A 114,651-nucleotide genomic window follows, 5' to 3' on the forward strand; every position below is an offset into this window, starting at 1 on the left:
GAAATTTTTTCCAAGGCTTGTAAAGACAATAACGTTTGGGGAGTATTTTCTTTAACCGGCGAACGTCATGAAGAACACCCTAAAAAAGTTCCATACAATACGCTTATATTAATAAATAACAAGGGGGAGATTGTTCAAAAATATAGAAAAATGATGCCATGGACTCCTATTGAAGGATGGTATCCAGGAAATCAAACCTATGTTAGCGAAGGGCCTAAAGGAATGAAAATTAGTTTAATTATTTGTGATGATGGAAACTACCCTGAAATCTGGAGAGATTGTGCGATGAAAGGTGCTGAACTTATTATCAGAAGCCAAGGTTACATGTACCCAGCTAAACGCGCTGAGGTTAATATTGCACAATGCATGGCATGGTGCAACAATGTATATGTAGCCGTTGCTAATGCAACTGGTTTCGATGGTGTTTACACCTATTTCGGACATAGCTCTATTATTGGTTTTGATGGTAGAACCCTAGGTGAATGTGAAACAGAAGAAATGGGTATACAATATGCGCAATTATCTGTTTCAGAAATCCGTGATTCCAGAGCCAATGATCAATCTGAAAATCACCTTTATAAACTATTACACAGAGGCTATACAGGAACCATCAACTCTGGTGAAGAACGTTTTGGTGAACCTAAATGTCAATATTCATTCTATCAAGATTGGATAAATAACCCTGAAGCTGTTCAGAAACGTGTGGAGGATATGACTCGCAGTAAACCAGGCGTGAAAAGTGCTCCGATAGATGGAATACCTTTTGAATAATAAATTAAATTTAGTACTTAAAACATTAAAAGCTACCATTTGGTAGCTTTTAATTTATTTTAAAATATTAATTTTTTTCTTATATTGATTTTAAAGTTAATGATAAAAAGATATAATATATTCCAATGAAAATGATTGAAACACTAATCCAAACCAATAGAGTTGCTAAACCTATAGAAGGGACTACTAAAATAATAAGTGAAAAAATAATTTCAAGTATTCCAAAAAATAATAACCACCCCCAGTTATTTGATCCTAGTTTTTTAATATCTAAAGAATAACCTGTTAAAGATACACCCTTAAAAAGTATCCAAAAACCTATAAAAAAAGCTAATATATCTAAACGAGTTATTATACTTGACCTTAAAAGTACTATCCCTATTAATAAATCAAATATTCCACCTGCCAAATACCATCCCCATGAACTATTTTTAGTATTAGAGAGTGAAAAGAATATTTCAAAAATCCCTGTAAGTAAAAAAGATATTGCAAAAAATGTACTTATAAAAATCAGCGTAGGAGCTGGTTTTGACAATACTATAATTCCTCCTAATAAAAATATTATTCCTAAAAGCAATAAAACCCACCAATGATTAGTTATTGATTTTCTAGGTTCTACAAATGTATTCATAATTTATATTTTTTTATATCATTCCAAAAATAATGCCAGTGAAAAATTATTATTTAATATTATTAAATTAAGAAATACTTAAAATCATCTACCTTTGGGTACTATTATTGATAATATTATAAGTCAAAAATTGGTGAAATTTGGAATTATACGATCTAATTGAAAAAGCAAAAACATCTAAACAACAAGCCCAAAGTCGTTTAGTCAATCTTTTTTGGGATGACGTAAAAAGATACATTTATTCTCTTGTTAAGGATGAAAATAATGCGGAAGAACTTACCATTGAAACATTTACAAAAGTTTTACAAAAGTTAAATTTATATAATATTGATTTTGATTTTAAAACTTGGATTCTTTCAATTGCACATAATACTTGTATTGATTTTTTACGAAAAAATAACAAAATCCTATCTAATTTTTCTACAGATAACTATCATGATATTAAAGACAGTGATCCCTCTCCTGAACAGCTTTTTATCTACAAACAAAATGTTGAAACTGTACAAAAGATGTTGAACAAACTTCCTGAGAAATACAGTATTTTAATTCAGCTCAGATATTTAGATGAAAAAAAATTGAATGAAATAGTCAATGACACAGGACTTACATTAGCCAATGTAAAAGTAAGTCTTATGAGAGCAAAAAAATTATTATTTGAAATGAAAGATGAAAACTTGTAAATTATTTACTTTCTGTTATTTCATTTATTACATTCATAAATTTAGTTTTCCAACACTCCCAATTTAATTTTTGTTTATAGATAGCAAAAGATCCTTCTCTTAATTTATTTAGCTCCTTTAAATGAATGATTTCTAATATTTTTTCAGCAAATTCTTTCCCCCCACACTTTAGGTTTAATCTGTAACCATTTTGACCATTAATAACATAATTCGGAATTCCTCCAGTATCATAGGTAAGTATTGGTAAACCATACGCTGAGGCTTCTGAAAATACTATAGCTGAGCATTCCGCCTTAGTTGGTAAAATTAGGAGATCTGAATTATAAATAATCTCCTTGAGTAAATTATAATCTTTATCCAAGTTTTTATTTAGAAAACCGTAGGATTTTATGTTATTATCATTTTTATACTTCATTGGTGGATCAACACCTACCACTTGTAATATAGACTTTATATTGTTCCCATTTAAATAGCTAAGGCATTCGACTGCTATTTTTCCCCCTTTTCTCTCCCAATCAACTCCTAAAAATAGAAGATTTAATTGCCCCGTCTTCTGAAAATTAAATTTTGGATTTACTTTTATATTATCAATATTTGCTCCAAATTCAATTACTTTTATTTTTTTTTCAGGTATTTTATAGTCATTAATAAAAGAGTTTTTTGCCCAATCTGAGGATACTATTATCGTAGTGGAATTATCTGCCGCTTTTTTTTCTATAACATTGCCTTGTTTAACATTAAATGAAAAGAAATTACTGAAAATTGGATAATAGTTATAAAGAAGATGAAAGGTTGAATCTGTTAAATAAATAATAGGCTTTTTGATTTTTAAATATGCTATATTTACAGATCCTGATGGGGCAAATACGATATCAATATCATCTAATAAATGATGATTTATATCTTTTGCTAAAATTTTAGAATAAAATATTAAATGTTCAGATTTTTTTTTAAAAAAAATTCTTGATAAAATCCCCATAAATATTTTCATTAATTTTTCATAAATTATTTTTCTTTTTATAGGGATCCATAAAACTTCAACATTTTGTATCGTTTGTATGTTTTTATATAATTGATAAATTGTTCCTGACCAAGCCTTTTTATCACAAGGATCTTCTCTGGACAAAAAACCAACTTTTATCTTTACATTTGACATTTAATATGCTCTTGAAACCAAATTAGTTTAATCCTTTATAGGTTATTATCTAATAAAAACAAGATTGTTTTCTTTGGATAAATCCTCAGAGTACTCATAACCATCTTCATTGTAGACTTTTAATTTATTTATATCTTGAATGTTATTTTCTGCACACCAACGAGTCATTTTTCCTCTGGCATTTTTAAAATACATCATGATACTTTTTAAAGATCCGTTTTTGTAGTCCTTAAAATCAACCTCTATAATAGGATTTTGAAGTTTCTTTGTATCAAATACTTTAAAATATTCTTTACTTGCTAAATTTAATATGGGTTCATCTTTCTTTAATAGTTTGGAAAGATAGCTTGTTAGTATTTCTTTCCAAAACATATATAAATTGTTCGCTTTTTTCGATTTTAATTTCTTCCCCATCTCCAACCGATACTGCATTATTTCATCAGATGGATGCAGTAAACCGTATAACCCTGAAATTATTAATAAATTATTCTGTAAATATTCAAGTGCTTTTTCATTCAGTGTCTCTGCTTGTAAACCTCTATATACTTCTCCTTTAAAAGCTAAAATAGCTTGTAAACTCTCATCTTTAGTTGGATTCTCTTTCCATTCTTGATTCCTTTCCCAATTTTCTTTTGATAATTTAGGTGAAATATCTAATAAATTTTCTAAATCTGAAGGACTAAACTCTTTTAGATTGTTTTGCAATTCTATAGTCTTATCCAAGAAGTTGGGTTGGGATCTTTTCGTCCACTGCGAAGAAGCATCTACGCTCATCATTTTTGCTGGAGAAAGTAATATTTTCATTATTTTCTTTTTATAGAATAATAGATAAATTTATAAAAAAAAGTTGGAGTAAAAAACTCCAACTTTTTTATTTATATATACTTATAAATCAATTAAAAATCAAAATCAATATCAACATGTAACTTTTTAGCAACAATTTTATTTACTGTATCTTTCAATTGAGGTATCGCAACCGTTTCCATAACATCTGCACAAAAAGCAAACATTAGCAATGCTTTAGCCTCATTATCATGGATTCCTCTTTGTTTCATATAAAAAAGCGCATCGTTGTCCAGTTGTCCAACTGTACATCCATGTGAACATTTTACATCATCTGCAAAAATTTCTAATTGAGGTTTAGTATCTATACTCGCTTTATTAGATAATAATATATTATTATTTTGCTGGAAAGCATTCGTTTTTTGGGCAATTTGATCCACTTTAATTTTTCCATTAAAAATACCATGTGCATTTTCCGCATAAATTCCTCTATAAAGCTCATGACTTTCACAATTGGGTTGATTATGATTGACTAAAGTGTGATTACCTACTTCTTGACCCTCTCCTATTAAACTAATACCCTTTAAAATAGAATTTATATTTTCTCCTCTTTGATCAAAAATTAATTCATTCCTTGTTACTTTCCCTCCTAGAGAAAATGTATAAATAGATGCCTGACTATCTCTTTCTTGTTCTATATAAGTTGAATCTAATAGATGAGTAGTATAGGAATCGTTTTGAATTTTATACAAGCTAAAATTTGAATTCTTACCTACAAAAACTTCTGTAACTAGGTTGGTTAAAAAATCTAAGTTTGAAAAGGTTTGAATTTTTGTAGTAATTAGAATTTGTGAGTTATCGTCAACCACAAAAAGATTCCTTAAATATTGAGAAGCTTTCTTATTTTGTTCTGTGTTTATATATAAAATTTCTACGGGTCGTTCTTCTACCGTGTTTTTAGGCATATAAATAAAGGTGCCTTCTTTTACATTAGCAGTATTTAAAACGGAAAAATATTCATTAGGTACAAGTTTACCGTACTTATCTTCAATAACATTTGTATAAAACTCATTTTGTAAAGCTTCTGAAAATGGTAAAACTATAAATTTATCTTTAGGATAGTTGGAAAATTCAGGAACAAAAACCCCGTCAATATAAACAATTTTAAAGGAATCTAATCCCTCTATTTTATTTCTATTTATAATTTCTTGATCTACCTCATGCTTTTCCGCTTGAACATATAATTCAGGATTTAAAGGAGAAATTTTGGTATATTTCCAATCCTCTTCTTTTTTTGAAGGAAATTTTAAATTTTTTAATTCGGCTTGTGCCAGACTAGCTTTATTTTTTATTTCTGTGTTATTCAAAATATTCATTGCAATTATTTAACGTTTAAGAAAAGTTTTTTAGATAATTAAATCCAGTCGTACCCTTTTTCTTCTAATTCTAACGCTAACTCTTTGGTCCCTGATTTTACTATTTTACCATCCATTAATACATGCACAAAATCAGGAATAATATAATCTAATAATCTTTGGTAGTGAGTAATTACTAACACAGCATTATCTTTACTTTTTAATTTATTAACCCCGTTAGATACTATTCTTAAAGCATCAATATCTAACCCAGAATCTGTTTCGTCTAAGATGGCTAACTTAGGTTCTAACATTGCCATTTGGAAAATCTCATTTCTTTTTTTTTCTCCTCCAGAAAAACCTTCGTTTAAAGATCGTGAAAGAAAATCTTTTTTTATTTCTAGTAATTCGGATTTTTCTTTTACTTTATCTAAAAATTCTCTAGCAGAAATATCTTCTAAACCCTTAGCTTTTCTATTTGCATTAATTGAAGCTTTTAAAAAATTTGATACACTTACACCTGGAATTTCAACCGGATATTGAAAGGACATAAATATTCCATCGTTTGCTCTTTCTTCTGGAGCTAAATCTAATAATTCTTTACCTTCAAAAAGAATAGATCCACCAGTTACTTCATAATCTTCTCTTCCAGTAATAACATTAGATAGAGTACTTTTCCCACCTCCATTAGGTCCCATAATCGCATGCACTTCTCCAGCTTTTATTTCTAGGTTAATACCTTTCAATATTTCTTTTCCTTCAATTCCTGCGTGTAAATTTTTTATTGATAACATTCTATGTAATATTTCTTTAATTTTATTCTTTTTACAAAGATAAGATCTTTAAGCAAGCTAAAAATAATCCTCCATAGATTTTATTTATTTTTAAATCAGATACCATTAATCAGTTTCAGGAATGTAAATAATTTCTCCATTTTCTAATTCGTAGGCAATTCCAATGTTTCATAGAGATAAGTTATCCAATTTTATATTTATACAATCTGCTTATTAAATTATTTTAACAGTACATTAATGTACTGCTAAAATAATATCTATATATAAAAGCTCTGAATATTATTTAGATTAATTATAAATAACATTATATTTGTAAAAATTATTTATGTTATATGAGAAGTAAAACTTTACTTACACTGTTTTTATCCATGCTTTTTTTCACTTTTTATTATTCTCAAATAACAGATAGTTTATATATAGACTCTACTAATATGGAAACAGTTGTGGTTACTGGACAGTATTCTCAACAATCTATAGATAAATCTATTTATCAGGTGGAGGTAATTTCTCAAGAAGAAATAAAAAATAGAGCAGCAAATACAATTGCCGATATTTTAAACTATCATTTAAATTTTTCAACTTCTTCTAATTCTAAAACCGGAGATTCTGAAGCAACGCTTTTTGGACTGGACAATCAATATTTTAAAGTTCTTGTTGATAATATACCTTTGGTTAGTGATCATGGTATGGGGGGAAGTGTTGATTTAACTAAGATTAATTTGGATAATGTGGAACGTATAGAGATTGTAAAAGGAAGTATGGGGGTAGACTATGGTTCTAATTCTTTTACCGGAGTAATCAATATTATAACTAAGAAAAAGGTACTCTCCGATTGGAAAATTTCCGGATATGTACAGGAAGAATCGGTTGGCACTGAATATAATTTAAAAAATAAAGGACGACATATACAAGCCATAGATTTAGCTCATAATATTTCTGATCATTGGATGTTTTCAATGAATATGTATAGAAATGACTTTAAAGGCTATTTTGGTGATATGAAGGGGAAAAAATATTATGAAAATGATAATAAAAGAGGGTATGAATGGTTGCCAAAAGACCAATGGAATACGAGTGCTTTGATTAATTATAAATCCAATAACTTTAGTGCTTTTTACAAATTGGAATATTTAAATGAGCTAATTAATTATTATAGCCCTACTACGAGATATGCTCCTCTTCAAGAAAATGGATTATATACTTATTCCGCTACAGAGAAAGATTATAAAACCACTCGATTCATCAATCATCTATTTGTAAATGCACGAATATTTAATCAAATAAATTTTAAAGGAGATTTATCTTACCAAAAGCAGAACAGGGAATCTAGAGATTATATTTACAATATCGGTAATAGAGAAATATTTGGAAAAAAAGAGAATTATCAAAGTTATTCAAAAACTAAGGCTTGGTATACCCGAGGTACTTTTAATGATTTTATCACTAATTCAATCTTTAATTTTCAGATAGGCTATGAATTTAATATTATGGAAGGTTACCGTGCAGCAACTTCTACTTCCGTTCAGAGTATAAATATTTCAGGCTATAATGAGGATGTAAAAAAGCATTTAAATAACTATGATGCATTTACCTCCGGAGAACTTAAAGTTAGTCAGAATCTATCTTTACGCGGTGGCTTTCGGGCTAGTTTTAATACAAAATTTGAAAATTTATACTCTTATTCTTTTCTTGCAAAATATAATTTATCAAAAAATTCTACCATCCGTGGAGAAATTGCTACCAGTAGCAGAACTCCTAATTTTGATGAATTGTATACTTATTATGTAAATACCAATCATAACATACAAGGAAATCCCAATCTAACACCTGAAAAAGGATATTCCACGGCTATCTATTGGGACACAAAAATTAATACAAATTCTGGTCTTAGAGCTAAATTTGAGGTGAGTTCTATGTATCTACATCTAAACGATAAAATAGCACTAGCAACCGTTAGTTCCTTACCTCTTGAATATAAATATATGAACATTGATAAATACCAGAGCTGGGGAATTCAATCAGGAAATAATCTGAGATATGAGAATTTTGATTTTCATTTAGGTTTATCTCTATTCGGAGTCTATCAAAAAATGGATAACAACATTAATGGTACTATAATATCTACTCCTGATAATAAGTATCTATATACTTTTCAGTTAAACTCTAATATTAGTTATAGCATAAAAAAGTGGGACACTACTCTATCTTTATATTATAAATATACAGGACAACAATCTCAATATTTTTTAGATGCTAACACTAATTCATATTATTTAGGAAAACAAGAGGATTATCATTTATTAGATGCATCCGTTCGAAAATATATTTTGAAAAGAAATGTAGAACTAACGGTTGGTGCACGAAACCTTTTTAATGTAAAAACAATTAATACCAATAGTATCAACTCTAATGCTTCCAATGCTCATGGGAATAGCAATATTTCTTCCATAAATCTATTCTATGGAAGATCCTATTTTGTAAAACTAGGATTCAATTTAAATCTATAATATTATTATTATGAAAAATATTTTTCTATTATATATTACTTTCTTTATACTCATTGGCTGTAACGAGAACAATTCACCCATAGACATCCCTCAACCTACCGGAGCTATACTAGATCCTTGGGTTGGAGGCACTACAGAACCTAATCAGGTATGGATAGATTTAGATCTGCAAAAAATGACTGTTACTCCAAGAATTGCCTGGGATTTTGGTTTTTACAGTGGGAAGGAATTCCGTGTCATTCTTAATACCTCTATATCAATGGCAGCAGGCAAATTGGAGACGACCGATATTAATGCAGTGACAGAAGCTGATGTAGCTTCCATGAAACCATTGGTTGCCGTTGCCACTTTTCAACCAAATAACATACAATATGTGGATGATGTAAAAGGTAATTATCTTGAACGTACGGCTATAGATGAAATAAGTGCCAATGACAAGGATAATAAGGTATATTTAATAAATATGGGGAACTATATGTATACAGGGAATAGCACGGATTTAAAAATTTCAGGAGATTCCAGGGGCTGGAAAAAAATACGTATACTAAGAAATGGTACTAACGGTTATCGAATACAATATGCCAATATTTCTGATACAACCTTTAAGGAATATATTGTAAATAAAGATACTGCATATAATTTCAATTTTTTAAGTCTGGACAGTGGACCTGTTTCTATACAACCCACTAAAAATAATTGGGATTTATGTTTTACTGTTTTTGTAAATGAAATTAAAGGTAGTGGTACTTACATATATTCAGATTTTATAATAACAAATACCATGGATCATGTAGGTGCTTATCAAGTTTTAACATCAGAAATAAACTATGAAGCCTTTACCAAAGTAAACGTAGATCCATCTAAATTTATCTACGATGACCAACGAGTGATCGGAGCCAATTGGAGGAACACATTTGGAGGAGCTAAAACCTATACCGATCGGTTCTATATTCTTAAAGATCATTTAGGAACCTTATATAAAATACGATTCTTAAAACTTACGAATAGTGAAAATTTAAGAGGTTATCCTCAATTTGAATATGATGTTTTAAATTAGTTGTTCGTAATTCTCTCTTAACACCAAAGAGATTCTTTTATAAAGAATCTCTTTGGTGTTTTTTTCTCCAATGCTATCAATGGAAATGAAATATTCTATATCTTGATCAAATGATTGGGCTTTAACTACACGGGTATTGGTCCATAGATCATGAAATCCACCAACTTCTCTAAAAAAAGAGAAAGGTTCAAAAGGTATAATTCTTATTAAACTTCTTGCAAGATATTGTCTTTTTGTTGGTACCCCTCCATGCAAAGTAATCACTTTTTTTCGGGTAATAAATTTACCTAAACTTCTTCCTTTAAATAGTACCTCTAAAAGAAACATATATAATACATAATAAAAACCAATTACGATTTCATTATTATAGAATATGGAATTCATATACATTTCATCTTTAATGAAAATTAAAACTCCAATAAAAATATATAATAATTGAAAAATAAAATTATCAATTAAATAATTCGCAAATCTTAAATCTATAGGAGCCTTATTCTTTTTTATAATTTCAAATTTATCCATAAAAGTTTTAAGAATTATTTACCCAAATCGTCAATAGATGTCTGATCGTAGAATTCTCTATCGAAATTTTTCGCTTTAACTACTCGGGTTTTAGACCATCGATCGTGCCATCCAATTTCTCCAAAAAAAGATAAAGTATCAAAAGGAACGATTCGTATTAAATTCCTCTTTAAAGAAGTTATTATACTTGGTTTTTCTCCTTCCTCTGTAACTACCCTAGTTCCAGTTATTAATTTCCCAATGGTTTTACCTTTCAGTAAACTTTCTAACAAAAAGAAATAAATGACAAATAAAACCATTGCAAATAATCTATCAATTAAAGGATTAGAACCTAATAAGTAAATCCAACCCCTTGCATTTAAAATTGGTGATAGAATACCTGTAGAAAATATCAAGATATAGAATACAATAATATCAATGGCATAACTTAGAAACCTAAGAGTTCTAGGTGCTAGATGATTAGCAACTATTTGTTGATTTTTCATAGAATGTTATTATTAGTTTTTACAAAAATAAAAAAACTGCTAAGAAATCTTAGCAGTTTTAAATATTTAATTGTTTATTTTTTATTACATCATTCCTGGCATTCCTCCTCCCATTGGTGGCATTCCTGCAGGTTCATCTTTTTTTATGTCTGTAATTACGCATTCTGTAGTTAACAACATACCAGCCACAGAAGCTGCATTTTCTAAAGCAACACGGGTTACTTTTGTAGGATCAATAATTCCAGCACTTAACATGTTTTCATATTGTTCCGTTTTAGCATTGTAACCAAAATCATCTTTTCCTTCTTTTACTTTGTTCACAACCACAGAACCTTCCCCTCCAGCATTTGCAACAATCTGACGAAGTGGTTCTTCAATAGCACGAGTAACTATTTTAATACCGGTTTCTTCATCTTGATTAATACCTTTAACTTTAGAAGCTCCATCAATAGCTCTGACCAAAGCTACACCTCCTCCTGAAACAATACCTTCTTCTACAGCTGCACGAGTTGCATGTAAGGCATCATCCACACGGTCTTTTTTCTCTTTCATTTCTACTTCAGAAGCAGCACCTACATAAAGTACAGCTACACCACCAGCTAATTTAGCTAATCTTTCTTGTAATTTTTCTTTGTCATAGTCAGAAGTTGTATTTTCAATCTGAGCTTTAATTTGTTGAACTCTTAATTTAATGTTCTCTTCGCTTCCTGCACCATTCACAATGGTAGTATTGTCTTTATCAATAGTAACTTTCTCAGCAGTACCTAACATTTCAACCGTTGCTCCTTCTAAAGTTAAACCAGCTTCTTCAGAAATTACAGTACCTCCGGTTAAAATTGCTATATCTTCTAACATTGCTTTTCTTCTATCTCCAAATCCCGGAGCTTTTACTGCAGCAATTTTTAAAGAACCACGTAATTTATTTACTACTAAGGTAGCTAAAGCTTCGCCATCTACTTCCTCAGAAATAATTAATAAAGATTTACCTTGCTGTGCAACTGGCTCCAATACAGGTAACAAATCCTTCATGCTAGAGATTTTTTTATCACATAGTAATATGTAAGGATTTTCTAAATCTGTAATCATTTTTTCAGTATTCGTAACGAAGTAAGGAGATTGGTATCCTCTATCAAATTGCATACCTTCCACAACATCTACATAAGTATCTGTTCCTTTAGCTTCCTCTACGGTAATAACTCCTTCTTTACCCACTTTGCCAAAAGCTTCAGCTATCAATGAACCGATAGTTTCATCGTTGTTAGCAGAAATAGATGCTACTTGTTTAATTTTTTCAGAATCTGAACCTACAACCTGAGATTGTTTTTTTAACTCTTCAACTACTGCATCAACAGCTTTATCAATACCTCTCTTTAAATCCATAGGATTAGCTCCAGCAGCCACATTTTTTAATCCTTCTCTTACAATTGCTTGCGCAAGAACAGTAGCTGTTGTGGTACCGTCTCCTGCAATGTCATTGGTTTTAGAAGCTACTTCTTTCACCATTTGAGCTCCTAAATTTTCAACAGGATCTTCTAATTCAACTTCTTTTGCTACAGTAACCCCATCTTTAGTTACATGCGGTGCACCAAAAGATTTTTGAATAACTACATTTCTACCTTTTGGACCTAAAGTTACTTTAACAGCATTAGCCAATGCATCTACTCCTTTTTTAAGAGCATCTCTTGATTCTAAATTAAATTTTATATCTTTTGCCATGATTTTTCTTTTTTAAATTACTTTTAAATATTTACTTGATTGGATTAATTAAATAATTGCTAAAATATCAGACTCTCTCATAATTAGATAATCCTTCCCTTCTAATTTTAATTCAGTACCAGAGTACTTTCCATATAACACCTTATCTCCTACTTTAACCGTTAAAGGTTCATCTTTTTTACCTGCACCAGCGGCAACCACTATTCCCTCTTGTGGCTTCTCTTTAGCACTGTCTGGAATAATAATCCCTGATGCTGTTTTTGTTTCTGCAACTGCAGGCTCAATAACTACACGATCCGCTAATGGTTTAATTGATAATTGTGACATATTCTTTAATTTTTTTAATATTTATTTTTGTTACTATTTTATTTCACCCTTATGGGCGATGTACCTTATAGCTTTCTAAAAATATGCCAATAAATAATTTATGTCAAAATATACCTGTTTCTGACAATCCGTCACTCTCATAATCTATTTATGTATAAAGCAATAAAACTTTATCTATTATAAATAGATAAATCTTATTAAATATTTATAATTATAATATGCTAATTTTGCAACTTCAATATGAAAAGAGACCAGGAAAAGTTCATACAATCAAAAGGAGCGATTACACGTTTATTGAAACTAGGCAGAAAGCATACCTTATGGTTTTATTCCACCATATTAACCGCTTTGTTTCTTGCATTTATTTCTTCGTATCGACCAGTACTCATTAGCAAAGCTATAGATATAGATATATTACAAGATAAAAATTTCTCTGGACTTTACCTTTCATTGCTTTATATATTTATGTTGTTAGTTTTAGAAGTAAGCCTTCAATTTTTATTGTCTTACATCTCAAGCTTTTTAGCACAAAATGTAATATATAATTTAAGAATAAAGCTTTATAAAAAATTAATTTACTTTAAAACAGCTTTCTTCGATCAAACTCCTTTGGGGGCATTAGTGACTCGTGTAATCTCTGATATTGAAACCATTTCAACCATTTACACGGACGGGATCCTAATGGTTTTAGGAGATATTCTACGGATTGTCTTTGTTATTATTATGATGTACAGTATTAATTGGAAATTAGCAACAGTTGCGTTATTCATTTTTCCGATTATGATATTGATTACAAGAATATTCCAAAAAGCGATTAAGAAAGCTTTCTCACAAGAACGTACCCAAACATCAATTCAGAATAGCTTTTTACAAGAACGCCTCTCAGGAATGATGATAGTTCAGGTCTTCAATCAGAGAAGTAAAGAGTACAAGAATTTCTTTAAAATCAATCAAGAATTAGAAAAAGCATATTTAAAAACAGTATTTTATTTTTCACTTTTTTTTCCTGTTGTAGATATTATCACTGGGATTGCTATAGGAGTGATGATCTGGTTTTCAGGACATGAAGCCTTGTCTCAGCAAGGGATTTCTCCAGGAATAGTCATTGCTTTTACCACTTCTTATATCAATATGCTTGTTCGTCCTATGAGACAAATTGCGGACCGATTCAATTCTATACAAAGAGGAATTGTAGGTGCTGAAAGAGTATTTACCATATTAGATTCCAAGGAAGAAATGCCTAATACTGGAACTACAAAGAAAGATCACCTTCAAGGGAGTATTGTTTTTGATCGAGTAAACTTTTCATATACTGAAGATCAACCTATTTTAAAAAATTTATCTTTTAGTGTTCAACCCGGAGAAAAAATAGCTATTGTTGGAGCTACCGGAGCAGGTAAATCTACAATTATAAATTTGTTAAGTCGATTCTATGATATTTCAAGCGGACATATATATATTGACGGTATAAACCTACAAGACTATGAACTAAATAATCTTCGTTCACATATTGCGGTTGTACTACAAGATGTATTCCTTTTTAACCAAACAATATTCCAAAATATAACCTTAGGAAATCCAAAAATTACGTATGAGCAGATACGTGAAGCCGCAAAAAAAATACAAATTGATGATTTTATTATGAGTCTGCCTAACAGCTATTTCTATGAAGTAAGCGAGAGAGGTTCTTCCATTTCACAAGGTCAAAGACAATTGATTTCATTTCTTCGGGCTTATGTATACAACCCTTCTATACTTGTATTGGATGAAGCAACCTCTTCTATAGATTCTAAATCCGAGGAGTTGATACAAGTAGCTACTGAACAGATCACTCAAAATAGAACTTCAATTATTATTGCACATCGTTTGAGCACGATCCATAACGCTGATAAAATTTTAGTTTTAGACCATGGACAAATCAAAGAAATAGGCTCCCATAATGAACTAATGGATAAAGATGGACATTATAGAAAACTTTATGAAGCTCAGTTTTCTAAAAAGTAATGTTTAAATGTTATTTGAAGTAAGAACTTACCGTTTTCTGTACCATTACTCAATAAAGCCAATAAAACAATGTACAAAGTTATTTCACTTTTTCCTAATAATAAGTATAGGTTTCAAAAAATTTTTAAGCATTAGAAACACTCATAAAAAATTAAGAAGTATAAATTTTCTTGTATTATTTAAAATTTTAGAACCCTACATTAACCTATCCTACACATGTATTATACACAAGAATTTCTTAGTAACATTTAATTTTTTCTTAGAAATTATAATAGTAAGTTTTACTAGGTATTATAACAATAAAAATTTAAACTTATCGCTATCAACAATTCTATTGATATCCTTAAAATTTATATAATTATTTTCTTACCCCCCCTAAAAATCTAGGGGACTACCGATTATTTTATATATATTTTTTATATTTGTCTATACAAATACACTGAAATGTCAAAATTAAGATTTTACGCACTAAAAAAACTCCCTTATTTACAACCTAGACGTATTGAAATCCCTAAAAAGCTTTCTGAATTGTATTGTGAACATGTTTTCTCCGAATCTACAATGAGAGAATATTTAACTAAAGAAGCATATCAAAGCATTTCTGATGCGATGAAATATGGGAAAAAAATTACCCGAGAAATTGCCGATCAAGTAGCTGTCGCTATGAAGGATTGGGCTATGTCTAAGGGTGCTACACATTATACACATTGGTTTCAACCGTTAACGGGAGAAACCGCTGAAAAACACGATTCATTTTTTAGCCCTATTGGAGAGGGTAGAGCCATAGAACGTTTTAGTGGTTCTTTGTTGATCCAACAAGAACCAGACGCGTCAAGTTTCCCTAATGGTGGAATTAGAAATACTTTTGAAGCTAGAGGATATACCGCTTGGGATCCTACCTCACCTGCTTTTGTTATAGATACAACTTTGTGTATTCCTTCCGTCTTTGTTTCGTACACAGGCGAAACACTGGATTATAAAACCCCTTTATTAAGAGCTTTACAAGCCGTTGATGAAGCAGCAACAGCCGTTTGCCAATCTTATTTTGATAAAAATGTAACCAAAGTTTCTTCTACTCTGGGTTGGGAGCAAGAATATTTTTTAGTAGATTCTTCTTTGTATCAAACACGTCCAGACTTGGTGCTTACCGGTAGAACTCTCTTGGGACATGCCCCTGCCAAAGGACAGCAACTAGAGGATCATTATTTTGGATCTATTCCTACCCGAGTTCGTAATTTTATGAAAGAATTGGAAATAGACTGTATAAAATTAGGCATACCAACCACGACTCGACACAACGAGGTGGCTCCTAATCAGTTTGAATTGGCTCCTTTGTTTGAAGAAGCTAACCTAGCCGTAGATCATAATTCATTGCTTATGGATGTGATGAAAAAAGTAAGCAGAAGACACGGTTTAAATATTTTATTCCATGAAAAACCTTTTGAAGGGGTGAACGGTAGCGGGAAACATAACAACTGGTCACTGTCTACAGACACTGGAGAAAATTTGCTAAGTCCGGGTAAAAATCCGAAGAAAAATTTACAATTCCTTACTTTCTTTATCAATACCATTAAAGCGGTACATGATTATGCAGACTTACTAAGAACTTCCATTGCTACAGCTGGAAACGATCACCGCTTGGGAGCCAACGAAGCTCCACCTGCCATTATCTCAATTTTTATTGGTAGCCAATTAACTGCCGTATTGGACGAATTGGAGAAGGTAACACAAGGAAAATTATCTCCAGATGAAAAAACCGATTTAAAGTTAAACATTGTTGGAAAAATCCCAGAACTATTACTGGACAATACAGATAGAAACAGAACTTCCCCTTTTGCCTTTACAGGAAATAAATTCGAATTCCGCGCTGTAGGTTCCCAAGCCAATTGCGGGGAACCTATGACCGTTTTAAACACCATTATGGCTTACCAGCTTATAAAGTTTAAAAAAGAAGTGGATGCCTTGGTTGGAAAAGGGTTAAAAAAAGATGAAGCAATCTTCAATATTTTAAGAGATTATATTAAAGCTTCCCGTAACATTTTATTTGAAGGAGATGGATATAGCGACGATTGGGTAAAAGAAGCGGAAAAAAGAGGGTTAAAAAATAAAAAGACCACGCCCGAGGCTTTAAAGTTAGAACTTGAAAAAAATTTAATGGAACCTTTTGAAGCTCTTGGCGTTTTAAGTTCTAAAGAAATTGAGGCACGAAATGACATCAAATTAGAAAAATATTCTAAAATGATTTCTATTGAAGCTAAAGTATTAGGGGATATTGCTAGAAACCATGTGGTCCCTGTGGCTGTTGATTACCAGTCTAAATTAATTGAAAACGCCAAAGGAATTAAGGAGATCTTTGGAGAAAATGAGATGAAGAATATGTGCTCGGAACAACTGAATTTAATCAAAGAAATATCTTTGCATATTACTGAAATTAAAAGTCATGTAGATCAACTTTTCACAGAAAGAGACAAAGCCATTGAAATTGAAAACCCACAGAAACAAGCCGAAGCTTTCTGCAACCGAGTGAAACCTATTTTTTCTGTAATTCGGGAACATTCCGATGCTTTAGAAATGCTAATTGATAATGAAATGTGGCCTTTGACTAAGTATAGAGAGTTATTATTTACTATACGATAAACAACCGTGGGGTTTGCTTATCTACCTAACTACTGAAAAAACCCGAAAATTTTCGGGTTTTTTTTATATTCTAAAACCTTGTAAATCGATTGCTAGGTTAGCTCGCTCAATATCGTTCATATAACCTCAAATTCTGTTTTTCCTTTAGGTATGTAGAAAGCAATATCTAAAACCAAGTCCTCTTGAGTTTCTTTATTTTCCAGCCTAAGTGCGGAAAGCCCATCTAAATTTTTTAAACATACTCTTTTTCCATAGGCTGAATATTCAACAAAAGAATCTTTTGATAAAGGAACGGGCTCAAACCCGGAGGAAAAATCATTGAAAAGCTTTGACATTCTTTCTTTCTTTTTTTCTTCATTCAAATACATAACCGTGGCTGTATTTTCTTCCTTTTTCCTATATAGTTCTTCAATTTCAGAATATTGTTTCTCTGCTATTCTATTTAAAATTTTTTGATATTCTTGTAGTAGTTTTTCTTTCAGGTTAAAGTTAACGTCTTTTAGGTTTATTCCATTTTGCCAAGCGTCTATTTTATAGGGAACTTCTGCTTGAAATAAACTGGAAACCTGAGTGAAAGGAATTGCTTTTTGTGCCGGTGGAGTTCTTTGTTCTTCGAATTGTTCTACAAAAACAAAGTCTCCGGAACTCAAATCAAATACTGTTACTTTATATTTAGCATATGCCTTTTCATGCAATTCGGTTTTTCATTGCAGAGGAAATACTTTAACTTCTACCGTACATTCTCCACTTTCTAAAATACCCTGATTTATAGGTATATCTATAGAGGTTTGTCCTTCTACATTAAAAGAAAAGATTTCGACATCATTTACACGGATTTGAAAAAAGCATTGAAACGCGCTAAAATCAAGCATATAATATAATTTTTTCATCTTATTTGTTTTTTATCTTTTTCATTTTTTCTCTTTCTTAGAATAAGCATATTAAAGCTCTCTAGAATAGTAATTTCAAAATTTCATATAGAATAAGTAAAATCTACTAGATAAAAAGGTTGCAATATATTATTCCTTTTTTATTTTAAATATTTACCTAATAAGATATCTCTGTCTCCCACATGGTAGCCTAAGATAATCCTATCTTTTATTGCTTTTTTACTTATGATAACTAAATTATTACTTACAAATTGAGCAACAGGCATTAAGGTTAATTGATAAATTATCCCATCTTTTACCCAAATAAAATATTGCGGATAATAAACAATATCGCTTGCCCAATCTGATTTTCCTTGTTTTACATACTGAGGTATATTTTTTTCTAATAAATTCCAACCTTCTTCTGAAATAGCAGTTGTAGTATTTTCAATAATTTCTGTAGGGTTACCTAATTTTTCTAATAGATATGTTAATAGCTTAAATGTTTCTTCATGTTGTATATTTACACCCATATATACTACTCTATTATCATAAACTGATATTGATACCCCTAAGATTGGATCAATTAATAATTTTTCATAATTAATATTTTTAGCTGCATTATCATCTCCTATATAACTATAGTTTATCACTCTTTCCCCATTATCTTCTAACTTTAAAGAGATACTATCTTTTATATGATTTATTTTCCAATGTCCTTTTTGTTCTTCTTTTTCAAAAAAATTAAATGTTTCTAAAGAATATCTATCAGCAGATTTATTAAAATCTATTGTAGCTAAATCTAAATTTTGACCTTTGCAACTTATCATTAAACTAATTAGAATCAAATAAATAATTATTCTTCCCATAACTTATTTTTTTATTATATATATAATTCTTCAAATGGTATTTGATCTAGTTCTACAAATATTGCTTCTTCTTCATAAGTGTATGGTATGTCTTTTTAAAAATTCTAAATTTCAAACCTTACAATCAATCTGGGACTGGCAGGAAACCATCAGGAAAATGCAAAACAGAAAGCTGAGTAGTTTTTTCATTCGTTCTCTTTTTAATTGGGAAATCTGCTTTTTAGTACTTCAATCATTTCAAATCCTTTAGGATTTTCTTCTAAGTATTTTTTTATTGTTTCAGGATTAGTACCTTTATTAGGCACAAAAATTAAACCTCTCTCTACTATTAGAAATATTGTCCCTACAAATCTGATTTCTTCTTCTGTATTACCTCTTTTATCTCTGGTATGATGTCGGTAAATGTATACTAGTCTATTCTTCTTAAGATCATCCCATAAATATTTGGCATCTAAGTAACCTTTTTCTTTTTTTTCATTTATATATTTTTTTATAGGTTCTCCCATTTGGGACAGAAAATAATCGGTAAGCTCCTGTTCTTTTTCAGGATCTTGGATCAAAGCGGAGAAACCTACTTATTGATTATTCTTATAGCTATCCACTGCCAAATAAAGTTCATTATCCCGGGTATTATAATAATTATCAAAAGAATAAGTATTCAAGGCTATGTTACCTATCGTAAAGTGGTCTAACTGTTTAGTGGAATAGCCATAGCGAGGAATATTATAATTGGAATCTTTATGTTGATCTTCCAGTTTATTCAATAGTGTGCTTATATCTGTTCCAAATTTTAAAGCTTCCAAATCAGTTTGGGATTGGCAGGAAACCATTAGTAAACAACTTAATAGTAGGGTACATAACTTTTTTATTTATTTATTTATTTTTAATTAATGGTATGTTCGCATCTATATTCAATAATGTTTCTAATTCTTCTATAACATCAAATTTAGGAATAACATCATCATAATTTCCCCGGGCAATTTCCCATTGATTACCTTTGCGTTCGGTTTCTACCTTGTTTTTGTCCTTGGCTATTTTCATGGCTAAGCCTACACTTACATAAATAATGTATTTGGCATTTAATCCATCAAACCCCAACTGAGGGCGATAGTACAGACCTTTGTCATCGTAATTGATGGTATGCCCAAAGGTAATGGAGGCTTCCCCACTGCCAGAGGCTTCAAAATAGGCATCGGCTTTTACAGTAACCACCGCAAATTCTCCTTTTATTTTTACCCCTACCTTAAACTCTACTTTTAGGGTATTGGTGGCTTCTATTTTGGTAAGAGCATCTTCTCGTTTTCCGGCGGTATTAAATTGAAAGCCAATGCCGGTTTTGATGGTATTGGTAATTATTAAATCCATATAAATATCAACATTGGCAGCAAACTTAACCTCGTCATTTCCAAAATCAACCCCTTTTTTTAACAAACCTTGAATTTGTTTATATAACTCTAAAACACCTGGTCCTACTCCTCCAATAGATCCTATTCCAAAGGCTATAGTACCCAATAGGTCAATGGTTATTTCCAGCCCTAATAGAGGGTCGGCATTAAAATTTATATCTACACTGGTGCCCAGCACAGTATTTCCGGCTTTGTTTCGTACTCTTTCCAGATACCAGCTACCGCTCAGTTTTACATTGGGGGGGGGTACTGCAAAACTAACCGGTATGCCTTTGGGGGAAATGGAACGAACCGAGCCTTTGGTTTTAGAAGTAATACCTTCTGCCATGGAGCCAAGGGAAGAAAAAAGATCGTATAATTTTTTAAACTTGGTTTCGTAGCTATAGGTTAGATCTTGGTTTTGGTTAAAAATTTTACCTTTTTTATCCCATTCGGATTTTAAAGAAAAACCAAAGGAAACTTCTTTTTGTTTCCAGCGTTTTTCTGCTCCTATTTTTCCTGCTTTTTTCTGATATTCTTTGTGCTGTACTTTATTAAAATTCTGCTATTTTACACTTAAATCATTGGTTAAATTTAAAAAGAATTCTAATGTCCATTTAATATCCGGGTATACATGGAGAGCTAAGGTAGGTTGGGAGGTATCCGAATAAAAGGCACAGGAATGTATATGTACTTCGGTATATTTATAGCAATGGGTGCTTCCGGGCCAAATATACTGAAATAAGGGTGCTACATTGTAAGTACTTAACTTGGAGGTAAGCGGTAGAACAATGCTATCTCCTTCCGCTGATTTTTCCAAATTGTATTTGGTCCAAATTTTTCGGCTATGCGGAGTTTGTACATTATTTTTTTCTATAAAACAGGTAAGGGTATTAAAGTCATTTACCTTTATAGTAAGATTATTAGGCGTAGTAGAAAGGGCAACCGTTGCATAGGTAAGGGTTGTATTAGAAAAATTAAAGAGTTTAAAAGTAATTTCTGCTTTGCGTGCTTGTTCCTTCCATTCGGTTTTTTCTATTTTATAAAAGAGGGTTAATTGGTTTTAATTGATTCCATCTCTCCTTAATTTGGGAAAGATTTTTTACTTTGTAAAAACATCCTTGAGCATCTAAGTAAAATTCCATGGGATATAATACAGAAGAGATTTGAGTCGCTAATTCATCTACTAAAAAATTAGGTTCTTTTCCATCTATAAACAATTCTTCTCTATGTATTTTTATTGTGTTTTTTTCCAACCATAGAATTTTAATTATATAGGAAAGGCTATTTTCTTTTCCTTCCTCAAAAAATTTTATTTTTACTTGATAGATTTGTTCTGCGGTTGGATGTCTAAGTCTTAATTGGTAAAATGATTGATTGGTAATTTTATGCTGGGCTTGTTCTTCAATTTCCTGAAGGGGTAGATACAAGATTTCTTTTACGGAAGAAGGTATTTTCCCCGAACCTAAGAGATATGGCAACTCACAATGCCGATTATGAAACTCTCGGAGTTGAGCTACGGAAAGGTTCAATTCTTTAGCAATGCTTTCTAAGGTATCTCCTCGAGAAACTTTGTATTTTTCATATTCCATAGTAGATATAGCATCATAATCAATTGAATAAAAGAATTACTTTTTATTTTATCTACAAAATTACTAATTGTTTTCTATATGGAATAAAAAATTAAACCAAATTTTTATTATCAATTAAAAAAGGGCTATAATAATAGCCCTTTTTTATTTATTAATATTTTATAATTGTTTTTACGCTTTATGATTATGAAAAATAGTTCTTAGTTGTCTAACAATAAAAACTACCAGAATACCAATCACTGCAACTAAACCGGAGTAAAAAAATTGATCATTGGGATCTGAAGTAAGTGAAACGCTGTAATTAATTTTAGAAGCGTTGAAGATAATTACTGCAATAAACAGTACAAACATAATGTTCAAAAAATACTTCATTTTAAGATGATTTTAATTTCTACAAAGATACAAAAAGCTTTTTGAAATAACTAACTCGTTAAAAACTAGGTCATTTTTTGGATTAATTCTTCTACTCTATCATAAATTTCTAACAAGGAATCTTGATCCGTGAGATTTGAATATCTTTCAATTTGACTTTTCAATAATAGTTCTTTCCATTCGTCAGCCAATTCTTCTCCGTAAATCTGAGTTACTTTTTCTTCTAAATCTAAAGGGGAAGGATGTTGGCCAACTTGGTCTATATTAGCATTAACCACTTCCAGCAATATTTCCTCCATCCTTGTATAAAAGGAATTTTTATCTTCCCCGCGGGTGGCTATTTTTTTTAGTTTAAACAATGCCGGTTCCTGATTCTTTTTTCCTTTCGTTTTTTCAACTGTCTTAGGGTTTTTATCTTCTTTATCTATAGGATCCTCATTAAAAACATTTTTCTTAGAATTCTTCTTCTTTATTAAGATAAAAAATAGGAATAACCCCAAAAGGACAACCGCTAAAAGAGCTCCATAAAGAATATAGGATTTATTTACCACTACAGAATTCCCCTCTGGCTTGGCTTGAGTATTTTGGGAGTAATCTAAAAATTCCATTTTTTTCTCTGGCTTATCTTCTACTACCAAAGAGTCTTTATTTTTTTTATTTACTCTTTTACTTTCAGAACTTATTTTAAGTTCTATAGGATCGGGAGTTATTGTCTTATATCTTCTTTCAACCGGATCGAAGTAACTGAAAGGCTCTACCTTTAATTGATAGTTCCCTCCTTCTTGAGGTACGAGTACATAAGAAGCTTCCAAAGTTCCTTTTAATCCTTGAAGGGTAGGTGTAAATTGTTGTTTAATTACAGGTTTATATTCTTCTATGGCTTCGGGTACGCCAACCGAAGGAATTTTTACTAACGATAAATTTCCGGTTCCGGCAACACTTACTTTTAAGTTCGCTACTTGGTGCGTATTTAGTTTTACTTTGTCGGTAGTGGCTTTCATCGTAAATTGACCTACCAATCCATAGAAATTCTTGGGAGCCCCTGTAGGTAGGCTTTTAACGAATAAATGAACAGGATTAGATTTTATATTTATTTCATACTCCTCAAAAAAATTATTAGAGAGTGCTAAGGTTAGTGTAAATGGTTCTAAGGCTAAATTTCCTGATTGTGATGGAAAAACTACATACGAGGCTACTACTCGGGAGAAGTATGCTTCTCCATTGATGGTTTCTTGTTGATAGCTGTTATTTTTTTCTTTTATGGGTTGAACAAACCATCCTTTAAAATTTGGTGGAGTAAGATGGGTTAAACTATTTAATAATTCAAATTGTTTAGTATAAAATTTTAGTTGAACAACCGTTCCTTCATTTACATAAGGAGAAAGGTTAGAAACTTTTAGAATGAGTAAATGGTTCTCCTGTTCTTTATGATCATCGGCTTGATCTTCCGTTTGTTCTTTAACCTTTATATGAAAAGATTTAGTTTTGTATTTTTTTCCTGCTACGGAAACTGTAGCAGATTCTATATTTAGTTTTCCTACTTTAATGGGGAGTAAGGTTATTTCTTCTACATATTCCATGGTGGAATTCCCATTTTCTATAAAAATATTGGAACTGGCTTTTCTTTCTATAATTTGCGCATTGGTGTACGCGGGTATATCCATTCTCCCTACTTCTTTGTTGCTGGGAGTTATGGAAAGCCTATATTGTATTTTAACAGGCTCCTGATAAGTGACTACCGTTTTTTGTGGAATCGCTTCAAAGGTTATCTGCGCTTGAGTACCTACTATACTTAACCATAGTATAGAGAAGAATAATATGAATTTTTTTGTTACCAATCTTTCTCTTTTTTACTTGTGGGTTGAGATACTCTTTTATTGATAATTTTTTGCTGTGCTCTTTTTTCCTGCTCTTGCATAGCGCCTAATATACCGTTGTAAAATTCTTGATTTTGCGCTGTTTCTAAAATTTCTTCTTTTTCGGGGGATGCATAGTTATCTCTTTCTTTCTCTCCTTGGTCTTGCTTTCCATTTCCCTGACCTTTCTGATCATTCTGAAATCCTCCCGATTGCCCTTTTTGGTTTGGCTTATCTGCCGTTGGGGATTGAGAAGGATTTTGTGTTTGATTCTCTTGTTGGTTGGGAGAACTTTGAGTATCTTTTTGATTTTGGTTGTTCTGACCTTCTCCAGTGTTCTTTTCCTCTTGCTTTTCTTTCTCTTTCTTTAGTTTTTGTTTCGCTAAAGCATAGTTGTACCTAGCACGCTCATCCATGGAGTTTAATTTTAATGCCTGCTTAAAACTATCTGCCGCCTTCTGATATTGTTTTTTTTGGTAATAGGCATCTCCAATATTAAAATATGCTCTTGATTTTTCTATTTTATTCTCGGTAAATTTAATTGATTTTTCGTATTGCTGTATCGCATCTTGATATTTTTGTAATTTAAAAAGAGCATTGCCTAAATTAAAATTGGACTTGTAAGAATTATCGCCCTCTTGAATGGCTCGCAAATAATTAGCGGCTGCTTCGTCATAAAATTTTTTTTCATAGGCTTGGTTACCCTCCAGCCTATATTTCCTTGATTTATTTTGAGAAAACAAACTAAAAGACGAAGAAAAAATAATAATTAAAACTAATATTAATTTTATTTTTGAAAACATTAAAACAAATGTACTTTATTATATGTTAAAATCATTTTTATAATTTGTTAAAGAAACAATAATTAATAAAATTAGTGCAATACTAATAAATATTTGAAAATATTGTTTATGATCATAGGTATAACTTGACGATTGCTCTTTTTTCTTTAACGAGTCAATGGACTTTAGAACTTCTTTTGAAATTTCACTGGAGGAATAGTCCCCATGAAAGTATGCTCCACCCGTTTCAGAGGCTAATTTTTTCAAAGAATTATCGTCTAATTTCGTTAGTACTATTTCTCCGTTTCTATCTTTTTTAAAATCCAAATCGTTACCTGTAGTATGCATAGGGATAGGCGCTCCTTGGGTAGTACCTATTCCTATTGAAAAAATGGTAATTTTTTCTTTCTTTGCTGACTGTATAGATAAACTCAATTCTCCTTCATGAATTTCTCCGTCGGATACCAGCACAATGGCTTTGGAAGTATTAGAAACATCTGATAACATTTTAGAGGTTTCTAAAATCGCATCTGCAATGTTAGTCCCTTGTTGGGTGATGAGTCCAGTATCTACACTGTTTAAATACAGTTCAGCAGCTGCATAATCGTTGGACAATGGCATGACTGAATAAGAATGTCCGGCAAAAATGACAATGCCTACCCTTCCACCGTCCAAACCGGTTAAAATATCATCTAATATTTTTTTTGCTTTTTCAATTCTTGAAGGAATGATATCTTGGGCATCCATGGATTTAGAGACATCAATCACAAATACTACATCTATGCCTTCCCTTTTTATTTCTTTTTTTTCTATCCCTCCTATTACATTAACTAATCCTACCATAAGCAAAAGCATTACAAAAGTGATAAGTATATTATCTATGATAAATTTTTTTAGATTTAGTTTTCCTAAGATTCGTTGCCTTAGTTTAGGCTCTACCCATCTATTGATAGATTTAGTTTTCCATTGGTATAAATAAAGTATTCTACCTATTAAAACAGGGATTATCAATAATAAATAAAAATATGATGTTTTCTCAAATTCCCAGCCCATCTTAATCTATTTTAAGCAATTGATTTAAAAACAAACCCTCTTAATAATAACTCGATTAATAAAATTATAAATGCGGGTATTAAAAATAATCTATATTTTTCAGTGTAGTTATAATGTTTCTTATTGTTAATCTCTGATTTTTCCAATCGATTGATCTGATCGTAAATGTCTTGAAGACTTTGTGCATCTGTAGCTCTAAAATATTCTCCTCCTGTTTTTTGGGCTATTTCTTTTAATAAATCTTCGTCTATTTCTACTTTTTGTTGTTCAAAAAATATTTCACCGGAATAAGGATTCATACTAGTTGGATATAAAGCTAATCCATTCGACCCTACTCCAATGGTATAAACTTTAATCCCGTATTTTTTTGCTATGTCTGCAGCCATTAAAGGCTTTATAAATCCATCATTATCAACTCCATCCGTCATTAATATAACAACTTTAGATTTTGTTTTACTTTCTTTTAAGTGACTGACCGCTGTTGCTAAACCTACCCCAATAGCAGTATCTCCTTCTAAAGTTTGTGTTTGTAATGCTTCCATCTGCTCAATTAAAATATTTCTATCAATGGTTAATGGAACCAAGGTTAATGCTTCCCCAGCATAAGCTATTAAACCTATTCTATCCACCGGTCGGTTTTTTACAAAATTTATGGCTACTCTTTTTAATGCAGTTAGACGATCCGGATCTAAATCTTTGGCCAGCATGCTTATAGATACATCCACCGTTAACATTATATCAATCCCTTTATTCTTATTTAAAGCTTCAGATACATGAACTTTTCTGGGTCTTGCCAATGCGACTATTAATAAAAAGATCGTACATAATCTTAACCAAAAGCATACAGGTCTTAATTTTTCAATGGAAGTCTTTTCCCTAGAAAATTTTGATAAATTAGGAATAAAAATAGTATTTTGCTTTTTCCTCTTCCTATACTTAAGAAAAGTAAATAAAGGAACTATTAACAATAAAATTAAAACCCAGGAATTGGCAAATTCCATATTAGTAAGCATAATCATCTTTGTCCTTTAAAAATTCCATATTAGTCTCACTTATAAAATTTTTAGCCATCTGGGTATGCTGTATAGTCTCTTCTATTGTAGGTTTTGATTTGGCAAACTTTGCTAAATCTGCCGCTTGAAAAATATTTTTTAAATCATTTTTCTGTTCCTCTTTAATTCTAAAATTCTTTTCTAAATAAAGAATCAAATCTTCCGAAAATAATTGTGTTGCTCCAATCCCCGATCTTTGCTCTAAATATTCTTTTAATATCAATACCATTTCGGAATAATATTTTTTACTTAAACCTTTACTTAAGTAGTCTGATTTTTCAAGCTTATTTAATTTATTTAACGCAAGTTTATATGGATGTAAAATTTTATCTCCACTTATTTTTTTCTTCTTGTTTTCAATAAAATAGAGAACCATAACTATTAAGATTACAACAATCATAATGAAAGCCATGAGTATATAAACCCAATATTGTTTTACATAATCTTGGAATATTTTAGGTTCTTGAACAATAGGGTAAATATCATACAAAGGTTGCTTCGTTGAATCCACCACCATAGAATCAATAATAAGTTTATATTCAGGGGAAAAATATTCTTTAGAATTGATTTGAACTTTCTGAGAGGGGACAGTAAAAATTCCTGGTTCGTATGCTGAGAATTTAATGCTATCTATGTAAGTATAAATTCCTTCTTTGAATAAGGTATCCCTTTTATTTTCAAGTATTTCTAAATGATAGCTAAGTGTATCTTTAATTTCAGGAAATACTATAGCCTCGTTTTTACTTGCTTTAACTTCTAATTTTAAAACCACTTCCTCCCCGTACTTAATTTTCTTCGAGGATATTGAAGATGTTAGCGGATTTTGAGAATTCGCAAATATTGAAAAAAGGAAAAAACAGAATATGACTACGATTAACCTCATAGTTTAATGACGTTCTTTAAAATGGTTAAATAATTCTTTTATATAATCTTGATCCGTAGCTATATTTATAAAACCAGATCCACATTTAGTAAATACATTTTTCGTTTGTAATAATAATTTTTTATATTCCTTTGAATATTGTTCTCGTACACTTTTGTTAGACGTATTTACCCATTTTAAATCTCCTATTTCCAAGTCTTTTAGATGAGCCCAACCAATATCTGGAAAATTTAGTTCAACTCTATCGTAAATTCTAATTCCTGTTACTTGATGTTTTTTAGATAAAATACAAAGTTTTTTTTCATAATCGCCTATATCAAAATCAGATATTAAAAATATAGAAGCCTTTCTTTTTATAGTTTTTAATAAGAAATCTATACACAAGTTTAGATTTGCTGATTTATTAATTGATTTTATATCAAGTATTGTCTTAATTATATGAATAACTTGAGCATTCCCTTTTTTGGGGGGTATAAAAGCTTCAATTTTATCAGAAAATAAAATTAATCCTACTTTATCATTGTTTTTAATTGCAGAAAAAGCAAGTATTGCACTTATTTCAGCAGCAGTTTCATTTTTGAATTGTTTACGAGTACCAAAATTCATGGAGCCACTAACATCTATTAATAAAATCGATGTCATTTCTCTTTCTTCTTCAAAAATTTTAACTAGAGGTTCATGAAAATGCGCAGTTTTATTCCAATCAATTTTTCTTACATCATCACCAAATTGATAGGGTCTCAGTTCAGAGAATGTCATTCCTACTCCTTTAAATGAACTATTGTATTCTCCTAGAAAGGAGGAATTCAACCTTCGTTTGGATTTGAGTTCAATTAACTTAATTTTTTTTAAAACCTCTTCAGCCGTCACTTTTATAGTATTTATTTACCACAATACATTTGAATAAAGCTTTAAGGCGCTACTATTGCAGCTAATATCTCATCAATTAAATCTTCTGAAGTTATATTTTCAGCTTCAGCCTCATAACTGACTCCCACTCTATGTCTTAGGACATCCTTAGCAACAGCTTTAACATCCTCTGGGATTACAAACCCTCTTTGATTTAAAAATGCATGTGCTTTAGCCGCCATAGCCATACTTATACTTCCTCTGGGAGAAGCACCATACATGATATAGGGAGAAAGATTTTCTAATTCATATTTTTTAGGATAACGTGTAGCAAATGTTAGGTCTAAAATATAACTTTCAATTTTCTCATCCATATAAATGCTTTTCACCAATTCTCGTGCTTCAAAAATTTTTTCAACATTTAATATCTCTCTCACCTGATATTTATCTTTGCTCATGTTTTGTCTAAGAATCGTTCTTTCTTCTTCAAATTCAGGATAATTAATTACACATTTTAACATAAATCTATCGACTTGAGCTTCAGGCAAAACATATGTTCCTTCTTGATCTATAGGATTTTGAGTAGCTAAAACTAAAAATGGATCTTGCAATTGGAACGTTTCATCACCAATAGTCACCTGCTTCTCCTGCATAGCCTCTAGCAATGCTGATTGAACTTTAGCTGGTGCTCTATTAATTTCATCAGCCAATATAAAATTGGCAAATATTGGTCCTTTTTTAACCTTAAAATCGTTGTCTTTTATATTATAAATTAAAGTCCCTATCACATCCGCAGGAAGTAAATCGGGAGTAAATTGAATTCTAGAGAATTCTCCGTCTAAAGCCTCCGATAACGTTTTTATAGCCAAAGTTTTTGCTAAGCCCGGTACTCCCTCTAACAATATATGCCCATTAGCTAAAAGCCCTATTAATAAGCGAGTAATCATATATTTCTGCCCTACAATTACCTGATTCACTTCTTTAATTAAGTAAGAGAAATCCTTACTTTTTTCTTGAACTTTTTCAATCAAAATTTTTATATCCTCAGAAGCTGTTGAATAATTCATATTATATAATTAAAACAAGCAAATGTCCAGATTTTTATTGAATTTTACTACTAATGAATCGTTAATTTATTTATCTTAAATTAATGATCAACCGCATTTTAATGGCAAGATATTTGCAGAACCCTTAACACACTAAACGTCTTTATTAAAAAATGAAAAATACTTTACTCTTATACTTTTTTTCAATTCCATTATTATTAATTTCTCAAGTGGGAATTGAAACTGATAAACCTGAAGCTACCTTAGATATTAATGGAGACCTTATCATAAGAAAAGCAGAATATGCTATTGATTATGATGATAAAGGATTTTACAATATTGTGACTGATAGTACAGGAAAAATATATAAAGATGACTTTATACCAAGTAGTTATTCCTATTATTTAGGATTTGATCCTATGGCAAGTAATCACACTGAGGAACTCCCAACTCCTTTAGTGCCTGGATATATTACAACTATTTATGGTGTATCCGTAGGGGCTTGCCATGGAAATGTTGTTAAGTTTGCCTTAACCTATAAAGGTATTGATCTTTTATCAGCTAATATACATAGATTTTCAGCTAAAAATAAAAACGGAGAAATTACTGTCAATGGAGCATCCGTAGTCATTGAGGGAATTAATGAAAGTACCTTATATTCAAACTCTTTAGAAAATTTACCTACTCCACCATCAGGATGTGGAGATGATTATGGACATAAATTATCTGCAACTATTGTAGATGGAGTAAAAAAATTATCTGTTACTTATTTAGATTTACCTACCTATTATCCAGATGCCGGTACTTTTACTATAACCAATGTATCTAGAATTAAATACATACCAACAAATTTAAAAAAATAGTTATCTATGATATTTGTTTAATATCATTCATTTAACATGAACCTTTGTCTGAATGTATATTTTATAAAAATATCTACTTTTTTCAGACTTTTTAATGTATCTACTTTAGCATCCATTGTTTTGGAGTTATTCCATATTTTTTTTTAAAAGCTTCTATAAAGTGACTAGGATTTGTATAGCCTAAATCGTAGGCTATTTCCTTAACGCTTTTTAATTTTAGATCTAATTTTTCTTTTCCAATTTCCAACTTAGTATCCAGAATGTAAGTTGAAAAGGATTTCCCAATAATCTTTTTAAAACCTTCTTTTATTTTGTATTCACTTAAATGTACCTGATTGGATAATTCTTTTAATGTAGGAGGACTTGCTATGTTTTCTAAAATACATTCTTTAATCTCCTGAATTTTTGAAACAATGTTTTCCTGACTAATTGATTGATTTGCTATTAAATTATTTTCATTATCAGAAAAATAAAAAAGAAATATTTCTATAATTTTAGTTTTTAAATAAATATTTTTAAATTCCTCGTCTATAATAAAATCTTTCAATTGAGACAAAATTTGTCTTTCTTGAATACCCAATAATTTTTCTCTAAATAAACATTTATATTTCGCATTTTCATAAAAAGGTAATTTATATGTATACTCACTAAAAATTTTTTCTAATTCTTGGATCTTAATTACTATAATAATTAAGTTTGATTTTTTAGCTAAGCTTATGTTAATTGGTACATTTTGCTTGGGATGAAAAATTAACAAGGTGCTTTCTTTTTCCATGAAATATATTTCATTTCTTGCAAAATGAAAGGTTGCTGTTCCTTTTATGCAAAAATACATTTGTACAAACTCTTTTTCTACAGGTTTAGAAATAGTATCTGTTACATCTGTATAGTTATCAATTTGTGCTAAATATATTTTATCACTAATCTTGTTTTCTCTTATTCTACTTTTAAAGGTATTTTTTAAATCCATAAAATATATTAAAAAAAAGCTATTAATCCTTGACTAATAATTATTCAATGTATTAAAGATATAATTTAGATTAATTACAAACAAATAATTTTTAATTTTTACAGGTATTTTTTTTTATCTATGGGTATTTTGCAGGTAGGATTAAACCTAGATTTGCCAATGAAAAATTTTAACGGTGTATTTATCTAACTGCATAAATAATTTTTTTGTTGTAAGTCTTAGCTATGAAAAAGCGAATTCAAAAGTTCGCGGGAAATTTAGTTTTGACAGTAACACTACCCAGCAATTCTGTGAGAAAATATCATTAATTGATCCTTATACCCGAGTTTTTGTACTTTCAACTTGCAATAGAACTGAAATTTATGTACAAACAGAAAAAATTCAGGAATTAATTAAAATTTTTTGTAAGCATATTTATGCATCCTCCGATGAATTCTTATCCTATTCTTGCCTCTATCAAGGAGAAAAAGCGATTAAACATTTTTTTAGAGTAGCCTCGGGTTTAGAAAGTCAAATTATTGGTGATTTTGAAATAATTTCTCAAATAAAGAAATCATTCAATTCATTTAAAAAATTTAAGTTAACTAACGCCTTTCTGGAGAGATTGGTAAATACTGGAATCCAAATTTCCAAAAAAATAAAGAATTCTACAGCTTTAAGCAGTGGAGCTACCTCTGTCTCGTACGCTGCTGTTTATTATTTAATTCATAATGTTCCTGAAATTTCAAGTAAAAAAATCATCCTTGTTGGCACAGGGAAGATAGGTCGCAATACCTGCGAAAATCTTATTAAACATTTAAAGTACCCAAATAATCTAACATTAATCAACCGTACACGAGCCAATGCTCAAGATTTGGCAGATAGCTTTCACCTTAATGTAAAAGATTATAAAGATCTTCATACAGAAATCAATCAATCAGATATTGTTATTGTTGCCACCGGTGCAAATAAAACTATTTTTAATAAAGAAGATTTGACTAATAATTCTAAATCCATAACTTTTCTAGATTTATCTGTCCCTAATAATGTTTGTCCCTCGTTAAAGGAATCTAAAAATGTCAAACTTTTAAATGTGGACGATTTATCTGGTATTATTAACCAAACATTTAAACAAAGAATTCAAGAAATTCCAAAAGCTGAAGGCATTATACAAGAAATCATGCAAGAATTTATCTTATGGTGTAACAACAGAAGATACGTTCCTCTTATACAAGCCTTTAAATCTGATTTAGAAAAGATTAAAAATATTCAAAAAAAATCTTTGGATAAAGATCTTTCTATTACCTCAAAAGTGGAAGATGAACTTTCCAACCAATTAATACAGAAAATCACCAATCGCTTGGCTGATTATCTGATTAATAATCCTGACAAGTCTGAAATTGCTACAGATTTGTTTAAAGAAATGTTTAAATTACAAATTGCCCAATAATTACCTTGAATGAAGCCCCTTAGAATTGGAACTAGAAAAAGTCCTTTGGCTCTATGGCAAGCCAAAGAAGTAGAGAAAAAACTCAATCAACTAAATATTCCAACAGAAATTATTCCTATTACTTCCATAGGTGATAAAAACTTAGTTCAACCTTTGTATGAAATGAATATTGTAGGAGTATTTACTAGAGATTTAGATCTAGCATTACTTAACAATGAAATTGATATAGCTGTTCATAGCTTGAAAGATGTTCCAACTATATTACCCAAAGGTATTGTATTATCAGCAGTGCTTAAAAGAGACTATGAAGCAGATATACTTGTGAGAAATCCAAAAACAAGTTCCACTTTAAGAAAATTTGATGCCCTTAATATTGGCACTGGAAGTTTAAGACGAAGGGCTTTTTGGAATGCTAAATACCCAAACGTTAACTTCTACAATCTAAGGGGAAATTTACAAACTCGATTATCCAAACTTGAAACTGAAAATTTAGATGGAACTATTTTCTCTCTAGCAGGGATTAAACGTTTAAACTTAAACATTGACTACGAAGTTCTAGATTTTATAATTCCTGCCCCAGGTCAGGGCGTTGTAGCCATATCCTCCTTAGAAAGTAATAAAGAGATTACTAATTTAATGGATACAATTAACCACAAGGAAACTCAAATCTGTACAGAAATTGAAAGAGACTTTTTAAGTTCCTTAGAAGGGGGTTGTACAGCCCCCATTGCTGCCTATGCAAAAATGGAAAATGAAGCCCTTATTTTTAAGGGTGGAATTGTATCGTTGGATGGATCTAAAAAATTAATTCTTGAAAAGAAAGTTCCAATAAACAAATACTCCGATTTGGGTAAAACCTTAGGTAAAGAAGCCTTTGAACAAGGAGGGAATGAAATTATAAAAGAATTTAAAACTAAAAACTAAACTAATAATTTTAAGTTATGAATGTCCTAATTTCTGGCTAATTTATATTTACGAATATTCTTGAATATTAGTTTTCTTTTATTTCTATAATCTTCTCTTGTACGGTAGAATTATTATTATCTGTAGATACTGAAGTACTTTCTTCAACCACTTCAACTTCCTTAGCTTTCGGAACCTCCAGAGTAGTTGTTTTAGGTTCTTCGGATGCGGAAGTGCTTACCTTTTTTTCCTTTTTTAAAGATACGGGTTGATTATTGGTAATTACTTTTTCTTTTAAAGTCTCAAAATTACCTTCCTTATTCATGTAAAAATATTCTCCGACATCATTCATTTCTTCAACCAAGTCATTCTTGGCTACCGGTCTTGATTTTTCCTCGACTTTGTAAGATGAACTTTTATTCACGTTTGTATTATTTGAAGATATTCCCTCTTTAGAGACAACGTTAGAATTGGTTTCCGGCATTACCTGTGTTTCAACTATTGTTTGCACCGTTGGGTTTACTAAAGTATCCTTTTGCAAAGTATCTGACTGAGATAAAACAATAGAATCTTGAGGTATTGGGTCTAATGAAATAGTTTCAGCAATGGTATCATTGACATTGATAGGCTCCCTCTTACTTTTAGAATTACAACTTAAAACTATTGATGAGCTTATCAATAGAAATAGAAAGGATATTTTTTTGTTTTTAATTGATAAATCTTTTTTCATAAGCTTATTTTCTTTAGGTAGGTAAATATAGGAATAAAAATATAAAATACACTAAATCTTTATTCATTCCTTATAAAAAATTCTTTTTACCCGAGGAGATATGGAAGTAAGTATTTCATAGGGAATTGTTTCACACCAAGTGGCATATTCTAACAAACTTGGAGATTCTCCAAGTACAATAACTTCATCTCCCTCTTGACATAAAATTTCGGTTACATCTACCATCATCATATCCATACATATAGAACCTACAATAGGAGCAATTGCTCCATTTACCCGCACATAACCCCTACCATTTCCTGCTAATCTTTTAATTCCGTCTGCATAGCCAATAGGCAATGTAGCTATCCTAGTCGTTTTTTTTGCCCTAAATCTTCTTCCATAACTTACCGTGCCTCCTTCTTGAATGGTATGTATGTTGGATATAACTGTTTGTAAGGTAACTACATTTTCTAAATTTTTAAGTGTTTCTTTATGATCTATGTAGCCATACATTCCTATTCCTAAACGAACAGCATCAAAGTGGAATTCTGGATAATTCACGATCCCTGCGGAATTGCAACAATGCAACATAGGTTTATAACCTAAAGTTTCAACCAACCGATCGTATGCAGATTTAAGTAGTTTCGCTTGTCTTTGGGTGAAATCTTTTTCTTCCGGCACATCTGAAACCGCTAAATGTGTAAATATAGATTTAACCTCAATCCAAGGGTTTTCTTTTAATTGAAAAGCTAATTTTTCAATCTCTTGAGGATTAAATCCTAAACGACACATTCCGGTATCAATTTTTATATGAATCGGATATTTTTTAGCTATTGATAATTCCTTTACTCTTTCAGTAAATTTTTCAAGCACGCGGAAACTATAAACTTCAGGCTCCAAATCGTTATCTATAATTGCCTGATAGCTACTTAATTCTGGATTCATCACCATTATAGGAAGGTATATACCTTTTTTCCTCAGAAATACCCCTTCATCGGAATAGGCAACCGCTAAATAATCCATATGATGGAGCTGTAAAGTCTCCGCAACTTCATACCCGCCAATCCCATAAGAGGAGGCTTTAACCATGGCAATCATTTTAGTTTTAGGTTTTAATAAACTTTTAAAATAGTTAACGTTAAACCTTAACGCATTTAGATTGACTTCTAAAATGGTATCGTGAGACTGAGATTGTAAAAATTTTGAAATTCTTTCTAAACCAAAATCTCTGGCTCCTTTTAACAAAATAGCTGAATCTTTAGGCGGATATTTTTTTATATATGTTATTACCTCTTCCGTTGTAGAAAATATATGAGTAGTATGTTTAAACCACTGTTTATATTTTGCTCCTTTTTCTCCAATCAATAATAATTGATCTAGAGGATAGGCATTTACTAAGGTAGATACTTGGTTCCATAGTTCTTCATCTTTTGAAGAAGATTGTAAAATATCTGAAAGGATTAAGATTTTTTTAGGTTTATTTTGTAGATACAATTGCTGCAAGGCAATTTCTAAAGATTTTAAATCTGAATTAAAAGTGTCATTAATAACAAGGCAATCGTTATCTCCATGGATCAATTCTAACCGCATGGAAATTCCATACAATTGAAGAAATTTCTTTTTTATAAGCGCAACATCCATGTTTAAATAAACCAAGATTGCTAGCAAACACAAAGCATTTTGTATGGATGCTTCATCTGAAAAAGGGATCGTAAACGATTCTTCTTTGGTATTTATTTTAACGTTTAAACACGTGCTTTTATTTTGTTTAACTATATTTAACAATTGAATATCCGAATCTGCTTCCTTACCAAAAAAAATAATTTTCTTGTCTGGATACAATTGTTTAATTATTGTCCTGTTCTCGGGTAGATCGTTACATATGATAGCTTCGGAGTGTTTAAATAATTTAATTTTTTCAACAATTAAATCTTCCTTATTATTAAAGTTTGCGGAATGTGCTTCCAATACATTGGTTAAAACCCCAATTTTTGGTGACAAGACTTTTTCTTGTTTTTCCATTTCTCCGGGGTGTGAAATTCCAACCTCAAAAATTCCTAAGTCGTATCCAGGCTTCATCTGCAATATGGAAATGGCTAATCCTAGCTGAGAGTTATAACTTTTAGTGCTTCTATAAACTTTAAATTCTGAATTTAAAGCATGAAATAACCATTCTTTAACAATGGTTTTCCCATTGCTCCCTGTTATTCCAATAGTCTTCACCGGATGTTTTTTTAAATGCTCTTTTGCCCATTTTTGCAAAGCTTCCAAAGGATTGTCTACTAAAATATAAGTGGCTTGCTCATGTTTAACGGGTATATATGAACAAACAAATATTCGTATAGACTTGGTAAAGGCTTCCTCTATATAGTCGTGTCCATTACTATTTCCTGTTAGAGCAAAAAAAATTCCTTCTTTAGGACTAACAATAGACCTGCTATCGTAGAAAATTTCAGAAATTTTTTTGTTTGAATCCCCAATCACCTTTCCATTAGTAAGTGAGGCTAGTTCTCCAACCGTATACATCTCCATGGGTATGTGTAAATTAAAACATTTATTTTTTGTGTTTCTCTAAATCTAAAATTTTCCAAAATTCAGAACGGCTTAAGGGTTCGTACTTATCTTTTTCACCCAAGTCTATCAAATGCTGATCGGTTGTAATACGATGCGAATAATTAGCTAAAGCACCTGTTTTAACACATATAGCGTGTACTTTGGTCACATATTCTGCTATTGCCATTAAATTCGGCATAGATCCGAAGGGTCTGCCTTTAAAATCCATATCTAAACCTGCAACAATGACTCTCTTACCTTGGTTGGCTAAAAGATTACAAATTTCTACAATGCTTTCATCAAAAAATTGGGCTTCATCAATCCCTACAACTTCACAATCTTCTACCCTCACTGGGATCTCTTTAGGCGAATCCACGGATATTGCTTCCAGAAACCATTGGTTATGGGTGTTTATTTGATCTTCCTGATATCTTATATCTAAAGTGGGCTTAAAAACTTTTATTCTTTGCTTGGCCAATTGCGCTCTTCTCAGTCTTCTAATTAACTCTTCCGTTTTGCCAGAAAACATAGATCCGCAAATAATTTCTATCCAACCTGTTTGTGATTTACTATTTATTGTATTTTCGAGAAACATTTGTAATTTTAGGAACTTTAAAAAAAAATTATCCTTTGTTTGTACAAACATAAACAATAACCAACAGATTAAAAAGTAATTTATGAATGCAAGAGAGTCATTTCAAAAAGAGATACTAGAAGAAATTAAATTGATCGCTAAAGAGTTAAGCAACATACAAAATTTATACGGTTTATTAACGTACCAACAAAAAATTCAAAACTTATACGAAAAATTTATTTTTTTAAAGCAACTAAATACCTCCAAGTACCAACAAATATTAGAAAATCACTCTGAAGTTGCACCTAAAACTGAAGAACCTAGAGATTTCTATTCAAATGTAGTTAATGAACCACCCATTGAACCTGTTTTATCTACTACTGAAACACCCAAAGATAGTGTAGTTGTAGAGGAAACTGAACCGAACTTAACACCTACGACTGAAGAGCTTGTATCTTCTTCTGATGAATCTGTGTTTAAAACAAACAAATTGAAACCTTTGGATATTGAAATTGCTGATATTGCACCCCTTATAAATAAGGATGAAAAAACGTATTCCGAAAATTTATCTGCCTCTAAAATAAATCTTCCCCCTGTATCGCCTAGTTTTGGTGATTCTATAACTTTTATTAGCCAACTGTTTAAAGGTAGCAAGGCTGCTATGGATAATGAATTTAAACTTTTAAACCAAACCCAATCTTTGGAAGAGGCTAAAAAATGGATAGAACAGATGTTTGTAAAATACGATTGGAAAAATAAGGGATTACATGTTGAGCGTCTTTCTCAATTGATTGTTGAACGTTTTAACTCTTTAAAAAATTAACCGTGAGCGGAAAGCTTTTTTTAGTCCCCACCCCCATCGGTAATTTGGAAGATCTTACATTTAGAGGGCTTCGTATTTTAAAAGAGGTGGATTTAATTTTAGCAGAGGACACCCGTACCTCGGGCAAACTATGTAAACACTATAATATTGAAACCCCTATGCAGTCTTTTCATCTGCATAACGAACACCAAAAAACGGAGCATTTTATAAATGAGATTGTAAACGGTAAAAATTTAGCCTTAATTACAGATGCGGGAACCCCAGGAATTTCAGATCCGGGATATCTTTTAGTTAAATCTTGCATTGAAAATTCTATTGTTGTAGAATGTTTACCGGGAGCAACTGCTTTTGTACCTGCTTTGGTCGTTTCCGGGCTTCCTTCTCATGAATTTTTATTTGTGGGTTTTTTGCCTCAAAAAAAAGGCAGACAAACCAAATTAGAAAAACTTTCTAAAGAAGAAAGAACCGTTGTTATGTACGAAAGTCCACACAAAATACTTTCTACCCTAGAACAAATAATGAAAATTTTTGGTGCTGAAAGAAAGGTTAGTCTTAGCCGAGAAATTTCTAAATTATACGAAGAAACTATAAGGGGAACAGCGGAAGAGGTTTTTAAACAAATTTCGGACAAACCTATCAAAGGAGAAATCGTTTTATTAATTGAAGGATTATAAGTATAAAAATTATGATATCTAACCGATGCAAATATGCCTTAAAAGCTCTTATTTACATTGCCCGGCAAGAAATGGGAAAAAGCGTTTTGTCTTCTGAGATTGCTAAAGACGAACATATTCCCAAAAAATTTTTAGAGAATATTTTACGAGATTTAAAAAACGCACAATTTTTAACGAGTAAACGGGGGGCTAAAGGTGGATATAAACTAAATAAAGGGGCTGAAGAAATCACCTTAATTGATATTATTCGTTTAATGGATGGCCCTATCGCTTTAATCCCTTGCGTTTCAATTATGTACAACCAAACCTGCGACACTTGCAAAAACGACTATTTTTGCACCATCAAAGAAACTTTTGCAGAAGTTAGGGATGCTACCCTAAAAATTTATGAAAAAACCACCTTAGCCAGCTTGGCAAGAAAGGAAAAAAATACTAATTTTGTCATTTAAAATTTGGGGCTGTAGCTCAGTTGGCTAGAGTGTTAGACTGGCAGTCTAAAGGTCGTGGGTTCGAGCCCCATCAGCTCCACTCTATCGAATATTAAGTAGTTAATAGTCTGTATATTAAATATGCAGACTATTATTTTTTAGACAATATTTAGACAACGATTTTTATTTTTATAAAAAGAAAAGAGGATGTAAATAAACCTCCTCCTTAAATATTATATAAAAAAATCTTTAAATTATTTATTTAGATAACTTTTCAATTAACTCATCTCTATCTTTTATCATTCTTTCGTATAGTTCTAATACTTTATCTAGTGGATTGAAATTACAATTGTTAGGATTAAAATGCCCATTATTTATAGCACTATCATTAAAAGTATTAATGTAATTGTAAGTAGCTTCTTCATTCATGTTTTTGATGGCTTCTACAGGTACTTTTAATGCTAGGGAGACTTTCTCTAATATTTTATCTTCCAATTGTTCTTTTTGTTCATAATCTGATACAGTAGACTGGGTGACTCCTAAATCTAAGGCTAAAGATTCTTGTTTGATTCCCAGCATTTCTCTTAGTCTTTTTATGTTTCTTCCCTGATGTACTTTTTTAGGAGCTATATCTGTATTCATAAACAAAGGATTTTAGCTTATCTATGAAAATACCACTAAAAGCAGAGAATTATTTTATACGATTATTTTCTGTATCTGTATGATAAATAGAACTTCTGAAAAAGATAAATGAAATAAAATTTACCTTAAACTTAAAGCATTTAATTTTATAATTTCTACAAATACTAAAACCTTATGTTACACATTCTTCTTTAATTTTAGTTCAGATTTTATATATATTTTTTAAGTAATATCATGTATTACAAACATTAAACTCTTAGATTAAAAAAGAAAAGTACTAGCAAATTAAGAAATCTCAATTTATAATTATAAATTTTATGTTTATTATTTTACATTAGAATATAATTTATATCTTAGCAAAATAATCTTAATAATAAATTATGTCATCATTCCTCGCAAAATTATTTTTAGATGGAGAAACCTATACCATTTTAAAATGTAAATACCAATTTGACAAATTAACCGATCCCACTTTTAAACCCTCCGGAGAAGTGGTTGGCGGTAAAATAAAATTAACCATTGAAAGCCGTGGTCATGTAGGTTTATTGGAATGGATTCTTGCCAGAGACAAAGAAAAAGAAGGCTACGTTGAATTTTATCGCAGGGACGGGATGAGCAGACAACTAAGAATTGAATTCAAAAAAGCTTTTTGTATTCGTTATAAAGAGAAGTTTAACTCCGTTGGAAATGTACCTATGCATATATCCTTTGTTATTGTTGCTCAAAAACTAAAATTTAATCATTTAGAATTCCATAACGATTGGGTGATCTAATCGTTTTTATCTAACTCAAAAATTTACATTACTAACTATTATGGATCATACAAATTCCCCGTATGTGTATCACCGTAAGGGAAACGGAGATTTTTCTGATACTTCAGCGGTGGTTACTTTGAACGGAAAGGAAATTTCTTTAAGAAATTCCATAGAGGTAAAGATTTCTCAGGAAATGCTCTCTCATACTACTTATCATTTAATTTGCCCTAGCGAAGCTTTTGGGGATAAAGACGCTTATCCGCTAAGTAATTCTAAACAGCTGTTAGGTTCTAATTTATCTATACAATTCCGTAAAAAAGGAGAAACAATTGCTCTTTATACAGGAGTAGTTACTCGGGTAAATTATAAGAAGAAAAATAAATATCCTTTTATTGTAATTGAGGCTAAATCTTTTTCTGTATTACTGGATACTCAAAAAAGATGCAGAAGCTATCTAAATCAATCTTTAAAAGAAATTTTAAACAAAGCTTTTTCTGAATATTCGGGGGATCGGGTGGAATTTATTTGCGAGCCTAACTATTCTTCTCTTATTACTTATACGGTTTCGTATAACGAGACTATTTTTGCGTTTATGCAAAGACTAGCCATCCGTTACGGTGAATACTTTTTCTGGAATGGCTCGCAACTGATTTTTGGTAGAGGTAACCAAAGAAGAACATCTATTTATGAGGGTCAAGATTATTTGGAATACGAAATAAGTACCGGGGTTGCCCCCCAGCATTCTATTCGTGAGAACTATTATCCATCTGCGGCGTCTGTTCAAAGTTTAAATAGTAAAACTTTTGCGCCTAGTAATTCTTTGTATTTGGTCAATCCTTTTTTACATCATGCCGTTACAGAAGCTAAAAAAATATACCCTTCTTCTGAAACTTCTTTTTATTTTGATGCTTTAAGTGAAGACCAAGATATAGAACAACAAAATAAACTAAAAATACAGCAATCAGCCTTAGAAAATTTGGTATGGGTAGAGGCTAAAACCACGCAACCGGGTTTGCGTTTGGGTGATATTGCAAAAATGTTGGCGCATATTCCGGAAATACAAACCTTTGAGAATGGAAAGAAGGTTCCTATTGAAAGTTATTTAATTCAAAAAATAGAACATACTTATGATACGCATGGGTATAGGAATGAGTTTTCTGCTATACCTAGGGAACAGCTGATTGCTCCATATTGGGATGAGAATGCTTATCCTCGGGCGGAAGACCAAAGTGCAGTGGTGGCTGAGGTGGATGATCCGCTGAAAATGAACCGGGTAAGGCTTCGGTTTTTCTGGCAAAAGGGGGAGAGTGAATTAACTCCTTGGGTGCGATTGGTGCAGGGGTATGCGGGGCAAGATCGGGGTTTACACTTAATGCCGGAAAAGGGAGAAGAGGTGTTGGTTTCTTTCCGCAGGGGAAATGCGGAGTTTCCTGTGGTTACGGGTTCTTTGAATAATGGTAGCCAGATTAGCAACTACCAAACAGAAGACAATCGGTTTAAGGTTTTGAAAACGAAGCAGGGGGAAAAGCTGGAGTTTGAGGAGCTGAAGAATATTGTTCTTGCGGATCGTAAGGGTAATCAACTGCATATTGAGATTGATAAGGATACGCTTACCTTAAGGGCTTTGGATATTATTAATATTCTGGCGCCTTATATTAATATTGAGGCAGAGAAAAACCTAACTCTGCGTGCCGGGCAAAAAATGCTATCGGAAGCTTTTGAAAAAATGTTGGTCAATACTCCTTTTATGCAACAATTGGTAAGCGATTATTACCATACCCAGGCAGGAAAGGCTTTGATAAACTCGCAAAACGAAATAAAGCTGGAAAGCCCGGAAACTTATGTACAGGGGGGACAAAAGCTGTTTTTACATTCCGATGAATTAGCAACTCTAAATTCTAAGGGTATTGCAGAGTTTAGAGGGGAAACCAAAAATGCGCTTAGTAATAAAGCTGATGTTTACACCCCTCAACAATACAAAATAGAAGCGAAATGTACAGTTCAGTTTCGCCCGCATAATAACTGGGATGGAGAATTTGGTTTTGACTGGATGCGTTTGGGCGATACTGGAAGAAACCCGGGAGACACCAAAGCCTATAAAGATATAGTCGGTAAAAATAGAGTTGGTGGTAAAATTTCCAATAATAATTATGGAAAGAATATTGTTCCGGACAGTGCAGAATATACCAAGCTTTTAAAAAAATACAATGTATTATCTGTTCCCTTTACTAAGGATTTCTACATTGTACCCTGGGCTAGTTTATTTAAAGATAAAACAGCTAAATTTAGTTTAAAATTGCATATAGAAGAACCTCCTAAAAAACTGGAATTTAAGTACGATAAAACCCTTTTTCAATTAAATAAAACAGAAATAACCACCAAAACCAAAGGAAAACATACCTTACCCGATTATTTAACTGTAAAATGTATAAAGACCTTTAATGCTGACCAATACATTGATGTTTATGCCGATGAAAAACTGGCAGGTAGACTAAAAATACATAAAAACGGAAAGTTAGACCGTCGCAAAATAGATATTGTATTAGCTCCTGTAAAAACAAAGATAACCCCACAAGGTGAAACAGGAAAAATAATAGGAGAAGAAGCCAAATTAAAAAAATATCTGGGACAGGCTTTAATTACTCCCAATATAATTATTGATAATTCCATTAATCTTAGTAATGATCATATTTTTGAACGAGCCTATATAAGAGGTGGACAGCTTGTTTATGGACATGATTCTTCTGGAAGAGGAAAATTACATACTTACATGATAAGTAATTATAACTTAGCAGGAAAATATCCCGGAGCCTTTATTATTTATATATTCGATCTTCCTTGCCCGGGTACCGGTGGAGAGGTTTTTGAAATTCCTTCCTATTTTGCCTTAGTTTACGAATATGCCAGTAGAAAACCTACCTGTTTGGTTCATGAATTATTGCACGGATTGGGCTTATACCATACTTTTGATAACGATAGTACTTTTACCTTTCCTAAGAATACAGAAAATATTATGGACTATACCAATACCCGCTATGCTACCTGGAAATGGCAGTGGGATTTAATCAGAAAACATTCCCAAGTAAAACCTGAATAAATTATGAAAAAATATCTTTTTTTTATTTTAATAATTCCTGTGTGCATTTCCTGCCAAAAGCAAGAAACCAGTACACCTATAAAAACCATTCCCTCAACCCCAATACAACCTAAAGACAGCCTTATGGAAAAATTTAATATACAAGAATTTAAAAAACATCAAAAAAATAATGAATGGGAATACACAAAGGATAATAAAGATTTTTTTTTAAGAGATGTGCAAGATGAATATTGGATGGAAGTTTCAGAAAAAAATAATCCTTTTATTCTAAGAATTAATTATTATTTAAATGGAAATCGTAAACTAAAAGCTCTATCCTTTCATGCAAATGGATTTACTAAAGGATTGGTTGTAGAATATAATGAAAAAGGAAATATAACAAAACAAACTGATTATGATGCACCTTACAAAGATTACCCTTGGGAAAAGGTAAGGGTTTGGATGGAAAGTAAAAATATTGACCTACTAGATCCTCTTACCCGAGTTTGGAGAGATATTGATAATGATAAACCCATCTGGTATATAAGCTGGGATACTAAAAAACTAGATAAATATAGTAACCAAATTATCCAAAATGTAGAAATTAATGGAAAAACAGGGGAAATTAGTAAGGAATATACTTCTTCTTTTGGGGAAGAGATTCCTGAAAAGTATAGATAATCGGATTTTATTGGATATGAAATTTTTAGCTATATTTCTATTTACTTTACTTATTCTACTAGTTTCTTCTTACATAAATTAAATTTTATAGTTAGCATATGCCACAAACCATAACTGAAACTGCAACGCTACAATGCAACCAAGGAACTGCCGAAAGTAAACTTTCAGTAAGTAGTCAAAATTTCTTTTTTATCGGCGATCATGCTATTGCTACTGAAGCGGATAATCAAACAGGAGTGAATATTAAGTCTTTTGGTTTGTGTAAATTAAAACCAATTCCGGGTGGATATTTGCCGTGTACACCTGTACCTATCAACTGGGCTGAAACAACAAAAAAGGATGAGCTAAACGGAAATAAAATACTATTGGATTGCTCTGTTTGTCCTTGCGCTACTGGAGGAATTATCTCCGTAAAAGATAAGGGACATGGAGAAGAGCATGAAGGGTAGAAAATGCATTAAAAAATTATCAATGAACTTATGTCCAAATTAAGCCTAAAGAATAATAAATTTCAAAGTCTGCAATAGATGAAAAAATTATTATAGCTCTTATTTTTCTACTTATCTTTTTTATTTAAGGCTGGAAATAATATGTATATAATTAGCTAACGGTATTTCGCAAGATAGTGGTAAAAAGACGATTCTGTCCAGTGGTACCAATACGTACCTTTCTGCGATGAGTGATGTGGATATTTTAGTTCATAAGAGAATTATTGGTTATTCTAAGGGAATTACGGAGTTTGGGGCTATGAAAAATATGCATGTGTATGGGGGTAATTCCTTGATTACGGCTCTGAATAAGATTGAATACAAGGCTCCGGATATGAACGAAGTTACAGAACCGGGGAAATTTATTCATGATGACTCTCCGCAGATTGTGGAGATGTTTTGGTCCTATGGGGATGATTATGTACGTTTAAATGAAAAATCCAGATTCTATGTAGATATGAATTTGCATGTACTTACTCGAAATTATAAACTGGGAGAATCTATAGACTTTGTTTTAAAAAATGATGATGATACCCCTTTAGCTGAAGAGTTAGACACACTAGAGTTATCTGGGGTGGTAGATGAAGATAACCAAATTATATTTAAAGATGTTTTTAAAGATTACACTTTAAATTTAACAAAAGAAGATCCCCAACAAGAGGAAGAATATTTTTAAAATTTAAACAAAAATAAATTAATATTATGGCAATAATAGCTTTAGCACAAGGAGTTGAATCTCCTCCAATTAATCCAATAAGACCTAAATGGAGTGATGTGTATAAAAATTATCCAAAAAAAAGTGCTACGGAGGATATGTTTGGACCCGATGTATATAAATCTATGTATGGAGATGATTATGATTTAAATACCCACCTATTAGATAATAAGCATGAACTTTATAATGCTTGTGCTGCAAAAGTTTCAATAGCCCTAGTGTTATCAGGAGTAGAATTAAGAAGAATTAGTGGGATTGGTATAGATTTTATAGCAAGACAGGGGCCAATGAAAGATAAAGGATTTATAAGTACTGCTTCTAAAATGAAATTATGGTTGGAAAAAACATGGGGAGGTCCTTATTGTCAGTGGAAAACTAGCGAAACATGTCCCAATTATTCAATAGGAGAATTTGGACTTACTGTTGAAAATAGAAAAGGAATCTATGTAATGTTAGCAAAAAATCCTACAGAATTTGGAGCTGGAGGGCACGTAACTTTATGGATAGGTGGAAATCAAAAGGTCTTTGGAGGAAATCATTATGATAAAAGTGCTAAAGCTATGTATTTTTGGGAATTAAAATAAATTTGCATGAAAAAGTATATAATACTATTGGTCTTATTAACAAGTTTAACAGCCTGCTCACAAAAAAATAAATTATCCACTTTCAGCAGTGAAAATGAATTAATCTCCATTCCTGAGGATACACTTATTAAAGATCGTCTAATTATTGAAAAACTTTCTAAAGACATACAAGCATACCAAGATTTTAGAGAATTAGGATGTTCTCTTTGTTACGACAAATACAGCAAGGATTCTACTGAAAATAATTTTGGAAATACATTTATCGATTTATTTAATTTTTGTGAACCTATTACTCCAAGAATTAGAAGGATACCTATCGGAGTTGATTCTGTGAAATGTCGTGTTTTAATACGATTTATAGGGATTGAAAAAAGAAATAAGGCTAAATCTTTTTTTGAAGACTATATTCAAAAAGAAAGTAAGGGTGAAAAATTATCATTAAAATCTTGTAAAGAGTTATTTGATAAGAAAGAATTGAGAAATTACTATCTTTTTTTTATAAATAATAAAACTACTTTTATGGAAAGGGTATCTGAAGAAGATGACTATCTAAATTTTGGATATGCCAAAGTATATACAGAGTAAAAAAATAATGAAAAAAACAGCATTTTATATAGGGATTTTTTTGTTTAGCACAAATTTATCATTTTCACAGAAAACAGATAAAATTAAAGAACTTAAATCTTTTGCATTATCTGTCTGTATACAGGATAATTATAGAAAATTAAATCCTGAATTTGATTCAAAGGATTATACAAATTCCTTTATTGTTGGAGATATAGTCACTATTAGCACCTCTAATCTAGAAAAACTTAGATATTTTATCTATGATAACACAAAAGATTTTTATAAACCAATTCCTTCTAGTGCTTCCTATGAAGATAATAATGCTAATATGGTATGTTATAATTGTATAGAATTTTATAATTCAAAAAAGCTTAGAAAATTCATTAAAAATCTTCTTTAAGAAGATTCTGATTTATAATTTAAATATCCGTAAGATAATGACCAAAAATGTTTATATAGAATAAAAATATTAGTATTAAAATAAACAGAAACGAAATTAAAATTTTTACTATAATAGTAATATTTTTTTTAGCTGAAACATACGCAATCTACAAAATAAGAAAATAAAAATAAATTCCACATGAGCCACCCCTTAACAGAAAATACTAAATTAAAGTGCAATAAAGGCACCAAAGAAACTCCTTTAAAGGTAACCAGCCATAGTGGATTAAAAATTAATTCCTTATTAAAAGCAACAGAAAAGGATAAAGAAGCTAATACCAATATTATTCCTTTTGGACAATGCAAATTAAAACCAACCTCCGGAGGCTATTTACCTTGTACACCGGCTATCAAACAATGGGAGAAGACTTCTCCTTTCAGCCTTAATGGAATGAAAAAATTAACTACGGATTCCTTTTGTATGTGTGCTACCGGAGGAAAAGTTTCTCCCTTAACACCTCCAGAAACTTTTATTAATGTGATTGAGAAATCTATACAAGAGGAAAATAACAATCAAAATTCAGATTCAACCAATAACAATTCCGATAGTGATATTGTTATCTTTAGTGATGATATATCACAAAACAGGCGTGATTAAAATCAAAGAAAAAGCCCGAAACATACCATTGATCCATTTACTTAGAGATTTTATTTTTACAGCCCTTACCGTTAGAGTGAGAAAATGAGGCTCTTCCCAAGATTTAAAAGTAGGATAATACCGATGAATAATATCGGCTTTTCGAATAGCAGAACAAACCGTACAAAAACGATTTTTACAATATTTCCCGTAAATCCTGTTTTTAGAACTAATAATTTTATTTTGACAATGATAGGTATTCCAGTAACTTTTTTGTCTTTGGCTATCTTCTTTGGTTTTACAAACGTCGATCAGGTTTAACATAATTTTTTTAGTAATGAGTTTTCTTTTGGTTCATTCATATAATTATATGCGTCTCTTAAATCCTCAACTAGCTTTGCTAATCAACCTAGAGAACCAAAAAATTTTTATACTTTTCTTTTTCCCAATTTGTACTAATATATCGAAGGAAATAATCATTTTTATTTCGTTTAGTAACATGTTTCATAACTAATTTTACACATATATGTTTTTTTAACTTTCAATATAGATGAAAATTTATTGAATTTTGATCAATTTTTTTTAATAATTCTTATTTTTCAATTTCGTTTTTTGTAACTTTACACTCAAAGATTAAATTTTAGCAATAATAATTTCCATTTAGAACCATTGAAATGAAACGAAACGAACAATTATCCAATCTTAACACAACAACCGAATGGGATGCGATTATAATTGGAGGTGGAGCTAGTGGCCTAGGAGCTGCGGTTGATGCATCCACAAGAGGGTACAAAACACTATTACTGGAAGCACACGACTTTGCCAAGGCAACTTCTAGCCGAGCTACGAAATTATTACATGGAGGAGTTCGCTATTTAGCTCAAGGGGATATTGCACTTGTTAAGGAAGCTTTAAGAGAAAGAGGTCTTTTAGAGAGAAATGCTAGTCACTTAGCTAAAAAACAAGTTTTTGTAATTCCTAATTATAAATGGATTGATGGACCATTTTATACCATAGGTTTAAAATTTTATGATATGCTTTCCAAGAAATTAAGTTTAGGGAAATCCAGACATATAAATAAACAAAAAACCTTGGAAATGCTCCCTACCGTTGAACCAAAAAGCTTGTGTGGAGGAGTTATTTATTACGACGGTCAGTTTGACGATTCTCGCTTAGCTGTAAATCTAGCACAAACAGCTGTTGAAAATGGGGGTACTGTTATTAACTACATGAAAGTTATAGGATTATTGAAAAATGATGCTGGGCAGATTTGTGGAGTAAAAGCTAAAGATCTTATAAATGGAAATGAATATGAAATAAAAGGGAAAGCAGTATTTAATGCTACAGGTGTTTTCACCAATGAAATTTTAAATATGAATGACCCTAATCATAAAAAAACTGTAGTTCCAAGCCAAGGAATTCACTTAGTTTTAGATAAATCATTCTTACCTGGGGATAATGCTCTAATGATTCCTAAGACAAGCGACGGAAGAGTTTTATTCGCTGTACCATGGCATAACCGTTTGGTGGTTGGAACTACGGATGTACTCGTAGAAAAACCTAGCTTAGAGCCAAGAGCATTGGAAAAAGAAATTGAATTTGTTCTTGCCACCGCAGGACAATACCTTACGAAAAAGCCTACTAGAAAAGATGTACTTTCAATTTTCGCCGGTCAACGTCCATTAGCCGCTCCAGATAAAGATGGCGGAAGCACTAAAGAAGTATCAAGAAGTCACAAAATTTTGGTTTCAGACTCTGGTCTTATGAGTATCATTGGAGGAAAGTGGACAACTTTCCGACAAATGGCGGAAGATTTTATTGATAAAGCTATTGAATTAGGCAAACTACCAAGTAAAGAATGTAAAACAGTCAACCTCTCCATTCATGGAAATGTTCCTGCCTCACAAGTAGACCGATCCAAACATAATTATATATATGGATCAGATATACCTGCCATTCAAAAACTTGAACAAGAAAATCCAGATTTAGCTCAAAAAATTCATCCAAATCATAATTATACCAAAGCTGAAATTGTTTGGGCGGTAAAAGAAGAAATGGCTGAAAAAGTTGAGGATATTTTAGCTAGAAGGGTTCGTTTATTATTTATTGATGCACGTGCTGCCATAGATTGTGCTGAAGAAGTAGCCCGTATTATGGCTAAAGAATTGGGTCATGATGCGGACTGGGTAGCAAAAGAAACTGAAGAATTTAAAACTTTAGCTAAAGGTTACCTATTAGTAAACTACTAAAACAAACTACCATTTACATATTGAACAAAGCCCGAAGAAGTTATTTCTTCGGGCTTAATTATTAATGATAAGAATTATAAGCATTAATATCTCAGTCATCAATAAACTTGAACGCGTTTTTTAATATATTTGTATCTATGTTTTTTACCATTTCAGAAACAGATAAAAGCAGCAAAGCAAGAGCAGGAATTTTAAAAACCGACCACGGAGACATTCAAACACCCATTTTTATGCCCGTAGGAACTGTAGGAACTGTAAAATCTGTACATCAAAGAGAATTAAAAGATGATATTAAGGCTCAAATTATTTTAGGCAATACTTATCACTTATACCTTCGTCCGGGTACTGAAATATTACACAAGGCTGGAGGGCTTCATAAATTTATCAATTGGGACAGCCCTATACTCACAGATAGCGGAGGGTATCAAGTATTCTCTCTGTCACAAACTAGAAAAATACAAGAGGACGGTGTTAAGTTTAAATCACATATCGATGGCTCTTATCATTTTTTCTCACCAGAAAAATCTATGGAAATTCAACGATACATTGGTGGAGATATTTTTATGGCTTTTGATGAATGTACCCCCTACCCATGTGATTATTCCTACGCAAAAAATTCTTTAGAAATAACGCATAAATGGTTGAAAAGATGCGTGAAATGGTGCGATGAAAACCCTGAATTGTATGGATATAAGCAACACCTTTTCCCAATCGTACAGGGAAGTACATATGGTGATTTAAGAAAACAATCTGCAGAATTTATTTCATCCATAAACGCTGACGGAAATGCAATCGGAGGGTTAAGCGTTGGAGAACCTGAAGAGGAAATGTATAGAATAACGGATATAGTAACGGATATTCTACCTAAAAACAAACCTAGATACTTAATGGGAGTTGGAACTCCTTGGAACATTTTAGAATCTATTTCCTTGGGTATTGATATGATGGATTGCGTAATGCCTACTCGGAATGCTCGCAACGGAATGCTATTTACTTGGAACGGTGTAATAAATATAAAAAATAAAAAATGGCAAGATGATTTTTCGCCTTTAGATGAAGATGGAACTGCCTTTGTAGATAAAGAATATAGTAAGGCTTATTTAAGACATCTTTTTGCTGCAAATGAATTTTTAGGTAAACAAATTGCCTCTATACACAATTTAGCCTTCTACCTAGATTTAGTAACTGTTGCAAGAAAACACATTTTAGAGGGAAATTTCAATTCTTGGAAAATTTCAACGATTCCTAAACTTCGTACTCGTTTATGATTAACATAATTGACCGATATATTATACGCAATTTTATTGGCACTCTTTTTTTTATGCTAATCCTTTTAGTAGTAATATTTGTAGTTATAGACATACAAAGTCACTTTCAGGAATTTAATGAAAATGGTTTCACCATTACAGATGCTTTAAGACTATATTACCCCTACTATGTAATTTGGGCAGTGAATATATTTGCTTCTATCCTAATATTTATCTCGGTAATTTACTTTACCTCACGAATGGCTAATAACACTGAAATTGTCGCTATTATCAGTTCAGGGGCAAGTTTTTTTCGGTTTTCTAGACCTTACCTAATTGTAAGTATTGCAATAGCTTCCGTTTCACTACTTACCAATCATTTTTTTCTACCTTGGGCGAATATAAAGAAGAATGAATTTAGTGTTAAGATTTTAACTGGTAATAAAAAAGATACTTACAATGCCAATCAATCAATTGCTTCACAAATTTCTCCGGGCGAATACTTATTTATATATAGTTATAATAGACAAATGAAAAGTGGCGCTGGTTTTAAATATGAAAAATTTAATAAAGATAGAATCTTGCTTCATGAATTAAGAGCCAATAATATTTACTGGTCTGAGAGTGACAATTCATATATGCTAAGCAATTACTACGAAAAGATCATGGACTCAACAGGTAGAGTTATCTACTTAAACAATGGACCTCAATTAAAAAAGAAATTTAACTTTACTCCTGATGAGCTACTCCCCGAATCCTATGTTGCAGAAACTATGAATACATTTGAGCTAAATAAGTTCATTGAGAAAGAAAAAATGAAAGGAGCGGGAAATATAAACATTTATTTAAACGAATATCACCAGAGAACAAGCTCTTCCATAGCGATTATAATTTTAACTTTCTTAGCCCTGTCTTTATCTTCTGCAAAAAAAAGAGGAGGATTAGGTGTAAATTTAGCCATTGGAATAGCATGTGCTTTTCTCTATATATTTTCATTTGAAGCCTTAAAAATATTTTCATCTACGGGAATACTACCCTCTTGGCTAGCTGTGTGGCTACCCAATTTAATATTTGGAATTATAACTACCATTTTATTTTACAAACGTGCTTATTCTTAAATAAATATGAAGAAGAAAACACTTATAAACCTTATAGCCATAGGAATAGGAATATATTTTATCTACCGTGGAATTGTTTGGTATAACAGTAACACAGATGAAAATCAACCCAATAAATTTATAGGATTCATTTATATGGGATTGGGCATACTAGCCATTCTTGTTCAAGTTTTTGCAAATTATAGAAGTACTAAACGAAAAGATAAATAAACATGTCTATTCATATTCTTAATCTGGAATGTTCCACAAAAAACTGTTCTGTTTCCATTGGAACCAATGGAGATAATAATTGCTTATGCGAAGAACTATCTCCTGATTTTAAACACAGCGAAAACTTACATACCTTCATTCAATGGGCTTTAGAAGGAGCAGAATTAGAATTGAATAATATGCATGCAATTGCAATTGGAAAAGGCCCCGGATCTTATACAGGACTTAGGATAGGGTTGGCTGCTGCTAAAGGATTATGTTTAGGGTTAGATATACCTCTTATATCTATTGATTCTCTCGAAATACTTGCATATCCATACTTTCAATCTGATTATGATTATATTATACCTGTAATGGATGCTCGAAGAATGGAAGTTTACACAACCGTTTTTGATAAAATGGGAAATAAATTAGAAATTACTAAACCACACATTCTTCAAGAAGATTCTTTTTATGCCTATAAAAATAAAACGGTTTTGTTTGTCGGAGATGCATCAGAAAAAACAGAACAATTCCTTAAAGAAAATTCTCTCGCATACTCTGATTCTTTTTCATTTATTACCTCCTACTCTTCTGCTGAAAATATGAATCATCTATCATACAAAAAATTCAATAACAAATCTTTTGAGGATATAGCTTATTTTGATCCTCTTTACCTAAAAGAATGGAAATAATACATAATAAATATGTAAAGCTGGGATTTTCCGGCTTTACATATTTATTTATATAAAAATTATAACATACCTAGCTCAAATTTAGCCTCTTCACTCATCATATCCTTTTCCCAAGAAGGTTCAAAAGTTATCTGAACTTCTGCTTTACTCACTCCTTCAATAGATTTAATTTTTTCCTCAACTTCCATAGGTAAAGTTTCAGCAACGGGACAGTTGGGTGTAGTTAGAGTCATCAAAATATGAACTTCTCCATCAGTACTCACCTGCACATCATAAATCAGACCTAATTCATAAATATCCACAGGGATTTCAGGATCATAAACTGTTTTTAATTTTTCAACTATTTTGTTACCCAAATCTTGTACTTGTTCCTCTGTAAAAGCCATATTAACAATATTCTTCGTATGCTTGCTTCAAGTTTTCGGCAATTATTTCAGCAGAATTACCTTCTATATGATGTCTTTCTAAAAAATGAACCAACTCACCGTCTTTAAACAAAGCTATGGAAGGCGACGAAGGAGGAAATGGGACTAAATATTCCCTAGCTGTTTTTACAGCCTCTACATCAAATCCTGCAAAGGTAGTAGTTAGATGATTAGGCTTTTTACCCTCTCCTTCAATAGATAATAATACCGATGGTCTGGCCGAACCCGCCGCACAACCACATACAGAATTAATGATTAATAAAGTAGTACCTGATTGTTGTAAAGCTTCTTTCACTTTTTCAGGGGTATTTAAATCTTGAAAACCTCTATCTGTTAAGGCTGCCTTCATAGGCATAACCATTTCTTCTGGATACATTATATACTTTTATCTTGTTATTTATACAAAGTTAATTAATGTTTACGACTCAAACAAATTAGCGTATATTTGAAAAAATTTGTAACCATATTACTTTATTTTCGAAGTATTTAAACGCATGAATCAAAAATACTCCCGAAACGAGCATCTTAAAAATTATAAACAAATTCAATATTTGTTTGAAAATGGAATTTGGGTAAATAAATATCCCCTAAAATTCATCCGTTGTCCAAACTTAGACCAAACAACCAATTTTCACAAATTCGGAGTATCTGTATCAAAAAGAAATTACAAACGTGCAGTAGATCGAAATTATATCAAACGCTTGCTTAGAGAATGTTTCCGTTTAAACAAAGACCAATTATATTCTGCATTTTCACAACCTCATCTATTTATGTTACTTTATGTTGGAAAAGAAATTATAACATATAAAGATTTAGAAGATACTTATAAAAATTTGCTTAATAAATGCTCTTTTAAAGAACAAGTATAAAAAATTATCAATCTTTTTTTAGGAAATTTCATCCATATAAAATTTATAACTATAATTTTACCCTTAATAATTGGGTTGCATATAATAGAATAATTTTCAATCTTACTTTTTTTTGTATTTTAGCACCAAATATTAAAAAACACCTTAAATCATTAACAGAAATTGTAATAAAAGCAATTTGCGTTAATGATTTTTTTTAAAACTAACAAAATGTTTAATTTTTTATCGCCGCCAAAACCCACTAATAAAAAAAATAATATAGAAACTGACTCTTATTATAAAAAATTAAGATTTCAAGTTTTTATAGGTATCTATTTTGGTTATGCTGCTTATTACCTAGTAAGAAAAAACTTAACTCTAGCTATGCCTTTTTTAGAGAAAGATTTTGGATATACTAAAGCAAGTTTAGGAGCAGCACTTGCCTGTAATGGCTTAGGATATGGAATATCAAAGTTTGTAATGGGGGGAATTTCAGATAGAAGTGATGCTCGAAAATTTTTACCCTTAGGGCTTATTTTAGCTTCTTTAACCATTATCATAGCAGGAAGTAACATGGTAATTTCTAATGTTTTAACCATTGGTATATTTCAATTCTTAATCGGCTGGTTTGGCGGAATGGGTTGGCCTCCTTGCGGACGAGTAATGGCACATTGGTTTTCCCCTACTGAACGAGGAACTAAAATGTCCATTTGGAATACAGCCCATAATTTAGGTGGAATGTTAATTGGTCCTATCACAGCTTTTGCCACAGGATATCTCGCTTTATTAAATTTTAAAAATTCTTGGCAAATAGGAATGTTTACAGTACCAGCTATTATTGCAATTTTAGTGGCCCTATTTGCTTATATATTGATTAGAGACAATCCTCAAGCCTGCGGATTACCCCCTATTGAAGAGTATAAAAATGATTATCCTGCCAATTATTCTAAAAAGGCAGAAGAAGTTTTATCCGCTAAAGAAATTTTCTTTAAATATGTTTTAAACAATAAAATTCTATGGATAGTTGCCATTGCCAATGCATTTGTATATTTAGTCAGATATGGAGTTTTAGACTGGGCTCCTACTTACTTAAAAGAAGTTAAAGGTTACGACATTAAACAAGTCGGATGGGCATATTTTGCATACGAATTTGCAGCTATCCCAGGTACAATTATTTGTGGATGGATTAGCGACAAAATATTTAAAGGAAAAAGAGCGGTTACTACCATTATTTTTATGCTATTAGTAATGATTGCAGTTCTAGTATACTGGAAGAATGAAGGAAGTATGACCATTGATATTATTGCACTCATATCCATAGGTTTTTTAATTTACGGACCTGTTATGCTAATTGGTGTACATGCTTTAGATTTAGCTCCCAAAAATGCAGCTGGAGCTTCTGCTGGATTAACTGGACTTTTCGGATATTTAGTTGGTACTGCAATTTTATCAAATTTATTAATGGGATATATAGCAGAGCATTACGGATGGGGTGCTGGGTTTGAACTACTAATCGTTGCATGCATTCTTGCTTCAGTACTAATGCTTTTAACAATACCTGACGAAAATAGAAAATACAGAAATAGAAAAAAACTAGCCCAATCTTAAACGAATTGTAACCATTTAAAATAGTTAAAAAATTAATTTTATCTCATATTTAGAAATAAAATTATGAAAAATTATTTACAAACCTTATTGAAACTATCTTTAATGGCTATTGGTTTCATTTCAATTTCTCATTGTAGCAATGATGATACTGTTTATACCCCTAGTCCACCTCAAGACTCCATAGTTATAAAAAAATAACAGCAGAAATGAAACTAGTTCAAAACTATGTCCCTGAAAATGCAGTTATTGCACATAGAGGAACTACCTATTGGGCACCAGAATCAACAGAATCAGCATATCGATGGGTACGAAACATGGGTGCAGACTATTTAGAAGCCGATTTGCAAATAACTAAAGATGGGGTTGTTTTAGTTATGCATGATGCACATATGAAAGAAAAAACTGACATTCAAATTTTAAGTCAAGACCCTTTATCAATCTTTTATGGCAAAGCAGATGCTCCTACCTCTGAATTTACTTACGAAGAATTAATGCAATTAAACGCTGCCTACCCATTCATGGAAAAAAATCTAGGTACAGGCAGAGATAGACCTTCATTTAATACGCAACATCAATACATTTCTACACTTGAAGATTTGATGAACTTTGCCATTGGTAAAAGAATTAAGAGAGATAGTAATGGCAAAAGAGTTTGGAGTAAAAGTAAGGAAGGTATCTATAAATTTGAGTATGAAGATGATCCTTACGACAATGGAAACAGACCCGGAATCTATTTAGAATTAAATCCAGGATTAGAAGAAGCTATGGCTAAATTATTGGCTGAACATCAATGGGATATTTCTATCACTCCTTCTACGGATACCAATCAATTTAAATTAGGAAAAGTAAATGTAGGTAATACCAATGGTAAAGTAGTATTACAAACATTTTCATTATCCAGTTTAAAAAAATTAAATAATATATACAATGGTAACTTGCCTATGGCATACTTAGTATCTAAAGGATTAATGGCACAAACCAGTAGAAATTCTGATGAACCTTTAGTATATGCTCAGTTTATTAATGATGGTGTTAGCAATGGAGCTCAATTCTTCGGTCCATCAATATCAGAAGCTCCTAACAATTATGACGAGCTACTTAACCCTTGGCAAGCACATATAATTAGAAGGTCTGAAATGAAAATACATCCTTGGACGTTTGACACAGAAGAACAAATGATGAGATATTACGAAGGTATTAGCTTTACAAATCTAAATGATTATAAATCTCCCCCCCTATTGCGATGCAATGTTTACCAATAGAGCTGATTTAACCATACAATATTACAAAAAAAGGGTATTAGAAATGATGGTCCAGACTATCAAGATCCAAACAATATTTTGAACAACTTAGGATATTAAGATAAATTGAAAACTATAATAACAAACATGAAACAAATTTTTATTGCCTTATTTATTACAGGCTGTACCTTGATGAACGCTCAAAAATTAGCTCATTCAGGAAGTGATTATACATTAAAAAAAGTTATACCTGTAGAAGGAAGACAGGGAATAGCTGTTGATAAAGATTATTACTATGTTTCCAGTAGTACAGCTTTGTATAAATATGATAAACAAGGCAACTTAATCACAAAAAATGAAAAACCTTTTGAAAATTTTGAAAAAAAGGTTAACCATTTTGGTGATATTGATATTCATAATGGAGAAATCTATACCGGTGTTGAATATTTTAATTCTGGTAATGTTGAAAATATCCAAATTGCCGTGTACGATGCAAAAGATTTAAAATACAAATATTCCATTGAATTTGAAGAAATTGAACAACCAGAAGTGAGTGGAATTACCATTGATAGGAAAAATAACATTGCTTGGATGTCTGATTGGACTGAAGGCTGGTATTTGTATAAATATGATTTAAAAAATAAAAAATATTTAGGTAAAGTACATTTACAACCTTCTCCTCAATGGCAACAAGGTGTATATTATATTGATGGAAAGATATTAATTACTTCTGATGATGGAGACTCGGATTTAAATGAACCGGATAATATTTACATCGCTGATGTTAGTAATCCCTTACAAACTACCACAAACGTAGAAAAATTTAGATCAATTCCAGAATTTAAAAAAGCTGGTGAAATTGAAGGTTTATCAATAGATCCAACAAATAATGACTTAATCATACTTAACAATAGAGGAGCTATCATAAAAAAAGGTATGCCTTCTGGCTTTTATCCTGGGTATGACAAGGAAATTCATGAATTATATATTTTTGAAAAATCTAAGTAAAACTATACAGTCCCTATAAAATTTTTTTAGTTTCTAACCTAGTATGTAGATTTTAATTTTTTATTATAATCTGCATACTATTTTAAATTAAAATTAACTAACCCAAATAAATATGAATTTAAAATCTACCTTATTAATTACGTTTGCCTCCATATTTTTCTCTTCGGTATATGGACAAAATTCTAAAAATGAACCTGAAATTCAAGACTCCATTAAAAAAATATCATTTGTAGAAAGAATGACAAGTGATAGTTCTCATTTGGCTCAAGGCATCAAATTAAAATTTATAAATGATTTAGTTGGAGCAAATGAAAAAAGCTTTGTCCCAACTTTAAAATATGGAATTGGTTTCGTATTAGAAACCTTATATCAAGAAATCCCTAAAGAGGCAAGAGGACATAGAGAAGGAAGTTCTAGATACAACTTTCAACCGGCAGCCTTTAAAATAGGATTTTTACATACGGATATGCAAATTACTCCTAAATTAGGAGCAGGGATTACTTATAACCTTCACGCAAATAAAATTTCAGACGTGTTTATAAATTATGATTTTAATCCTTTATTAAGTGTAAAAATTGGTAGATTTAAAGGTTCTGGAAACCGAGCAGCGAATGAAACCTCTGCTTATGATTTGGATTTAGCAGATTTCACCTATACATCAGAAAATCAAAGTATTGACCAAGGCGCTCCAGATTTAAGACATTATGGAATAAACTTATCTGGATTTATAACCAAATACGTTAAGTACGGCTTTTTTTGGCATAACAGTGATAGTAATAGAGATAGATATTGGTCTGCAGCCAATGACGGTCCCTCATCAGGACAAGGCAATCATGGTTTAGAGTTTAAAAGCTGGGATGCTTCTTTAAGAATTTATCCTATCAAAAATATAGAATTTGGTGGACATATTGGCGCAGTTAATTTACCTGGAATGGGATATAAACAAACTTGGGCTTACTCTGGTTATGCATACTATGTAAATCCTAAAAAATTCAAATTTAAATTTGACTATGGAACCAACAAGCAAGTACGTTTTCTTAATCCTTCAACCGGAGATTACAATTTAACTGCATCGCCAGGAGGAAATATGGATTATTCTAAATACGATTATAAAACAGTTAATAAATTAGGATATTCTTTCTTAGTAGGGGTTAACGTATCACCAAGGTTTGAGCCCGTAGCAAGGTTTGAATATTACAACCAAGGGAATAAAGAATTTTCCGGATTCAATTATACCGACCTGTATTTATACACTGCCGGTATTAATTTTTACGTTTATCCGAACAGTCCAAGAATGGCTAAAATAACAGCATTTTATCAACATAGGGCAGAATCTGGAGGACCAAGCATTGCTAACGACTGGTTTGGAATCAATTATCAAATTGTATTGTATAATAATACTAAAGGGAATTTTTAATTAATTAATAAATTTTTTTTAATAAATTGCATAGCAATTGATTTTTTTTATTAAAAACTCATATTATTTAAATAATATGAGTTTTTTTAAAGATTTAAAATTGTAATATCAAACTAATTAAACACACAAAAAATGCAAAAAAAATTAATTTTAGCTTTAGATCAAGGGACAACCTCATCAAGAGCTATACTATTTAACCACCATGGTGAAATAGTATCCGTTTCGCAAAAAGATTATACCCAATACTTTCCTAAACCAGGCTGGGTAGAACATGATCCAGAAGAAATATGGTCATCACAAATTTCTGTTGCAGCAGAAGTAACTGCTAAACAAGGCATCTCTGGTTTAGACATAGCAGCCATCGGAATTACAAACCAAAGAGAAACTACCATAGTTTGGGACAGAGAAACAAGCACGCCCATCTATAATGCAATTGTATGGCAAGATCGAAGAACTGCTAAATATTGTGATGAATTAAAAGCTCAAGGATTAACAGATAGCATAAGAGAAAAAACAGGTTTAATCTTGGATGCTTATTTTTCTGGAACCAAGGTAAAATGGATATTAGATAATGTTCCCGGAGCAAGGGAAAAAGCAGAACAAGGCAAACTTTGTTTTGGAACTGTGGATACTTGGCTAATTTGGAAACTTACTCGTGGTAAAATGCATATTACAGATGTTTCAAATGCATCAAGAACACTTCTATATAATATTCATAAGCAAGAATGGGACGAAGATTTATTAAAATTATTTAATATACCTAAAGCTATACTTCCAGAAGTTAAACAAAGTAGTGAAGTATATGGAGAAACGGCAACAACTTTATTTTCTACCAAAATACCTATATCAGGGATCGCGGGAGACCAACAAGCGGCTTTATTTGGACAATTATGCACCGAACCGGGCATGGCAAAAAACACTTATGGTACCGGATGCTTTTTATTAATGAATACCGGGGAACAAGCTGTATTATCCAAAAATAATTTATTAACAACAATTGCATGGAAAATTAATGGTAAAGTTCATTATGCTTTAGAAGGAAGTGTATTTGTTGGAGGAGCTGCTGTGCAATGGCTTAGAGATGGTGTGAAAATCGTGAAGTCATCACCTGAGAGCGAAAGACTTGCTCAATCAGTTCCTGACAACGGCGGAGTTTATTTTGTTCCAGCTCTTACAGGTTTAGGGGCACCTTATTGGGATCCTTATGCTAGAGGAGGAATTTTAGGAATTACACGGGGAACCACTGAAGCACATATTGCAAGGGCTACTTTGGAAGGAATTGCCTATCAAGTCTACGATTTAGTTAAAGCAATGGAAGCAGATTCTGGCGTTAAAGATTTGGAATTAAGAGTAGACGGTGGGGCTTGTGCCAACGATTTAATGATGCAATTTCAATCCGATATCTTTAGATTTAATGTTGTTAGACCAAAAACTTTGGAAACAACCGCATTAGGAGCTGCTTATTTAGCCGGATTGGCTGTTGGATATTGGAATAGTATTGAAGAATTGCAGCAACAAAGATCAATAGATCAAATTTTCCAGCCAAAAATGGATCTTGTTCAAGCAGAAAAATATATTAAAGATTGGAGAAAGGCCGTTGGGAGAGTGCGTAATTGGGTTGATGAAGAAGATAAATAAATTATAGAAATCACAATCCTAAAAATAAAATATCATTTTTAATTAAGTTTAATGTTTTAAACTTAATTAATATATGTTTTACTTACAAAGATTCATAAAATTTTAAAGTATTAAGTATAAATTTATAAAACCACAAATATGAAAAAGTTTCTTTTATTACTTGCCTCTATTTCATTCCTAAATTTCTCATACAGTCAAGAAATTGATAAGTTAGACTTTAATTTGAATTTAGAAACCAGCCATATATGGAACGGTATTATTGTTTCTAAGGCTCCAGCAGCAGGAATTGATATCAATTATGCTTTCGATAAAAAAAATAATTTAAAACTAGGTGTATGGGGAGGCGTTGGTTTATCCGATGCTAATGGTAAACACTACCAAGAAGTTGATTATTATTTCAAATATAATACCGCCCGATGGGGTTTAGGAATTTGGGATGTATTTAACAATACTGATCTTACTGGAAAAGCTGATGAAATATTTAATTATGATAATAAAACCACTGGTCATAGACTTGATTTAAGGGGGTACTATGTTTTATCAGAAAATTTTCCTTTAAAGTTAGACGTTGTTACCTCTTTTTATGGTAACGATAGAAATGCTAAAGGTGATCAAACATTTTCCACTTACACTGGACTCACTTATTCTGTGCTTAGAGATAAGAAAGTTGACCTAGACGTATTTTTTGGTACAGCTTTTAACCTTGGAAAAGGATATAATTTTTATGGGGATGGTACCAAAGATTTTGATGTAGTTAATTTTGGTTTAACCGTTTCTAAAGATGTTCCAGTTTTAGGATATAAATTGCCTGTATCAGCAACAGCAATGTGGAATCCTTCTAGAAAAGAAGGGATAATTCATTTATCTACACAGTTATTTTAAATTAGTAAAATTTTTAAATTATTAAACTACTTCTTAAATATTAAGGAGTAGTTTTATTTTAAATATAATAAATATTTAAATATTTTATATTTGCATACTTTTATTATTAAATAGTAGGATTATAACGTGATTTTAACTCTAAAATATAAATTAATTACTGTTTTATTAATATTCTTAATATCTACAGAGTTTATAAAAGCACAAATTGATATTAAAGTTATCAATATTGAGAATAATCAACCTATTATAAATGCTTCTGTATTTGATAAATTAAACAATTATTTGGGAGTTACAAACGAAGACGGGATTTTTAAAGTATTAGACACCAAAAAGTATGAAAGAATAATAATAAAAATTCCAGGATTTGAAGAAAAAATAGTGGCTACTGGAAAGCTAAATAAATCTGTATATTTATTTAGAAAAGGATTAAAGTTAAAAAGTGATTTAAAAGCCACAAAAATACTTAAAAAAATGTGGGACAATAGAAATTTAAATAGTCCTGATCATTTAGATAGTTATGAATTTGATTCCTATGTTAAATTTTCGATTGAAGCTCCTTCAGATTCTGTCTCTTACATTCCTAATCCTAAAACAAAATTAGATTCTTTAAATAATAAATTTAAGTCATTATTGGATAAAAGTATGCTTTTTTTAGGAGAAAGAACAATGACTTATAAATACGATAAAAAGTTTGGAAGAAAAGCTATAGTAACTGCTTATAAAGCAGGTGGTTTTAGCGATCCTGAGCTATTTAATGCAACCATTACTCTATCACTTGTTAATGAAATACCTAAAATACTCACTCCTAAGGAACTACAACACAATACTTCACTATTGGTTGATAGTATTGATTTAAATGGTAGAAAAACTTATATAATCTATACATTCAAAGGGAAATCACAATCAGAAAATTATAGAAGTCTTACGGTATTTATTGATGCTAAGAGTTATGCTCTAGTAAAACTCATAGGTAATACATCTAAAATCTCTGACATTTACTATGAAATTACATATGCTGAAAATAATGGTATTTGGTATGCAGAGAATGAATATATTCAGACAAAATTATTAAGTAAAAATTTCATTGAAAAAATGAATAAATTACTTCCTAAAAGTTTATTTTTCTTCACTAGATTATCAACTACTGCTACTATAGAATCTAATTTCTTAAATTTTAAAAGTCCTATTGTATTTGATCCAAAGGAATTTAATGGATATGAGTATGCTATATCAAAAACAATAAATACCGATAAAAACCTCACCTTATATAACCTAAGAACAGATAGCCTTTCAAATAAAGAATCTAATACTTACCACGAACTAAATAGACTTTCTAAGAAATATAATGTTGAACCTAAAATTAGTTTTCTAAGAAGTTTATCCTCAGGAGTTTTACCTATTGGTTTTTTTAATTTTGACATATTTAACTTGGTTAGCAATAATATGTACGAATCATTTAGATATCAAGTAGGCGGAAGAACCAATTGGAAATTAAGCAACAATTTTAGCATAGGAGGCTATATTGCTAAGGGTACTAAAGACAAAGATACAAAAGGCGGTGGAGAGGTAACTTTTTATATTAATAAAAAAAAAGGAGGAGAACTTACATTAAAATTAGAAACAGACGTATTGCCTGTTGGTAGAACAAAAATTAAATATCAAACAGCTAAAGATATACTAGAAGCTAAACCTAATAACATTTATAATGATAAATATTTTAGTTACCGAACTATTGATTTATCTTATCAACAAAACTTTTTTAAAAATATTGATTTTACCTTTCTATTAAACTATCAAAAACAAAGAGTAGATTTTGATTATAAATTTAAAAATTATAATGTTGATACTTGGTTTAATTTTGTAACTACTTCAGTTATGATGCGCTACGCTCCTAATGTTAAATATATTGAATCTATTTCTGGTAAAAGAACGACTCTTAAAGATATACCACCCTACTATTACCTTACTTACTCAAAATCTTGGAATCTATTTAATAATAGCACTGCAACACACCGGATATATCTCTCAACCTTATATATATTAAATACTAGACTAGGATCTACAGAAATTTTAGGAAATATGGGAGCTTCCTTTGGAGAAACGCCATTAATGAATACTTATGAGGGTGTTGGAGTTGCCAAAGGAGGAAGAAGCCTTTGGGGGAGATTTAGTGTAAAGGGATACCAAAGTTTTGAAACTATGGAGCCTTCAACATTTTTTTCTGATAAATTTGCTTCTATTCAACTTTTACATCATCTGCCTTCAATAAGATTGAATCAATCCAAGTCTCTATACTTTACACTAGTCTATAAAGGTCTTATTGGTGGAATGTCACATAAAGAAGATCATCAACTTTTTGTTTTTGAAGTACCTAAAGATTATTATCAAGAAATTGGAATTGAGGCTAATAAACTTTTTTTAGGTTTTTTAGGTGTTGGAGTTTATAGCAGAATCGGTGCTTATAAAATAGGTAATTTAGATAGAAATTTGTATATAAAATTGACTTTGGATCTATAAGTTTGAATCAAAAATCATATAACCAATCATATTTTATAAATATTAATACTGAGCTATGTTTTAAAATTACTTTTCCTTACTACTTCAAAATATATAAAACGGTTCAGTACTTTAATTTTTATGAAAATACACATAAATACTATAAAGCCAATTAAAATATATAAAAGAATAAAATGGCCTATCGCCTAACTAAATATTTCTTCATATCTATGAATTATCATTTCTTTAGAAAACCTACTTTTTATAGAATTTTTAATTTTTTCTATATCCTTTTGTTTAACTAACTCCTTTTTTATTTTTGTAGCAAAATTTTTATAATCTTCTATATTCAATATATCTCCATTTATGCCTGATTCAATTATTTCATTTATTCCTCCTTTACAATTATTAGCCAAAGAATATGTTCCGCAAATACCTGCTTCTAATAATACATTAGGAAAACCTTCATAGCGTGAAGAGAGAATGAATAAATCAGCTTTTTTAAGATACGGAAAGGGGTTGGTCACCTTGCCTAGAAAAAAAACCTTATTAAGTCCTAATTGACTTTTTAATTTCAATAATTTTTCTTTATCTCTCCCATCTCCTAAAATGTACAAATTAATATTTTCATTTTTTAAATATGAAAATACCTGCAAAAGATTATCAAATCCTTTTCTTTTTGACAAATTGCCTATTGCCAAAACATTTTTAAATTGATTTGAAAAAGGCAAATTAATCTCTTTCATTGATAACGATTGAATTAAACTTACATCAATTGGATTATTAATTTTAATTATTTTATTTTCTTTTATATTAATATTTTTAATAAGATCATCTTTCATATCATCACTTTGTGCAATGATTTTATGATAGTTATTATAAAATTTATAAAAGAATTTTATTTCAGGTCTGGTTATATGTTTTGATACTATATTAGTTTCTCTAGCAATAAAAAATATTTTTGGAAAAAAGGGTATTAAAGGTGCTAAATAAGCAGAAACTTCTCCCCAACCTCCAAAAACAATATCTGGTTTAAGCCTTCTCAACACACTAAGAATAGGAAATATAGATTTTCGTATTCGCTCTGTTTTAACATCTATAATTTCTACTTCTTTATCCAAAAATTCTAAATAATACCCTTCTTTTCTCATAAGGAGTAACTTAGGGATAAATTTATTTTTATCCAGATTATTTATAAGTAGAGTAATTATTCGTTCTGCTCCTCCCATATTCAAATCTGGGAGAATAAACAATATTGTTTTCATCTACACCTTATTATTTATATATCCTTGAGTTGCTTTTTCATTAGGAATTATAGAGGATGGATTTCCTATTACAATAGAATGATCTGGTATATCTTCTGTAACATAGGCATTAGGCGCTATTAAAACATTATTTCCTATAGTAATATTCCCTACTATAACTGCATTGGCTCCTATCCAAACTTCACTGCCTATGGTGGGAATTCCTTTATTTTCACCTCTATTTGTCTGCCCAATAGTTACACCAGTAGCTATATTACAATTTTTACCTATCTTAACTTTTGGATTAATAATAACAGTTCCCCAATGTCCTAAATAAAAACCTTCATCTATCTGAGTTTCTGGATAAATTTGAAAACCATATTTAATCTGATATCTGTAAAGCAATAAACGATAAAACATTCCTAATATAGATTTCTTTTTGTGATATGAAGCTTTTCTTAAAATATATAAATATCTGAAATTTGGATTTATTAATGATCTAAAAATAAATTTCTTAGGATAATTCCCATAAATTCTAAAATAGTCCTTTTTTATTTTACTATCAGACATCGTTTTTATTTTAATTATTATCAATAATATCCATCAACTTTTTCACAGAATTTTCTAATGTAAATGGTAAATCTTCTTTTTCTAATTTTTGAATATAAGCATCAGGGGTCTTTGTATGGCTTAAAAATTCCTTCATTCCTTCATAAATCCCTTCTTCTGAATTTTCAACTATTTTTCCTAATTCTCCTTCTTGAAGCATTTCCCTCACTCCAGAAACATCTGTCGCAATAATAGGTTTTTTAAGTGCAAGTGCTTCAAATAAAACTGTCGGATATCCTTCATAACGTGAAGATAGTATAAAAAAATCAGATTTTTTTAAGTAAGGATAGGGATTATTTCTATATCCTATCATATGAATTGTATCTTCTAACTTATGAAGTTTAACAAAATTGTTTAAATTATTAAAATCATAACCATCTCCTACAATACAAATTTTATGTTTTAAACCTTCTTTCAATAGTTTTATGTGAACATTAATTAATCTATCAAATCCTTTGGCTGGATATACTGTTCCAATGGCTACAAAAATTTTTTCTTTACCAGTTATAAAATCTATATCCTTTTTATCAACAGCCTTTTGCAAAATTTCATTAGAATTAATAGGATTATAAATTTTTATAATTTTATCTTTTTCTTCTTTAGAGCTAGCTAAATTATCAAACCCATTTTTAATATTTTCTGAAATTGCAAGTATTCGATCTGCTTTAAAAAATTTTTTTAACTTATCCTTTGAATATTTTGGAATTTTGAATAAATCACTATGAATCCAGACTATTTTTTTTGAATTTTTAACAGGACTTTTTAAAACTTCTTCTAGCAATGTATGATTTGCTATTAACTCAACATCATAATCCTTCTTTTTTAAAATATATTTATACAATATATTTGGGAAAATTTTTAATATCTCTTCTTTACTTCTTCTATAAACTTTAACAGGGATTTCGCAAGGTTTATTTGTTGTGATCATCTCTCCTTCATGAAGGTGATAAATATTTATCCAATTTGGAACTTCTGGTAAATATTTACCAAACTTTAGATTTAGCAATAAATCAATTTCATATTTATTCTCTGGAATATTTTTTAGGAAAGTTACTAACACTTTTTCAGCTCCTCCATGTCTCAACGAGCCTATTCTAATTAGTATTTTTTTCTTTATAAGCATGTGGCAAATTTTTATTCCAGAAATCTTCTAAATCTTTTCTATTCTTTTCTAATATTCTTGGATATAAAACATTATTTTTTATAATTTTATCTCCATAATCTTCTATTGTACAAATAAATTTAGCTGGAATTCCTGCATATACAGAATTAGCAGGCATAGAAGTTGTTAGTACAGAACCTGCTCCTAATATACAATTATTTCCCATTTTTACTCTTGGTAATATAATACAGTTATTTCCAATAAAGCAATTATTACCAATTTGAATTCTTCCTAAGCTTCTGGCGTCCTTATATTTATCCATACTTCTTATTACATAAGTACCACCATCATGATTTATAAAACGTACTCCTGCTGTAATTTTTGTATTATCTCCAATTTCTATTAGAAAAGGCTCTGATCCAAAATTGGGCATTTCTATAAAGATAACGTTTTTCCCTAATTTTAGTCCTCTTTCTAATGATTTTTTAAGATAATATTCATCTGATAATTTTTTTTGAAATTTTCCTAAATAATAGAAGAATTTTTGAATTAAAGATTTCATTTTATAAATAAATTTTCTATTTCACTATAAATTTTAGTTGGATTAAAGTATTCTTTAAATTTTTTATTATTACTAGCAAAATCAGACACTTTTAAATGATCAGTCAAAAATAATTTCATAGCATCATATAATTCTACTTTATTTCTACTTTCTACAATTATACCATTATCATTACTCATCATTTCTTTTACACCCCCAACATCTGTTATAATAATAGGTTTTTCTAAAATTAAACTTTCTGCTAATGCTAATGGATAAGCTTCTGAAAATGATGGTGAAACAAAAAAGTCTGCTTGTTTTATAAATGGATACGGATTATGTTTTCCTCCTAAAAGTATGAAGGTATTTCTTAAATTATATTTATCTATAAATTCTTCAATTTTATTTTTATAATTTCCTTCACCCACAATATATATCTTATGAAAAAAACCATTGCTAATCAAATCCTTATGAACATCCAATAAAATATGATATCCTTTTCCAACAGTTAATCTTCCTATTGAAATAAAAGTTTTTATATTATTATTTTTATCATAAATTAATCTATCTAAATCTAAAATTGATTCTTTAGACTTTAATAATATCGAACTTACATCTATTGGATTATAAATAATTTGAGGGTATTTTACTTTAATCCTATAATGATCTTCAATTATATTTTTTGTTTGATTTGATACAAAAATACATTTATCAAAACTATTTATTTGCTCTATAATCTTAATATTATAATTATCTGAAAAACCTGTATTTCTTATATCACCATGAACCCAGCCAATTTTTTTAGAATTTTTGATTGGACTTTTTAAAACTTCATTAAAATTATAATGTAGAAAAGCTATCTCAAAATCTAGATTTTCAATTCTAAATTTTTTATATAATAGTAAAGGAAATATATTGTAAAATATTAATTTAAATCTTCTAAATACCAATTGTATTAATCGAATTAAATAAAATTTACTTAAAAAATTTTTTCCTTTTCCTATATAACATACATTTATATCTTTTGGAATATCCTCTAATAATTCGCCTTGATAAAGATTTAATAAAAGAGTAATTTCAAATTTATTCTTGTTTAAGTTATTAAGAATATTTAATAAAACTTTTTGAACTCCTCCAGTCTCCATGGAACGAATTCTAATTAATATTTTTATTTTATTTTTTATCATTAAATTAAATATCCTCTAAAACCTAGTAATATATATATAATATTTTTATAGTTAAGCAAAATTATAAAAATTAATTTAAGAATAATCTAATTTATACGTGAAAACGTAATATACATACATATATTCCTAAAAATTTAAAGACATTATTTTATATATTTGTTATTATGGAATATTCTAAAAAATATATTATATTTTTAGTTTTAATAATTAGCCATTTATCATTTGCTCAAGTTAATGAAAGTATATCAAATATTAATATAGATTCACTAAATAGAAAGCCTAAAGTAGGTTTAGTTTTAAGTGGTGGTGGTGCCAAGGGTTTTGCTCATATTGAAGTACTGGAAGCCATTGAAAAAGCAGGAATTAGAATTGACTATATCAGCGGTACAAGTATGGGTGCAATAGTAGGATCGTTATATGCTGCAGGTTACTCACCTAATGAGATTAAATATGCTATTGAAAGTGTTGATTTTACAGAACTATTTATTCAAAATAAAGAAAGGGATTATATTCCTTTCTTTAATAAATCTTATGGAGAAAAACATATAATTTCATTGCCCTTAAAAAATTTTAAACTAACTTTTCCTTCAGCCATTAGTGACGGGCAAGGTCCATTGCTTTTATTAACTAAACTATTATATAATGTACACGATGTAAAAGATTATTCTCATTTACCCATTCCTTTTTTATGTATAGCAACGGATCTTGAAACTGGCGAAGAAATACAAATGGAATCAGGTTTTTTACCATTAAGTGTATTAGCTAGTGGAGCTTATCCTTCCTTGCTTGAACCTGTGAAAATCAATGGTAAAATATTGGTGGATGGCGGTATTGTTAACAATTTTCCTGCAAAAGCATTAAAAGATAAGGGAATGGATATTGTTATAGGTGTAGATTTAGGATCTGGTTTACAAAGTGCCAAAGAAATAAACTCTATTTTAAATATAATTAATCAAATTGTCAGCTATAGAATAAACTTAAAAACGGATTATGAAAGAGATTTTGTTGATCTTTTAATAAAACCTGATTTAAAGGATTTTAGTGTTACGGATTTTGATAAAAAAGATTCTATTTTAGCAAAAGGCAAAATAATAGCTGATAAATACTTTCCTCAACTAAAAAAAATTGCTGAATTACAAAATTATGATAGTTTATCAAGACCTAGAATTAAAGAACTTCCTGAAGATAAATATTTATTTATAACCAACTTTTCTATAGAGGGTAATTCAAGTGATGATTCTATTTTTATTAAAAGAAAAATTGGTTTACATACACCTATGAATTCATCAATAACCAAACTAAATCAAGGAGTATCCAATTTATATTCAACTGGAAATTATAATCAAGTATATTATAAAATTAAATATGACTCCACCAAAAATAGTCAGAAAATTACTTTACACTTAGATGAAAAAAGTAATAATTTTTTAAAATTAGGATTACACTATGATGATGTTTATAAAGCTTCATTACTTACAAATATAACTTTAAATAAATTATTTTTAAAAAATTCTACCTTATCCTTAGATGTTATTTTTAGTAATAATTTTAGAACGAATTTAAATTACTACATCGATAATGGTATATTACCAAGCTTTGGTTTGAACACAAGTTATACTAACTTCAACTTTAACTATTCAGATATTAAAAATGATGAGTATCCCTTTGATCGTATTAGGAATTTTAATCAACAAATATATATACAGTCCACTTTAATGGAGAAGTATGCATTAGGTGCTGGGCTAGAATACAATTACATATATACTTTGCCATTTTATTTAAATAATATTGATTACAAAAAAGATGAAAATTATTTTTTTAACACATATTTATATTTAAAGGCAGATACCCAAGACAATGCAAATTTTCCTTCTAGAGGTTTTAAATTAGACGTTTCTACTAGATTCAATTTATTTTCAAATGCTGAAAAAGAGAGATTTACGATGCTGAAAGGCGACTTGAATTTTGCAATTCCAATTACTAAGAGATTATTTATTGAAAACCAACTTTTTTTAGGAGTTTCATTTGAATCCCCATCACTTCAATATAAATATTATTTAGGTGGGTATTTTAAACAAGATTTTAATAATTTTAAAAGCTTTTTAGGACTACCCTTTGGTTATGTATTCAATGATCAAATTTTAACCTTATATTCTTCTTTAAACTATAGATTATTTAAAAACCATTATTTAAAAACTTATGTAAACTTAGCTAATTTAGAAAATGATTTTGACAATATAAATTATTTTAAATATAAATATACTAGTTTTGGAATTGGATACGGGTATGACAGTCCATTTGGTCCTATAAATCTTATGTACTCATATTCAGTCAATCAAAATAAAGGTGTATTAAGTGTAGGTTTAGGCTATTGGTTTTAAAATTTTAATTATGATAAATTATTTTTCAAATAATAACTTTAAACTAAAAAATAAACAAAAGATTAGAAATTGGCTTAACAAAGCTATTTTAATGGAAAATCATGTGGTAGGAAATATAAATTATATATTTTGTTCGGACGAACAACTCTTAGAAATTAACATTAAATACCTTGATCATGATTATTATACAGATATTATTACTTTTGATTACAAAGAGAACAATAGAGTTTCAGGAGACCTCTATTTATCCACAGATAGAATAATTGATAATGCTAAATTAAATAATATATCATTTGACGAGGAAATTATTAGAGTTCTAATTCATGGAATTCTTCATATCATTGGTTATAATGATAAATCACCCAATGAATCTAAATTAATGAGAGAAAAAGAAAACTTCTATATTAATTTATATAAAAATTGATTTAAAAAAATTGTTTCACGTGGAACATATAAAAAAATATGATATTAGATAAATACGATGTAATTGTAGTAGGCGGTGGACATGCAGGATCCGAAGCTGCTGCTGCTGCTGCTAATTTAGGTTCTAAAACCTTACTAATAACTATGAATTTACAAACTATAGGACAAATGTCTTGTAATCCAGCCATGGGTGGTATTGCCAAAGGACAAATTGTAAGGGAAATAGATGCATTAGGAGGCCTATCAGGAATAGTAACTGATAAGACCATGATTCAATTTAAAATGCTTAACCTTTCTAAAGGTCCGGCTATGTGGAGCCCTAGAGCACAATCTGATCGAATGAGATTCTCAGAAGAATGGAGATTACAACTTGAATCTATTCCTAATCTTGATTTTTTTCAAGATATGGTAACTAATATTATAACTGAAAAAAGTAAAATAATAGGAGTTAAAACTTATATGGGTGCAACCATATATACAAAATCACTTATATTAACTAATGGAACATTTTTAAATGGATTAATACATATAGGTGACAAGCAATTTGGTGGAGGCAGAATGGGTGAAAAATCTGCATTTGGTATAACTGAAAATCTTGTTGATTTAGGTTTTGAATCAGGAAGAATGAAAACGGGAACACCTCCAAGAGTTGATGGAAGAAGCATAAATTTTTCTAAAATGAAAGAACAAAAGGGTGATGAAAATCCATTAAAATTTTCCTATACAGAAACTCCGAAACTAATAAATCAAAGAAGCTGTTATATCACTTATACTAATACTCAAGTACATGAAACGCTAAAAGAAGGATTTCAAAGATCTCCTCTTTTTAATGGAACTATAAAAAGCACGGGTCCAAGATATTGTCCATCCATAGAGGATAAAATTAATAGATTTGCAGAAAGAGAAAGACACCAAATATTTGCTGAACCTGAAGGTTGGAAAACTATAGAATATTATATTAATGGTTTTAGTACCTCTTTACCCGATGATATCCAAATTAAAGCACTTCGGTTAATTCCTGGATTTGAAGAAGCTAAATTATTTAGACCTGGTTACGCCATAGAATACGACTACTTCCCTCCTACTCAACTTAAAAATACTTTAGAAACAAAAATTATTGAACAATTATATTTTGCCGGACAAATAAATGGAACTACAGGTTATGAAGAAGCAGCTGCCCAAGGGCTAATAGCAGGTATAAATGCATCATTAAAAGTACAAAACAAAGATCCATTTATTTTAAGAAGAAATCAGGCTTATATAGGAGTTCTTATTGACGACCTTATTACTAAAGGCACTGAAGAACCATATAGAATGTTTACTTCAAGAGCTGAATATAGAATGAGCCTAAGACAAGACAATGCAGACGAAAGATTAACACCATTGGGATACTCCATCGGATTAGCATCTAATGATAGAATTATATCTTTAGAGAAAAAATTAAAAGAAACTAATGAATTAATTCAATTTATTAAAACTACATCCATTCATAAAGAACAAACAAATCCTATTTTAGAATATAATAATTCTACCTTAATTAATCAAACTGTGAAAGCAGAAAGTATTTTATTAAGACCGAATATAAAATTAAAAGATCTTAAACAAATCCCTCAAATTGAAAATTTTATTAAACAAAACAATTATTCAGAAGATGTTTTAGAACAAACCGAAATTAAAATAAAATATAAAGGTTATATAGATAAAGAATTAGAAAATGTAGAAAAATTAAATCGTTTGGAAAATATTAAAATTCCACCAAATTTCGATTATAATAAACTAAATAGTATTTCTACAGAAGCTAAACAAAAATTTATTAAATTTAAACCTGAAACTATTGGTCAAGCAAACAGGATAAGTGGAGTTTCTCCTTCAGATATAAATATCTTATTAATTTACCTAGGAAGATAAAAAGCAAAATGTTCCACGTGGAACATTTTATATTATATATAGCTATTGAAATGAAAATTATTGATTATTTTTTAACATATGAAACCTTTGAACTGATTAAAACTAACTATGATGGTGTTTTAAAAACTAATAATATTCCTATAGATCTGAATAAATACTATAATAGTGAAAAATATTTATCACATACAAAAAACAACACATTAAAATCAAAAGTATATCAATTCATACAAAAGTTAAATGAAAATTATAAATTAAAAATTATTTCAAAATATAAGTCATCAGGGAAAATTTTAGATTATGGTTGTGGAGATGGTTCATTTCTAAAATTTTTGAAAAATAATGACTTTTCAATTCTTGGTTTTGAACCCAATACAAAAGCTTCAGAAATAGCTATATCAAAAATTGGTAATGACAATATAACAAATTCATTAGATAGTATTGAAAAAAATTCATTAGATATAATTACACTCTGGCATGTGTTAGAACATATATCAAATCCTGAAGAAATTCTTAGTAAATTAAAAACAAAATTAAAAAAAGATGGTTATTTAATTATTGCTCTACCTAATCATAAATCCTATGATGCAAAATTCTATAAAGAAAGATGGGCTGCTTGGGATGTTCCTAGACATAATTTTCATTACTCAAAAGAAGGTGCAATTCAATTTTTCAATATAAACAATTTTAATGTATTACATACATATCCCCTACCCTTTGACAGTTTTTACATATCTTTAATTAGTGAAAGTTATTCTAAAAATCCTTTTGGTATTTTTAGATTTCCATTTATTGCTTCATTATCAAATTTGAAAGGAATGATAAATGGAAATTTTTCTTCTGTAATTTATATATTAAGCGGAAAAAAATAAAATTGTATTGCCATGAGAATTACATATTTATGATGTTGTATTAATGAATATATAAAACTCTAAGGAAACTGAGTTAAAAATAAAAAATATTATAATTAATATATTGAATATCAATGTATTAATTATAATATTTAACCCAAAATAAAATATAAAATTTTATTTCATATTTTCTAAATTATTAAAAAAAAGAAATTACACATCTACCTCTACAATAATTTTACCTGTATTTTTATTTTCCTCCATAAATTTTAATGCTTTAGGAGTTTCTCTCCATTTAAAAATTTTAGAAATTGAAATTTTAAATCTTGGATTAGTAATTATTTCAGGTAATAAAAATTCTATATCAGTTAATAAATTCTTTTTAACCGATATAGGTTGAGATCTAAGTGTTGATCCAACAATTTTTTGTCTTTTCATTAATAAGGTACCTAAATCAAGATTAATTTCTTTACCGCTCATAATCCCTATTATTATAATTATACCATCTTTATTTAGTACTTTCTGATCAAATTCAAAAGTATTTTTACCTACTGGGTCAAGTACAAGATCAATACCTCCTTCATTTATTATTTTTTTACAGCTATTTTCTAATTCAGATAATAAAAATGTAACATCCGCACCTTGATCTCTTAAATAATCTAATTTTTCAGCACTTCTTGTAGTTGCAACTACATAACAACCACAATACTTAGCATATTGGATAGCTACAGAACCTACAGAACCCGTAGCTGAATGCAATAAAACCCTCTGCCCTTTTTGTATATTCCCAATGAGTTTTAAGTTTAATAAAACTGTACACCATGCCTCAGGAAGAGAAGCTGCTTGTATAAACGACAAAGAATCTGGAATATTTATAATTTCATCCTCACTCACGTAAATATACTCCGCATAGGCCCCACCAGACACTAGTCCCATCACTCGATCACCACTTTGGAAAATACATCCTTTAAAAGAATTTATAACTACTCCCGAAAATTCCATTCCCAGAATAGATGTAACACCTTCAGGAGGTGGATAATTCCCATATATTTGACCTAAATCTGCTCTGTTTAATCCAAAAGCTTTAATTTTGATTAATATCTTATCAAAATAGATAGATTCCGTAAATATATCTTGTTCTCTTTCTTCAAGTAAATTATTGTCTGCTAACCAAAATTTCATAATTATTTTTATTTAAAGATACTTTTTTTACCACCAAAGAACACCTAATTTAGTAAAGGGTAACATAATTAATAGTATGAATATCATAAAACATAAATAATTAAAATCTTCACTTTCAAATTTATATTCTCTAATTTCATTTTTATTCTTAGCTAAAATAGCTATAAGTATGATATACAATGAAAAACAAATATTTGAAAACCAACGTAAGGCATCAGATCCAAGGAAAAACATTATAAAAGTAAATGGTATTGGAATAAAAATAAATTTATAATATAACTTACTAATATTTAATATTTTAAAAAAAAATTTTATAATATAGATGAAAGTAAATAAATTAATAAAACCTAAAAACCAAAACTTTACATGGGTAAAATTTAAAACCATTGAATTGTAAATCTGACTATATAAACTATCTGTAATTACAGTACTTTCAATATAAACTTCACCTGAAGACTTATTAATAAGATAATTTTTAAATATTTCAAAATCAACTTCTAATTTACCAAAATATATATTAAAAAAATAGAAGCAATAGATGTAATACAAAAAAATAAAAATACTTTATTAATCTTCATATCATTTATTATAAACCAACATATAAAATATGTAGGAAGCCATAATAATAAAAATCCTTCATGAATAAATAAAACTATTGGAGATAAAATAAAAAGTATATGAATTATTTTTTGGCTAAATGGTAATAAGAATAACAGGCAATATAAAATTCCTAAAATATCTAATCTACCCAAATCATACCATAAGTTCTTCAATAAGGAAGGAGATATTAATAATAAACAGATTAAGAAATAACTTAAGAATTTATTTTTAAAATTTATTTCATCAATAATTTTAACAAAAAGAATACCCAGTATAATAATGAGTAATGTCGCTATTCCTACGAATACTTGTTCAGTAATAGATATTGGCAAAATATTTAATATCTGCCCTAGTAAACCTCTTTTTATAAAGCCAAAACTATAATCATATAAGAAGTACTGATAGTTAAATTTTAAACTAATATGATTATCATATAAAATGAATATGTAATAAGATAACCCAAAAAAAAGTATCAAGAAATATTCCGGATTATTAATCTTAAATATATTTTTCATTTCTAAATATAAATAAAAAAATAAAAGCTTAATATTAAAATAATAAGCTTTTATATCATTTTTAAAAAAATATGAAATTAATTTTCTAAAATAGCTGCTACACCAGGTAATTCTTTACCTTCTAAGGATTCTAACATGGCTCCACCACCGGTTGATACATAACTTACTTTATTAGTATAGTTATTTTGTTTAACAAAGGCAACACTATCTCCACCTCCAACTAATGAAAAAGCACCTCCTTTAGTAGCTACTCCAATAGCATCGCCTATTGCCTTAGTTCCAACGGCAAAATTAGGCATTTCGAAAACTCCTAATGGACCGTTCCATAAAATAGTTTTAGAATTCAAAATAACTTCAGAGAAAGTCTTTATGGTTTTAGGACCAATATCTAACCCCTCCCATCCATCAGGAATTTCATTTGTATCTACCACTTTACAATTAGCATCATTAGAAAAATTATCTGCTACTACTGAATCTTCAGGGATGTAAACTTTTACATTGTTTTCAGCTGCCTTTTTTAATATTTCTAAGGCCAAATCCAATTTATCATCCTCGCAGATAGATATTCCTATATTTCCACCATTTGCTTTTACAAAAGTATAGGTCATACCACCTCCAATAATAAGATTATCAACTACGGGAAGGATATTTTCAATAATCGTAATTTTTGAAGAAACTTTAGATCCGCCTAAGATTGCAGTAACAGGTTTTTCTCCCGTTTTAAGAACTTTTTGTATAGCTTCAAGTTCTTTAGCCATTAAAAGACCAAAACATTTATTATTAGGGAAAAATTGTGCTATCACAGCTGTTGATGCATGAGCTCTGTGAGCAGTACCAAAGGCATCATTTACATAAATATCTCCTAATTTTGCTAACTGCTTTGCAAAATCAACATCTCCTTGTTCTTCTTCTTTATGAAAACGTAAATTCTCTAATAATAATACTTCTCCAGATTTTAATTCTGAAACAGCTTTTTCCGCTTTCTCTCCAACACATTCATCCACAAATTTAACCGAACAACCTAATACATTAGATACTTCATCAACTATAAATTTCAAAGAATATTTTTCAGAAGCTTCCCCTTTAGGTCTACCCAAATGTGTCATTAAAATTGCGGATCCTCCATCTTTTAAAACTTTATCAATCGTATCTTTAGCAGAAACTATTCTCGTATTATCAGTAACTTTTAAATTATCATCTTGAGGGACATTAAAATCAACTCTTATCAATGCTTTTTTTCCATTGAAATTAAAATCATTAACTGTCTTCATAATTTATTGCTTGTTTATTTAATACAAAGATACCTTCATTAAAAATAAAATTGAAATTTTTTCAATCTTAATTTTATCCACATTTAATTATATATTCTTCTTCTTTTTTATTTAATAAATAGAGAAAATAATAATAGTTGTAATAATAGGGCTGTTGATATGTGGATAACTTATAAAATATTAGTTATAAAGATTTATTTTATTGTTATTAACAATTACAAATTGAATTAAAATTTTGATTTTAAGTAAATTAAAAGGTTATTAACAAATATAAATATAATATTAATAACTTAAAATGGATAAACAATTATGTTAATAATGGGTTACATCTATAAAAATAAATGATGAGTAAATTTCTAAAATAAATTTTGTGCAGTTTTAAAAAAATTTTAATTCAAAATCTTTTAGTTATAACAAAATTTATTTTTATAAAATTTTAAACAAAGATAAATTATAATTGTTAATTACTTATTAAGATTCATTATATCAGTAAATTAATATTTTAATTAAATATTAATTCCTTGATATTGTTAATGATAGGATATATTAGAAGAGCTGCTTATGCTTCAATTTATTAACAAGATTGTAGTACCACATATAACTAATGGTTTCTCCCCTTTTCATTAGGATATAAGTTTGGTAGAGAATTACTTTGCCAAAATTCTTTATTATTTATATTTAAAATAGATAATTTTCCATTAAAAGCTGCGCCCGTGTCTATATTCCAAATGTTAGCTTTTTGAGTAGGAATAGTTGAGCAAATATGTGTGGTTGGTGTGTGTCCTATGTATATTTCATTATACAACTTAAGTCTTTTAGGATAAAGATCAGAATCTTTATTAATATTGGTATTTAAAGCTACTGCTGTTTCCCATAAAGTTCTATCCCAATAGAACGATTCATTATAACGCTCAAAATCAACACCTCTCATATGTGTAAAACCAGCGTGTAAAAATAAACGATTATCATGATCCAAATAATAGGACTCAAGTTCCTCTAAAAACTGTATATGCTTAAAAATAGTTTTTTTTAAGATCTTTTCATAACTATTAACAGTAGCTGAACCACCATGAATTAACCAAGTTGGGTCTAAATCTCCATGCTTTAAATAGTTCAATAAATAAACATCATGATTTCCTCTAATAAAAATACATGAATTTGTATGTTTTAGATTAATTAAAAAGTCTAAAACTTGAGGAGATTCACTCCATCCATCCACATAGTCACCTAAAAAAATTAGCTGATCATTGTTAGATACATTAGCTATTTTAAAAACTTGAGTTAATGCTTTAAAACCACCGTGTATGTCTCCCACTACTAAAATTCTTTCCATAGATATTAAAGTTACAAATTAATTATTATATGTATGATTAATAAATAATGCTATGTTAGTACCTTTGTTAAATTTACAATTTTAAAAGGTTATGGAATTGAATCCATTATTAGAAAAATATATAGAAGAAAATAGTGAAGAAGAAAATTCTATATTAAGACAAATACGAAAGGAAACACATTTAAAAACTACCCAACCACATATGCTATCCGGTGTATTACAAGGAAGAATTTTAAGTATGATTTCAAAAATGATAAATCCTAAATTTATATTAGAAATAGGAACTTTTACAGGATATTCAACTCTTTGTTTAGCAGAAGGCTTATCTTCATCTGGTAAAATATTAACACTGGACAAAAATTTGGAAACCGCTTACATTCCTAAAAAATATTTTGAAATTTCTGAATTTAAAGATCAAATAGAATTTAAAATTGAAAATGCACTTTTATATATTCCAAAAATAATTGAAACTATTGATTTAGTGTTTTTAGATGCTGATAAAGAAAACTATTCCAATTATTTAGATCTAGTTAAACCAAAACTTAAAAAAGGAGGAATTATACTAGCTGATAACATTTTATGGAAAGGAAAAGTGATAGACCATAAAGGAGATAAAAAAACTGAAATAATAAAGGATTTTAACAAAAAAGTTCATTCTGATGATGAATTAGAAGTTGTAATTTTACCCATAAGAGACGGTTTAAGCATTATAAGAAAAAAATAGAAAAAACTTATGAATAAATCTGTAGTACAGGTTAGTGTAGCACCAGTTAGAAAAGAACCTTCAGATGCTGCTGAAATGGTTACTCAACTTTTGTTCGGTGAATTGTGTGAAGTACTAGATACGAATAAGCAATGGAATAAAATTAAAGTAGAATATGATAATTATGAAGGTTGGGTTGACTCAAAACAAATCTTAAATTTAGAGTTAGATAAATTTTCACTTTTTTCTCAAAAGACATCCTATATAATAGAACCCTTTAATCTTTTAATTTATAAAAATCAACCTTTTCCTGTAACTATAGGAGCAGAAATACATCATTTAAGCGAGAATAATATTTTCGAATTATCCCCTAACCATAAATTTATAGTTGAAGAAAGTCTTAATAATCAAAAATTAGATAAAAATAAATTATTAGAAATTGCCTTTAAATATATAAATACTCCCTATTTATGGGGAGGAAAATCACCTTATGGAATTGATTGTAGTGGGCTGACCCAAATGGTTTACAAAATTGCAGGTTATCAATTGCCTAGAGATGCCTATCAACAAGCAGAAGTTGGTCAAGTATTAAGTTTTATAGAAGAGGCTGAACCCGGAGATTTAGCTTTTTTTGAAAATGAGGAGGGAAAAATTGTTCATGTAGGAATTATTCTTCCGAATCAAAAAATTTTACATGCGCACGGAAGAGTTAGAATTGATAGCTTAGATTATACCGGAATTTTTAATTTAGATTTAAATAGATATACCCATCAATTAAGATTAATGAGAAGAATTATATAAAAAATTAACGAGAAAATTCAATAACCTCTAAGTTCCTAACATCTTCACCATCAATGAGAAAACGAAGCATTGTTCGTACTTTATGAAAACCATAAATTCCTATGGCTCCAGGATTCATATGAAGAAGATTAAATTTTTTATCATTCATAACTTTTAAAATGTGAGAATGTCCACAAATAAAAAGTTTAGGAGGGTTATCTTTAATCTGATCTTTTACCACAGGTGCATATTTTCCTGGATATCCACCAATATGAGTCATCCAAACATCTATAGATTCACACATAAATCTATGATTTAATGGAAATTCTTTTCTTATTTCAGAGCCATCTATATTTCCGTAAACTGCTTTAAAAGACAAACTAACTTTTTTTAAAGCATCAGAAACATTAACGTCTCCAATATCACCAGCGTGCCATACCTCATCCGCTTGTGAAGCGTAATCTAAAATTTTATCATCAATGTAAGAATGAGTATCAGAAAGTAATAAGATTTTTCTCACTATTTTTGTTTCAAAAATACGATAGAATTGCGATATTTTATAGAATTTTCATACGACGGCACGAATTATTTTGGATATCAAAAACAGCCCAATCAAATTACGGTTCAAGAAGTCTTAGAAGATAGATTAAGTAAAATTTTGAGAACTGAGATTAAAACTGTTGGTGCAGGTCGGACAGATACAGGAGTTCATGCAAGTAAAATGTTTGCGCATTTTGATTATGCAGATAATTTAACGGAGAAATTTATTGATAAAATGAATTCATTTTTACCTCAGGATATACTAATAAAAAAATTCATAAAAGTTGCAGAAAATGCCCATGCAAGGTTTGACGCAGTAAAAAGAACTTATAAATACTCAATTACAACAACTAAAAACCCATTTAAAAGAGAATTTCACGCACAATACTTGAATTATAATTTAGATTTAATAAAAATGAATAATGCTGCTAAAATCTTATTTAAATATTTAGATTTCACCAGTTTTTCTAAATTACATGCAGACAATAAAACCAATGATTGTGTAGTTAAACAAGCAAAATGGGAACAAAAAAATGATGAATTCATTTTTACAATTTCTGCCAATCGTTTTTTAAGGAATATGGTAAGAGCAATCGTAGGAACATTAATTGATGTAGGAAGAGGAAAAATTAGCGAACAAGAATTTGAATTAATTATTCAGAAAAAAAATAGAAGCTTTGCTTCAACGTCAGCACCTGCCAAAGGCTTAATTCTAATAGATATAGAATATCCTCCAGAAATTTTTAAATAATAAATGTATAAAAATGGAATTTATAACCAGTTTTTTTAATCAATATCATACCCAAATTATTGCTACAATAATTACGTTAGTAGTCATTTTTTTAATTAAATTTATTATAAATCGTATAATAAAAAAATATAGTGCGCATGCCAATATTAAGGAAATAAGAATTAAAATAATTATAAAATACTTTAACGTACTAATAAACATTATAGGGTTTGTGCTACTAATTACCATATGGGGAGTCACCCCTCAATGGCTATTCGCTTCGTTTGCTTCATTTTTCGCTATAGTTGGGGTAGCCTTTTTCGCACAATGGTCAATACTTAGTAATGTTACCGCAGGATTTATAATATATTTTGCTTCTCCTTTTAAAATTGGGGATACCATAAAAATTTTAGATAAAGATATGGGCATAGAAGCAAAAGTAGAAGATATAAAAGCCTTTTATGTAATATTACTTTCTAAAGAAGGTTTACCCATTATGATACCCAATAATTTAATATTACAAAAAGCAATCTATACAATTAGTAGAGAAGAATAAGTAAAAAAAATATAAATGCTATTTTATAAAGATAAAGGAAAAGGAAAGTCAATAGTTTTATTACACGGATTTTTAGAGAATTTAAAAATGTGGGAACACTTCCAAGAAAAACTTTCTAAAAATTACAGAGTAATAACCATTGATCTTCCTGGACATGGCAAATCTTCTGATTTATCTGAAGAGGTATATACAATGGAATATATGGCAGAAAAAGTCAATGAAGTACTAGAATTTTTAAAGATAGATAATTTTATAGTAATAGGCCATTCGATGGGAGGATATGTAGCACTTGCATTGGCTGATTTGTATAAAAGTAAAATAGATGGTTTAGGACTTTTCTACTCTACTACTCTACCTGATAATGAGGAAAAAAAAGAACAAAGATTAAGAGCTGCTGAGTTAGCAATTAAAAATCCAAAAGATTTTTTTTCTCTTGCTATACCTAACCTTTTTGCTAATAGTAATTCAATTAAATCTAAAATCTATATTGAAATAGCTACTTCTTGGGCAAATGAGACCACTTTAAAAGGTATCTCCGCTTCATTAAAAGGAATGCGGTTAAGGAAAAACAGAACAAGTATTATAAAAAAATTCCATAAACCCGTATTTATTTTGATGGGAACGTACGATAAAGCTATAAAAAATATAGATTTAAAAAATAATTTAGAAGGATTAAATCATATAAGTTTTTATGAATTACCTACGGGACATATGGGCTCATTAGAGGCACCCAATGAAAGTTTAGAAATAATAGAAACTTGGTTGAAAACTAAGTTTTAAATTAATCAAATTATAAATTAAGTATTATTCTTATTGATTAATAATAACTTATTTTAAGTTAATTCATGAATCTCAAATTGCAAAACTGGAAAATTATTTCTGTAATTTTTGAGAAAATTTTTTCAGATAAATTTTAGGGAAGCAAGATCAATCTAAAATTCATTTAAATTAAGGATAACTAAATTATGAGTTAAGTTTTTTTTAATAATATAAAAAGTAGATTAAAAATTACTTTTTAAGTAAGTAAAATAGTACGTATAAGGTTTATATTATTTAAAATGTATATGGAATAAATATTTTATATCTGAAAATGATTAGCAAAATCATACATTTTTGATTAAATACTTATTAATCGATGTGATAATACGGATAAGTCTTTTAAAATTAAATAGTTAAAAACAATTCAAAATTTGAAAAAATATTAAAAATATATTTTTTTAGATAAAAATTGATAGAATAAATTTAAATTTTATAACAATATATCATTAATGGAATAATATTTGATATATAATTAAAAATTGTATAATCAGTAATATTAAATTATGAAAAAAATTAAGACATTACTTGCATCCTTAGCTATTGTTGGAATGTTAGCCTCTACGACTATCTCATGTAAATCAGGACCAAAGGATCAAGATATTAAAACTCAAATTTCCAATATCTTACCGGAAAATATATCAATAGATGTTAATAAAGGCGTTGCGACACTTTCAGGAGAATTTAAAGATGATCAATCAAAGCAAGAAACTTTAAAAGCAATTAATGCTATACCAGGAGTTAAAAGTGTTGTTGACAATGCAACAGTTAAGTCTGTAGAAATATCAGCAGATGCTACACTAAGAACCAATGTAGATCAAGTATTAAAAAATTATCCAGGCGTGACAGCTACTATCAATGACGGAGTTGTTACCCTAACCGGAGAATTTAAAAAAACGGAATTGCCTAAGTTATTGCAAGCGGTAAATTCTCTAAAGCCAAAAAAAGTTGAAAATCAATTAACCTTAAAATAAGATCATGGCATTACAAGATAAATACGCAGATTTAATAAACCTTGCCAATTCATTAGGAACAAATGATTTAGCAGTAAGAGAACAAGATCAAGTCCTTTATATAGATGGAATAGTTTCAAATGGAGAAATTAAAGATCAACTTTGGGCAGAATATGATAAGATTGATCCAGATTTTAGATCCGGAGACTTAGTATTAAATATTAATGTTTCTCCTGATGCACCCTCTTCTGAGTATAAAGTAACTACTCAAAGTTCAAATTTAAATATTAGAAAAGGTCCGGGAACTGATCAACCCATATTGGGAAAAGCAGCCCATCATTCAATAGTTACTTTTTTAAGCAAATATAATGAGGAATGGTATTTGATACGTTCAGCAGAAGGAATTGAAGGCTATTGTAATACAGAATATTTAACAAAAGTTTAGAAAAACTAAAAATATTTTAAGAATTAAGGTTGCTTCAATAAAGGAGCAACCTTAATTTTTTTAAAACTAAAAATTTTTAAATTTGTTTATTAAAACTCATTAAAAAAATAAAGTATATGATAAAAGTATCTCCAGAAGCGGAAAAAAAAATAATAGAGTTAATGAAAGAAGATAACTTTGATCATTTGAAAGATTTTGTACGAGTAGGTGTAGAAAGTGGCGGTTGTTCAGGACTTTCTTATAAACTAACTTTCGATCATCAACAAAAACCAGAAGATAAGTTATTTGAAGATAAAGGAATTAAAATTTTAGTTGATAAAAAATCTTTTCTGTATTTGATAGGAACAACTTTAGAATATTCTGGAGGTTTAAATGGAAAAGGATTTGTTTTTAACAATCCCAATGCACAAAGAACCTGTGGATGCGGAGAAAGTTTCTCGGTATAAATTTTAATTTTTTTTTATACCCATTTTTGCTGTCTAAATATGAAACAAAAAGATAAGGTAGAATATTTAATAAAGGAATTGGGTAAATTATATCCCCATCCGGAACCTCCTTTAAATCATAAAGATATATTTACCTTATTAATTTCTGTTTTACTATCTGCTCAAACAACAGATAAAAAAGTAAATGAAGTAACACCAGAACTATTTAAAGTTGCTCCAGATGCATTTAAAATGGCACAAATCCCAGATTGGGAAATCAAAGAATATATTAGAGAAATTGGTCTATCAAATACCAAATCTAAAAACATATATAAGCTTTCAAATATTTTAGTTGAAAAATACAATGGTGAAGTTCCAGAAAGTTTTGAGGAATTAGAGTCATTGCCAGGAGTTGGTCATAAAACGGCCTCAGTAGTAATGAGTCAAGGGTTTGGTCATCCAGCTTTTCCTGTAGATACCCATATTCATCGATTAATGAAATTATGGAAATTCACTAAAGGTAAAAGCGTAGAGGAAACAGAAAAAGATGCTAAACGATTATTTCCCAAAAAATTATGGAACGACTTGCATTTACAAATCATTTATTATGGGAGAGAATATTCTCCAGCAAGAGGTTGGAGCTTAGAAAAAGATTATATAACAAAATATTTTATAGAAAATTAAATAATAAAAGATATGAAAAGTGTAACACTAATTTTTGGAACTTTATATGGACTAACCTCTGTAATTTTAGGAGCCTTTGGAGCTCATGCATTTAAAAAAATATTATCCCCTGATAAATTGGAAAGTTTTGAAACAGGAGTAAAATATCAAATGTATCATGCATTAGCATTACTTATAATAGGTTTATCTCTATCTTTTAGCACAAGTTTAGAAAAATGGGGAGCTTGGGGATTAATTATAGGAACATTTTTATTCTCTTTTAGTATTTATTTTTTATCATTTTCGGATTTCTGGAAAATGAATTTAAAATTTTTAGGCCCTATTACTCCGCTTGGAGGCTTTTTTATGATTTTAGGATGGGCATGTTTGTTACTATATTTTATTAAATGTAGATAAGTAACTTTTTAAAAAAGGCTTTATTTTAATTATAACAAACTCAGAAGATAGCATCAAGTAAAACTTAGAAGATTCCTTCTTCAACTCATTGGGATAAAAATTTTCATAAAGTCGAGGAAGGATATCACTTAAGTGTATACTTTTATGAAAATATTGATTTTCATAACAAGCAATATCTTGTTTATAAACAAAAGGAGCATAAATTCCAAAAGTTGGTTTTTGTAAAGCTTTTGTTATAGCTAAAAATCTACTATTATTACCAATAAAAAGAGTACAATTTTTCATTAGAGAAGCATATTCCCTAATGGATTTTCCAACAGGTTGCACAAATACTTTGGTATTAGAATTTAGCAAGGATAGAAGTTCATTCAATTCCTTATGTTGGTTAGGAAGATAATTCAATAACAAATCTGCTCTATAGTTACTCCATATAAAATCAATTAGTTTTGCCATGCTACCAATGGTCCATGTAGTATGCTTTTCAGTCCCAAAAATACCAAGCATTATGATAGGTCTTGTAAATTTTATTCCTGCATTCAACATAGTTGTTTTAGCCTCCAGAATTTCTTCTTGTGATAAAAATATTTTGGCTACAGGATCTATAGATATCGATTGGTCATTTAAAAATTGATCCAATACAGCTAAACGGTTTTCTAAGAGATTACAAGTTTGTGTGTTTAGCTTATTTACTTTAACTAAGCGATTAGTATAAAATTTATTAAGAATTGGAGTGTTATAACTTAATTTTTTTTGTGCTTTTGAAAAAAAAGTTAAAAAAATACTACTAAAGTTTTGTGATAAATCAATTAGAAAATCATAGCGCTCGCTTCGAACAAGCTTCATATACTTGTATAAAGATAAAACTGATTTAATGTGCTTATTATCAATGGCTATAATTCTATCTATAGATGGGTTTTTTTGAAGAACTCCCATATATTCTTTATTACATAAAAAATCTATTTTAATGTCTGGATAGATTTTTTTTAAATTATTAGGAATCACGCTGGAGATTAATACATCCCCAGCATGATTGTATTGTATTAGTAGTACTTTCACTTCAGATTATACAGAAACATTATTATCTCTTAAAGCATCATTTAAAGATGTTTTCTTATCAGTGCTTTCTTTTCTTTGTCCAATAATCAAAGCACAATTTACATTGTATTCACCTGCAGGGAATTTTTTTGTAATTGAGCCTGGAATTACTACCGAACGAGGAGGTACATAGCCTTTATATTCCACTGGTTTATCTCCAGAAACATCAATAATTTTAGTTGAAGCAGTTAATGTAACATTGGCTCCAATAACAGCCTCATTACCAACATGAACCCCTTCTACAATTATACATCGAGAGCCAATAAAACAATTATCTCCAATAATAACAGGAGCTGCTTGTAAAGGTTCCAAAACTCCTCCTATACCTACACCACCACTTAAATGCACGTTTTTACCTATTTGAGCACAACTTCCAACCGTTGCCCAAGTATCGACCATTGTACCCTCATCAACATAAGCCCCAATATTAACATACGAAGGCATTAGTATAACCCCACTAGAGATGTAAGCCCCTTTTCTTGCAACAGCATTAGGAACCACTCTAATTCCTTTAGATTCATAATCCTTCTTTAAAGGAATTTTGTCGTGATATTCAAAAATTCCAACTTCAATAGTTTGCATTTTCTGAATAGGGAAATATAAAACAACAGCCTTTTTTACCCATTCATTCACTTTCCATTCCCCATTTTCAAGCGGTTCAGCCACTCTTAATTCACCTGAATCTAACAATTCAATAACTTCAAGAATAGAATTCTTATTATTTTCCTCTGATAGTAATTCTCGGTTATCCCAAATACTTTCAATAGTATGTTGTAAGTTTTTCATCTTTCTAATTTTTATTAAATACAAATTTATGAAATTAAAAGAAAGTTCTTGAATTAAAAAAGAGGATTAAAATATTAATCCTCTTTTAAATTCAATTTATAAACATTATCTAGAAACCTTTATTTCTGATAAAATTTCGCCGGTTTTTGGGTTTTTAATACCATTAGCAGTAAAACCTCTGTCATCTTTAATAATTATATTTCTTAAATAACTGGTTTTAGCAGTTTGGAAAAAATTAATTTTTCTAAACGGTATACACAAACTAAAATTAAAATTATTGGAAGATATATTAGAGGGATTAATACTAATTTTTTTAGTTTCTAAAAAAGAACCATTATCTGCATAAACATCGTAAGACATTTCTAATTTTCCACTTAATTTTTTCCCATAAATAGGATATTTATAATCTAAAGAAGCATTAATACTAAACGAATTAAGTCCACTGCAAGGAAAGGTAGAAGCCTTACCCAATGATAAATTAGAAAATTCCATGGATTTATTAAAACTACCCAAATTCCAAAGTTCTTTATTTTCCTTAAACAATTCAGTGGTATAAGCAGTTACACCTAAAGTTTTAAAATAAAAAGTTGCAGAAGAATAGAAATTACCGTTTGATAAAAAATTAGAACTTTGAGTTGTGCTACCATTACCAATACTATAAGAATTTATTCCAAAAACAACATCTCCACTAACATCAAGAAGATTAGTGTCAAACAATTCAATTTTAGGAGTAATTGAAACTCTCATATCAGATGCAATCTCACCAATAATTTCTGTATCGTTGATTCCCTTAAATTGCATAGAATTTTCGTAAATGGGATGGCTGGTTTTTCCTGGAACGTTATTATAATAAGCAAAACCAATCTTCAAACTTCCAGATGTATTATAAGCTAAGAGCGACTTTTTTCCAAGATTTGCTTCAATTTCTGTAGGTATATTTATACTTTTAATACTTACTTTAGCAGGTAATTCCCCCAAAAATTCATTGGTAGGAATTTTAATATCAATACTAACTTTTTTAATCAATTCCAAAATATTATCAGGTATGTTATCTGCCAAATTATAAGCTACCTTTTTATTTATACCTCCTAAAAATGAAAAATAAGGACTAATATTTGAATTTAACACATAATAAACCTCTATTTGTTTAGGAAGTGGAAGATTTTTTTTAAAACTTAAAGACAGATGAACTGCTGATTTTACAGAGGTATTAGGATTCAAGGTAATTCCATCACGCGTAAACTCTTTTATAAAATCAAAATTAAAAAGAGAATAATTATGGTCAAAATCATTTATACTTTTTGCAGAAACTAAGGGAAGGGATTGTTGATCAGAAGTTGATTCCTTTATGTCCATTGAAAGATCCAAAGTACCATCTTCAAAAATATCCCCTAAATTAGCATTAACTGTTTCAATAGTAAATGAATTATTATTTTGAATTACTGAGGTAATCCTTTTAAAATAAGTATGATCCCCTGTCTGAATAAACAATACATTGCCAGAAATTAATTGATTACCAATTTCAGTTGAAATAACATCTAAACGAATGGTTCCAAGATTTAATTCTTCTGAAGAGCTAAGAATTTTTGCATTTTCAGAATTAATTTTAATCAAATTAGGATTTATTTCCAAGTTCTTTAGTGAATAATTAACCCCATCAATACTTCCTGTTCGATTAACTACTTTTCCTCTAGGTAAGTCGCTAGGAATTGAAACACTATCATTTAGATCATCCGAGCACGATGAATAAGTTATAAAGGAAATAAGAATTAATAATAAATAAATTTTTTTCATAAATTTTAATTGATTGTATTGTTGTTTAACATAAAATGATTAAGTACTCTAAATTTTTTAGAGTAAAAAACAAATTTATTAAATTATAATTTAGATAAAAAATTATTTTTCACTTAAAGACAATAATTATGATTATAAATAAATTGGTGTTATTTTTGTTCAACTAAAAAATTAAAATTTTTAAGGGATATGAAAATTGTTAAAATAGCATTATTATGTACCATAGGTGCTTTTGCAACGTCTTGTGTAAGTAAAAAACAATACGATCAAGCAAAAATTGATTACGCTTCATGTTTAGAAAGGAATGTTGATAAAGATAGAACAATCGCAACACTTCAAGAAAGAAATAAAGCCTTAGAAGAACAAATAAAATTGGTGAATAGACAAAACGATGCTTTACAGCAAAATTTAGCCGATTGTATGGTTACCGGTAAGTCTGGGAATGCAAATATTAATAAATTGATTGGTCAGATCAACGAATCAAATGCATACATTAAAAAACTAACAGAAGCCAGAGCTAAAAATGACTCTTTAAATTTAGTATTATCAAATAAATTAAAAAGATCATTGGATAATTTAAATGACAACGATGTAAATGTTCAAGTTCAAAAAGGAGTAGTATTTATTTCACTTTCTGATAATATGCTTTATAAGTCTGGAAGTTATGAAGTTCTTCCTAGTGCAGAAGTAGTTTTAGCTAAAGTAGCTAAAATAATTAACGATTATAAAGATTATGACGTTCAAGTACAAGGATTTGCAGATAATGACCAATTCAAAAGTTCCACTTCATGCATTAGAGATAATTGGGATTTGAGTGTAATGAGAGCAACATCCGTTGTAAAATTATTACAAACTAAATTTGATGTTGATCCAGCAAGAATGCTAGCAGGAGGCCATGGAGAGTATCAGCCAAAAGTTCCAAATGACTCCCCTACTAATAAGGCAATCAATAGAAGAACCGAAATTATTATATTGCCAAAATTAGATCAGTTTATGGATTTAATGAATCAAAAAATTGCTGATTAGTCAAATTTTATAATTAAAATATAACAACAAAAAAGCCTTCCATTCTAAGGCTTTTTTTTATTTTTGTACTTAATAAAAAAAGTAAAAATAGTTCAAGCATGGAGATAGTTGGTAAAATTAAATTAATATCAGAGATTCAAACTTTTGATAGTGGTTTTAGAAAAAGAGAAGTAGTTATTACTACAGAAGAGCAATATCCTCAGCATATTTTAGTAGAATTATTGGGAGATAGAGTCGATATAATTAATTCATTTTCTGTAGGTGAAGATGTAAAAATATCAATTAATTTAAGAGGAAGAGAATGGGTTAACCCACAAGGAGAAACGAAATATTTCAATAGCATTACAGGTTGGAGAGTGGAAAAGCTAATGACAACTCCATCCAACTATAATTCACCTGTACCACCTTCTTTTCAAAATACTGAAACACCTTCATCACCAACAGCTATGATTCAAGAAGATGAAGACGACGATTTGCCTTTTTAGATAGAATAAATATCTAAGAATTCAAATGTACAGTTAATGATTTTTTTAACAAATAAACTAGAATTTCCTGAGGTTTCAAATGCTAATTCAAATGGACTCTTAGCTATAGGAGGTGATTTATCTGCCGATAGATTGTTGTTAGCTTATAAATCTGGAATTTTTCCATGGTATAACAAGGATGAGATCATTCAATGGTGGTCTCCAGATCCTAGATTTGTATTATTTCCAAATAAGTTAAAAATATCTAAATCAACAAAAAAATTATTAAAACAAGAATATTTTCAATTTACCGAAAATAAATGCTTTAAAAAAGTAGTTAATCATTGTGCTTCAGCCAGTAGAAAGGGGCAATCAGGAACATGGATTACTAATGAAATAATTGATGCATACGTTATACTCAATCAAAAAGGTTTAGCAAAGAGTTTTGAAGTTTGGAGAGAAAATTTATTAGTAGGAGGATTTTACGGAGTTGATTTAGGCGATATATTTTGCGGAGAGAGTATGTTTTCCATCGTAAGCAATGCTTCCAAATGCGGATTTACTAATTTTGTAAACAAATATGCAAATAAATATAAGTTTATAGATTGTCAAGTCTATAGCTCCTACTTAGAACAGCTAGGAGCAATGGAAATCCCTAGAAATAAGTTTATCAATTATCTAAATTCTGAAACAATTAAAAATTTGCATTTCACGCAATAAATAACTAGTTTTGTTTGCTTAAAATACGTCTAAGTATTATGTCAAAAGAAAAATATGAAACTAAGGAGATCTTAGATACTCTTAATAGCACTGCAAGTAAAAGTGAAAAATTCTTACAGAAATATGCTAAACCCATTGGAATTTTCTTTGGAGTTTTAATTTTAGCAATTTTAGGCTATGTAATATATGATAATTATGTAGTTGTTCCTAAAAATGTAGAAGCCGCAGATTTAATGGTTAACGCCGAAAACTTATATGACGAAGGGAAAACTAAAGAAGCTTTGGGTGGTGGATCTAGTGGGATTTTAGGTTTTTCAGATATAGCGGAAGATTTTAGTAATACAAAATCCGGAAAATTAGCAAATTTATACGCAGGTTCCATTGAGTTTAAAAAAGGAAATTATCAACAAGCTTTAGATTTATTTCTAAAATTTGACTCTCAAGATAAAGATTTAAAAGCCGTAAAATACGGGGCAATAGCAGATTCTTATGTAGAGCTTAAGAATACAGACGATGCAATTAAATTTATGGAAAAAGCAGCCAATGAAAGTAGCACTCCTGCTACAGCTTATCATTTTGGGAAAAAGGCTGGTTTACTGGCAATGTCATTAAATCTAAATGAGAAAGCTTTAGGGTTTTTTCAATCTATACACGATAAATACCCAGATGTTGATCAATCCGGAGAAATTGAAGCTTATATTGAAAGATTAAAATATGCAACGGGGAAACAGTAAATATTATTAATAACAGTAAAAAGGGAAGAATTCATTTAATTCTTCCCTTTTTTAGTGTTCTTAAAATAAAAATAAAGTCTACTTAAATTTATTATATTTGTAATTATTACATTCAATAAAATAAGAACTGCAAAAACCTAAAAATGAATTTACACGAATATCAAGGCAAAGAAATATTATCATCGTTCGGAGTTAGAGTGCAAAGAGGAATCGTAGCCACAACGGCAGATGAAGCTTTTAAAGCAGCTCAAGAAATGACAGATAAAACAGGAACCAATTGGTGGGTAGTGAAAGCGCAAATCCATGCAGGAGGAAGAGGTAAAGGAGGAGGCGTTAAATTGGCTAAATCTTTAGACGAGGTTAAAGAAAAAGCTTCTGAGATTATAGGTATGAATTTAATAACCCCCCAAACTTCTAAAGAGGGAAAAAAAGTTCATCAAGTATTTATAGCGGAAGATATGTATTATCCAGGAGAAACCGAAGTAGAAGAATTCTATATGTCCGTTTTATTGGATAGAGGAAAAGGAAAAAATATAATTGTATATTCTACAGAAGGAGGAATGGATATTGAAACAGTAGCTGAAAAAACTCCCGAAAGGATATTTACGGAAGAAATAGATCCAGCCGTAGGGTTGCAAAGTTTTCAAGCTAGAAAAATAGCCTTTAATTTAGGTTTATCCGGAGCGGCGTTTAAAGATATGGTGAAGTTTGTGGATTCTTTATATAAAGCATATATAGAAAGTGATGCTACCTTATTTGAAATTAATCCCGTTTTAAAAACTTCAGATAATAAGATAGCAGCCGTAGATGCTAAAGTTAGTATAGACGATAATTCTCTGTTCAGACATCCGGATTATTTAAAATTAAGAGATGTTAGAGAGGAAGATCCAACTGAAGTTGAAGCTGGAGAAGCAGGTCTAAATTTTGTTAAATTAGATGGAAATGTGGGTTGTATGGTTAATGGAGCAGGATTGGCTATGGCAACTATGGATATAATCAAGCTTTCTGGAGGTAATCCTGCAAACTTTTTAGATGTAGGTGGTACCGCAGATGCTGAAAGGGTTGAAAAAGCTTTTAGAATTATTTTAAAAGATGAATCTGTAAAAGCTATTTTAGTAAATATTTTTGGAGGGATTGTAAGATGTGATAGAGTAGCCCAAGGAATATTAGATGCTTATAAAAATATGGGAGATAGTATAAAAGTTCCTATAATAGTACGTTTGCAAGGAACTAATGCAGAAATTGCAAAAAAAATGATTGATGATAGTGGACTGAAAGTATTTTCAGCCATTACTTTAGAAGATGCGGCTAATGAAGTTACCAAAGCTTTAGCATAAATATAAAATTCTTAGATATAGAATTTATTACAATAATTTTTGAATTAAAATTTTAAATTAAATAAAAAATGAGTTTTGTTGCAAAACTCATTTTTTTAGTCTTAAAAACTTATATTTGAATTAATTCTTATAATTTTGGGTTTTATACGCATTTTCACAATTTAATTTATTAAAAAAGACTTTATAAATTGTCAATTATAGAATTGATTAAATGATAGAATTAAAAAATATAACAAAAATATTTCAAGAGAAATCACAAAGACATGTTGCACTTTCAGAAGTTTCACTTACCGTTAAAAAAGGAGAAATTGTTGGAGTAATAGGTGAATCTGGAGCTGGGAAAAGTACTTTGATTCGTTGTGTTAATTTATTGGAAAGACCCACCTCTGGAGAGGTATGGGTAGACGGTAAAAATTTAATGTTATTAAATTCTTCTCAGCTAATTGAAGCTAGAACAAATATAGGTATGATTTTTCAAAATTTTAATTTGTTATCATCACGAACCGTATTTGAAAATATAGCTTTTCCATTAGAATTAAGGAAAACTCCTAACTCTGAAATAAAAAAGAGAGTTCAAGAGTTGGTGGATTTGATTGGACTAACCGACAAAATACACAATTATCCCGCAAGCCTTTCAGGAGGACAAAAGCAAAGAGTAGCTATAGCTAGAACTTTAGCGACCAATCCACAGGTATTACTTTCAGATGAAGCTACCAGCGCTTTAGATCCAACAACTACCCAATCTATTTTAGCATTATTAAAAGATATAAATAAGGAATTAGGAATTACCATACTCCTTATTACGCATGAAATGGAAGTAGTGAAAGAAATTTGCGATCAAATAGCCGTGATTAATGAAGGCAAACTAATAGAAAAAGGCAGTGTTTCAGAAATTTTTTCACATCCAAAAACGGAACTCACTCAACGTTTTATTTCTTCCTCTCTTCGTATTGATATCCCTATTGATTATCAAAAGAGATTGGTTTTAGAGCCACAATTGAATAAGCATCCTCTATTGAAACTTCAAATTACGGGAAATTCCGTAGATGAACCCATACTTTCAGAAATTGCAAGAAAATTTAATATAAACAGCAATATTATAAGCGCGCAAATGGATTATGCCGGAGGAATAAAATTTGGAGTTATGCTTACAGAATTTATAGGCGATGCTGAACAAGAATTACTAGCTATGGAATATTTAAAAAACAAAAATATAAAAGTTACACTTTTAGGATATGTATGATATAATAATTAAACTAGCAGAAGGTACTTGGGAAACCATAGTTATGACTTTTGTTTCAGGCTTTTTTGGCTTTCTTTTAGGGTTACCCTTGGGAATATTGTTATTTATTACAAGAAAAGGGCAAATCAAAGAAAATTTAGTTTTTAACCAAATCATTTCCATTTTAGTTAATATTTTCAGAGCAATTCCATTTATCATATTAATTGTTTGGATGATTCCATTCACACGTATGATTGTAGGTACTTCCATAGGAGTATCAGCAGCGCTAGTACCCTTAAGTGTAGGAGCAGCTCCATTTATCGCCCGAATGGTTGAAAATAGTTTATTGGAAGTACCTCAAGGATTGATTGAAGCTTCTAAGTCCATGGGGGCCAATTCCTTGCAGATAATAAAAAAAGTATTATTGCCAGAAGCATTGCCTTCGCTCATAAATTCAGCATCTATAATACTAATTACCTTAGTCGGATATTCAGCTATGGGAGGAGCCGTAGGTGCAGGAGGTTTAGGGAAAATAGGTTATCAAGACGGGTATGTGAATAAAGATACAACCATTATGAATTTTGTATTAATTTTATTAGTTTTACTAGTATTTATAATACAATTTGTAGGAGATTATCTTTCTAAAAAAGTAGATCATAGATAGAATTAAACATAAAAACATAGAAAATGAAAAGATTAACAATATTAGCTTTGTTAAGTGTAGCAGTATTAGCAATTTCTTGTAAAACAGAAAAAAAGAATAATCCTAATTTTATTAAAGTAGGTGTAGAATCAGGTCCAGAATTTGTAGTTGCCCAAGCAGCCCAAAAGGTAGCAAAAGATAAGTATGGATTGGAAGTAGAGTTGGTAGAATTTAATGACTATATAGTACCTAATACAGCTCTTAACGATGGAGATATAGATGCAAATGCCATTCAACACAAACCATTCTTAGACAATATAATAGAGCAAAGAAAATATAATTTAGTTCCTGTTGGAAATACTTTTATTTATCCTTTGGCAGGATATTCCAAAAAAATAAAATCCTTAAATGAATTGAAAGACGGCAGTACAATTGCAATTCCTAATGATGCTACGAACAGAGGGCGAGCTTTACTTTTATTGCAAAAGCAAGGATTGATTAAATTAAAGGATGAAAATGCATTAACTTCTGGAATTTCAGATATTGTATCAAATCCAAAAAAATTAAAAATTTTAGATATTGATGGACCACAACTTCCAACAGTATTAGATGATAAAGAAGTAGCGATAGCTGTAATTAACAATACATTCGCAGGTAAAGCTGGATTAACATTAGAGGATGGCATTTTTGTGGAAGATAAAAATTCTCCTTATATGAACATCATTGTTTCAAGAGAAGATAATAAAGATGCAGAAAATGTTAAAAAATTCGTTCAAGCATACCAATCCGATGAAGTAGAAGAAACAGCAAAAAAAGAATTTAAAGGAGGAGCTATAAAAGGTTGGTAAGATTTCGCTAAGCGAATTCATAAAATGAAATTTTTTTTAAAGTGGGTTAAGCGAATAATAATAGGGTTTTTTGTAAGCTCTATTATTGTAGTAATTGTATACAAATGGATACCGGTACCATTTACTGAACTTATGATTGAAAGGTATATTTTTAATGCAAGTTCAATTAAAAAAAAGTGGGTACCAATTGAAAAAATATCTAATACAATTCAACTTGCAGTGGTTTCAAGTGAAGATCAAAACTTTATAAAGCATAACGGATTTGATTTTGAGGAAATAAAAAAAATTTTAGAAAAAGAAGGAGAACCTAAAAGAGGAGGAAGTACCATTAGTCAGCAAACGGCAAAAAACGTTTTTCTTTGGAACGGAAGAAATTTTATAAGAAAAGGGTTAGAAGCATATTTTACATGTCTTATTGAATTTATATGGGGAAAGGAAAGAATTATGGAAGTATATCTAAACGTTGCAGAGTTTGGAGAGGGTGTATATGGAGTTGAAGAAGCTTCCCAAAAATATTTTCATAAATCGGCAAAAAACTTAACTAAGTCAGAAGCAGCGACCTTGGCAGCGTTATTGCCTAATCCTAGAAGGTATGGGAAAAATATAAATGGTAATTACATCCAGAAAAGAAAAAAATGGATACTTAGACAAATGGCTAATCTTGGAGGAGAATTAAAATATACACAGAATTAAAAGGGAACTTAAAAGAATGATCAAATATTCAATTATATTTTGTTTGATAGCGCAATGGTGTTTTGCTCAAAACGCTGTTGAAAAAATCTACAATCCATCAGTAAATGGAATACAAATATTTAATTATCAAACCAATGATGAAACTCCCTTTTTTAAAATGGGGGATACTTTTCAACTTTCCTTTGATATGTTAGATCAAAATTATCAGACCTTATATTATTCTATTAAGCATTACGATAGAAATTGGGAAGATGATAATCTTTTTGAATCTGAATATATTATTGGTTATCCAATGTCTCAGATCTATAATTATAAATCATCATTCAATACACAACAAAATTATACCCATTATTCCATAGAGTTTCCCAATACTGATATGCAACCTAAAATCTCGGGGAATTATTTAATCACCGTTTATGATCAAAATCAAAAACCGATATTTAGTAAAAAAATAGCCTTTTATGAAACGCAAGTTACAGTAGGGGTAAATTACGAAAGATATATTTCCTCCAGCAACCAAGAATACAATCAACGAGTAATGGCTGAGGTTTTGGTCAATAATACCTCTAATATAATGGTCAATCAATTTTCATTAACCTTATTACAAAACAATAATTGGAATACGGCTATAACCAATATAAAACCTCAATTTACCAGTGCAAATACATTTACATTCACTCAATTAGATAATACTTTTATAGGAGGGAATCAATTTTACAGTTTTGATACAAAAAACATCTCTGTACCAGGTTATGGGGTTTACCAAGTAAACAGACAAGCAAATTTTTATGAAACATTGTTGTACCCAGTAATTCCATATCCAACAGATTATGTATATAAGCCTGATGTTTATGGCGCTTATTATTTTAGAAGGTTTGATTTGAATCAAGAAAGAAATGCAACTTACGAAGGAGATTATACCCCTGTTACCTTTTCGGTTAATTTAACCAATCCTCTGGAAAACAAAGATTTATATGTGGTAGGAATGTTTAACAATTACCAACTTACAGATTCCAATAAAATGGAATATGATGAAGAAGAAGGATATTATGCCAAAACAATACTCTTAAAACAAGGCTACTATAACTACACGATTGCAACAGTAGATAGAAATACGCAAAAAATGGATTTAGGAGAAATTCCCGGTTCATTTTGGCAAACCATGAACTTATACCAAGGGCTGGCATACTACACACCTTTCGGTGGAACCTATGATGCACTTATAGGTTACGGGGAATTGAGAATGACACAATAAGAATAAATATTAACAAAAGAACCTCAAATAACATTAGGTTTTATACTTTTGCTATAAACAATTAAAAATTAGAATAAAATTATGTATCCAATTATTAAAGACATACACCATTATGTAGGAATGGCCACTTTAGTATTTATATTTTTACTTACAGTAGTCGCTTTTATTTATTACATACAAGGAAGGGTAATCTCTGGACAAGTAAGAAAAGTTTCAACATTAGCTTTAATCCTAACACATACACAAGTATTAATAGGAATTGTCCTTTTAATTACTTATTTTAGCACATCACAAGTTTCTTTTGATATGAAAAATGCATTCCTTAGAAGAAACTACATGGAACATCCATTAACTATGATTATCGTAGCAATATTGATAACCATTGTAAACACTAAAATTAAAAAAATAAACGATATGAAATTTTGGATGGTTTTAGTGTTAGCTATATCGTTGGCTTTAGTTATAGGAATGATTCCTAGAGCATTTTGGAATACTTTATTTATTTAGAAAATCTTTATAAAATATATAGAATGAAAATCGCAATTGTTGGAGTAAGCGGAGCTGTAGGACAAGAGCTACTCAAAGTTTTAGACCAAAGAAATTTTCCTTTAACAGATTTAGTACTTTTCGGATCAAAGAGAAGTGCAGGACAAACCTATGCCTTTAAAGGGAAAGAATATAAGGTTAATGAACTACAACATAACGACGATTTCAAAGATGTGGATATTGCTTTAGTTTCAGCGGGTGGAGGAACTTCATTGGATTATGCAGAAACTATCACCAAGCATGGAGCAATAATGATTGATAATTCTTCTGCTTTTAGAATGGATGATCAAGTGCCTTTGGTGGTTCCAGAAGTTAATGCAGAAGATGCATTAAATACACCTAAAAATATAATAGCAAACCCCAATTGTACAACCATACAAATGGTGGTATCTTTAAAACCCATTGAAAAATTATCTCATATAAAAAGAGTGCATGTGTCTTCTTACCAATCAGCCTCAGGCGCTGGCGCATCTGCAATGGCAGAATTGGAGCAACAAATAAAAGAAGTTGCCGAAGGCAAATCAGTGAATGTTGAAAAATTTGCCTATCAATTAGCGTTAAATTTGATTCCTCAAATTGATGTATTTACTGAGAATGGTTATACAAAAGAAGAAATGAAGATGTATAATGAAACACAAAAAATTATGCATTCAGACATAGAAGTTTCTGCCACTTGTGTAAGAGTTCCTGTTATGAGAGCTCATTCAGAAAGCATATGGGTAGAAACAGAAAAAGAATTGACAGTAGAAGAAGTTCGAGAGGCATTTCAAAATTTTGAAGGAGTTATCGTTCAAGATAACCCTGAGGAAAAACAATATCCTATGCCGTTATTTCTATCAGGGAGAGATGAGGTTTTTGTAGGTAGAATAAGAAAAGATCTTTCAAATCCTAAAGGAATTGCTTTTTGGAGTGTAAGTGATCAAATAAGAAAAGGTGCAGCGCTAAATGCTGTTCAAATTGCAGAATATCTTATCAAAAATAAAAAGTAATTAATAGAATTATAGATTAATAAAGGGAGCTTTTATAAGCTCCCTTTATTTGTTACATAATTCTTTTAAAAAAGATATTATATGAAAGTAATATCTTTGGCTTATAAATAAAATCGAATTAAATTTATTTAATAGTACATAAAGAAGATGAGTTCATTAAAAAGTTTAAACCCCTACTTTTATAAACATAAAAAATTATTAATAATTGGTATCATATTTATTATTTTAGCCAATATTCTGACCATATACCCAATTAAGTTTGTAGGAAAAGCTGTAAATATAATTGCTGAAACCATTTCCAGTCCCAAAAATTTAGATAAAAATGAACTCTATAGGCAGTTGATTGTATATGGGTCAATAATAATTCTAGCACCAATTCTTACAGGCATTATGAGGTTTTACATGAGGCAAACGATTATTGTTGCTTCAAGAAGAATAGAATTCGATTTAAAAAACAATATTTATAAACATTATCAAACACTATCATACACCTTTTTAAAAAATTCTAAGGTTGGAGATTTGATGAATAGAATTAGTGAAGATGTTGTCAATGTTAGGCAATACTTAGGACCTGGGGTTATGTATAGTATAAATACATTAATACTGCTTATAATAATATTGGGATGTATGTTAGTCACAGATCCTATTATGACCCTATATGCATTTATTCCCTTACCCTTTCTCTCCTATTTTGTTTATAACCAGAGCATAGTAATCAACAAAAAAACCAAAAAATCACAAGAAAAACAGTCGGAATTATCCTCATTTGTGCAAGATTCCTTTTCAGGAATAAGAGTGATTAAGTCATTTACAAAAGAAAAATTTATCATTTCTCAATATGTTAAAAAATCTATGGATTACAAAGGAAAATCTATATCGTTATCAACAACAGAGGCTTTTTTTTCTCCAATAATGGTTTTTATGATAGGTTTAAGTAATGTATTTATACTTTACATAGGAGGACAAAGATATATCCATGGAAAAATAGATGTAGGGACCATAACAGATTTTTTTCTTTACCTTAATATACTTATTTGGCCCTTTACAGCATTAGGATGGGTTACTTCAATTATACGAAGAGCAGAAGCATCAATGGAAAGAATTAATGATTTTATGAAGGTAAAACAGGAAATAAAGAATATAAATCATGATAATTATAGTATAAAAGGGGATATTACTTTTGAGAATGTAAGTTACACATATCCAAATACAGGAATAAAAGCCTTAGATGCTGTATCGTTCCATATATATGCTGGCGAAACTATAGTCATAATGGGAAAATCAGGTTCAGGAAAAACAACAGTTGCCTTGCTACTACTTCGTTTAATTGAACCCGATTCTGGAAATATTTATTTAGATGGTAAATTGTTGAAAGATCACAATCTAGAATTAATTCGTTCAAAATTTGGATATGTACCCCAAGAAAATTTTTTATTTTCCGATACTATATTTAACAACATTTCTTATGGAATTCAAAATGCAACACAACAAATTGTCGAAACCTATGCAAAAAAAGCAGAAATACATTCTAATATTTTGAAATTTAAAAACCAATACCAAACACATATAGGGGAAAGAGGAGTTACTCTTTCAGGAGGTCAAAAACAAAGAATTTCTATTGCTAGAGCTTTAATTAAAGATCCTATAATTTATGTATTTGATGATAGTCTCTCAGCCGTTGATACTGAAACGGAGTCAAAAATTTTAATAAATATATCGAAAGAAATAAAAGTAAAAACGACTATAATTATTTCGCATAGAATATCAACAACAAAATATTCGGATAAAATAATAGTTTTAGAAAAAGGTGAAATAAACCAAATAGGTTCACATTACGAGCTAATATCTAAACCTGGATATTATTTAGAAATCATAAATCAATCTAAATAGTTATACCTAAAAAAGAATTATATTTATTCAGGTATTTTTTATACTTTTGCTCTGTTTAAGAGGTAAATAAAGACCATTTATTAAAGTAAAAGAAAAATATAAATTATGATGAATGACTTTGAAAATGTAGAGAAGAAAGAAAACGAAATTTTCTCTAAAGTATTAAGAGCAGGAAAAAGAACTTATTTTTTTGATGTAAGAGAAACAAAAGCGGGTGATTATTATTTAACAATTACAGAAAGTAAAAAAAATGTTTCAGAGGAAGGTTCTTTAGGATTTAAAAAATTTAAAATCTATTTATATAAAGAAGATTTTAAAAACTTTAAAGATATTTTAGAAGAAACTACCTCTTTTATTATTAAAGAAACAGGTGAAAAGGTTATTTCGGAAAGACATAGGGATGATTTCAATCTGTTAACAGAGGATGACAATAATAAACATAATGTAAACAATAAAAATATTTCTAATTATACCAATATAAGTTTTGAAGATATTTAATCTTAGGAATATTTAACTTAAAAAAAAGGATATTAACATGGTTAATATCCTTTTTTTTAAGTTAAAAAAATGTTAATGAAAAATTTAAAATAGTAATAAACGTTAAATTTTTAACAAAAAAGTTAAATTATACAGCTAAAATAGAAGTACTTACATATTTTTGGGTACTTGCAAAAAATAATAAACTTTTCTTAGTTAAAAATGAAGTCATTTATAAAAATATTTTTAGTTTCTATTACAATCACTCTATCAACTACTTCATGTGTTTCAAGTTATGTAGCTAGAAATGATGGATATCTTACTACAGAAGCTCTATTAGCACATAGGACTAACTATTCCAAATCAAGCATAGAAGCAGAATCCAAAAATTTTAACGAGAATTCATCAGCTGTATTTGAAGAAGAAACGAGTGAAAAATCTTATTCTCAAGAAGCATATAAATTAATAGGAGAAGCGAAAACTTATTTAGGAACTCCTTATAGATATGGGGGTACTACAAGAAGCGGAATTGATTGTTCATCGTTTGTTCAACATGCTTTTAATGCTCTAAATATATCATTACCTAGAACTTCTATATTACAATCCAATGAAGGTAAAATTGTAAAAAAAGATCAACTTAAAAAAGGAGATTTAATATTTTTTGCACAAAGTCCAAAAAGTCGAATATCTCATGTAGGAATTGTAGAAAGAGTAGAGCCAGATGGAGAAATATATTTTATTCATGCATCATCTTCAAAAGGAGTTACCATATCGTCATTAGAGGGTGAATATTGGAAAAAAAGATATAGAACCGCCAAAAGAATTTTAGAATCAAACAATAATTTAGATAATATAGAAACTCAAAACATTCATAGCGATTTAGCAAAAGTTTCTTCTTAAAATTTTACAAAGGGGTGCTATTTTCAATAAAATGGCTGAGATTATACCCAATGAACCTGAGCAAGTAATGTTGCTAAGGGAAAAAAATAAAATCTCAAATCAAAAATTTGAGATTTTTTTATGTAATCTTATACATCCCCCTTTCTTTTTTATAAAATTAATAATATGAAAAAAAGGGATTACTTATTTATCATGTCCTGTCTAACAGGATTTATTTGTATTCAATCACAAGAAAAACAAGATTCAATTACAAATCTTTCTAATGTTGTTATCCTAGGGAAAGTACCTATTAGTAAAGAGCAAGTAAAAAAAGATCAAATAGAGAAAAAGAATTTAGGTCAAGATGTACCCTATCTTTTAAAAAATAACCTATCTGTCGTATCCTCTTCAGATACAGGGAATGGTGTGGGATATACAAATATGAGAATACGAGGGAATGATCAAACTCGAATTAATCTAACCTTGAACGGTGTACCTGTAAATAATGCAGAATCTCAAGGGCCTTTTTGGATAAATATGCCAGATTTAGCCTCATCAATGTCCAGTATTACTATACAAAGAGGAGTAGGAACTACCACTGAAGGTGTTGGCTCATTTGGTGCCAGTATAAATGTTAAAACACAAGAACCATCCAATAGTCCCTATTTTCAAACAGACCAATCCATAGGATCCTTCAATACTCATAAACATACTTTTGGAATAGGCACAGGATATTTGTTAAATGATCAGTTAAAAATAGATGCAAGAGTTTCATTTATAAAATCAGATGGATATGTAGATAGAGCCTATTCAGATCTTTTTTCATATTACACGCATGCAGTTTTCAAAAAAAATAAAACTCGTATTGGTGCATTAGTTTTTGGTGGAAAAGAACAAACCTATCAAGCATGGAACGGTATAGATGAAGAAACTTTAAAGAAGAGAAGAACATTTAATACATCGGGTGCAATATATGGCTCAAACGGAGAAATTGTAAGATTTTATGACAATCAAATTGATCATTATTTACAAAATCATTATCATCTTTATCTAGATCAAGAAATTAATTCCATTTGGCAGTTAAAATCAACTATATTTTATACAAAAGGTAAAGGGTACTTTGAAGAATACGGTCAAAATTCAAAACTAAATGATTATAAACTAGCGCCAATCAATATCAATGGGATTACAATAAACGAAACAGATTTAATAAGACAGCAATGGTTAAATAATGATTTTTATGGGATAGTTAATAGCTTGCTAGGATTCTATAAACGTTGGACCATTGAACTAGGCTTAGGAGCCAATGTTTATCAAGGTCAGCACTACGGAAAAGTTATATGGGCACAAAATTTTTCAGATCAGATCAATGGACATGAATATTATAGAAATAAAGCCAAAAAAGAAGATTTATCAACATATGCAAAAGCTATATATAAGCTAAATAAAAAATGGGAATTTTTTGGAGATATTCAATATAGATTTATTAATTATGAAGGTCATGATTTTCAAGGAGGAGAAAGTTTATATAAAAATGGAGGGGAATTAAATTTTGATAAAAATTATAATTTTCTCAATCCTAAAGTTGGAACTACTTATAAATTAGAAAAAGGTGATATTTACTTTACCTATGGAATTGCACAGAGAGAACCTACTAGAGATGATATATTAAATAATAAAGACATCAAAAATGAATTAATGCACAATGTAGAAGTAGGTTTAAGGAAAAATACCTTACCCTTTTCCTATACAGTTAACTGGTACGGCATGTATTATTTAAATCAATTAGTATTAAGCGGAGTCGTTAACGATGTTGGAAGTTTTATAAGAGAGAATAGCGGTAAAAGTTATAGAACAGGAATTGAGCTATCAGCCTCATATTTAGTAAATACAAAATTATTGTTTTCAGCCAATTCTACAGTTAGCATAAATAAGAATATTAACTACAAAAAAGAAGAAGGGTTATATACTGTAGACTTAGGCAATACAGATCTAGCGTTTTCTCCAAATTATATTGGAAATTTAATTATTGAATGGAAACCCATAAAAAATCTATCTGCAACACTTTCCAATCAATACGTTAGTAGCCAATACCTAACCAACGAAAATCAAAAAAATGCAAAACTAGATGGATATTTCACCTCAGATATTGTAATACAATATAGTCCTACCCTACCCAAACTTAAAGACTTTAGTTTAAAACTTGCCTTAAATAATATATTTAATGCAACTTATATCAATAATGGATATTATTATGATAATGTAGCCTATTATTATCCACAAGCAGGATTTAATATTTTAACAGGGATCAGCCTACGGTTATAATATGAAAAAATGTAAAAGTTTATATAGCTTATAATTCCTATTTTTGCAACAAATATTTGAAATGACAAAAACAGGGAAAATAGAACTGATGGCACCTGCGGGTAATTTTGAATCCATGCAAGCAGCATTAGAAAATGGAGCAGATTCAATTTATTTTGGGGTAGAACAATTAAACATGAGAGCTAGATCATCCGTAAATTTTACCTTGGATGATTTGGATGAAGTTTCCCGAAGATGTTCTGAAAAAGGAGTAAGAACCTATTTAACTTTAAATACAATTATATACGATCATGATCTATCTATAATTAAAACCTTATTAGATCGAGCAAAATCTGCAAATATAACTGCGGTTATTGCTATGGATCAAGCAGTTATAGCTTATGCAAGACAAATAGATATGGAAGTGCATATCTCTACCCAAATCAATATTACAAATATAGAAACGGTTAAATTTTATTCTCTATTTGCAGATACAATGGTATTAAGTAGAGAATTAAGTCTTAGCCAAGTAAAAAAAATAACAGCTTTAATAGAAAAAGAACAGATAAAAGGCCCAAATGGAAATTTAGTTGAAATTGAAATATTTGGGCATGGCGCATTATGCATGGCAGTGTCTGGGAAGTGTTATTTGAGCTTACATTCACACAACTCATCGGCAAACAGAGGAGCTTGCAAACAAAATTGTAGAAAAAAATACACAGTAATCGACCAAGAATCTGGATTTGAAATTGAAATAGATAATGAATACATGATGTCTCCCAAGGATTTATGCACCATAGATTTTTTAGATCAAGTTGTAGATTCAGGAGTAAAAGTGTTAAAAATTGAAGGAAGAGGAAGGGCGCCGGAATATGTTGCAACAGTTACAAAATGTTATAGAGAAGCTATTGATTCAATAGAAGAACATATGTATTCAAAAGAAAAAGTTGAGAACTGGATGAAAAGGCTTGAAACAGTCTATCATAGAGGATTTTGGAGTGGATATTACTTAGGACAAAAATTAGGAGAATGGTCTGAGAATCCAGGCTCCAATGCCACACAAAAAAAAATATATATAGGTAAGGGCAGACATTATTATCCTAAGACCAAAATAGCTGAGTTTGAGATTGAAGCCTATAATCTAAACATAGGAGATAAAATATTAGTACAAGGTCCAACCACTGGTTCCCAAGAGACAGATGTTGAAACAATGAGAGTGGAAGATATATCAGTTCAAGAAGCTAAAAAAGGGGATATTTTGACCTTACCCTTAGAATTTAAAGTTAGACCTTCAGATAAATTATATAAAATTGTAAAAACAGAATTTTCTAATTAATGATTATAATAACCTTACAAAGAGAAAAATGTATAGGATGTAATTATTGTGCTGAATTTGATCCAGAGAACTTTAGAATGTCAAAGAAAGATGGTAAATCTGTATTATTAAGATCTCAGGAAAAAAAAGGATTTCATACAATTAAAATACCTGATGAAACTATATATGAATCAGCAGATAAAGCAGCAAAAGCATGTCCAGTAAAAATTATTTCTGTTAAAAAAATTTAAATGACAAAGCAAGAGGCTAGAAAATATTTTTTGAATCAAAGAAATTTATTATCAGAAAACACTATACAAGAATATTCATTAGCAATTATAGATCAAATAAAAAATTCTACGATTTTACGAAGTAATACCTTTCATATCTTTCTTTCAATACAAGAAAAGAAAGAAGTAGATACCAATGAAATCATAAAATTTTTATGGAAGAACAATAAAAAAGTCTATGTTTCTAAAGTTGAAGGTAACATTTTAAGACATTATAAATTTTTGCCAGAAACAAAACTAAAAAAAAGTAAATGGGGAATCCTAGAGCCTTATAATGAAAATCCTATTACGATAGATCACTTAGAATGTATTTTTTTACCTTTATTGGCTTACGATCTAAGGGGGAACAGAGTAGGATATGGAAAAGGATATTATGATAGATTTGTAAAAAATTACCCAAAAGCTGAAAAAATTGGATTGTCATTTTTCAATCCAGTCACAAAAATTGAAGATCTTCACATGGAAGATGTTCCAATGGATTCTATAATAACCCAAAATCGTTACTCAGGCTTTCCAATGTATGAGAAATAGAATTTAAATTCTAATTTAAACTTTTTAGGATTCTTTTTTAAAATATAATTAGCCTGATTTTTTTCAGTGTAAATATATCTTTTATTTTTATCATAAAAATTAGCATTAAACAAAACTTTACCAATAATAGAATCACTTTTATTAATTTGTAAAGAATCTTTATGGATAATATTTAAAGAATCATTGCTTACAAAATTATCCAATTCTATTTTTACGTATTTAGCCCTTAAAGAATCTAGATTGTGTATAATTCTAGAATAATAAAGAGTATCACCCGAAGGGAAATATCCTTGTAGCTGCGATAAGAGCAAGGTATCAATATCTTTATTTGATTTATATTCTGAAGTTAAAATAGCTAAATCATAAACCTCCTGAAGTTTTTGTTGATTGATGTGAGAGATTACAGCAAGTGAATCCATTTTTTCAGAACTATAATAATTTTCATTCTTGTAACCTTTCGTTTTAACAGGATCAATATCACCATCGTAATATTTTGCTTTGTTACAAGAAATAACAATAATAATTATAAGACCGAGTAATATTTGAAGAACGTGATTAATTTTCATTTTTTTGAATTTTAAATTTAATTAAACTAATTTTATTATTCTTATTTACTTGGCTCGCTATAAGCACATAATTTTTAAGAGACGTAGTAGGTGTAGTCATAAAATCTATATACTTTTTCTTATCCAAAACTTCTACACCAAAAACCTCACTATCATAAACTTGATAAATTAAAGCATTATTGTCAATTAACTTATCTAACTCTTCCTTTCTTTGATTAATAAATTGAGCTTTTTTTGACTCATCGATACTATTTAAAGACGTAGAATAATAATATAACATTACAGCATAATCATTAGGACGAAGTTTAAAGTTTCGATGGTTCTCCTCACCCTTTTCTCTTATTTGTTTTAAACTAACAATAAAAGAATCCTTTTTATAATAAGGCGAACCAACAATCATTTTTAATGTATCTATAGTTGAACGGTAGGAAAAACAACCCTCAGAGATTTTATAATATTCAGGAGAAATACCAGGTTTTTCAATAATTACTTCAAGGTCAGATTTAATTAATGAACTCCTATCAGAATCATAAAAGCAAAAAGTATAATTACTTTTATAATAAAAATAATATTTATATAGACCAAAAAGAATTAATAAAAGTGAAAATACTGAAATCAAAACATAAAGATTTCTTTTTGAATTATTGACATTAGATTTGTCATTATTATTCTCCAATGAATTTTCAATTATTTCTTCTTGAATATTATGCTTAGAATTCTTATTTTTTGAAGAAGTATTAGCGTTAGTTTTGGAAGTATCATTCTTTTGATACTCCAGAAATTCAGTCCACCCCCTTTTATAACCAGCATATTGAGATAACAAATTAAGCATGTCAATCCTCGGAAGTTTTTCAAACTCAGACTTAAAATAAGTATAAAACCACTTTTCGCTAACATTGCCCTTAACCTTCTGTCTTAAACTCTCTTGAAAATATACAATATCTAGCCCTTTCCATTTAGAAATATCAGGATTCACGGATGGAAAATCATCCAAAAATATTTTAGCAACCTCTTTTTTTAAATTTTCAAAAAGGATTTTATCCTGATTAGTCATTTGTAAAATAAATATAACTCATTGTTTTACAGTATATCTTTTTTGTAAAATACAAAAAATATTTACAAAAAGAATACAATCAATACATATATAAAACTATTATAGATAACTCTAAATTTGTCCTGTAAACTTAAAACAAAATATTATATTTTTTGGATTTTAGAAACTAAAAATATTTGTAAAGTTTTAAAAACCTTAACTTAAATGACTAATAATAACATGAAAAAAAATATTAAAATAACTGTATTTTTAGTTGCAATTGCAGGTAGTCTTTTAGCATGTGAAAATAAAAAAACAAATAGTGAAGCTTCTGTGGGAGATAGTTTGGTGGGAGGTTTAAACTCTCAACCAGTGCAAGAAGTTAACCCAGCCACTCCATATACTAATGATAGCTTAGCGAATGAAACAAAAAATGAAAATCCGTTGGTTGGAGGAATGGATGGGCAGTTGCAGCAAGAAGTAAACGATTCAGTTAAAAATAAATAAAATTACACTAAATAAAAACGCATTAAATAAATTTATGAAAAGACTTTTTTTAAATATAGCAGTATTTAGCGCTATAACGACTACCACTTTTATAGCATGTGATAAAAAGAAATCAGAAAGTGATGCCGCCAATATAGATAGTATAGCAACATCACCGGATAGTTTAAATGTTGTAGAAGAGCAATTAACAGAAACAATCACGGAGCAACCAGCTCCTGTTAGCAATGATTCAACAGCAGTTTCTACCGATTCAACTAAGTTAGAAAAAGTTGATCAGACAGAATCAAAAAGTAAATAATTTCAATTTTTAATCAATTATAAATCTAAACAATTTTGAATATGAAAAAAATAGCTTTAAATCTAGTAGCTTTAGCTTTAGTAGTAACAACTTCATTTGTAGCATGTGATAAAAAAAATACAACAGCTACAGATAATAAAGACTCATTAAATGCAGCAATCAACGATACTGTAAATAGCACTCTAAATCAAGCAGATAATGCTATAGATTCTTTGAAAGGAGAAGCTAAAGATGCAGTTGAAGATGCTAAAGATAAAACTTCTGATTTAGTAGGAGATGCTAAGGAAGGTTTGAAAGATGCAGCTAGCAACGTTAAAGAAGGAACTCAAAATCTTAAAGAAGGCATCAAAGAAACAGCTAAAGATGCAGCTGATGCAGTAAAAAATGCAGCTGATGATGTTAAAAAAGAAATAAAATAATATTTTAATAATAATTTATTTCACAAAAAAAGCCTTGAATAATTCAAGGCTTTTTTTGTGAAAAATATTTATCAATTTTGCTTTCATCATTTATATTTTGCGTAGCATAAAATGAACTTATCATATTAGTTAACATGTCGCTAGCAGCATTAGGAGTGTTAGGCAATAAAATTAAATTTGAACGAGAATTTGAACCAATGGTACTCAAAGTATCATAATGTTGAGTTACGACAATCAAAGAAGAAGCTTCTTGAGAATTTATATTAACCCCATTTAGAACTTTAACAGATTCCTCAAGTCCCTTAGCAATTTCGCGCCTTTGGTCAGCAATCCCCTTACCCTGTAATTGTTTACTTTCAGCTTCAGCTCTAGCTTTAGCCACAATTTTAATCCTTTCTGCTTCCGCTTCATACTCCGCAGCAATCTTTTCCCTTTCCGCAGAGTTTATTCTATTCATCGCATGTTTTACTTGTTCATCAGGATCAATATCTGTAACTAAAGTTTTCACAATACTATAACCATAACTTAACATGGCTTCTTGCAATTCACCCTTAACAGCAATAGCAATATCATCTTTCCTCTCAAAAACATCATCAAGACGCAATTTTGGGACTTCTGCACGAACAACATCAAAAACATACGAGGTAATTTGACTGTGATGGTTTTGCAACTTATAAAAGGCATCATAAACAGCATTTTCCATAACCATATACTGAACGGAAACTTTAATTTTAACAAAAACATTATCTTTTGTTTTAGTTTCAATCATAACATCCAATTGTTGTATTTTTAAATTAACCCTACCAACAACTTTATCAATAATTGGGATTTTTAAATTAAAGCCAGCCTGGCGGATACAATTAAATTTACCAAAACGCTCAATTACCGCTGTTGTTTGTTGTTTAACAGTAAAAAAAGCACCTAAAAAAGTTAGAATAAAACCACATACTATTATAAAAAGAAAAACAGATACTAAACTTCCAAAAATTTGCATAGAATTATTTTTTTAAACATTATTTTCTTTTTGTCCCATTAACATAAGATAAGATTTTAAAAAATCATCAATATTTCCATTCATGACAGAATCAACATCAGAAGTTTCTGTACCCGTACGTACGTCTTTAACAAGACGATAAGGATGCATCACATAATTTCTGATCTGACTCCCCCACTCAATCTTCATTTTACTTGCCTCAATTTCGTCACGTTTAGCATTTCTTTTTTCAAGTTCCATTTCAAACAAACGAGATTTTAGTAATTGAAGCGCTTTTTCTTTATTTTGCAATTGCGAACGGCTCTCCGTATTTTCAATTATAATTTCTGATTCAACTCCAGAGTCTTCATCTTTGTGTTTATATCTTAATCGAACCCCCGTTTCCACCTTGTTTACGTTTTGCCCTCCTGCTCCACTAGATCTAAATGTATCCCAAGAAAGAGCAGCTTGATTTACTTGTACCTGAATAGAATCATCAGCCAAAGGGTAAACATAAACGGAGGCAAATGAAGTATGTCTTTTTGCGTTTGAATCAAAAGGAGAAATCCTTACCAAGCGATGAACGCCATTTTCACCCTTTAAGTATCCAAAAGCGTATTCACCTTCAATCTCTAAAGTCACAGTTTTAATACCAGCGACATCTCCAGATTGATAGTTTAGTTCCTTAATCCTATAATTATGACTTTCCGCCCACATAATATACATACGCATAAGCATACTTGCCCAATCGCAACTTTCAGTACCACCTGCTCCAGAAGTTATTTGTAAGACAGCGCTAAAATCATCACCCTCAGAAGACAACATATTCTTAAATTCAATATCTTCAAGTAAGCCAACTGTTTGTAAATAATTTAAATTAAGTTCTTCCTCAGATATTTCTTTAGATTTATAGAAATCAAACAAAACTTGCAAATCCTCATGAAGAGATTTAAGTTCCATATATACATCAACCCATTTCTTCTTAGATTTTAATTCCTTTAAAAAAATCTCAGCCTTTTTCGGATCATTCCAAAAAGACGGATCAGAAGATTTCTCCTCCTCATTAAGAATTTCAATCTGTTTTTTTTCTATATCTAAGTACTCATATAAATGATGAATACGCAATTCAATATCTTTAATATTATCAAGAGTTATCATATCCTCAAAATTAACAAAAGAAATTAAAACTCATAAATAAAATAAATAAAGAAAAGATCAATAAAAAGAAATCAGAGAAAGAGAGAAAAAAGCTAAAAGAAAAAAAACAGGCCAATAACAATTAAGAAAAAACAAACA

121 protein-coding genes and 1 tRNA gene (1 of these 122 cut by a window edge) are annotated in these 114,651 nt (G+C 29.8%); 72 read left to right on the plus strand and 50 right to left on the minus strand.

Going from position 1 to position 114,651, the window contains the following annotated elements; genetic code table 11:
- On the plus strand, nucleotides 1–771 hold the 3' portion of the coding sequence (locus tag ETU10_RS02355) for an aliphatic amidase (RefSeq protein WP_146261567.1). 252 nt of this gene lie to the left of the window's left edge; only the last 771 of its 1,023 coding nucleotides appear in the window; its start codon lies beyond the left edge, outside the window; its stop codon occupies nucleotides 769–771.
- 79 nt (nucleotides 772–850) lie between these two features.
- On the opposite strand, the gene ETU10_RS02360 is transcribed toward ETU10_RS02355, so the two are convergent.
- A complete protein-coding gene (locus ETU10_RS02360; protein WP_146261568.1) occupies nucleotides 851–1,402 on the minus strand; it encodes an HdeD family acid-resistance protein in 552 nt (183 codons plus the stop codon).
- 140 nt (nucleotides 1,403–1,542) lie between these two features.
- On the opposite strand from ETU10_RS02360, the gene ETU10_RS02365 reads away from it, so the two are divergent.
- Complete coding sequence (locus tag ETU10_RS02365; RefSeq protein WP_146309589.1) at nucleotides 1,543–2,082, plus strand: RNA polymerase sigma factor; 540 nt, start codon at nucleotides 1,543–1,545, stop codon at nucleotides 2,080–2,082.
- A 1-nt stretch (nucleotide 2,083) separates the two neighbouring features.
- Here the strand turns inward: ETU10_RS02365 and ETU10_RS02370 are convergent, their stop codons facing one another.
- The 4 genes from ETU10_RS02370 to sufC all read right to left on the minus strand — a co-directional run bounded on the left by ETU10_RS02370 (nucleotide 2,084) and on the right by sufC (nucleotide 6,170).
- Nucleotides 2,084–3,238, minus strand: coding sequence for a glycosyltransferase family 4 protein (locus tag ETU10_RS02370; protein ID WP_146309591.1), 1,155 nt, complete (start codon nucleotides 3,236–3,238; stop codon nucleotides 2,084–2,086).
- 45 nt (nucleotides 3,239–3,283) lie between these two features.
- The gene (gene yaaA / locus ETU10_RS02375; RefSeq protein WP_146309593.1) at nucleotides 3,284–4,042 is read right to left on the minus strand and encodes a peroxide stress protein YaaA; all 759 of its coding nucleotides are present in this window, start codon (nucleotides 4,040–4,042) and stop codon (nucleotides 3,284–3,286) included.
- Nucleotides 4,043–4,134: 92 nt separating this feature from the next.
- Entirely contained in the window at nucleotides 4,135–5,397 is a 1,263-nt protein-coding gene (gene sufD, locus ETU10_RS02380; RefSeq protein WP_146309595.1) for a Fe-S cluster assembly protein SufD, read from the minus strand.
- 38 nt (nucleotides 5,398–5,435) lie between these two features.
- The gene (gene sufC / locus ETU10_RS02385) at nucleotides 5,436–6,170 is read right to left on the minus strand and encodes a Fe-S cluster assembly ATPase SufC (protein ID WP_146261574.1); all 735 of its coding nucleotides are present in this window, start codon (nucleotides 6,168–6,170) and stop codon (nucleotides 5,436–5,438) included.
- 332 nt (nucleotides 6,171–6,502) lie between these two features.
- Between sufC and ETU10_RS02390 the strand changes: the two genes are divergently transcribed.
- On the plus strand, nucleotides 6,503–8,677 hold the full coding sequence (locus ETU10_RS02390; protein WP_146309597.1) for a TonB-dependent receptor plug domain-containing protein: 2,175 nt from the start codon (nucleotides 6,503–6,505) through the stop codon (nucleotides 8,675–8,677).
- Between the two features lie 10 nt (nucleotides 8,678–8,687).
- The gene (locus tag ETU10_RS02395) at nucleotides 8,688–9,734 is read left to right on the plus strand and encodes an HmuY family protein (protein ID WP_146309599.1); all 1,047 of its coding nucleotides are present in this window, start codon (nucleotides 8,688–8,690) and stop codon (nucleotides 9,732–9,734) included.
- Here the strand turns inward: ETU10_RS02395 and ETU10_RS02400 are convergent.
- The 4 genes from ETU10_RS02400 to ETU10_RS02415 form a co-directional block, all read right to left on the minus strand.
- On the minus strand, nucleotides 9,726–10,256 hold the full coding sequence (locus tag ETU10_RS02400; RefSeq protein WP_146309602.1) for an RDD family protein: 531 nt from the start codon (nucleotides 10,254–10,256) through the stop codon (nucleotides 9,726–9,728). The two genes, ETU10_RS02395 and ETU10_RS02400, sit on opposite strands and share 9 nt — an antisense overlap.
- Before the next feature lie 14 nt (nucleotides 10,257–10,270).
- Entirely contained in the window at nucleotides 10,271–10,741 is a 471-nt protein-coding gene (locus ETU10_RS02405; RefSeq protein ID WP_146261578.1) for an RDD family protein, read from the minus strand.
- A gap of 84 nt (nucleotides 10,742–10,825) precedes the next feature.
- Nucleotides 10,826–12,457: a chaperonin GroEL gene (gene groL / locus ETU10_RS02410; RefSeq protein ID WP_146261579.1), complete on the minus strand. Its 1,632-nt coding sequence runs from the start codon at nucleotides 12,455–12,457 to the stop codon at nucleotides 10,826–10,828.
- Between the two features lie 48 nt (nucleotides 12,458–12,505).
- The gene (locus tag ETU10_RS02415; protein WP_146261580.1) at nucleotides 12,506–12,784 is read right to left on the minus strand and encodes a co-chaperone GroES; all 279 of its coding nucleotides are present in this window, start codon (nucleotides 12,782–12,784) and stop codon (nucleotides 12,506–12,508) included.
- A gap of 240 nt (nucleotides 12,785–13,024) precedes the next feature.
- Here ETU10_RS02415 and ETU10_RS02420 point away from each other — a divergent pair, with 240 nt between their 5' ends.
- A complete protein-coding gene (locus ETU10_RS02420) occupies nucleotides 13,025–14,788 on the plus strand; it encodes an ABC transporter ATP-binding protein (RefSeq protein WP_146309604.1) in 1,764 nt (587 codons plus the stop codon).
- Between the two features lie 444 nt (nucleotides 14,789–15,232).
- On the plus strand, nucleotides 15,233–17,425 hold the full coding sequence (locus ETU10_RS02425; protein ID WP_146309606.1) for a glutamine synthetase III family protein: 2,193 nt from the start codon (nucleotides 15,233–15,235) through the stop codon (nucleotides 17,423–17,425).
- Nucleotides 17,426–17,541: 116 nt separating this feature from the next.
- Here ETU10_RS02425 and ETU10_RS02430 read toward each other — a convergent pair whose 3' ends face one another.
- The 16 genes from ETU10_RS02430 to ETU10_RS02500 all read right to left on the minus strand — a co-directional run bounded on the left by ETU10_RS02430 (nucleotide 17,542) and on the right by ETU10_RS02500 (nucleotide 30,054).
- Entirely contained in the window at nucleotides 17,542–18,120 is a 579-nt protein-coding gene (locus ETU10_RS02430) for a hypothetical protein (protein WP_146309608.1), read from the minus strand.
- Nucleotides 18,121–18,129: 9 nt separating this feature from the next.
- Nucleotides 18,130–18,297 carry a hypothetical protein gene (locus ETU10_RS11125; protein WP_185145040.1) on the minus strand — a complete coding sequence of 56 codons (168 nt, stop codon included), beginning with the start codon at nucleotides 18,295–18,297 and terminating at the stop codon, nucleotides 18,130–18,132.
- A 158-nt stretch (nucleotides 18,298–18,455) separates the two neighbouring features.
- A complete protein-coding gene (locus ETU10_RS02435; protein ID WP_146309610.1) occupies nucleotides 18,456–19,163 on the minus strand; it encodes a hypothetical protein in 708 nt (235 codons plus the stop codon).
- 200 nt (nucleotides 19,164–19,363) lie between these two features.
- A complete protein-coding gene (locus tag ETU10_RS02440; RefSeq protein ID WP_146309611.1) occupies nucleotides 19,364–19,723 on the minus strand; it encodes a hypothetical protein in 360 nt (119 codons plus the stop codon).
- Between the two features lie 15 nt (nucleotides 19,724–19,738).
- On the minus strand, nucleotides 19,739–19,993 hold the full coding sequence (locus ETU10_RS02445) for a hypothetical protein (protein ID WP_146309613.1): 255 nt from the start codon (nucleotides 19,991–19,993) through the stop codon (nucleotides 19,739–19,741).
- A 43-nt stretch (nucleotides 19,994–20,036) separates the two neighbouring features.
- Nucleotides 20,037–20,897, minus strand: coding sequence for a hypothetical protein (locus tag ETU10_RS02450; RefSeq protein WP_146309615.1), 861 nt, complete (start codon nucleotides 20,895–20,897; stop codon nucleotides 20,037–20,039).
- Between the two features lie 216 nt (nucleotides 20,898–21,113).
- The gene (locus ETU10_RS02455; protein WP_146309617.1) at nucleotides 21,114–21,368 is read right to left on the minus strand and encodes a hypothetical protein; all 255 of its coding nucleotides are present in this window, start codon (nucleotides 21,366–21,368) and stop codon (nucleotides 21,114–21,116) included.
- 220 nt (nucleotides 21,369–21,588) lie between these two features.
- Entirely contained in the window at nucleotides 21,589–22,140 is a 552-nt protein-coding gene (locus ETU10_RS02460) for a LysM peptidoglycan-binding domain-containing protein (protein ID WP_146309619.1), read from the minus strand.
- Nucleotides 22,141–22,311: 171 nt separating this feature from the next.
- Nucleotides 22,312–22,491: a hypothetical protein gene (locus ETU10_RS02465; protein ID WP_146309621.1), complete on the minus strand. Its 180-nt coding sequence runs from the start codon at nucleotides 22,489–22,491 to the stop codon at nucleotides 22,312–22,314.
- An 86-nt stretch (nucleotides 22,492–22,577) separates the two neighbouring features.
- On the minus strand, nucleotides 22,578–24,350 hold the full coding sequence (locus ETU10_RS02470) for a BatD family protein (protein WP_146309623.1): 1,773 nt from the start codon (nucleotides 24,348–24,350) through the stop codon (nucleotides 22,578–22,580).
- Nucleotides 24,344–25,171 carry a tetratricopeptide repeat protein gene (locus ETU10_RS02475; RefSeq protein ID WP_146309626.1) on the minus strand — a complete coding sequence of 276 codons (828 nt, stop codon included), beginning with the start codon at nucleotides 25,169–25,171 and terminating at the stop codon, nucleotides 24,344–24,346. The genes ETU10_RS02470 and ETU10_RS02475 overlap by 7 nt, the downstream gene beginning before the upstream one ends.
- An 18-nt stretch (nucleotides 25,172–25,189) precedes the next feature.
- Complete coding sequence (locus tag ETU10_RS02480; protein ID WP_146309628.1) at nucleotides 25,190–26,203, minus strand: VWA domain-containing protein; 1,014 nt, start codon at nucleotides 26,201–26,203, stop codon at nucleotides 25,190–25,192.
- Nucleotides 26,204–26,214: 11 nt separating this feature from the next.
- Complete coding sequence (locus ETU10_RS02485; RefSeq protein ID WP_317129693.1) at nucleotides 26,215–27,222, minus strand: vWA domain-containing protein; 1,008 nt, start codon at nucleotides 27,220–27,222, stop codon at nucleotides 26,215–26,217.
- Complete coding sequence (locus tag ETU10_RS02490; RefSeq protein WP_146309630.1) at nucleotides 27,206–28,138, minus strand: protein BatD; 933 nt, start codon at nucleotides 28,136–28,138, stop codon at nucleotides 27,206–27,208. The genes ETU10_RS02485 and ETU10_RS02490 overlap by 17 nt, the downstream gene beginning before the upstream one ends.
- Before the next feature lie 3 nt (nucleotides 28,139–28,141).
- The gene (locus tag ETU10_RS02495) at nucleotides 28,142–29,008 is read right to left on the minus strand and encodes a DUF58 domain-containing protein (RefSeq protein WP_146309632.1); all 867 of its coding nucleotides are present in this window, start codon (nucleotides 29,006–29,008) and stop codon (nucleotides 28,142–28,144) included.
- Between the two features lie 41 nt (nucleotides 29,009–29,049).
- A complete protein-coding gene (locus ETU10_RS02500) occupies nucleotides 29,050–30,054 on the minus strand; it encodes an AAA family ATPase (RefSeq protein WP_146309635.1) in 1,005 nt (334 codons plus the stop codon).
- Between the two features lie 152 nt (nucleotides 30,055–30,206).
- Between ETU10_RS02500 and ETU10_RS02505 the strand changes: the two genes are divergently transcribed.
- Complete coding sequence (locus tag ETU10_RS02505; RefSeq protein ID WP_146309637.1) at nucleotides 30,207–30,896, plus strand: hypothetical protein; 690 nt, start codon at nucleotides 30,207–30,209, stop codon at nucleotides 30,894–30,896.
- 100 nt (nucleotides 30,897–30,996) lie between these two features.
- On the opposite strand, the gene ETU10_RS02510 is transcribed toward ETU10_RS02505, so the two are convergent.
- Nucleotides 30,997–31,866, minus strand: coding sequence for an AraC family transcriptional regulator (locus ETU10_RS02510; RefSeq protein WP_146309639.1), 870 nt, complete (start codon nucleotides 31,864–31,866; stop codon nucleotides 30,997–30,999).
- A 175-nt stretch (nucleotides 31,867–32,041) separates the two neighbouring features.
- On the opposite strand from ETU10_RS02510, the gene hemA reads away from it, so the two are divergent.
- Together hemA and hemC are read left to right on the plus strand one after the other, a co-directional pair.
- Complete coding sequence (gene hemA, locus ETU10_RS02515; protein ID WP_185145041.1) at nucleotides 32,042–33,295, plus strand: glutamyl-tRNA reductase; 1,254 nt, start codon at nucleotides 32,042–32,044, stop codon at nucleotides 33,293–33,295.
- 9 nt (nucleotides 33,296–33,304) lie between these two features.
- Complete coding sequence (gene hemC / locus ETU10_RS02520; RefSeq protein WP_146309643.1) at nucleotides 33,305–34,219, plus strand: hydroxymethylbilane synthase; 915 nt, start codon at nucleotides 33,305–33,307, stop codon at nucleotides 34,217–34,219.
- A 67-nt stretch (nucleotides 34,220–34,286) separates the two neighbouring features.
- On the opposite strand, the gene ETU10_RS02525 is transcribed toward hemC, so the two are convergent.
- From ETU10_RS02525 to ETU10_RS02535, 3 genes are all read right to left on the minus strand, one after another.
- Nucleotides 34,287–34,928: a hypothetical protein gene (locus ETU10_RS02525; protein ID WP_146309645.1), complete on the minus strand. Its 642-nt coding sequence runs from the start codon at nucleotides 34,926–34,928 to the stop codon at nucleotides 34,287–34,289.
- 63 nt (nucleotides 34,929–34,991) lie between these two features.
- Nucleotides 34,992–37,442 (minus strand): bifunctional UDP-N-acetylmuramoyl-tripeptide:D-alanyl-D-alanine ligase/alanine racemase, encoded by a 2,451-nt coding sequence (locus ETU10_RS02530; protein WP_146309647.1) that lies wholly within the window; start codon nucleotides 37,440–37,442, stop codon nucleotides 34,992–34,994.
- Between the two features lie 22 nt (nucleotides 37,443–37,464).
- Nucleotides 37,465–38,058 (minus strand): thymidine kinase, encoded by a 594-nt coding sequence (locus ETU10_RS02535; protein WP_146309649.1) that lies wholly within the window; start codon nucleotides 38,056–38,058, stop codon nucleotides 37,465–37,467.
- Between the two features lie 82 nt (nucleotides 38,059–38,140).
- Here ETU10_RS02535 and ETU10_RS02540 point away from each other — a divergent pair, with 82 nt between their 5' ends.
- The 4 genes from ETU10_RS02540 (at nucleotide 38,141) to ETU10_RS02555 (ending at nucleotide 40,062) form a co-directional block, all read left to right on the plus strand.
- Nucleotides 38,141–38,860 (plus strand): hypothetical protein, encoded by a 720-nt coding sequence (locus tag ETU10_RS02540; protein WP_146309651.1) that lies wholly within the window; start codon nucleotides 38,141–38,143, stop codon nucleotides 38,858–38,860.
- Between the two features lie 2 nt (nucleotides 38,861–38,862).
- The gene (gene rsmI / locus ETU10_RS02545) at nucleotides 38,863–39,534 is read left to right on the plus strand and encodes a 16S rRNA (cytidine(1402)-2'-O)-methyltransferase (protein WP_146309653.1); all 672 of its coding nucleotides are present in this window, start codon (nucleotides 38,863–38,865) and stop codon (nucleotides 39,532–39,534) included.
- 11 nt (nucleotides 39,535–39,545) lie between these two features.
- Nucleotides 39,546–39,983, plus strand: a complete 438-nt coding sequence (locus ETU10_RS02550; protein WP_146261615.1) for an RrF2 family transcriptional regulator — start codon at nucleotides 39,546–39,548, stop codon at nucleotides 39,981–39,983.
- Nucleotides 39,984–39,988: 5 nt separating this feature from the next.
- Nucleotides 39,989–40,062 (plus strand) — tRNA-Ala (locus ETU10_RS02555).
- Between the two features lie 158 nt (nucleotides 40,063–40,220).
- Here the strand turns inward: ETU10_RS02555 and ETU10_RS02560 are convergent.
- Nucleotides 40,221–40,604, minus strand: coding sequence for a helix-turn-helix transcriptional regulator (locus ETU10_RS02560; RefSeq protein WP_146309655.1), 384 nt, complete (start codon nucleotides 40,602–40,604; stop codon nucleotides 40,221–40,223).
- Between the two features lie 380 nt (nucleotides 40,605–40,984).
- Here ETU10_RS02560 and tssD point away from each other — a divergent pair, with 380 nt between their 5' ends.
- The 9 genes from tssD to ETU10_RS02605 all read left to right on the plus strand — a co-directional run bounded on the left by tssD (nucleotide 40,985) and on the right by ETU10_RS02605 (nucleotide 48,509).
- Nucleotides 40,985–41,377 (plus strand): type VI secretion system tube protein TssD, encoded by a 393-nt coding sequence (gene tssD, locus ETU10_RS02565; RefSeq protein WP_146261375.1) that lies wholly within the window; start codon nucleotides 40,985–40,987, stop codon nucleotides 41,375–41,377.
- Nucleotides 41,378–41,417: 40 nt separating this feature from the next.
- Complete coding sequence (locus tag ETU10_RS02570) at nucleotides 41,418–44,456, plus strand: phage baseplate assembly protein V (RefSeq protein WP_146309657.1); 3,039 nt, start codon at nucleotides 41,418–41,420, stop codon at nucleotides 44,454–44,456.
- A gap of 3 nt (nucleotides 44,457–44,459) precedes the next feature.
- The gene (locus ETU10_RS02575) at nucleotides 44,460–45,116 is read left to right on the plus strand and encodes a hypothetical protein (RefSeq protein ID WP_146309659.1); all 657 of its coding nucleotides are present in this window, start codon (nucleotides 44,460–44,462) and stop codon (nucleotides 45,114–45,116) included.
- Nucleotides 45,117–45,214: 98 nt separating this feature from the next.
- Nucleotides 45,215–45,565 carry a DUF4280 domain-containing protein gene (locus ETU10_RS02580; RefSeq protein WP_146309661.1) on the plus strand — a complete coding sequence of 117 codons (351 nt, stop codon included), beginning with the start codon at nucleotides 45,215–45,217 and terminating at the stop codon, nucleotides 45,563–45,565.
- Between the two features lie 226 nt (nucleotides 45,566–45,791).
- Nucleotides 45,792–46,280, plus strand: coding sequence for a hypothetical protein (locus ETU10_RS02585; protein WP_146309663.1), 489 nt, complete (start codon nucleotides 45,792–45,794; stop codon nucleotides 46,278–46,280).
- Nucleotides 46,281–46,306: 26 nt separating this feature from the next.
- Nucleotides 46,307–46,903 (plus strand): T6SS effector amidase Tae4 family protein, encoded by a 597-nt coding sequence (locus ETU10_RS02590; RefSeq protein ID WP_146309665.1) that lies wholly within the window; start codon nucleotides 46,307–46,309, stop codon nucleotides 46,901–46,903.
- 6 nt (nucleotides 46,904–46,909) lie between these two features.
- Nucleotides 46,910–47,488 carry a hypothetical protein gene (locus ETU10_RS02595; protein ID WP_146309667.1) on the plus strand — a complete coding sequence of 193 codons (579 nt, stop codon included), beginning with the start codon at nucleotides 46,910–46,912 and terminating at the stop codon, nucleotides 47,486–47,488.
- Between the two features lie 7 nt (nucleotides 47,489–47,495).
- Nucleotides 47,496–47,870, plus strand: coding sequence for a hypothetical protein (locus tag ETU10_RS02600; RefSeq protein ID WP_146309669.1), 375 nt, complete (start codon nucleotides 47,496–47,498; stop codon nucleotides 47,868–47,870).
- Nucleotides 47,871–48,050: 180 nt separating this feature from the next.
- On the plus strand, nucleotides 48,051–48,509 hold the full coding sequence (locus ETU10_RS02605) for a DUF4280 domain-containing protein (RefSeq protein ID WP_146309671.1): 459 nt from the start codon (nucleotides 48,051–48,053) through the stop codon (nucleotides 48,507–48,509).
- Here ETU10_RS02605 and ETU10_RS02610 read toward each other — a convergent pair.
- Entirely contained in the window at nucleotides 48,489–48,812 is a 324-nt protein-coding gene (locus ETU10_RS02610) for a hypothetical protein (protein WP_146309673.1), read from the minus strand. The two genes, ETU10_RS02605 and ETU10_RS02610, sit on opposite strands and share 21 nt — an antisense overlap.
- A gap of 350 nt (nucleotides 48,813–49,162) precedes the next feature.
- Between ETU10_RS02610 and ETU10_RS02615 the strand changes: the two genes are divergently transcribed.
- The 5 genes from ETU10_RS02615 to tsaB all read left to right on the plus strand — a co-directional run bounded on the left by ETU10_RS02615 (nucleotide 49,163) and on the right by tsaB (nucleotide 53,986).
- Nucleotides 49,163–50,737: a glycerol-3-phosphate dehydrogenase/oxidase gene (locus ETU10_RS02615; protein WP_146309675.1), complete on the plus strand. Its 1,575-nt coding sequence runs from the start codon at nucleotides 49,163–49,165 to the stop codon at nucleotides 50,735–50,737.
- A gap of 137 nt (nucleotides 50,738–50,874) precedes the next feature.
- Nucleotides 50,875–52,005 (plus strand): tRNA guanosine(34) transglycosylase Tgt, encoded by a 1,131-nt coding sequence (gene tgt, locus ETU10_RS02620; RefSeq protein ID WP_146309676.1) that lies wholly within the window; start codon nucleotides 50,875–50,877, stop codon nucleotides 52,003–52,005.
- On the plus strand, nucleotides 52,002–53,102 hold the full coding sequence (locus ETU10_RS02625; protein WP_262710340.1) for an LptF/LptG family permease: 1,101 nt from the start codon (nucleotides 52,002–52,004) through the stop codon (nucleotides 53,100–53,102). Before tgt ends, ETU10_RS02625 begins: the two co-directional genes overlap by 4 nt.
- A gap of 6 nt (nucleotides 53,103–53,108) precedes the next feature.
- Nucleotides 53,109–53,312: a hypothetical protein gene (locus ETU10_RS02630; protein WP_146309678.1), complete on the plus strand. Its 204-nt coding sequence runs from the start codon at nucleotides 53,109–53,111 to the stop codon at nucleotides 53,310–53,312.
- A gap of 2 nt (nucleotides 53,313–53,314) precedes the next feature.
- Nucleotides 53,315–53,986 (plus strand): tRNA (adenosine(37)-N6)-threonylcarbamoyltransferase complex dimerization subunit type 1 TsaB, encoded by a 672-nt coding sequence (gene tsaB, locus ETU10_RS02635; RefSeq protein WP_246118410.1) that lies wholly within the window; start codon nucleotides 53,315–53,317, stop codon nucleotides 53,984–53,986.
- Between the two features lie 59 nt (nucleotides 53,987–54,045).
- Here the strand turns inward: tsaB and ETU10_RS02640 are convergent, their stop codons facing one another.
- Both ETU10_RS02640 and ETU10_RS02645 read right to left on the minus strand, forming a co-directional pair.
- Nucleotides 54,046–54,372 carry an SUF system Fe-S cluster assembly protein gene (locus tag ETU10_RS02640; RefSeq protein ID WP_146291909.1) on the minus strand — a complete coding sequence of 109 codons (327 nt, stop codon included), beginning with the start codon at nucleotides 54,370–54,372 and terminating at the stop codon, nucleotides 54,046–54,048.
- A 1-nt stretch (nucleotide 54,373) separates the two neighbouring features.
- Nucleotides 54,374–54,787 carry a BrxA/BrxB family bacilliredoxin gene (locus tag ETU10_RS02645; RefSeq protein WP_146261629.1) on the minus strand — a complete coding sequence of 138 codons (414 nt, stop codon included), beginning with the start codon at nucleotides 54,785–54,787 and terminating at the stop codon, nucleotides 54,374–54,376.
- Between the two features lie 118 nt (nucleotides 54,788–54,905).
- Here ETU10_RS02645 and rnpA point away from each other — a divergent pair, with 118 nt between their 5' ends.
- The 9 genes from rnpA (at nucleotide 54,906) to ETU10_RS02685 (ending at nucleotide 65,570) form a co-directional block, all read left to right on the plus strand.
- Entirely contained in the window at nucleotides 54,906–55,280 is a 375-nt protein-coding gene (gene rnpA / locus ETU10_RS02650) for a ribonuclease P protein component (RefSeq protein ID WP_146309681.1), read from the plus strand.
- 210 nt (nucleotides 55,281–55,490) lie between these two features.
- Nucleotides 55,491–56,867 (plus strand): phosphoglycerate transporter protein PgtP, encoded by a 1,377-nt coding sequence (gene pgtP, locus ETU10_RS02655; protein WP_146291915.1) that lies wholly within the window; start codon nucleotides 55,491–55,493, stop codon nucleotides 56,865–56,867.
- 63 nt (nucleotides 56,868–56,930) lie between these two features.
- A complete protein-coding gene (locus ETU10_RS11345) occupies nucleotides 56,931–57,065 on the plus strand; it encodes a hypothetical protein (RefSeq protein ID WP_262710341.1) in 135 nt (44 codons plus the stop codon).
- An 8-nt stretch (nucleotides 57,066–57,073) separates the two neighbouring features.
- On the plus strand, nucleotides 57,074–58,129 hold the full coding sequence (locus ETU10_RS02660; protein ID WP_146309683.1) for a glycerophosphodiester phosphodiesterase family protein: 1,056 nt from the start codon (nucleotides 57,074–57,076) through the stop codon (nucleotides 58,127–58,129).
- A gap of 126 nt (nucleotides 58,130–58,255) precedes the next feature.
- Nucleotides 58,256–59,116 carry a hypothetical protein gene (locus tag ETU10_RS02665; RefSeq protein ID WP_185145042.1) on the plus strand — a complete coding sequence of 287 codons (861 nt, stop codon included), beginning with the start codon at nucleotides 58,256–58,258 and terminating at the stop codon, nucleotides 59,114–59,116.
- Between the two features lie 112 nt (nucleotides 59,117–59,228).
- On the plus strand, nucleotides 59,229–60,533 hold the full coding sequence (locus ETU10_RS02670; protein WP_146309685.1) for a hypothetical protein: 1,305 nt from the start codon (nucleotides 59,229–59,231) through the stop codon (nucleotides 60,531–60,533).
- A 132-nt stretch (nucleotides 60,534–60,665) separates the two neighbouring features.
- Nucleotides 60,666–62,171: a glycerol kinase GlpK gene (glpK, locus tag ETU10_RS02675; RefSeq protein ID WP_146261634.1), complete on the plus strand. Its 1,506-nt coding sequence runs from the start codon at nucleotides 60,666–60,668 to the stop codon at nucleotides 62,169–62,171.
- A gap of 138 nt (nucleotides 62,172–62,309) precedes the next feature.
- Nucleotides 62,310–63,053, plus strand: a complete 744-nt coding sequence (locus ETU10_RS02680; RefSeq protein ID WP_146261635.1) for a hypothetical protein — start codon at nucleotides 62,310–62,312, stop codon at nucleotides 63,051–63,053.
- 126 nt (nucleotides 63,054–63,179) lie between these two features.
- A complete protein-coding gene (locus tag ETU10_RS02685; protein ID WP_146309687.1) occupies nucleotides 63,180–65,570 on the plus strand; it encodes a carboxypeptidase-like regulatory domain-containing protein in 2,391 nt (796 codons plus the stop codon).
- Nucleotides 65,571–65,755: 185 nt separating this feature from the next.
- Here the strand turns inward: ETU10_RS02685 and ETU10_RS02690 are convergent, their stop codons facing one another.
- From ETU10_RS02690 to ETU10_RS02705, 5 genes are read right to left on the minus strand one after another with little or no spacing between them, the layout of a single operon-like run.
- Nucleotides 65,756–66,814, minus strand: a complete 1,059-nt coding sequence (locus ETU10_RS02690; protein ID WP_185145043.1) for a glycosyltransferase — start codon at nucleotides 66,812–66,814, stop codon at nucleotides 65,756–65,758.
- Nucleotides 66,815–67,363, minus strand: coding sequence for a serine O-acetyltransferase (locus ETU10_RS11130; RefSeq protein ID WP_185145044.1), 549 nt, complete (start codon nucleotides 67,361–67,363; stop codon nucleotides 66,815–66,817).
- A gap of 10 nt (nucleotides 67,364–67,373) precedes the next feature.
- Complete coding sequence (locus tag ETU10_RS02695; RefSeq protein WP_146309689.1) at nucleotides 67,374–68,525, minus strand: glycosyltransferase; 1,152 nt, start codon at nucleotides 68,523–68,525, stop codon at nucleotides 67,374–67,376.
- Nucleotides 68,497–69,066, minus strand: a complete 570-nt coding sequence (locus tag ETU10_RS02700) for an acyltransferase (RefSeq protein ID WP_146309691.1) — start codon at nucleotides 69,064–69,066, stop codon at nucleotides 68,497–68,499. Before ETU10_RS02700 ends, ETU10_RS02695 begins: the two co-directional genes overlap by 29 nt.
- A complete protein-coding gene (locus tag ETU10_RS02705) occupies nucleotides 69,063–70,232 on the minus strand; it encodes a glycosyltransferase (protein ID WP_146309693.1) in 1,170 nt (389 codons plus the stop codon). Before ETU10_RS02705 ends, ETU10_RS02700 begins: the two co-directional genes overlap by 4 nt.
- Nucleotides 70,233–70,396: 164 nt before the next feature.
- On the opposite strand from ETU10_RS02705, the gene ETU10_RS02710 reads away from it, so the two are divergent.
- The 4 genes from ETU10_RS02710 to ETU10_RS02725 are packed head-to-tail and all read left to right on the plus strand — an operon-like array spanning nucleotide 70,397 to nucleotide 75,813.
- Nucleotides 70,397–72,613 carry a patatin-like phospholipase family protein gene (locus ETU10_RS02710; RefSeq protein WP_146309695.1) on the plus strand — a complete coding sequence of 739 codons (2,217 nt, stop codon included), beginning with the start codon at nucleotides 70,397–70,399 and terminating at the stop codon, nucleotides 72,611–72,613.
- Between the two features lie 10 nt (nucleotides 72,614–72,623).
- Complete coding sequence (gene ybeY, locus ETU10_RS02715; RefSeq protein ID WP_146309697.1) at nucleotides 72,624–73,037, plus strand: rRNA maturation RNase YbeY; 414 nt, start codon at nucleotides 72,624–72,626, stop codon at nucleotides 73,035–73,037.
- A gap of 38 nt (nucleotides 73,038–73,075) precedes the next feature.
- Nucleotides 73,076–74,944: a tRNA uridine-5-carboxymethylaminomethyl(34) synthesis enzyme MnmG gene (gene mnmG / locus ETU10_RS02720; protein ID WP_146309699.1), complete on the plus strand. Its 1,869-nt coding sequence runs from the start codon at nucleotides 73,076–73,078 to the stop codon at nucleotides 74,942–74,944.
- A 17-nt stretch (nucleotides 74,945–74,961) separates the two neighbouring features.
- Nucleotides 74,962–75,813, plus strand: a complete 852-nt coding sequence (locus tag ETU10_RS02725) for a class I SAM-dependent methyltransferase (protein ID WP_246118411.1) — start codon at nucleotides 74,962–74,964, stop codon at nucleotides 75,811–75,813.
- Between the two features lie 192 nt (nucleotides 75,814–76,005).
- On the opposite strand, the gene ETU10_RS02730 is transcribed toward ETU10_RS02725, so the two are convergent.
- The 4 genes from ETU10_RS02730 to ETU10_RS02740 all read right to left on the minus strand — a co-directional run bounded on the left by ETU10_RS02730 (nucleotide 76,006) and on the right by ETU10_RS02740 (nucleotide 80,693).
- The gene (locus ETU10_RS02730) at nucleotides 76,006–76,974 is read right to left on the minus strand and encodes a zinc-binding dehydrogenase (RefSeq protein ID WP_146309701.1); all 969 of its coding nucleotides are present in this window, start codon (nucleotides 76,972–76,974) and stop codon (nucleotides 76,006–76,008) included.
- A gap of 27 nt (nucleotides 76,975–77,001) precedes the next feature.
- Nucleotides 77,002–77,208 carry a hypothetical protein gene (locus tag ETU10_RS11135; protein ID WP_185145045.1) on the minus strand — a complete coding sequence of 69 codons (207 nt, stop codon included), beginning with the start codon at nucleotides 77,206–77,208 and terminating at the stop codon, nucleotides 77,002–77,004.
- A 958-nt stretch (nucleotides 77,209–78,166) separates the two neighbouring features.
- Nucleotides 78,167–79,360, minus strand: coding sequence for a phosphoglycerate kinase (locus ETU10_RS02735; RefSeq protein WP_146309702.1), 1,194 nt, complete (start codon nucleotides 79,358–79,360; stop codon nucleotides 78,167–78,169).
- A 601-nt stretch (nucleotides 79,361–79,961) separates the two neighbouring features.
- Nucleotides 79,962–80,693, minus strand: a complete 732-nt coding sequence (locus tag ETU10_RS02740; RefSeq protein WP_146309704.1) for a metallophosphoesterase family protein — start codon at nucleotides 80,691–80,693, stop codon at nucleotides 79,962–79,964.
- A 91-nt stretch (nucleotides 80,694–80,784) separates the two neighbouring features.
- On the opposite strand from ETU10_RS02740, the gene ETU10_RS02745 reads away from it, so the two are divergent.
- Both ETU10_RS02745 and ETU10_RS02750 read left to right on the plus strand, forming a co-directional pair.
- Entirely contained in the window at nucleotides 80,785–81,417 is a 633-nt protein-coding gene (locus tag ETU10_RS02745; protein ID WP_146309706.1) for an O-methyltransferase, read from the plus strand.
- 9 nt (nucleotides 81,418–81,426) lie between these two features.
- Nucleotides 81,427–82,197, plus strand: a complete 771-nt coding sequence (locus tag ETU10_RS02750; protein ID WP_146309708.1) for a C40 family peptidase — start codon at nucleotides 81,427–81,429, stop codon at nucleotides 82,195–82,197.
- Between the two features lie 4 nt (nucleotides 82,198–82,201).
- On the opposite strand, the gene ETU10_RS02755 is transcribed toward ETU10_RS02750, so the two are convergent.
- On the minus strand, nucleotides 82,202–82,696 hold the full coding sequence (locus ETU10_RS02755; RefSeq protein ID WP_146309710.1) for a metallophosphoesterase family protein: 495 nt from the start codon (nucleotides 82,694–82,696) through the stop codon (nucleotides 82,202–82,204).
- 27 nt (nucleotides 82,697–82,723) lie between these two features.
- Between ETU10_RS02755 and truA the strand changes: the two genes are divergently transcribed.
- From truA to ETU10_RS02795, 8 genes are all read left to right on the plus strand, one after another.
- Nucleotides 82,724–83,467: a tRNA pseudouridine(38-40) synthase TruA gene (gene truA / locus ETU10_RS02760; RefSeq protein WP_146309712.1), complete on the plus strand. Its 744-nt coding sequence runs from the start codon at nucleotides 82,724–82,726 to the stop codon at nucleotides 83,465–83,467.
- 13 nt (nucleotides 83,468–83,480) lie between these two features.
- On the plus strand, nucleotides 83,481–84,002 hold the full coding sequence (locus ETU10_RS02765; RefSeq protein ID WP_146309714.1) for a mechanosensitive ion channel family protein: 522 nt from the start codon (nucleotides 83,481–83,483) through the stop codon (nucleotides 84,000–84,002).
- Between the two features lie 15 nt (nucleotides 84,003–84,017).
- Nucleotides 84,018–84,782, plus strand: coding sequence for an alpha/beta fold hydrolase (locus tag ETU10_RS02770; protein ID WP_146309716.1), 765 nt, complete (start codon nucleotides 84,018–84,020; stop codon nucleotides 84,780–84,782).
- A gap of 542 nt (nucleotides 84,783–85,324) precedes the next feature.
- Complete coding sequence (locus ETU10_RS02775; protein ID WP_146309717.1) at nucleotides 85,325–85,792, plus strand: BON domain-containing protein; 468 nt, start codon at nucleotides 85,325–85,327, stop codon at nucleotides 85,790–85,792.
- A 4-nt stretch (nucleotides 85,793–85,796) separates the two neighbouring features.
- Nucleotides 85,797–86,216 (plus strand): SH3 domain-containing protein, encoded by a 420-nt coding sequence (locus ETU10_RS02780; RefSeq protein ID WP_146261658.1) that lies wholly within the window; start codon nucleotides 85,797–85,799, stop codon nucleotides 86,214–86,216.
- Nucleotides 86,217–86,332: 116 nt separating this feature from the next.
- Nucleotides 86,333–86,662, plus strand: a complete 330-nt coding sequence (locus tag ETU10_RS02785) for a HesB/IscA family protein (protein WP_146261659.1) — start codon at nucleotides 86,333–86,335, stop codon at nucleotides 86,660–86,662.
- A 39-nt stretch (nucleotides 86,663–86,701) separates the two neighbouring features.
- On the plus strand, nucleotides 86,702–87,325 hold the full coding sequence (nth, locus tag ETU10_RS02790; protein ID WP_146261660.1) for an endonuclease III: 624 nt from the start codon (nucleotides 86,702–86,704) through the stop codon (nucleotides 87,323–87,325).
- A gap of 12 nt (nucleotides 87,326–87,337) precedes the next feature.
- Complete coding sequence (locus tag ETU10_RS02795) at nucleotides 87,338–87,721, plus strand: DUF423 domain-containing protein (RefSeq protein WP_146261661.1); 384 nt, start codon at nucleotides 87,338–87,340, stop codon at nucleotides 87,719–87,721.
- On the opposite strand, the gene ETU10_RS02800 is transcribed toward ETU10_RS02795, so the two are convergent.
- The 3 genes from ETU10_RS02800 to ETU10_RS02810 form a co-directional block, all read right to left on the minus strand.
- Entirely contained in the window at nucleotides 87,698–88,777 is a 1,080-nt protein-coding gene (locus ETU10_RS02800) for a glycosyltransferase family 9 protein (protein ID WP_146309719.1), read from the minus strand. The genes ETU10_RS02795 and ETU10_RS02800 overlap by 24 nt on opposite strands.
- Before the next feature lie 6 nt (nucleotides 88,778–88,783).
- On the minus strand, nucleotides 88,784–89,602 hold the full coding sequence (locus ETU10_RS02805; RefSeq protein ID WP_146291939.1) for a 2,3,4,5-tetrahydropyridine-2,6-dicarboxylate N-succinyltransferase: 819 nt from the start codon (nucleotides 89,600–89,602) through the stop codon (nucleotides 88,784–88,786).
- Nucleotides 89,603–89,707: 105 nt separating this feature from the next.
- Nucleotides 89,708–91,396 (minus strand): hypothetical protein, encoded by a 1,689-nt coding sequence (locus tag ETU10_RS02810; protein WP_146309721.1) that lies wholly within the window; start codon nucleotides 91,394–91,396, stop codon nucleotides 89,708–89,710.
- A 189-nt stretch (nucleotides 91,397–91,585) separates the two neighbouring features.
- On the opposite strand from ETU10_RS02810, the gene ETU10_RS02815 reads away from it, so the two are divergent.
- The 19 genes from ETU10_RS02815 (at nucleotide 91,586) to ETU10_RS02905 (ending at nucleotide 109,559) form a co-directional block, all read left to right on the plus strand.
- Nucleotides 91,586–92,422 carry an OmpA/MotB family protein gene (locus ETU10_RS02815; RefSeq protein ID WP_146291943.1) on the plus strand — a complete coding sequence of 279 codons (837 nt, stop codon included), beginning with the start codon at nucleotides 91,586–91,588 and terminating at the stop codon, nucleotides 92,420–92,422.
- A 98-nt stretch (nucleotides 92,423–92,520) separates the two neighbouring features.
- Complete coding sequence (locus ETU10_RS02820; protein ID WP_146291945.1) at nucleotides 92,521–92,907, plus strand: DUF3127 domain-containing protein; 387 nt, start codon at nucleotides 92,521–92,523, stop codon at nucleotides 92,905–92,907.
- Nucleotides 92,908–92,943: 36 nt separating this feature from the next.
- Nucleotides 92,944–93,606 carry a leucyl/phenylalanyl-tRNA--protein transferase gene (gene aat, locus ETU10_RS02825; protein WP_146309723.1) on the plus strand — a complete coding sequence of 221 codons (663 nt, stop codon included), beginning with the start codon at nucleotides 92,944–92,946 and terminating at the stop codon, nucleotides 93,604–93,606.
- 38 nt (nucleotides 93,607–93,644) lie between these two features.
- Nucleotides 93,645–94,340 carry a tetratricopeptide repeat protein gene (locus ETU10_RS02830; RefSeq protein ID WP_146309725.1) on the plus strand — a complete coding sequence of 232 codons (696 nt, stop codon included), beginning with the start codon at nucleotides 93,645–93,647 and terminating at the stop codon, nucleotides 94,338–94,340.
- Nucleotides 94,341–94,483: 143 nt separating this feature from the next.
- Nucleotides 94,484–95,677, plus strand: coding sequence for an ADP-forming succinate--CoA ligase subunit beta (gene sucC, locus ETU10_RS02835; RefSeq protein WP_146261669.1), 1,194 nt, complete (start codon nucleotides 94,484–94,486; stop codon nucleotides 95,675–95,677).
- 211 nt (nucleotides 95,678–95,888) lie between these two features.
- Nucleotides 95,889–96,920, plus strand: a complete 1,032-nt coding sequence (gene metN / locus ETU10_RS02840; protein WP_146309727.1) for a methionine ABC transporter ATP-binding protein MetN — start codon at nucleotides 95,889–95,891, stop codon at nucleotides 96,918–96,920.
- The gene (metI, locus tag ETU10_RS02845) at nucleotides 96,913–97,563 is read left to right on the plus strand and encodes a methionine ABC transporter permease MetI (protein WP_146261671.1); all 651 of its coding nucleotides are present in this window, start codon (nucleotides 96,913–96,915) and stop codon (nucleotides 97,561–97,563) included. The genes metN and metI overlap by 8 nt, the downstream gene beginning before the upstream one ends.
- Nucleotides 97,564–97,586: 23 nt before the next feature.
- The gene (gene metQ / locus ETU10_RS02850; protein WP_146291955.1) at nucleotides 97,587–98,390 is read left to right on the plus strand and encodes a methionine ABC transporter substrate-binding lipoprotein MetQ; all 804 of its coding nucleotides are present in this window, start codon (nucleotides 97,587–97,589) and stop codon (nucleotides 98,388–98,390) included.
- A gap of 24 nt (nucleotides 98,391–98,414) precedes the next feature.
- Complete coding sequence (mtgA, locus tag ETU10_RS02855; RefSeq protein WP_146309729.1) at nucleotides 98,415–99,083, plus strand: monofunctional biosynthetic peptidoglycan transglycosylase; 669 nt, start codon at nucleotides 98,415–98,417, stop codon at nucleotides 99,081–99,083.
- Between the two features lie 16 nt (nucleotides 99,084–99,099).
- On the plus strand, nucleotides 99,100–100,338 hold the full coding sequence (locus ETU10_RS02860) for a type IX secretion system plug protein (protein ID WP_146309732.1): 1,239 nt from the start codon (nucleotides 99,100–99,102) through the stop codon (nucleotides 100,336–100,338).
- 81 nt (nucleotides 100,339–100,419) lie between these two features.
- Nucleotides 100,420–100,845, plus strand: a complete 426-nt coding sequence (locus ETU10_RS02865) for a hypothetical protein (RefSeq protein WP_146261675.1) — start codon at nucleotides 100,420–100,422, stop codon at nucleotides 100,843–100,845.
- A gap of 23 nt (nucleotides 100,846–100,868) precedes the next feature.
- Complete coding sequence (locus ETU10_RS02870) at nucleotides 100,869–101,873, plus strand: aspartate-semialdehyde dehydrogenase (protein ID WP_146309734.1); 1,005 nt, start codon at nucleotides 100,869–100,871, stop codon at nucleotides 101,871–101,873.
- Between the two features lie 147 nt (nucleotides 101,874–102,020).
- Nucleotides 102,021–103,763 (plus strand): ABC transporter ATP-binding protein, encoded by a 1,743-nt coding sequence (locus tag ETU10_RS02875; protein WP_146309736.1) that lies wholly within the window; start codon nucleotides 102,021–102,023, stop codon nucleotides 103,761–103,763.
- Nucleotides 103,764–103,871: 108 nt separating this feature from the next.
- Entirely contained in the window at nucleotides 103,872–104,261 is a 390-nt protein-coding gene (locus ETU10_RS02880; RefSeq protein WP_146261700.1) for a DUF3276 family protein, read from the plus strand.
- Nucleotides 104,262–104,462: 201 nt separating this feature from the next.
- On the plus strand, nucleotides 104,463–105,140 hold the full coding sequence (locus ETU10_RS02885; protein WP_146261678.1) for a C40 family peptidase: 678 nt from the start codon (nucleotides 104,463–104,465) through the stop codon (nucleotides 105,138–105,140).
- 165 nt (nucleotides 105,141–105,305) lie between these two features.
- Nucleotides 105,306–107,444, plus strand: coding sequence for a TonB-dependent receptor (locus ETU10_RS02890; protein WP_146309738.1), 2,139 nt, complete (start codon nucleotides 105,306–105,308; stop codon nucleotides 107,442–107,444).
- 61 nt (nucleotides 107,445–107,505) lie between these two features.
- On the plus strand, nucleotides 107,506–108,759 hold the full coding sequence (locus ETU10_RS02895) for a peptidase U32 family protein (protein WP_146309740.1): 1,254 nt from the start codon (nucleotides 107,506–107,508) through the stop codon (nucleotides 108,757–108,759).
- Nucleotides 108,759–108,989, plus strand: a complete 231-nt coding sequence (locus tag ETU10_RS02900; protein WP_146291971.1) for a ferredoxin — start codon at nucleotides 108,759–108,761, stop codon at nucleotides 108,987–108,989. The genes ETU10_RS02895 and ETU10_RS02900 overlap by 1 nt, the downstream gene beginning before the upstream one ends.
- Entirely contained in the window at nucleotides 108,990–109,559 is a 570-nt protein-coding gene (locus ETU10_RS02905; RefSeq protein WP_146261682.1) for a 5-formyltetrahydrofolate cyclo-ligase, read from the plus strand.
- Here ETU10_RS02905 and ETU10_RS02910 read toward each other — a convergent pair.
- Both ETU10_RS02910 and ETU10_RS02915 read right to left on the minus strand, forming a co-directional pair.
- Nucleotides 109,529–110,125 carry a hypothetical protein gene (locus ETU10_RS02910; protein WP_146261683.1) on the minus strand — a complete coding sequence of 199 codons (597 nt, stop codon included), beginning with the start codon at nucleotides 110,123–110,125 and terminating at the stop codon, nucleotides 109,529–109,531. The genes ETU10_RS02905 and ETU10_RS02910 overlap by 31 nt on opposite strands.
- A complete protein-coding gene (locus tag ETU10_RS02915) occupies nucleotides 110,115–111,179 on the minus strand; it encodes a hypothetical protein (protein ID WP_146261684.1) in 1,065 nt (354 codons plus the stop codon). The genes ETU10_RS02910 and ETU10_RS02915 overlap by 11 nt, the downstream gene beginning before the upstream one ends.
- 219 nt (nucleotides 111,180–111,398) lie before the next feature.
- On the opposite strand from ETU10_RS02915, the gene ETU10_RS02920 reads away from it, so the two are divergent.
- From ETU10_RS02920 to ETU10_RS02930, 3 genes are read left to right on the plus strand one after another with little or no spacing between them, the layout of a single operon-like run.
- The gene (locus ETU10_RS02920; RefSeq protein ID WP_146261685.1) at nucleotides 111,399–111,665 is read left to right on the plus strand and encodes a hypothetical protein; all 267 of its coding nucleotides are present in this window, start codon (nucleotides 111,399–111,401) and stop codon (nucleotides 111,663–111,665) included.
- A gap of 34 nt (nucleotides 111,666–111,699) precedes the next feature.
- Nucleotides 111,700–111,963 (plus strand): hypothetical protein, encoded by a 264-nt coding sequence (locus tag ETU10_RS02925; protein WP_146291975.1) that lies wholly within the window; start codon nucleotides 111,700–111,702, stop codon nucleotides 111,961–111,963.
- 41 nt (nucleotides 111,964–112,004) lie between these two features.
- A complete protein-coding gene (locus ETU10_RS02930; RefSeq protein ID WP_146261687.1) occupies nucleotides 112,005–112,382 on the plus strand; it encodes a hypothetical protein in 378 nt (125 codons plus the stop codon).
- A 43-nt stretch (nucleotides 112,383–112,425) separates the two neighbouring features.
- Here the strand turns inward: ETU10_RS02930 and ETU10_RS02935 are convergent, their stop codons facing one another.
- Together ETU10_RS02935 and prfB are read right to left on the minus strand one after the other, a co-directional pair.
- On the minus strand, nucleotides 112,426–113,376 hold the full coding sequence (locus ETU10_RS02935) for an SPFH domain-containing protein (RefSeq protein WP_146309742.1): 951 nt from the start codon (nucleotides 113,374–113,376) through the stop codon (nucleotides 112,426–112,428).
- Between the two features lie 12 nt (nucleotides 113,377–113,388).
- A complete protein-coding gene (gene prfB, locus ETU10_RS02940) occupies nucleotides 113,389–114,513 on the minus strand; it encodes a peptide chain release factor 2 (RefSeq protein ID WP_146291979.1) in 1,125 nt (374 codons plus the stop codon).
- Nucleotides 114,514–114,651: the final 138 nt, after the last annotated feature.

The organism is Apibacter muscae (assembly GCF_007845595.1).
GTDB classification, from domain to species: Bacteria; Bacteroidota; Bacteroidia; order Flavobacteriales; family Weeksellaceae; genus Apibacter; species Apibacter muscae.

Excerpts from the sequence above, each read along its gene's own strand:
- ETU10_RS02360 (WP_146261568.1), bottom strand. The coding sequence starts at position 1,402 with ATGAATACATTTGTAGAACCTAGAAAATCAATAACTAATCATTGGTGG.
- ETU10_RS02370 (WP_146309591.1), bottom strand. The coding sequence starts at position 3,238 with ATGTCAAATGTAAAGATAAAAGTTGGTTTTTTGTCCAGAGAAGATCCT.
- yaaA (WP_146309593.1), bottom strand. The coding sequence starts at position 4,042 with ATGAAAATATTACTTTCTCCAGCAAAAATGATGAGCGTAGATGCTTCT.
- sufD (WP_146309595.1), bottom strand. The coding sequence starts at position 5,397 with ATGAATATTTTGAATAACACAGAAATAAAAAATAAAGCTAGTCTGGCA.
- sufC (WP_146261574.1), bottom strand. The coding sequence starts at position 6,170 with ATGTTATCAATAAAAAATTTACACGCAGGAATTGAAGGAAAAGAAATA.
- ETU10_RS02390 (WP_146309597.1), top strand. The coding sequence starts at position 6,503 with ATGAGAAGTAAAACTTTACTTACACTGTTTTTATCCATGCTTTTTTTC.
- ETU10_RS02395 (WP_146309599.1), top strand. The coding sequence starts at position 8,688 with ATGAAAAATATTTTTCTATTATATATTACTTTCTTTATACTCATTGGC.
- ETU10_RS02400 (WP_146309602.1), bottom strand. The coding sequence starts at position 10,256 with ATGGATAAATTTGAAATTATAAAAAAGAATAAGGCTCCTATAGATTTA.
- ETU10_RS02405 (WP_146261578.1), bottom strand. The coding sequence starts at position 10,741 with ATGAAAAATCAACAAATAGTTGCTAATCATCTAGCACCTAGAACTCTT.
- groL (WP_146261579.1), bottom strand. The coding sequence starts at position 12,457 with ATGGCAAAAGATATAAAATTTAATTTAGAATCAAGAGATGCTCTTAAA.
- ETU10_RS02415 (WP_146261580.1), bottom strand. The coding sequence starts at position 12,784 with ATGTCACAATTATCAATTAAACCATTAGCGGATCGTGTAGTTATTGAG.
- ETU10_RS02420 (WP_146309604.1), top strand. The coding sequence starts at position 13,025 with ATGAAAAGAGACCAGGAAAAGTTCATACAATCAAAAGGAGCGATTACA.
- ETU10_RS02425 (WP_146309606.1), top strand. The coding sequence starts at position 15,233 with ATGTCAAAATTAAGATTTTACGCACTAAAAAAACTCCCTTATTTACAA.
- ETU10_RS11125 (WP_185145040.1), bottom strand. The coding sequence starts at position 18,297 with ATGCTTGATTTTAGCGCGTTTCAATGCTTTTTTCAAATCCGTGTAAAT.
- ETU10_RS02435 (WP_146309610.1), bottom strand. The coding sequence starts at position 19,163 with ATGGGAAGAATAATTATTTATTTGATTCTAATTAGTTTAATGATAAGT.
- ETU10_RS02445 (WP_146309613.1), bottom strand. The coding sequence starts at position 19,993 with ATGGTTTCCTGCCAATCCCAAACTGATTTGGAAGCTTTAAAATTTGGA.
- ETU10_RS02450 (WP_146309615.1), bottom strand. The coding sequence starts at position 20,897 with ATGGCAGAAGGTATTACTTCTAAAACCAAAGGCTCGGTTCGTTCCATT.
- ETU10_RS02460 (WP_146309619.1), bottom strand. The coding sequence starts at position 22,140 with ATGGAATATGAAAAATACAAAGTTTCTCGAGGAGATACCTTAGAAAGC.
- ETU10_RS02465 (WP_146309621.1), bottom strand. The coding sequence starts at position 22,491 with ATGTTTGTACTGTTTATTGCAGTAATTATCTTCAACGCTTCTAAAATT.
- ETU10_RS02475 (WP_146309626.1), bottom strand. The coding sequence starts at position 25,171 with ATGTTTTCAAAAATAAAATTAATATTAGTTTTAATTATTATTTTTTCT.
- ETU10_RS02480 (WP_146309628.1), bottom strand. The coding sequence starts at position 26,203 with ATGGGCTGGGAATTTGAGAAAACATCATATTTTTATTTATTATTGATA.
- ETU10_RS02485 (WP_317129693.1), bottom strand. The coding sequence starts at position 27,222 with ATGATTATGCTTACTAATATGGAATTTGCCAATTCCTGGGTTTTAATT.
- ETU10_RS02490 (WP_146309630.1), bottom strand. The coding sequence starts at position 28,138 with ATGAGGTTAATCGTAGTCATATTCTGTTTTTTCCTTTTTTCAATATTT.
- ETU10_RS02500 (WP_146309635.1), bottom strand. The coding sequence starts at position 30,054 with ATGAATTATTCAACAGCTTCTGAGGATATAAAAATTTTGATTGAAAAA.
- ETU10_RS02505 (WP_146309637.1), top strand. The coding sequence starts at position 30,207 with ATGAAAAATACTTTACTCTTATACTTTTTTTCAATTCCATTATTATTA.
- ETU10_RS02510 (WP_146309639.1), bottom strand. The coding sequence starts at position 31,866 with ATGGATTTAAAAAATACCTTTAAAAGTAGAATAAGAGAAAACAAGATT.
- hemC (WP_146309643.1), top strand. The coding sequence starts at position 33,305 with ATGAAGCCCCTTAGAATTGGAACTAGAAAAAGTCCTTTGGCTCTATGG.
- ETU10_RS02525 (WP_146309645.1), bottom strand. The coding sequence starts at position 34,928 with ATGAAAAAAGATTTATCAATTAAAAACAAAAAAATATCCTTTCTATTT.
- ETU10_RS02530 (WP_146309647.1), bottom strand. The coding sequence starts at position 37,442 with ATGGAGATGTATACGGTTGGAGAACTAGCCTCACTTACTAATGGAAAG.
- ETU10_RS02535 (WP_146309649.1), bottom strand. The coding sequence starts at position 38,058 with ATGTTTCTCGAAAATACAATAAATAGTAAATCACAAACAGGTTGGATA.
- ETU10_RS02540 (WP_146309651.1), top strand. The coding sequence starts at position 38,141 with ATGAATGCAAGAGAGTCATTTCAAAAAGAGATACTAGAAGAAATTAAA.
- ETU10_RS02550 (WP_146261615.1), top strand. The coding sequence starts at position 39,546 with ATGATATCTAACCGATGCAAATATGCCTTAAAAGCTCTTATTTACATT.
- ETU10_RS02560 (WP_146309655.1), bottom strand. The coding sequence starts at position 40,604 with ATGAATACAGATATAGCTCCTAAAAAAGTACATCAGGGAAGAAACATA.
- tssD (WP_146261375.1), top strand. The coding sequence starts at position 40,985 with ATGTCATCATTCCTCGCAAAATTATTTTTAGATGGAGAAACCTATACC.
- ETU10_RS02570 (WP_146309657.1), top strand. The coding sequence starts at position 41,418 with ATGGATCATACAAATTCCCCGTATGTGTATCACCGTAAGGGAAACGGA.
- ETU10_RS02575 (WP_146309659.1), top strand. The coding sequence starts at position 44,460 with ATGAAAAAATATCTTTTTTTTATTTTAATAATTCCTGTGTGCATTTCC.
- ETU10_RS02580 (WP_146309661.1), top strand. The coding sequence starts at position 45,215 with ATGCCACAAACCATAACTGAAACTGCAACGCTACAATGCAACCAAGGA.
- ETU10_RS02585 (WP_146309663.1), top strand. The coding sequence starts at position 45,792 with ATGAGTGATGTGGATATTTTAGTTCATAAGAGAATTATTGGTTATTCT.
- ETU10_RS02590 (WP_146309665.1), top strand. The coding sequence starts at position 46,307 with ATGGCAATAATAGCTTTAGCACAAGGAGTTGAATCTCCTCCAATTAAT.
- ETU10_RS02595 (WP_146309667.1), top strand. The coding sequence starts at position 46,910 with ATGAAAAAGTATATAATACTATTGGTCTTATTAACAAGTTTAACAGCC.
- ETU10_RS02600 (WP_146309669.1), top strand. The coding sequence starts at position 47,496 with ATGAAAAAAACAGCATTTTATATAGGGATTTTTTTGTTTAGCACAAAT.
- ETU10_RS02605 (WP_146309671.1), top strand. The coding sequence starts at position 48,051 with ATGAGCCACCCCTTAACAGAAAATACTAAATTAAAGTGCAATAAAGGC.
- ETU10_RS02610 (WP_146309673.1), bottom strand. The coding sequence starts at position 48,812 with ATGTTAAACCTGATCGACGTTTGTAAAACCAAAGAAGATAGCCAAAGA.
- ETU10_RS02615 (WP_146309675.1), top strand. The coding sequence starts at position 49,163 with ATGAAACGAAACGAACAATTATCCAATCTTAACACAACAACCGAATGG.
- tgt (WP_146309676.1), top strand. The coding sequence starts at position 50,875 with ATGTTTTTTACCATTTCAGAAACAGATAAAAGCAGCAAAGCAAGAGCA.
- ETU10_RS02625 (WP_262710340.1), top strand. The coding sequence starts at position 52,002 with ATGATTAACATAATTGACCGATATATTATACGCAATTTTATTGGCACT.
- ETU10_RS02630 (WP_146309678.1), top strand. The coding sequence starts at position 53,109 with ATGAAGAAGAAAACACTTATAAACCTTATAGCCATAGGAATAGGAATA.
- tsaB (WP_246118410.1), top strand. The coding sequence starts at position 53,315 with ATGTCTATTCATATTCTTAATCTGGAATGTTCCACAAAAAACTGTTCT.
- ETU10_RS02640 (WP_146291909.1), bottom strand. The coding sequence starts at position 54,372 with ATGGCTTTTACAGAGGAACAAGTACAAGATTTGGGTAACAAAATAGTT.
- ETU10_RS02645 (WP_146261629.1), bottom strand. The coding sequence starts at position 54,787 with ATGTATCCAGAAGAAATGGTTATGCCTATGAAGGCAGCCTTAACAGAT.
- rnpA (WP_146309681.1), top strand. The coding sequence starts at position 54,906 with ATGAATCAAAAATACTCCCGAAACGAGCATCTTAAAAATTATAAACAA.
- pgtP (WP_146291915.1), top strand. The coding sequence starts at position 55,491 with ATGTTTAATTTTTTATCGCCGCCAAAACCCACTAATAAAAAAAATAAT.
- ETU10_RS11345 (WP_262710341.1), top strand. The coding sequence starts at position 56,931 with ATGAAAAATTATTTACAAACCTTATTGAAACTATCTTTAATGGCTATT.
- ETU10_RS02660 (WP_146309683.1), top strand. The coding sequence starts at position 57,074 with ATGAAACTAGTTCAAAACTATGTCCCTGAAAATGCAGTTATTGCACAT.
- ETU10_RS02665 (WP_185145042.1), top strand. The coding sequence starts at position 58,256 with ATGAAACAAATTTTTATTGCCTTATTTATTACAGGCTGTACCTTGATG.
- ETU10_RS02670 (WP_146309685.1), top strand. The coding sequence starts at position 59,229 with ATGAATTTAAAATCTACCTTATTAATTACGTTTGCCTCCATATTTTTC.
- glpK (WP_146261634.1), top strand. The coding sequence starts at position 60,666 with ATGCAAAAAAAATTAATTTTAGCTTTAGATCAAGGGACAACCTCATCA.
- ETU10_RS02680 (WP_146261635.1), top strand. The coding sequence starts at position 62,310 with ATGAAAAAGTTTCTTTTATTACTTGCCTCTATTTCATTCCTAAATTTC.
- ETU10_RS02690 (WP_185145043.1), bottom strand. The coding sequence starts at position 66,814 with ATGAAAACAATATTGTTTATTCTCCCAGATTTGAATATGGGAGGAGCA.
- ETU10_RS11130 (WP_185145044.1), bottom strand. The coding sequence starts at position 67,363 with ATGTCTGATAGTAAAATAAAAAAGGACTATTTTAGAATTTATGGGAAT.
- ETU10_RS02695 (WP_146309689.1), bottom strand. The coding sequence starts at position 68,525 with ATGCTTATAAAGAAAAAAATACTAATTAGAATAGGCTCGTTGAGACAT.
- ETU10_RS02700 (WP_146309691.1), bottom strand. The coding sequence starts at position 69,066 with ATGAAATCTTTAATTCAAAAATTCTTCTATTATTTAGGAAAATTTCAA.
- ETU10_RS02705 (WP_146309693.1), bottom strand. The coding sequence starts at position 70,232 with ATGATAAAAAATAAAATAAAAATATTAATTAGAATTCGTTCCATGGAG.
- ETU10_RS02710 (WP_146309695.1), top strand. The coding sequence starts at position 70,397 with ATGGAATATTCTAAAAAATATATTATATTTTTAGTTTTAATAATTAGC.
- ybeY (WP_146309697.1), top strand. The coding sequence starts at position 72,624 with ATGATAAATTATTTTTCAAATAATAACTTTAAACTAAAAAATAAACAA.
- mnmG (WP_146309699.1), top strand. The coding sequence starts at position 73,076 with ATGATATTAGATAAATACGATGTAATTGTAGTAGGCGGTGGACATGCA.
- ETU10_RS02730 (WP_146309701.1), bottom strand. The coding sequence starts at position 76,974 with ATGAAATTTTGGTTAGCAGACAATAATTTACTTGAAGAAAGAGAACAA.
- ETU10_RS11135 (WP_185145045.1), bottom strand. The coding sequence starts at position 77,208 with ATGTTTTTCCTTGGATCTGATGCCTTACGTTGGTTTTCAAATATTTGT.
- ETU10_RS02735 (WP_146309702.1), bottom strand. The coding sequence starts at position 79,360 with ATGAAGACAGTTAATGATTTTAATTTCAATGGAAAAAAAGCATTGATA.
- ETU10_RS02740 (WP_146309704.1), bottom strand. The coding sequence starts at position 80,693 with ATGGAAAGAATTTTAGTAGTGGGAGACATACACGGTGGTTTTAAAGCA.
- ETU10_RS02745 (WP_146309706.1), top strand. The coding sequence starts at position 80,785 with ATGGAATTGAATCCATTATTAGAAAAATATATAGAAGAAAATAGTGAA.
- ETU10_RS02750 (WP_146309708.1), top strand. The coding sequence starts at position 81,427 with ATGAATAAATCTGTAGTACAGGTTAGTGTAGCACCAGTTAGAAAAGAA.
- ETU10_RS02765 (WP_146309714.1), top strand. The coding sequence starts at position 83,481 with ATGGAATTTATAACCAGTTTTTTTAATCAATATCATACCCAAATTATT.
- ETU10_RS02770 (WP_146309716.1), top strand. The coding sequence starts at position 84,018 with ATGCTATTTTATAAAGATAAAGGAAAAGGAAAGTCAATAGTTTTATTA.
- ETU10_RS02775 (WP_146309717.1), top strand. The coding sequence starts at position 85,325 with ATGAAAAAAATTAAGACATTACTTGCATCCTTAGCTATTGTTGGAATG.
- ETU10_RS02780 (WP_146261658.1), top strand. The coding sequence starts at position 85,797 with ATGGCATTACAAGATAAATACGCAGATTTAATAAACCTTGCCAATTCA.
- ETU10_RS02785 (WP_146261659.1), top strand. The coding sequence starts at position 86,333 with ATGATAAAAGTATCTCCAGAAGCGGAAAAAAAAATAATAGAGTTAATG.
- nth (WP_146261660.1), top strand. The coding sequence starts at position 86,702 with ATGAAACAAAAAGATAAGGTAGAATATTTAATAAAGGAATTGGGTAAA.
- ETU10_RS02795 (WP_146261661.1), top strand. The coding sequence starts at position 87,338 with ATGAAAAGTGTAACACTAATTTTTGGAACTTTATATGGACTAACCTCT.
- ETU10_RS02805 (WP_146291939.1), bottom strand. The coding sequence starts at position 89,602 with ATGAAAAACTTACAACATACTATTGAAAGTATTTGGGATAACCGAGAA.
- ETU10_RS02810 (WP_146309721.1), bottom strand. The coding sequence starts at position 91,396 with ATGAAAAAAATTTATTTATTATTAATTCTTATTTCCTTTATAACTTAT.
- ETU10_RS02815 (WP_146291943.1), top strand. The coding sequence starts at position 91,586 with ATGAAAATTGTTAAAATAGCATTATTATGTACCATAGGTGCTTTTGCA.
- ETU10_RS02820 (WP_146291945.1), top strand. The coding sequence starts at position 92,521 with ATGGAGATAGTTGGTAAAATTAAATTAATATCAGAGATTCAAACTTTT.
- aat (WP_146309723.1), top strand. The coding sequence starts at position 92,944 with ATGATTTTTTTAACAAATAAACTAGAATTTCCTGAGGTTTCAAATGCT.
- ETU10_RS02830 (WP_146309725.1), top strand. The coding sequence starts at position 93,645 with ATGTCAAAAGAAAAATATGAAACTAAGGAGATCTTAGATACTCTTAAT.
- sucC (WP_146261669.1), top strand. The coding sequence starts at position 94,484 with ATGAATTTACACGAATATCAAGGCAAAGAAATATTATCATCGTTCGGA.
- metN (WP_146309727.1), top strand. The coding sequence starts at position 95,889 with ATGATAGAATTAAAAAATATAACAAAAATATTTCAAGAGAAATCACAA.
- metI (WP_146261671.1), top strand. The coding sequence starts at position 96,913 with ATGTATGATATAATAATTAAACTAGCAGAAGGTACTTGGGAAACCATA.
- metQ (WP_146291955.1), top strand. The coding sequence starts at position 97,587 with ATGAAAAGATTAACAATATTAGCTTTGTTAAGTGTAGCAGTATTAGCA.
- mtgA (WP_146309729.1), top strand. The coding sequence starts at position 98,415 with ATGAAATTTTTTTTAAAGTGGGTTAAGCGAATAATAATAGGGTTTTTT.
- ETU10_RS02860 (WP_146309732.1), top strand. The coding sequence starts at position 99,100 with ATGATCAAATATTCAATTATATTTTGTTTGATAGCGCAATGGTGTTTT.
- ETU10_RS02865 (WP_146261675.1), top strand. The coding sequence starts at position 100,420 with ATGTATCCAATTATTAAAGACATACACCATTATGTAGGAATGGCCACT.
- ETU10_RS02870 (WP_146309734.1), top strand. The coding sequence starts at position 100,869 with ATGAAAATCGCAATTGTTGGAGTAAGCGGAGCTGTAGGACAAGAGCTA.
- ETU10_RS02875 (WP_146309736.1), top strand. The coding sequence starts at position 102,021 with ATGAGTTCATTAAAAAGTTTAAACCCCTACTTTTATAAACATAAAAAA.
- ETU10_RS02880 (WP_146261700.1), top strand. The coding sequence starts at position 103,872 with ATGAATGACTTTGAAAATGTAGAGAAGAAAGAAAACGAAATTTTCTCT.
- ETU10_RS02885 (WP_146261678.1), top strand. The coding sequence starts at position 104,463 with ATGAAGTCATTTATAAAAATATTTTTAGTTTCTATTACAATCACTCTA.
- ETU10_RS02890 (WP_146309738.1), top strand. The coding sequence starts at position 105,306 with ATGAAAAAAAGGGATTACTTATTTATCATGTCCTGTCTAACAGGATTT.
- ETU10_RS02895 (WP_146309740.1), top strand. The coding sequence starts at position 107,506 with ATGACAAAAACAGGGAAAATAGAACTGATGGCACCTGCGGGTAATTTT.
- ETU10_RS02900 (WP_146291971.1), top strand. The coding sequence starts at position 108,759 with ATGATTATAATAACCTTACAAAGAGAAAAATGTATAGGATGTAATTAT.
- ETU10_RS02905 (WP_146261682.1), top strand. The coding sequence starts at position 108,990 with ATGACAAAGCAAGAGGCTAGAAAATATTTTTTGAATCAAAGAAATTTA.
- ETU10_RS02910 (WP_146261683.1), bottom strand. The coding sequence starts at position 110,125 with ATGAAAATTAATCACGTTCTTCAAATATTACTCGGTCTTATAATTATT.
- ETU10_RS02915 (WP_146261684.1), bottom strand. The coding sequence starts at position 111,179 with ATGACTAATCAGGATAAAATCCTTTTTGAAAATTTAAAAAAAGAGGTT.
- ETU10_RS02920 (WP_146261685.1), top strand. The coding sequence starts at position 111,399 with ATGAAAAAAAATATTAAAATAACTGTATTTTTAGTTGCAATTGCAGGT.
- ETU10_RS02925 (WP_146291975.1), top strand. The coding sequence starts at position 111,700 with ATGAAAAGACTTTTTTTAAATATAGCAGTATTTAGCGCTATAACGACT.
- ETU10_RS02930 (WP_146261687.1), top strand. The coding sequence starts at position 112,005 with ATGAAAAAAATAGCTTTAAATCTAGTAGCTTTAGCTTTAGTAGTAACA.
- ETU10_RS02935 (WP_146309742.1), bottom strand. The coding sequence starts at position 113,376 with ATGCAAATTTTTGGAAGTTTAGTATCTGTTTTTCTTTTTATAATAGTA.
- prfB (WP_146291979.1), bottom strand. The coding sequence starts at position 114,513 with ATGATAACTCTTGATAATATTAAAGATATTGAATTGCGTATTCATCAT.